The organism is Idiomarina tyrosinivorans (genome assembly GCF_003987475.1).
Taxonomy (GTDB): Bacteria; Pseudomonadota; Gammaproteobacteria; order Enterobacterales; family Alteromonadaceae; genus Idiomarina; species Idiomarina tyrosinivorans.
This window is the reverse complement of the sequence record NZ_PIQH01000002.1, coordinates 57,672-173,014: the sequence shown is the minus strand read 5'-3', so window position 1 is coordinate 173,014 and position 115,343 is coordinate 57,672. Positions and strand designations below refer to the sequence as shown.

The 115,343-nt window shown below is 48.6% G+C and carries 110 protein-coding genes (2 of these 110 cut by a window edge); 62 read left to right on the top strand and 48 right to left on the bottom strand.

What is annotated here, in order from left to right; translation table 11 throughout:
• Positions 1-298 carry the end of a ribosome biogenesis GTP-binding protein YihA/YsxC gene (gene yihA, locus CWI84_RS02775; RefSeq protein ID WP_198674478.1) on the top strand. 320 nt of this gene lie to the left of the window's left edge, so only the last 298 of its 618 coding nucleotides appear in the window; the start codon falls outside the window, past its left edge; the stop codon is at positions 296-298.
• Positions 291-1,229: a DMT family transporter gene (locus tag CWI84_RS02770; RefSeq protein WP_126841045.1), complete on the top strand. Its 939-nt coding sequence runs from the start codon at positions 291-293 to the stop codon at positions 1,227-1,229. The genes yihA and CWI84_RS02770 overlap by 8 nt, the downstream gene beginning before the upstream one ends.
• Positions 1,230-1,344: 115 nt before the next feature.
• Here CWI84_RS02770 and polA read toward each other — a convergent pair whose 3' ends face one another.
• Positions 1,345-4,101, bottom strand: a complete 2,757-nt coding sequence (gene polA, locus CWI84_RS02765; RefSeq protein WP_126841044.1) for a DNA polymerase I — start codon at positions 4,099-4,101, stop codon at positions 1,345-1,347.
• 427 nt (positions 4,102-4,528) lie between these two features.
• Between polA and CWI84_RS02760 the strand changes: the two genes are divergently transcribed.
• Complete coding sequence (locus CWI84_RS02760) at positions 4,529-6,163, top strand: VRR-NUC domain-containing protein (protein ID WP_126841043.1); 1,635 nt, start codon at positions 4,529-4,531, stop codon at positions 6,161-6,163.
• Here CWI84_RS02760 and CWI84_RS02755 read toward each other — a convergent pair.
• Entirely contained in the window at positions 6,143-6,856 is a 714-nt protein-coding gene (locus tag CWI84_RS02755; protein WP_126841042.1) for a TetR/AcrR family transcriptional regulator, read from the bottom strand. The genes CWI84_RS02760 and CWI84_RS02755 overlap by 21 nt on opposite strands.
• Positions 6,853-7,692 carry a shikimate dehydrogenase gene (gene aroE / locus CWI84_RS02750; protein WP_126841041.1) on the bottom strand — a complete coding sequence of 280 codons (840 nt, stop codon included), beginning with the start codon at positions 7,690-7,692 and terminating at the stop codon, positions 6,853-6,855. The genes CWI84_RS02755 and aroE overlap by 4 nt, the downstream gene beginning before the upstream one ends.
• On the opposite strand from aroE, the gene CWI84_RS02745 reads away from it, so the two are divergent.
• Positions 7,691-8,179, top strand: a complete 489-nt coding sequence (locus tag CWI84_RS02745) for a group II truncated hemoglobin (RefSeq protein WP_126841040.1) — start codon at positions 7,691-7,693, stop codon at positions 8,177-8,179. The genes aroE and CWI84_RS02745 overlap by 2 nt on opposite strands.
• Here the strand turns inward: CWI84_RS02745 and hemF are convergent.
• The 5 genes from hemF to dprA are packed head-to-tail and all read right to left on the bottom strand — an operon-like array spanning position 8,142 to position 11,724.
• On the bottom strand, positions 8,142-9,062 hold the full coding sequence (gene hemF / locus CWI84_RS02740) for an oxygen-dependent coproporphyrinogen oxidase (protein WP_126841039.1): 921 nt from the start codon (positions 9,060-9,062) through the stop codon (positions 8,142-8,144). The two genes, CWI84_RS02745 and hemF, sit on opposite strands and share 38 nt — an antisense overlap.
• On the bottom strand, positions 9,055-9,618 hold the full coding sequence (gene tsaC, locus CWI84_RS02735; RefSeq protein WP_126841038.1) for an L-threonylcarbamoyladenylate synthase type 1 TsaC: 564 nt from the start codon (positions 9,616-9,618) through the stop codon (positions 9,055-9,057). The genes hemF and tsaC overlap by 8 nt, the downstream gene beginning before the upstream one ends.
• A 30-nt stretch (positions 9,619-9,648) precedes the next feature.
• Complete coding sequence (locus CWI84_RS02730; protein ID WP_126841037.1) at positions 9,649-10,164, bottom strand: DNA topoisomerase family protein; 516 nt, start codon at positions 10,162-10,164, stop codon at positions 9,649-9,651.
• A gap of 43 nt (positions 10,165-10,207) precedes the next feature.
• The gene (locus CWI84_RS02725) at positions 10,208-10,681 is read right to left on the bottom strand and encodes a DUF494 family protein (protein ID WP_126841036.1); all 474 of its coding nucleotides are present in this window, start codon (positions 10,679-10,681) and stop codon (positions 10,208-10,210) included.
• A gap of 2 nt (positions 10,682-10,683) precedes the next feature.
• Positions 10,684-11,724, bottom strand: coding sequence for a DNA-processing protein DprA (dprA, locus tag CWI84_RS02720; protein WP_241968714.1), 1,041 nt, complete (start codon positions 11,722-11,724; stop codon positions 10,684-10,686).
• A gap of 66 nt (positions 11,725-11,790) precedes the next feature.
• On the opposite strand from dprA, the gene def reads away from it, so the two are divergent.
• The 4 genes from def to trkA are packed head-to-tail and all read left to right on the top strand — an operon-like array spanning position 11,791 to position 15,937.
• Positions 11,791-12,306: a peptide deformylase gene (gene def, locus CWI84_RS02715; RefSeq protein WP_126841035.1), complete on the top strand. Its 516-nt coding sequence runs from the start codon at positions 11,791-11,793 to the stop codon at positions 12,304-12,306.
• Between the two features lies 1 nt (position 12,307).
• Positions 12,308-13,282, top strand: coding sequence for a methionyl-tRNA formyltransferase (gene fmt, locus CWI84_RS02710; protein ID WP_198674477.1), 975 nt, complete (start codon positions 12,308-12,310; stop codon positions 13,280-13,282).
• A complete protein-coding gene (rsmB, locus tag CWI84_RS02705) occupies positions 13,272-14,564 on the top strand; it encodes a 16S rRNA (cytosine(967)-C(5))-methyltransferase RsmB (protein WP_126841034.1) in 1,293 nt (430 codons plus the stop codon). Before fmt ends, rsmB begins: the two co-directional genes overlap by 11 nt.
• Positions 14,561-15,937, top strand: a complete 1,377-nt coding sequence (gene trkA / locus CWI84_RS02700) for a Trk system potassium transporter TrkA (RefSeq protein ID WP_126841033.1) — start codon at positions 14,561-14,563, stop codon at positions 15,935-15,937. The genes rsmB and trkA overlap by 4 nt, the downstream gene beginning before the upstream one ends.
• Here the strand turns inward: trkA and CWI84_RS02695 are convergent.
• The 3 genes from CWI84_RS02695 to CWI84_RS02685 are packed head-to-tail and all read right to left on the bottom strand — an operon-like array spanning position 15,908 to position 19,835.
• Positions 15,908-16,534: a YigZ family protein gene (locus CWI84_RS02695; RefSeq protein ID WP_126841032.1), complete on the bottom strand. Its 627-nt coding sequence runs from the start codon at positions 16,532-16,534 to the stop codon at positions 15,908-15,910. The genes trkA and CWI84_RS02695 overlap by 30 nt on opposite strands.
• 8 nt (positions 16,535-16,542) lie before the next feature.
• Positions 16,543-17,889: a Xaa-Pro dipeptidase gene (gene pepQ, locus CWI84_RS02690; RefSeq protein WP_126841031.1), complete on the bottom strand. Its 1,347-nt coding sequence runs from the start codon at positions 17,887-17,889 to the stop codon at positions 16,543-16,545.
• A complete protein-coding gene (locus CWI84_RS02685; protein ID WP_241968713.1) occupies positions 17,889-19,835 on the bottom strand; it encodes a transglycosylase SLT domain-containing protein in 1,947 nt (648 codons plus the stop codon). The genes pepQ and CWI84_RS02685 overlap by 1 nt, the downstream gene beginning before the upstream one ends.
• Positions 19,836-19,988: 153 nt before the next feature.
• On the opposite strand from CWI84_RS02685, the gene fadB reads away from it, so the two are divergent.
• The 3 genes from fadB to tusA all read left to right on the top strand — a co-directional run bounded on the left by fadB (position 19,989) and on the right by tusA (position 23,629).
• A complete protein-coding gene (gene fadB, locus CWI84_RS02680) occupies positions 19,989-22,142 on the top strand; it encodes a fatty acid oxidation complex subunit alpha FadB (protein ID WP_126841030.1) in 2,154 nt (717 codons plus the stop codon).
• A gap of 18 nt (positions 22,143-22,160) precedes the next feature.
• A complete protein-coding gene (gene fadA, locus CWI84_RS02675; protein ID WP_126841029.1) occupies positions 22,161-23,324 on the top strand; it encodes an acetyl-CoA C-acyltransferase FadA in 1,164 nt (387 codons plus the stop codon).
• Positions 23,325-23,386: 62 nt separating this feature from the next.
• Positions 23,387-23,629: a sulfurtransferase TusA gene (tusA, locus tag CWI84_RS02670; RefSeq protein WP_126841028.1), complete on the top strand. Its 243-nt coding sequence runs from the start codon at positions 23,387-23,389 to the stop codon at positions 23,627-23,629.
• Here tusA and CWI84_RS02665 read toward each other — a convergent pair.
• Positions 23,626-24,105, bottom strand: coding sequence for a GNAT family N-acetyltransferase (locus CWI84_RS02665; protein WP_126841027.1), 480 nt, complete (start codon positions 24,103-24,105; stop codon positions 23,626-23,628). The two genes, tusA and CWI84_RS02665, sit on opposite strands and share 4 nt — an antisense overlap.
• A gap of 11 nt (positions 24,106-24,116) precedes the next feature.
• Positions 24,117-24,731: a DNA-3-methyladenine glycosylase I gene (locus tag CWI84_RS02660; protein ID WP_420843702.1), complete on the bottom strand. Its 615-nt coding sequence runs from the start codon at positions 24,729-24,731 to the stop codon at positions 24,117-24,119.
• Between the two features lie 142 nt (positions 24,732-24,873).
• Between CWI84_RS02660 and glyQ the strand changes: the two genes are divergently transcribed.
• Together glyQ and glyS are read left to right on the top strand one after the other, a co-directional pair.
• A complete protein-coding gene (gene glyQ / locus CWI84_RS02655) occupies positions 24,874-25,803 on the top strand; it encodes a glycine--tRNA ligase subunit alpha (protein WP_126841026.1) in 930 nt (309 codons plus the stop codon).
• Entirely contained in the window at positions 25,796-27,862 is a 2,067-nt protein-coding gene (glyS, locus tag CWI84_RS02650) for a glycine--tRNA ligase subunit beta (RefSeq protein WP_126841025.1), read from the top strand. Before glyQ ends, glyS begins: the two co-directional genes overlap by 8 nt.
• A 106-nt stretch (positions 27,863-27,968) precedes the next feature.
• Here the strand turns inward: glyS and gyrB are convergent, their stop codons facing one another.
• From gyrB to dnaA, 4 genes are read right to left on the bottom strand one after another with little or no spacing between them, the layout of a single operon-like run.
• On the bottom strand, positions 27,969-30,386 hold the full coding sequence (gene gyrB, locus CWI84_RS02645) for a DNA topoisomerase (ATP-hydrolyzing) subunit B (protein WP_126841024.1): 2,418 nt from the start codon (positions 30,384-30,386) through the stop codon (positions 27,969-27,971).
• Between the two features lie 16 nt (positions 30,387-30,402).
• A complete protein-coding gene (gene recF, locus CWI84_RS02640; RefSeq protein WP_126841023.1) occupies positions 30,403-31,485 on the bottom strand; it encodes a DNA replication/repair protein RecF in 1,083 nt (360 codons plus the stop codon).
• Positions 31,486-31,510: 25 nt separating this feature from the next.
• Complete coding sequence (gene dnaN / locus CWI84_RS02635) at positions 31,511-32,611, bottom strand: DNA polymerase III subunit beta (protein ID WP_126841022.1); 1,101 nt, start codon at positions 32,609-32,611, stop codon at positions 31,511-31,513.
• Positions 32,612-32,626: 15 nt separating this feature from the next.
• Positions 32,627-34,000, bottom strand: a complete 1,374-nt coding sequence (gene dnaA, locus CWI84_RS02630) for a chromosomal replication initiator protein DnaA (protein ID WP_126841021.1) — start codon at positions 33,998-34,000, stop codon at positions 32,627-32,629.
• 413 nt (positions 34,001-34,413) lie between these two features.
• On the opposite strand from dnaA, the gene rpmH reads away from it, so the two are divergent.
• From rpmH to CWI84_RS02600, 6 genes are all read left to right on the top strand, one after another.
• Positions 34,414-34,548 (top strand): 50S ribosomal protein L34, encoded by a 135-nt coding sequence (gene rpmH / locus CWI84_RS02625; RefSeq protein ID WP_011235863.1) that lies wholly within the window; start codon positions 34,414-34,416, stop codon positions 34,546-34,548.
• 20 nt (positions 34,549-34,568) lie between these two features.
• Positions 34,569-34,961, top strand: a complete 393-nt coding sequence (gene rnpA / locus CWI84_RS02620; protein WP_126841020.1) for a ribonuclease P protein component — start codon at positions 34,569-34,571, stop codon at positions 34,959-34,961.
• Positions 34,895-35,182: a membrane protein insertion efficiency factor YidD gene (gene yidD, locus CWI84_RS02615; RefSeq protein ID WP_126841019.1), complete on the top strand. Its 288-nt coding sequence runs from the start codon at positions 34,895-34,897 to the stop codon at positions 35,180-35,182. The genes rnpA and yidD overlap by 67 nt, the downstream gene beginning before the upstream one ends.
• Positions 35,179-36,855: a membrane protein insertase YidC gene (gene yidC / locus CWI84_RS02610; RefSeq protein WP_126841018.1), complete on the top strand. Its 1,677-nt coding sequence runs from the start codon at positions 35,179-35,181 to the stop codon at positions 36,853-36,855. Before yidD ends, yidC begins: the two co-directional genes overlap by 4 nt.
• A 6-nt stretch (positions 36,856-36,861) precedes the next feature.
• On the top strand, positions 36,862-38,232 hold the full coding sequence (gene mnmE / locus CWI84_RS02605) for a tRNA uridine-5-carboxymethylaminomethyl(34) synthesis GTPase MnmE (RefSeq protein WP_126841017.1): 1,371 nt from the start codon (positions 36,862-36,864) through the stop codon (positions 38,230-38,232).
• 203 nt (positions 38,233-38,435) lie between these two features.
• The gene (locus CWI84_RS02600) at positions 38,436-39,656 is read left to right on the top strand and encodes a site-specific integrase (RefSeq protein WP_068812299.1); all 1,221 of its coding nucleotides are present in this window, start codon (positions 38,436-38,438) and stop codon (positions 39,654-39,656) included.
• Here CWI84_RS02600 and CWI84_RS02595 read toward each other — a convergent pair.
• The 9 genes from CWI84_RS02595 to CWI84_RS02560 all read right to left on the bottom strand — a co-directional run bounded on the left by CWI84_RS02595 (position 39,646) and on the right by CWI84_RS02560 (position 50,358).
• On the bottom strand, positions 39,646-40,023 hold the full coding sequence (locus CWI84_RS02595) for a helix-turn-helix domain-containing protein (RefSeq protein ID WP_229694632.1): 378 nt from the start codon (positions 40,021-40,023) through the stop codon (positions 39,646-39,648). The genes CWI84_RS02600 and CWI84_RS02595 overlap by 11 nt on opposite strands.
• Before the next feature lie 586 nt (positions 40,024-40,609).
• Entirely contained in the window at positions 40,610-41,446 is an 837-nt protein-coding gene (locus CWI84_RS02590; protein WP_068811996.1) for a replication protein RepA, read from the bottom strand.
• Positions 41,446-41,667, bottom strand: coding sequence for a helix-turn-helix transcriptional regulator (locus tag CWI84_RS02585; RefSeq protein ID WP_068811997.1), 222 nt, complete (start codon positions 41,665-41,667; stop codon positions 41,446-41,448). Before CWI84_RS02585 ends, CWI84_RS02590 begins: the two co-directional genes overlap by 1 nt.
• A gap of 115 nt (positions 41,668-41,782) precedes the next feature.
• Positions 41,783-44,614, bottom strand: a complete 2,832-nt coding sequence (traN, locus tag CWI84_RS02580) for a conjugal transfer mating pair stabilization protein TraN (RefSeq protein ID WP_126841016.1) — start codon at positions 44,612-44,614, stop codon at positions 41,783-41,785.
• Between the two features lie 139 nt (positions 44,615-44,753).
• Positions 44,754-45,341: a FlhC family transcriptional regulator gene (locus CWI84_RS02575; protein ID WP_126841015.1), complete on the bottom strand. Its 588-nt coding sequence runs from the start codon at positions 45,339-45,341 to the stop codon at positions 44,754-44,756.
• Positions 45,338-45,961, bottom strand: a complete 624-nt coding sequence (locus tag CWI84_RS02570) for a flagellar transcriptional regulator FlhD (protein ID WP_126841014.1) — start codon at positions 45,959-45,961, stop codon at positions 45,338-45,340. Before CWI84_RS02570 ends, CWI84_RS02575 begins: the two co-directional genes overlap by 4 nt.
• Positions 45,962-45,963: 2 nt before the next feature.
• A complete protein-coding gene (locus CWI84_RS11720; RefSeq protein WP_157980985.1) occupies positions 45,964-46,137 on the bottom strand; it encodes a hypothetical protein in 174 nt (57 codons plus the stop codon).
• A gap of 508 nt (positions 46,138-46,645) precedes the next feature.
• On the bottom strand, positions 46,646-46,933 hold the full coding sequence (locus CWI84_RS02565; RefSeq protein WP_126841013.1) for a hypothetical protein: 288 nt from the start codon (positions 46,931-46,933) through the stop codon (positions 46,646-46,648).
• Positions 46,934-46,944: 11 nt separating this feature from the next.
• Positions 46,945-50,358: a conjugal transfer protein TraG N-terminal domain-containing protein gene (locus CWI84_RS02560; RefSeq protein WP_126841012.1), complete on the bottom strand. Its 3,414-nt coding sequence runs from the start codon at positions 50,356-50,358 to the stop codon at positions 46,945-46,947.
• Between the two features lie 213 nt (positions 50,359-50,571).
• Here CWI84_RS02560 and CWI84_RS02555 point away from each other — a divergent pair, with 213 nt between their 5' ends.
• Complete coding sequence (locus CWI84_RS02555; protein WP_126841011.1) at positions 50,572-51,456, top strand: hypothetical protein; 885 nt, start codon at positions 50,572-50,574, stop codon at positions 51,454-51,456.
• A gap of 273 nt (positions 51,457-51,729) precedes the next feature.
• Here CWI84_RS02555 and CWI84_RS02550 read toward each other — a convergent pair whose 3' ends face one another.
• The 5 genes from CWI84_RS02550 to CWI84_RS02525 all read right to left on the bottom strand — a co-directional run bounded on the left by CWI84_RS02550 (position 51,730) and on the right by CWI84_RS02525 (position 54,840).
• Complete coding sequence (locus CWI84_RS02550) at positions 51,730-52,083, bottom strand: hypothetical protein (protein ID WP_126841010.1); 354 nt, start codon at positions 52,081-52,083, stop codon at positions 51,730-51,732.
• A gap of 107 nt (positions 52,084-52,190) precedes the next feature.
• Positions 52,191-52,382 (bottom strand): DUF7706 family protein, encoded by a 192-nt coding sequence (locus CWI84_RS02545; RefSeq protein WP_076723594.1) that lies wholly within the window; start codon positions 52,380-52,382, stop codon positions 52,191-52,193.
• Between the two features lie 54 nt (positions 52,383-52,436).
• Complete coding sequence (locus CWI84_RS02540) at positions 52,437-52,658, bottom strand: hypothetical protein (protein WP_241968711.1); 222 nt, start codon at positions 52,656-52,658, stop codon at positions 52,437-52,439.
• A 117-nt stretch (positions 52,659-52,775) separates the two neighbouring features.
• A complete protein-coding gene (locus tag CWI84_RS02535; protein WP_126841008.1) occupies positions 52,776-53,060 on the bottom strand; it encodes a hypothetical protein in 285 nt (94 codons plus the stop codon).
• 814 nt (positions 53,061-53,874) lie between these two features.
• Positions 53,875-54,840 (bottom strand): integrase domain-containing protein, encoded by a 966-nt coding sequence (locus tag CWI84_RS02525; protein WP_198674476.1) that lies wholly within the window; start codon positions 54,838-54,840, stop codon positions 53,875-53,877.
• 441 nt (positions 54,841-55,281) lie between these two features.
• On the opposite strand from CWI84_RS02525, the gene CWI84_RS11715 reads away from it, so the two are divergent.
• Positions 55,282-55,440, top strand: a complete 159-nt coding sequence (locus CWI84_RS11715) for a hypothetical protein (RefSeq protein WP_157980984.1) — start codon at positions 55,282-55,284, stop codon at positions 55,438-55,440.
• Between the two features lie 460 nt (positions 55,441-55,900).
• Here CWI84_RS11715 and CWI84_RS02520 read toward each other — a convergent pair whose 3' ends face one another.
• From CWI84_RS02520 to intI1, 5 genes are all read right to left on the bottom strand, one after another.
• Positions 55,901-57,166, bottom strand: coding sequence for a hypothetical protein (locus tag CWI84_RS02520; protein ID WP_126841007.1), 1,266 nt, complete (start codon positions 57,164-57,166; stop codon positions 55,901-55,903).
• Positions 57,167-57,362: 196 nt separating this feature from the next.
• Positions 57,363-58,445 carry a BsuBI/PstI family type II restriction endonuclease gene (locus CWI84_RS02515; RefSeq protein WP_241968710.1) on the bottom strand — a complete coding sequence of 361 codons (1,083 nt, stop codon included), beginning with the start codon at positions 58,443-58,445 and terminating at the stop codon, positions 57,363-57,365.
• Positions 58,405-60,234, bottom strand: a complete 1,830-nt coding sequence (locus CWI84_RS02510) for an HsdM family class I SAM-dependent methyltransferase (RefSeq protein WP_126841005.1) — start codon at positions 60,232-60,234, stop codon at positions 58,405-58,407. The genes CWI84_RS02515 and CWI84_RS02510 overlap by 41 nt, the downstream gene beginning before the upstream one ends.
• Positions 60,231-60,815 carry a recombinase family protein gene (locus CWI84_RS02505; protein WP_126841004.1) on the bottom strand — a complete coding sequence of 195 codons (585 nt, stop codon included), beginning with the start codon at positions 60,813-60,815 and terminating at the stop codon, positions 60,231-60,233. The genes CWI84_RS02510 and CWI84_RS02505 overlap by 4 nt, the downstream gene beginning before the upstream one ends.
• A 273-nt stretch (positions 60,816-61,088) precedes the next feature.
• A complete protein-coding gene (gene intI1 / locus CWI84_RS02495; protein ID WP_000845048.1) occupies positions 61,089-62,102 on the bottom strand; it encodes a class 1 integron integrase IntI1 in 1,014 nt (337 codons plus the stop codon).
• 342 nt (positions 62,103-62,444) lie between these two features.
• Here intI1 and CWI84_RS02490 point away from each other — a divergent pair, with 342 nt between their 5' ends.
• The 5 genes from CWI84_RS02490 (at position 62,445) to CWI84_RS02460 (ending at position 66,560) form a co-directional block, all read left to right on the top strand.
• Positions 62,445-63,704, top strand: a complete 1,260-nt coding sequence (locus CWI84_RS02490) for a CmlA family chloramphenicol efflux MFS transporter (RefSeq protein ID WP_126841002.1) — start codon at positions 62,445-62,447, stop codon at positions 63,702-63,704.
• A 92-nt stretch (positions 63,705-63,796) separates the two neighbouring features.
• Positions 63,797-64,588 carry an ANT(3'')-Ia family aminoglycoside nucleotidyltransferase AadA2 gene (locus CWI84_RS02480; RefSeq protein ID WP_001261740.1) on the top strand — a complete coding sequence of 264 codons (792 nt, stop codon included), beginning with the start codon at positions 63,797-63,799 and terminating at the stop codon, positions 64,586-64,588.
• Positions 64,589-64,751: 163 nt separating this feature from the next.
• Complete coding sequence (locus CWI84_RS02475) at positions 64,752-65,099, top strand: quaternary ammonium compound efflux SMR transporter QacE delta 1 (protein ID WP_000679427.1); 348 nt, start codon at positions 64,752-64,754, stop codon at positions 65,097-65,099.
• A complete protein-coding gene (gene sul1, locus CWI84_RS02470; protein WP_000259031.1) occupies positions 65,093-65,932 on the top strand; it encodes a sulfonamide-resistant dihydropteroate synthase Sul1 in 840 nt (279 codons plus the stop codon). The genes CWI84_RS02475 and sul1 overlap by 7 nt, the downstream gene beginning before the upstream one ends.
• A gap of 127 nt (positions 65,933-66,059) precedes the next feature.
• Positions 66,060-66,560 (top strand): GNAT family N-acetyltransferase, encoded by a 501-nt coding sequence (locus CWI84_RS02460; protein WP_000376623.1) that lies wholly within the window; start codon positions 66,060-66,062, stop codon positions 66,558-66,560.
• Here the strand turns inward: CWI84_RS02460 and CWI84_RS02455 are convergent.
• Together CWI84_RS02455 and CWI84_RS02450 are read right to left on the bottom strand one after the other, a co-directional pair.
• A complete protein-coding gene (locus CWI84_RS02455; protein ID WP_001381192.1) occupies positions 66,529-67,521 on the bottom strand; it encodes a TniB family NTP-binding protein in 993 nt (330 codons plus the stop codon). The genes CWI84_RS02460 and CWI84_RS02455 overlap by 32 nt on opposite strands.
• Positions 67,522-67,523: 2 nt before the next feature.
• Positions 67,524-69,203, bottom strand: a complete 1,680-nt coding sequence (locus tag CWI84_RS02450) for a Mu transposase C-terminal domain-containing protein (protein WP_000179844.1) — start codon at positions 69,201-69,203, stop codon at positions 67,524-67,526.
• Positions 69,204-69,597: 394 nt separating this feature from the next.
• Here CWI84_RS02450 and CWI84_RS02440 point away from each other — a divergent pair, with 394 nt between their 5' ends.
• The gene (locus CWI84_RS02440) at positions 69,598-71,799 is read left to right on the top strand and encodes an AAA family ATPase (protein ID WP_076723611.1); all 2,202 of its coding nucleotides are present in this window, start codon (positions 69,598-69,600) and stop codon (positions 71,797-71,799) included.
• A gap of 417 nt (positions 71,800-72,216) precedes the next feature.
• Here CWI84_RS02440 and CWI84_RS02435 read toward each other — a convergent pair whose 3' ends face one another.
• The 5 genes from CWI84_RS02435 to merT all read right to left on the bottom strand — a co-directional run bounded on the left by CWI84_RS02435 (position 72,217) and on the right by merT (position 75,343).
• Positions 72,217-72,540 (bottom strand): HigA family addiction module antitoxin, encoded by a 324-nt coding sequence (locus CWI84_RS02435; RefSeq protein ID WP_126840999.1) that lies wholly within the window; start codon positions 72,538-72,540, stop codon positions 72,217-72,219.
• Positions 72,541-72,554: 14 nt separating this feature from the next.
• A complete protein-coding gene (locus CWI84_RS02430) occupies positions 72,555-72,848 on the bottom strand; it encodes a type II toxin-antitoxin system RelE/ParE family toxin (protein ID WP_126840998.1) in 294 nt (97 codons plus the stop codon).
• A gap of 425 nt (positions 72,849-73,273) precedes the next feature.
• Positions 73,274-74,677 carry a mercury(II) reductase gene (gene merA / locus CWI84_RS02425; protein WP_126841172.1) on the bottom strand — a complete coding sequence of 468 codons (1,404 nt, stop codon included), beginning with the start codon at positions 74,675-74,677 and terminating at the stop codon, positions 73,274-73,276.
• A 5-nt stretch (positions 74,678-74,682) separates the two neighbouring features.
• Complete coding sequence (gene merP, locus CWI84_RS02420) at positions 74,683-74,979, bottom strand: mercury resistance system periplasmic binding protein MerP (protein WP_126840997.1); 297 nt, start codon at positions 74,977-74,979, stop codon at positions 74,683-74,685.
• A 13-nt stretch (positions 74,980-74,992) separates the two neighbouring features.
• Positions 74,993-75,343, bottom strand: a complete 351-nt coding sequence (gene merT / locus CWI84_RS02415) for a mercuric ion transporter MerT (RefSeq protein WP_126840996.1) — start codon at positions 75,341-75,343, stop codon at positions 74,993-74,995.
• Between the two features lie 72 nt (positions 75,344-75,415).
• Here merT and merR point away from each other — a divergent pair, with 72 nt between their 5' ends.
• Complete coding sequence (gene merR / locus CWI84_RS02410) at positions 75,416-75,850, top strand: Hg(II)-responsive transcriptional regulator (RefSeq protein ID WP_126840995.1); 435 nt, start codon at positions 75,416-75,418, stop codon at positions 75,848-75,850.
• A gap of 210 nt (positions 75,851-76,060) precedes the next feature.
• On the opposite strand, the gene crcB is transcribed toward merR, so the two are convergent.
• Entirely contained in the window at positions 76,061-76,441 is a 381-nt protein-coding gene (crcB, locus tag CWI84_RS02405) for a fluoride efflux transporter CrcB (RefSeq protein ID WP_126840994.1), read from the bottom strand.
• A gap of 94 nt (positions 76,442-76,535) precedes the next feature.
• On the opposite strand from crcB, the gene CWI84_RS02400 reads away from it, so the two are divergent.
• Positions 76,536-76,853, top strand: a complete 318-nt coding sequence (locus tag CWI84_RS02400; RefSeq protein WP_157980983.1) for a putative signal transducing protein — start codon at positions 76,536-76,538, stop codon at positions 76,851-76,853.
• On the opposite strand, the gene CWI84_RS02395 is transcribed toward CWI84_RS02400, so the two are convergent.
• Positions 76,854-77,621 carry a S1/P1 nuclease gene (locus CWI84_RS02395; protein WP_157980982.1) on the bottom strand — a complete coding sequence of 256 codons (768 nt, stop codon included), beginning with the start codon at positions 77,619-77,621 and terminating at the stop codon, positions 76,854-76,856. It abuts the gene before it with no gap.
• Positions 77,618-77,890 carry a GIY-YIG nuclease family protein gene (locus CWI84_RS02390; protein ID WP_126840991.1) on the bottom strand — a complete coding sequence of 91 codons (273 nt, stop codon included), beginning with the start codon at positions 77,888-77,890 and terminating at the stop codon, positions 77,618-77,620. The genes CWI84_RS02395 and CWI84_RS02390 overlap by 4 nt, the downstream gene beginning before the upstream one ends.
• Before the next feature lie 115 nt (positions 77,891-78,005).
• Between CWI84_RS02390 and CWI84_RS02385 the strand changes: the two genes are divergently transcribed.
• The 20 genes from CWI84_RS02385 (at position 78,006) to glmS (ending at position 96,562) form a co-directional block, all read left to right on the top strand.
• Complete coding sequence (locus CWI84_RS02385) at positions 78,006-78,374, top strand: diacylglycerol kinase (protein WP_126840990.1); 369 nt, start codon at positions 78,006-78,008, stop codon at positions 78,372-78,374.
• A gap of 13 nt (positions 78,375-78,387) precedes the next feature.
• Positions 78,388-79,059 carry a response regulator gene (locus CWI84_RS02380; protein WP_126840989.1) on the top strand — a complete coding sequence of 224 codons (672 nt, stop codon included), beginning with the start codon at positions 78,388-78,390 and terminating at the stop codon, positions 79,057-79,059.
• A complete protein-coding gene (locus CWI84_RS02375) occupies positions 79,056-80,474 on the top strand; it encodes an ATP-binding protein (protein WP_126840988.1) in 1,419 nt (472 codons plus the stop codon). The genes CWI84_RS02380 and CWI84_RS02375 overlap by 4 nt, the downstream gene beginning before the upstream one ends.
• A 15-nt stretch (positions 80,475-80,489) precedes the next feature.
• Complete coding sequence (locus CWI84_RS02370; RefSeq protein WP_126840987.1) at positions 80,490-81,011, top strand: cytochrome b; 522 nt, start codon at positions 80,490-80,492, stop codon at positions 81,009-81,011.
• Entirely contained in the window at positions 81,011-81,463 is a 453-nt protein-coding gene (locus CWI84_RS02365; RefSeq protein WP_126840986.1) for a flavodoxin domain-containing protein, read from the top strand. The genes CWI84_RS02370 and CWI84_RS02365 overlap by 1 nt, the downstream gene beginning before the upstream one ends.
• A 466-nt stretch (positions 81,464-81,929) precedes the next feature.
• A complete protein-coding gene (gene mnmG / locus CWI84_RS02360; protein WP_126840985.1) occupies positions 81,930-83,825 on the top strand; it encodes a tRNA uridine-5-carboxymethylaminomethyl(34) synthesis enzyme MnmG in 1,896 nt (631 codons plus the stop codon).
• An 8-nt stretch (positions 83,826-83,833) separates the two neighbouring features.
• Positions 83,834-84,451 carry a 16S rRNA (guanine(527)-N(7))-methyltransferase RsmG gene (rsmG, locus tag CWI84_RS02355; protein ID WP_126840984.1) on the top strand — a complete coding sequence of 206 codons (618 nt, stop codon included), beginning with the start codon at positions 83,834-83,836 and terminating at the stop codon, positions 84,449-84,451.
• Positions 84,452-84,479: 28 nt separating this feature from the next.
• Positions 84,480-85,271, top strand: a complete 792-nt coding sequence (locus tag CWI84_RS02350; protein ID WP_126840983.1) for a ParA family protein — start codon at positions 84,480-84,482, stop codon at positions 85,269-85,271.
• 23 nt (positions 85,272-85,294) lie between these two features.
• Positions 85,295-86,173: a ParB/RepB/Spo0J family partition protein gene (locus CWI84_RS02345; RefSeq protein WP_126840982.1), complete on the top strand. Its 879-nt coding sequence runs from the start codon at positions 85,295-85,297 to the stop codon at positions 86,171-86,173.
• A gap of 164 nt (positions 86,174-86,337) precedes the next feature.
• Positions 86,338-86,721, top strand: a complete 384-nt coding sequence (locus CWI84_RS02340; RefSeq protein WP_126840981.1) for an ATP synthase subunit I — start codon at positions 86,338-86,340, stop codon at positions 86,719-86,721.
• A gap of 9 nt (positions 86,722-86,730) precedes the next feature.
• Positions 86,731-87,525 (top strand): F0F1 ATP synthase subunit A, encoded by a 795-nt coding sequence (gene atpB, locus CWI84_RS02335; RefSeq protein WP_126840980.1) that lies wholly within the window; start codon positions 86,731-86,733, stop codon positions 87,523-87,525.
• 49 nt (positions 87,526-87,574) lie between these two features.
• Positions 87,575-87,826: a F0F1 ATP synthase subunit C gene (atpE, locus tag CWI84_RS02330; protein ID WP_126840979.1), complete on the top strand. Its 252-nt coding sequence runs from the start codon at positions 87,575-87,577 to the stop codon at positions 87,824-87,826.
• A 49-nt stretch (positions 87,827-87,875) separates the two neighbouring features.
• Positions 87,876-88,346: a F0F1 ATP synthase subunit B gene (atpF, locus tag CWI84_RS02325; protein ID WP_126840978.1), complete on the top strand. Its 471-nt coding sequence runs from the start codon at positions 87,876-87,878 to the stop codon at positions 88,344-88,346.
• Between the two features lie 15 nt (positions 88,347-88,361).
• Entirely contained in the window at positions 88,362-88,895 is a 534-nt protein-coding gene (gene atpH / locus CWI84_RS02320; protein WP_126840977.1) for a F0F1 ATP synthase subunit delta, read from the top strand.
• A 14-nt stretch (positions 88,896-88,909) separates the two neighbouring features.
• On the top strand, positions 88,910-90,451 hold the full coding sequence (gene atpA / locus CWI84_RS02315) for a F0F1 ATP synthase subunit alpha (RefSeq protein ID WP_126840976.1): 1,542 nt from the start codon (positions 88,910-88,912) through the stop codon (positions 90,449-90,451).
• 55 nt (positions 90,452-90,506) lie between these two features.
• Positions 90,507-91,373, top strand: coding sequence for a F0F1 ATP synthase subunit gamma (gene atpG, locus CWI84_RS02310; protein WP_126840975.1), 867 nt, complete (start codon positions 90,507-90,509; stop codon positions 91,371-91,373).
• 39 nt (positions 91,374-91,412) lie between these two features.
• The gene (gene atpD, locus CWI84_RS02305; RefSeq protein WP_126840974.1) at positions 91,413-92,798 is read left to right on the top strand and encodes a F0F1 ATP synthase subunit beta; all 1,386 of its coding nucleotides are present in this window, start codon (positions 91,413-91,415) and stop codon (positions 92,796-92,798) included.
• A gap of 17 nt (positions 92,799-92,815) precedes the next feature.
• Entirely contained in the window at positions 92,816-93,232 is a 417-nt protein-coding gene (locus CWI84_RS02300) for a F0F1 ATP synthase subunit epsilon (RefSeq protein ID WP_126840973.1), read from the top strand.
• A 120-nt stretch (positions 93,233-93,352) separates the two neighbouring features.
• Positions 93,353-94,723: a bifunctional UDP-N-acetylglucosamine diphosphorylase/glucosamine-1-phosphate N-acetyltransferase GlmU gene (gene glmU, locus CWI84_RS02295; RefSeq protein WP_126840972.1), complete on the top strand. Its 1,371-nt coding sequence runs from the start codon at positions 93,353-93,355 to the stop codon at positions 94,721-94,723.
• A gap of 6 nt (positions 94,724-94,729) precedes the next feature.
• Positions 94,730-96,562, top strand: coding sequence for a glutamine--fructose-6-phosphate transaminase (isomerizing) (gene glmS / locus CWI84_RS02290; protein ID WP_126840971.1), 1,833 nt, complete (start codon positions 94,730-94,732; stop codon positions 96,560-96,562).
• A 575-nt stretch (positions 96,563-97,137) separates the two neighbouring features.
• Here glmS and CWI84_RS02285 read toward each other — a convergent pair.
• Positions 97,138-98,273 (bottom strand): IS3 family transposase gene (locus CWI84_RS02285; RefSeq protein WP_206750171.1). Its coding sequence is split into 2 segments (ribosomal slippage): positions 97,138-98,030 and positions 98,030-98,273, totalling 1,137 coding nucleotides; the frame shifts between segments, so codons are not numbered across the junction.
• Between the two features lie 391 nt (positions 98,274-98,664).
• Here CWI84_RS02285 and CWI84_RS02275 point away from each other — a divergent pair.
• The 13 genes from CWI84_RS02275 to CWI84_RS02215 all read left to right on the top strand — a co-directional run bounded on the left by CWI84_RS02275 (position 98,665) and on the right by CWI84_RS02215 (position 115,326).
• Positions 98,665-99,876, top strand: coding sequence for an MFS transporter (locus CWI84_RS02275; protein ID WP_126840968.1), 1,212 nt, complete (start codon positions 98,665-98,667; stop codon positions 99,874-99,876).
• Positions 99,866-100,462 carry an O-methyltransferase gene (locus CWI84_RS02270; protein WP_126840967.1) on the top strand — a complete coding sequence of 199 codons (597 nt, stop codon included), beginning with the start codon at positions 99,866-99,868 and terminating at the stop codon, positions 100,460-100,462. Before CWI84_RS02275 ends, CWI84_RS02270 begins: the two co-directional genes overlap by 11 nt.
• 27 nt (positions 100,463-100,489) lie before the next feature.
• Complete coding sequence (locus CWI84_RS02265) at positions 100,490-101,740, top strand: aminotransferase class V-fold PLP-dependent enzyme (RefSeq protein ID WP_126840966.1); 1,251 nt, start codon at positions 100,490-100,492, stop codon at positions 101,738-101,740.
• Entirely contained in the window at positions 101,733-103,211 is a 1,479-nt protein-coding gene (locus tag CWI84_RS02260; protein WP_126840965.1) for an FAD/NAD(P)-binding protein, read from the top strand. Before CWI84_RS02265 ends, CWI84_RS02260 begins: the two co-directional genes overlap by 8 nt.
• Positions 103,192-104,433, top strand: coding sequence for an ATP-grasp domain-containing protein (locus CWI84_RS02255; protein WP_126840964.1), 1,242 nt, complete (start codon positions 103,192-103,194; stop codon positions 104,431-104,433). The genes CWI84_RS02260 and CWI84_RS02255 overlap by 20 nt, the downstream gene beginning before the upstream one ends.
• A gap of 605 nt (positions 104,434-105,038) precedes the next feature.
• Entirely contained in the window at positions 105,039-105,290 is a 252-nt protein-coding gene (locus CWI84_RS02250) for a hypothetical protein (protein ID WP_126840963.1), read from the top strand.
• A 75-nt stretch (positions 105,291-105,365) separates the two neighbouring features.
• Positions 105,366-106,193: a TnsA endonuclease C-terminal domain-containing protein gene (locus CWI84_RS02245; RefSeq protein WP_126840962.1), complete on the top strand. Its 828-nt coding sequence runs from the start codon at positions 105,366-105,368 to the stop codon at positions 106,191-106,193.
• A complete protein-coding gene (locus CWI84_RS02240) occupies positions 106,177-108,255 on the top strand; it encodes a Mu transposase C-terminal domain-containing protein (protein WP_126840961.1) in 2,079 nt (692 codons plus the stop codon). Before CWI84_RS02245 ends, CWI84_RS02240 begins: the two co-directional genes overlap by 17 nt.
• On the top strand, positions 108,255-109,922 hold the full coding sequence (locus CWI84_RS02235) for an AAA family ATPase (protein WP_126840960.1): 1,668 nt from the start codon (positions 108,255-108,257) through the stop codon (positions 109,920-109,922). Before CWI84_RS02240 ends, CWI84_RS02235 begins: the two co-directional genes overlap by 1 nt.
• Positions 109,923-111,431: a TnsD family Tn7-like transposition protein gene (locus CWI84_RS02230; RefSeq protein ID WP_126840959.1), complete on the top strand. Its 1,509-nt coding sequence runs from the start codon at positions 109,923-109,925 to the stop codon at positions 111,429-111,431.
• A gap of 3 nt (positions 111,432-111,434) precedes the next feature.
• Positions 111,435-113,036 (top strand): Tn7-like element transposition protein TnsE, encoded by a 1,602-nt coding sequence (locus tag CWI84_RS02225; protein ID WP_126840958.1) that lies wholly within the window; start codon positions 111,435-111,437, stop codon positions 113,034-113,036.
• Between the two features lie 471 nt (positions 113,037-113,507).
• Positions 113,508-114,737, top strand: coding sequence for a nucleoside 2-deoxyribosyltransferase (locus CWI84_RS02220; protein WP_126840957.1), 1,230 nt, complete (start codon positions 113,508-113,510; stop codon positions 114,735-114,737).
• On the top strand, positions 114,730-115,326 hold the full coding sequence (locus CWI84_RS02215; protein ID WP_126840956.1) for a 7-cyano-7-deazaguanine synthase: 597 nt from the start codon (positions 114,730-114,732) through the stop codon (positions 115,324-115,326). Before CWI84_RS02220 ends, CWI84_RS02215 begins: the two co-directional genes overlap by 8 nt.
• Here the strand turns inward: CWI84_RS02215 and CWI84_RS02210 are convergent.
• Positions 115,323-115,343: the 3' end of an 8-oxoguanine DNA glycosylase gene (locus CWI84_RS02210; protein WP_126840955.1), read on the bottom strand. The gene runs 810 nt beyond the window's last position; only the last 21 of its 831 coding nucleotides appear in the window; its start codon lies beyond the right edge, outside the window; the stop codon is at positions 115,323-115,325. The two genes, CWI84_RS02215 and CWI84_RS02210, sit on opposite strands and share 4 nt — an antisense overlap.

Below are 115,343 nucleotides of genomic sequence, written 5' to 3'. Positions count from 1 at the left end.
ACGGGATTCCTTGCAAGGATTGGTGGTGATGATGGACATTCGCCATCCGTTTCGTGAAACCGATCAGGAACTGATTTACTGGGCGGTTGCCTCAGAAATTCCGGTGCTGGTGCTGCTCACTAAAGCTGACAAGTTAAAACCTGGGCAACGCAAAAGTACGCTATTGCAAGCACGAGAGGCCGCATTGGCGTTTCAGGGCGATGTTACCGTCGAAGCCTTTTCATCACTGAAAAAATTCGGCGTAAGCGAGACCGAACGTGTGCTGAATCGCTGGTTTGCTGGGGGTGAGAATGACTGAAGCGGCTAAACCACCGCTACGTGCCTGGTTGCTTCTGGCGCTGTTAGCGCTTATCTGGGGGAGCTCTTTCTTACTTATAAAAAAAGGTCTGATGGCGTTTACCGCTACAGAAGTTGGTGCCATTCGGATTTCGGCTGCCGGTTGGGTGCTGCTGCCTTTTGCGCTGAGCCGCGTGGCAAAATTGAGCAAAAAGCACTGGTTGAAGTTAGCCTGTGTTGGATTGGTTGGAAGCTTTATTCCGGCATTTTTATTTGCGATTGCCCAAACCCAACTGCAAAGCGGCATCACTGGCGTTTTGAATGCGTTAACCCCAATCACCACACTCATATTAGGGGTGAGCTTCTTTCACCAACGCACGGCAAGAGCACAAGTGATAGGTGTGTTATTAGGCTTAGTTGGTACCATCTTATTGGTCACAGCAACAGCATCGGGTGACTTGCAATTCAACAGTTATGCGTTGTTAGTGCTTGGCGCAACCATTTGCTACGGTCTAAACCTTAATCTCATTAAGCATAAAATTACCGACCTAGGTCCACTCACAATCACCGGGGTGTCGTTAGTCATGGCTGCCATTCCGGCAACCGTTTACTTGTTCTTAGGAACCCACGTTATCGACCATGCCCAACAAACTAACGGTTTGTTTTCACTGAGTTGCATACTCATCCTTGGGGTTGTCGGAACGGCGGCGGCACTGATCATCTTTAATTATGTGGTCAAACTCACCAATACCGTATTTACCAGCTCGGTGACTTATTTAATTCCAGTGGTTGCGGTGATTTTGGGCGTATTAGATGGTGAAGCATTTTGGCTGCAACACGCTGTTGGCATGGTGGCCATCCTGTTTGGCGTTTGGGTCGCTAACCGCAGTGGGCGTAGTGGTCTTGCCGGAATGCCAGAGCGTGACAACCAGAAAAGAAAAAGCCCGGCGTAAAGTGCCGGGCGAAAACATCCAGGGAGAACAATGTTCTTTGAGAGCAACGCTCTCAGTAATAAAGACTCCCTGTTAACTGAAAAGTTCCTCGGCTGGCGATTTTTTCGCCAGTTTTTTAATGCGCTTCTTCCCAGCTTCCGCCAATTCCCGCTTCAGCGATCAATGGCACATCTAATTTTGCCGCCTGCTCCATAACATCAACCAACTCATCAATGACGCTCTGGTCGACGGTTTCTGCTACCTCGAATACCAATTCATCGTGCACTTGCATCAACATTTGTATGTCGTCATTACCGCGCTGCGTAATCCAATCAGCAACAGCCAACATCGCACGTTTGATAATATCAGCCGCCGTACCTTGCATCGGTGCGTTGATTGCAGCGCGCTCTGCCGCTTTACGGCGTGCGCCGTTACTGGCCTTGATATCAGGTAATTGCAGGCGGCGCCCAAACAACGTTTTCACGTAGCCCTGCTGGCGAGCCGTCTCCCGCGTTTGCTCCATATACGTTAATACGCCTGGGAAACGCTCAAAATATTTATCCATGTAGTGCTGCGCTTCGTGGCGAGGAATATCTAACTGCCGTGCTAAACCAAATGCTGACATGCCATAAATCAAACCGAAGTTTACGGCTTTAGCGCTACGTCGTTGGTTGTCGGTGACATCCTCCGGAGCGACCGAAAACACCTCGGCAGCGGTCGCTCGGTGAATATCCTGTCCGGTCGCAAAGGCTTCGAGTAATGCTTTATCTTGCGACAGATGCGCCATTATGCGTAATTCAATTTGGCTATAGTCGATAGCCAATATCCGATTCCCTTGTTCCGGCACAAAAGCTTTGCGCACACGGCGCCCTTCTTCAGTGCGAATCGGAATATTTTGTAGGTTCGGCTCACTCGATGATAGCCGCCCAGTGGCTGCCACCGCTTGATGATAAGAAGTATGAATGCGGTTGGTTCGCGGGTTAACCATTTTCGGTAACTTATCGGTATAGGTCGACTTCAGCTTAGACATACTGCGGTGCTGTAAAATAATGTCCGGTAACGGATAGTCGTGAGCCAGCTCCTGCAGCACCTCTTCCGCTGTTGAAGGTGCACCTTTCGGGGTCTTTTTAATGACCGGCAATTGTAACTGTTCGAACAAGATTTCTTGTAATTGCTTGGGTGAGCCTAGGTTAAATTCTTTGCCCGCTATCTCATAAGCCTTTTGCTCTAGCTGCTGCAGCTTTTCGCCCAACTCGTGGCTTTGCTGTTTAAGCTGTTGCACATCAACGCGAACCCCGCGCTGCTCCATGTCGCAAAGCACCGGAATCAGCGGCAACTCAATGTCGGTGAGTACCGATTTTAACTCTTCGCTCTCCCCAACCTTTTGCCACAATGTTTGATGCAATCTCAGCGTAATATCGGCGTCTTCGGCAGCGTAAGGTGCAGCCTCTTCCAGCGCGATATGGTCAAAGCGTAACTGCTTAGCCCCTTTGCCCGCTACTTGCTCATAACTGATCGTCTTATGGTTCAAGTACTGCAAGCTTAGAGTATCCATATCATGGCGCGAGCCGACGCTATTAAATACATAAGACGCCAACATGGTGTCGTTATAGATACCAACTAAGCGGATGTCGTAACGGCGCAGGATATGGGCGTCGTACTTCAGGTTTTGCCCAACCTTCTTCCAGTTCGGATCGGTGAGCAATGGCTCCAATAACGCCAACAAGCGTTCACGTGACACTTGCTCTGGTACCCCAGGGTAGTCATGAGCCACTGGTATATACACTGCCTCGCCGGCTTTTTGCGCTAACGATACCCCGACCAATTCGGCCTCCATGTAGTTCAGACTGGTGGTTTCGGTATCAAATGCGAGCGGCTGATTACTGTCCAAGTTTTCTAAAAAGGCTTTAACATCACTTTCTGTTAACAGCGTTCTATAGCCATCACGGCTGATTGCTGGCTGTTCTGCTGGAGGTTCCTCACCAAGCGCTTGATCGGTCGCCGCCCCTTGCTCCAGTAACTCGCCTAACCAGCGTCGGAACTCGCACTTACCGTAAAGGTTCACCAATTCGTCGTGGTTGGCTTCGCTAATGGTTAGGCCCTCGGGCTCGCAGGATAATTCGACGTCGCATTTAATGGTCGCCAGGGTCCGGGACATCAGCAGTTGCTCGCGAAATTCTTCGAGTTTCTCAGGCATTTTCTTAGCCCCCCGAAAGTCGAGCGCTTTAACCGCATCAAGATCCTGATACAGCTCATCAATGCTAGGGATACCTTGCAGCATGGCCACTGCCGTTTTTTCTCCGACTTTGGGCAAGCCTGGAATATTATCTGAGCTATCCCCCATCAACGCTAAGTAATCAATGATTTGTTCCGGGTTAACGCCAAACTTGTCTTTTACCCCAGCGCGATCTAGCACGGTATCGGTCATGGTGTTAATCAACACCACGTGCTCATTAACCAGTTGTGCCATGTCCTTATCACCCGTACTGATAAGCGTGAAGCGGCCTTTTTCACCGGCTTTCTTGGCCAAGGTGCCGATGACATCATCGGCTTCCACACCCTCAATCGAAATCAACGGTAAACCCATGGCTTTAATGATGTTATGTAGCGGCTCTATCTGTACCCGCAAATCATCTGGCATCGGCGGTCGGTGCGCTTTGTACTCCGAATAGATATCGTTGCGGAAAGTTGGCCCTTTTGCATCGAATACCACTGCCATGTGGCTGGGCTGATAACGCTTCAACAGTGAGCGCAACATATTTACCACACCGTAAATAGCGCCAGTGGGTTCTCCGGCTGAATTGGTTAAATGTGGCGGCGCGTGAAATGCACGGAATAAATACGATGAGCCATCAACCAGAATGAACGGATTTTGTGGAATATCTGCTGCCATGAACGGGTGCTCAGTTTAGGTTTCTTAGAATGCCTATAGCATGCCACATTTCGGGGGCTAAGGTCACTGTTGGGCTTTGGGATAGGCTGTGGATAAGTCTGTTGACAACGACAAGTCCACCGCAAAAAATTTATATTTTCGCAGTGTGAAATTTTCATTAAGTGCTTGTTTGAAAAGGGATTTCACGGAGATACCACATCCCAACAAGCCGCTTTTTATTATTTTGCTTCGCTGTGGAAACGTTTTTTTTTACGGCTCATGCTAGGCAGGAATTGAAGAGAACAATTTCGCTAGCAGGTCGATTAGACTACCATAACCGAACCGAAGATCCAGCGATCCTTTTGATCTTTTTATACTGATTTGTTCATTAATTATGTAGCTCTATTTAAGCGAAGGCATAAGCCAATAACCAAGCGAGTTGTAAGCAATGTGGCAGTTGAATGACGCGACGCAGTCAGACTATTACTGGAAAAATTTCGAGCAGATCCTGGGTTGGGTAAAATACTGGCATGCCGAGTTACTGTCGTCCGAAGACAACGCTCTGATCGAAGAATTCTTTGCCTTGCCGCTGGATGCACGCAAGCTTTGGTTGCGGTTGAGCAGCCGCAAGCCCACATGGTTTCGTTCCGATAAACTGCACTATGCCGACATCGATAATCTGACACAAGCGCAGCAGCGGCTCTGTGAAACAAACTGGGCTCAGCGCCCACCGCTGAGCTTGGCCGATTGGCTACAAGCCATGACGCAAAAGGAACTCAAGCAATTTGCGCTTGCACAATCAGCAACCATCACGCCCTCAGCCACCAAACCGAAACTACTGAAACAACTGGCCAGCCAACTTGCTGCGGATCAAACGCCACCCTTTAAGGCAATACAACCTCTCCGGCAACAACAGTTTCAACGCATCCTTTGGCTGTTCTTCGGGCACAGTAATAGCGACTTATCGGAATTAGTGAAGACAGCTTTAGGGCATGTGCAATACGAAAATTACACCATTCGTCCGCGTGGCATTTTTGATTCGAAGGTGGCGTTAACCCAATTCGAGACCCTAACTCTGTGGCAACAGAGTTGGCGAGACGCTTCACCGCCACAACAACAGCGCCTGATTGCTGAGCTGTTGCTATGGCTAAAGCAGACCACACTGCGGCCCCAATTTGTGGGTAAATGTAGCCGTTTGCTCAATAGCGTAGCGCGGCAATTAGAACGTCAAGGGCTATTCCAACAGGCGCTCACCCTCTACGCATTTAGCCAACGCGAACCGTCGCGCGAACGCGAAATTCGTTGTTGGTTAAAACTCGGCCAACAGCAACAAGCGCAACGTCGTTATCAAGCCGCCCTTGAGCAACCGCAGAGCGCTAACGAAACGCTTGCACTGCAACGCATGGGCCACTATTTTGGCAAGCCGCGCATGCGCCGCCAGCAATACCGTGCAATACAGCAGATAACGGCTCCGCGAATGGCAACAGAGCAATTAGAGTATTGGGTACTCCAGCAGTATCAACAGCAAGGTTGGGAGGGTCTGTTCGGCGAGAATTTGCTACCGCAGGCGGTTTTTGGTCTGGTTTTTTGGGACATTATTTTTGCTGACATAGATAGTGCGTTTTGTCAGCCTTTTCAACGTGGGCCGCGAGATCTCTTGTCACCGACGTTTATCCGCAAGCGGCAGCGACTTATCGCCCGCCGCATGCGCAGCATCCAACACTATCCGCAAGCTGTAGCAAATCGCATTGCACGCTTGGTGAAAACCAAGTTTGGCATCGAAAATCCATTTGTGGTCTGGCGCTGGGCACAACACCACGCGCTCGATAGTTGGTTTAAGCGGCTTGCTCCGGACTATTGGTTGGCGATATTTAATCGGCTGTTAGACGATATTCGGCAGTATCGTAGCGGCTTCCCGGATTTATGGTTGTGGCATCCAGAATTAGGGACATTGTTAGTCGAAGTTAAAGGCCCAAAAGATAGTCTGCGTGGTAATCAACGCCACTGGTTAGCCTTTTTAGCCGAAAACGGACTGCGCTGTGGTGTGGTCGACGTCCAGTTTTTATCGACCAAACCATCGTGACAGGCCTTTCGCGTCAGGCGTTTTCTGCTCTTGTCGAGCAAACAAGGGCTGCCACAGCAAGGGCAGAACAGCAGCCAGAGACTGATAGAAGTCCGGCTGCAACTGTTTCACCGCACTATTTTGATTGAGACTTTTCACCGAGTTTAATGGGAAGCTTTGTTGCCATTGACCAATGGTAAACGCTATCGTGCTCAACAGGGTTGGATAGACTCGCTCATCACTGCGCCCTAACAACCGTTCTAGTTCTCGACAACAATGTTGCAAGCGGTTCGCCGTACGCGCTCGATAAGCCAGCAATTCATTCTGTTTCAATGCGGGCTCAAGCGCAGAATAACTGAGTGCGGCCAACGCCCAAAGGTGTGGTTGTTGCTCACGAAAACTCAGGAACGCCTCTTGCCACTGCTGTAGCTTATCTTCCTCTGAATAGCGTAGGCGCTTTTCAATGCTCTGTAACCAGGCCGTCTGCTGTTGCTCGTACAACGCTAAAAAGATCGCTTCCTTGGTTTCGAAGTATAAATAGGCAGTGCCCTTTGCCAAACCGCATTCACTGGCAATTTGGGCAACCGTCGGCAATTTATTTTGGTTGGCAATGAACATCTCAAACGCCGCCGTTAGGATAGCTTCTCGACGTTGTTCTTTTTGTTTTGGTTGGCGCGCACGTTGATGCGGTTCCAGGCTCGTCGATTCAGTCACAATTGGCTCCGTAGGCTTTTATGCAGTTCATGGGTATCGGGTACAACCGCGCTATTCCATGCCGCATAACTAAGAGCGGCTTGCTCAATGAGCATTCCCAGCCCATCAAAACTGACCACCCCTGCAAGCTCGGTTAGCTGTTGTTGGAACGCCGTAGCTGCGCGGCTATACATCAAATCATAGCCTATTGTTTCGGAATGCAATAGATCTGCAACCAAGGGTAGCGCATTGCCGCTGATACTGGCACTTGTGGCATTAATAATGAGATCAAACGGCGGCATGTTAGGGTGCGATAAGTCGGCTATTTGTAACACCCTCGTTAACACCGAGGGCAGTTGCTTTTGCTGCGCTAACAGCAAAGCCTGAGCGCGCTCCGAACGGCGATTCCATAAGCTTAATGCGCTCGGCTGCTGCTGCAGAAGCGGCAACAGTATGCCCCTGGCCGCGCCGCCGGCGCCTAATAGCAACAGGCGTTTGCCCGACACGCTAATGCCTAGACGTTTTAGGTCGTTTACCAGTCCTTGGCCATCCGTATTATCCCCTAATAAACCGCCATTCACGGTTGGGATCAGTGTATTCACCGCACCGGCGTTGCGCGCGCGCTCGGTTACTTGGTTAGCCAGTTTAAAAGCCTCTACTTTAAACGGCAGGGTCACATTCGCGCCGTTACCTCCGGCACGAAAAAACTCACTCACTGCGCGACGAAAACGCCCAACAGATGTTAGACTACGCCCATACTCAACGTTGTTGTGCTGGCTTTGTTGTGCAAACTGCTGATGGATCAGCGGTGATAAGCTGTGTGCAATAGGATTACCGAATACTGTATAGCGCGTCATGATAAAAAACGTTTTTCGCAAACTATTAAAGCTCGACAATAGCAAAACTTCCCCACAAAACCCATCGCCAATACCACATAGCGATCCCAACTCGCCTTACTGCAAACTCGGTGGCGAAGCGGGCGTGCGCGCGATTGCTGAGCGGTTCTATGATGTGATGGAAAATGATCCAGATACTGAGGAGCTATTGGCGTTGCACCCACAACCGATGACACACATTCGGCAGAAGTTTTTTGAATTTTTGAGTGGTTGGCTTGGCGGTCCGCCGCTATTCGAAGAAAAGTACGGCCATCCGCGCCTGCGAGCCCGCCATTTACCCTTTAAAATCGACACCAAGTTGCGCGACCAGTGGCTTCATTGCATGTTTATTGTGCTTGAAGAACGCGTTGATGACCCGATGCTAAAAATGCAGTTGCGCCAGCGTTTTGCCGCACTGGCGCACCACATGCTCAATCAGCCTCAACCGCCAACCAGTCACGCGGAGTAAGAAACTCCGCCAAGCGTGCTTCCTCTGATCCTGGTTGTGGTTGCCATTGATATTCCCAGCGAGCCAATGGCGGCATCGACATTAAGATCGATTCAGTTCGGCCGCCAGTTTGTAGCCCAAACAGTGTGCCTCGGTCCCAGACTAGGTTGAATTCGACATAGCGCCCACGACGGTATAGCTGGAACTGTCGTTCGCGCTCGCCATAGGACATTGCTTGGCGACGTTTTACAATGGGAATGTAAGCATCACAAAAGGCATCGCCGACCGCCTTGATAATGGCAAAGGCCTGATCGAACGGCCGATCGTTTAAATCGTCAAAGAAGATACCACCAACGCCGCGCGCCTCTTCCCGATGTTTGAGATAGAAATATTCGTCACACCACAATTTAAACTTCGGATAGAGCGCTGGGTCGATGGCGTCGAGTGCATCTTTCGCTTGTTGATGCCAAAAAATCACATCTTCTTTAAACGGATAGAAGGGCGTTAGGTCGAAGCCACCACCAAACCACCAAACCGGCTCCTCGCCCTCTTTCTCAGCAATAAAAAAGCGCACGTTCATATGTACAGTAGGCACATATGGATTCTCGGGATGCATGACCAGCGATACTCCGCAGGCATTAAAATCACGTCCCTCTAGCTCTGGACGATGGGCCGTCGCTGATGCCGGCATACGCTCGCCGTAAACATGGGAAAAGCCTACGCCGCCCTGTTCAAATACTCCGCCTTGCTTAATCACTCGCGAACGACCGCCGCCGCCGCCAGGCCGTTGCCAGTTTTCTTCGGCAAACTGCGCTTTACCGTCCAACGCCTGCAGTTGCTGACAAATGGTGTCTTGGAGCGCTAATAAATAGGCTTTTACGGGTTCCAGAACTGCATCAGACATTGTCACGAAGTACCTTGTTGGTGAGTGGATCGATAATTTTTGAGGGCTTGCTTGCTCCGCCAGTGGGTCCAGGCATGATCCAAGCTAAGCGATCGTCGAATTGCTGTTTAACCTCGTCGGCGGTGGTTGCGGCTGGCTTGCCAGAGAGGTTGGCACTGGTTGAAACAATGCACGAATTCAACTGCCGGCAAAGTTCACGCGCTGGCTCGAACGCGGTAACACGCACAGCAATCGTTTCTCGTCCGCCGGTTAGCAATGTCGAAACAGATTTCTTTGCCGGTAAAATCAACGTCACTGGCCCCGGCCAGTGAGAAAACACTTGGAACCGCTTATCTTGGCCAATCGCCTGATCATCAATGTAGGGTAAAACTTGGCTGTAATCGGCAGCTAACAAAATTAGGCCTTTTTCTGGTACCCGCTGCTTAAGATCCAATAATTTTTCGATAAATTCATCGTTGCTCGGGTCGCAGCCAAGGCCAAAAACCGCTTCGGTGGGGTAGGCAAACACGCCTTTAGCGAATGCTTCGCGCGCCGCTTGCCATTGCTGTTCGCTCATAGGTTCTCTCCGCCAAATTATCTGCGCGGATTATACCGATTCTTGTTTATATCCGCACGATTTTTGTGGGCATTGCAGGTAACGCACACCGTTACGTCTTTTTTCCACTAGCACTGGCCACTGACACTTGGGGCACGCCTGATTTACCGGTGGGTAGTTGAGCGAATATTGGCATTGGGGGTACTGGTCACAAGCAAAAAAACGCGTACCACGGCGAGAAGTTTTGCCAATCAGTTTGCCCTTGTGGCATTCAGGGCAAGCAATCTGTTGTTCAGCATCATCGTCAGCTTCAGCAACAAAGGTACAATTGGGGTAGTTTGAGCAACCTACGAATAGGCCATAACGGCCACTCTTTATCTGCAACTCCGAACCGCAATCAGGGCAAGGTACGCCAAGCGGTTGCGGTTCAATCTCTGATTGCTCGCGCAAACCTTGGGTATATTCACAGTCAGGGTAACCACTGCAGCCAAGAAAACTTCGCTGCCCAACATGTTTTACCACGAGCTCACGCCCACATTGTGGACACAATCCGGAGCTTGATGACATGGCCTTCCCCTTGCGTACGATAATTTTACTAGTAGCAGAGCTATTAGTGTAACAGACCTTCCGGCTCTTCGAAGAGCAAGCCTTCCATCTGGTCGTACGCTGCTTCCTGCCCGGGAACGTTGAACAACACCATGAGCACCACCCACTTTAAATCGTCGATAGTAAACTGCGGTGTTTCCAACTCCATGACCCGATCAATCACCATTTCTCGCGTCTCAAAATCCAACACCCCGAGCTTTTCTAAATACATCAAAAAGCCTCGGCTTTGCGTGTCCATACGCGCAGCTTCAGCCGCGGTATAAACCCGTGTAGATTTACCTGGAGAATGGTCAAGATAGGGTTTTGACTGACTATCCTGAAGGTCAGCTAAGCGTTCCAGCCAAGCCAAAGCTTTCTGGATTTCTTGACGATGAAACCCTGCTCGCGCTAACTCGTCGGTTAGCTCATCATGGTCTACGACCACTTCCACTTCAGAGTGGATATAGTTCTCGAACAGGTACATGAGGATATCAAACATGGTTAGCGCCTCCCCACTTTCTTATAACCGCCTGCTTCGGCGATCACCCAGCCTTCGACTTCTAACATCACAAGTTGTTCAGCAACGTCGGTGACCGATAACCCTGTCTGCTCTGCAAGGGCATCAACAGACATAGGCTCAAACCCCACATTAGCTAACAACGGCCAGTTTGCCAAGACTTTCTCCTCGGTTTCGACAGAATTTATTTGTTGCTCCACCCAATCGCTCTGCAGATTGCACCACGCCAACACATCGTTGACATCTTTCACTAGCAAAGCGCCCTGTTGAATGAGCCAATGACAGCCTTCAACGGCTGGGTTCCAAATGCTCCCCGGAACGGCTCCAACTTCGCGCCCCAAATCCAATGCATATCTCGCGGTCAGCAAAGACCCGCTGCGTCGTTTAGCCTCAACCACCACGACACCAGTAGCGAGACAACTAATAATACGATTTCGCCGAGGAAATTGATCGCTTTGCGCCCCAGTTCCTGGAACAAACTCGCTAATAACTAAACCTTGTTGTGCCAATTGCTGCTGCAAACCACGGTTGCGCTTCGGGTAATAAATATCGGGGCCGCAACCCAACACCGCAATACTATTACCCGCGGCTAACGCACCCTGATGCGCTGCGGTATCAATGCCGGTGGCTAAACCGCTGGTTATCGTGACCTTCTGTGCAGCAATTTTAGCCGCTAACCAATTCGCGGTATTTCTACCATCGATGGTGGCGTTGCGGCTCCCCACAATGGCTATTTGAACACTGTTAAGCAGTTCTTTGCGACCAATATAAAACAGCAACCAAGGTGGTTGGCTGAGTTGTTTTAAGCATTCCGGATAGTCTGCAGAAAAATAGTCGATAACACCTTGCTGAGGTTCAGCCTGCCAACGCTGTACTCGATCGCACCAATCGCTTTTTATAGCAACACCGCTTAAGGCAAATCGCGTTCGAACATGGTCCCAACTGGTGCATTGCTGCGCGTGCTTTTTAACTGTTGCTGACGCCATCATTAAGCGCAGTGCGGTATTAATATCATCGGTGTGCATGGACTGTCCTTTACCTGCCATTTTGCGTTAAAATAACGCTAGTTGAAGTAATGAGGTTTGAGTGAAATGGCGAAATTGACCGTATTGGAATATCCCGATGAGCGCCTGCGCAAAGTCGCAGAACCCGTACAACAAGTGGATGACGAGTTGCGTGCGACCATCGACGACATGTTTGAAACCATGTACGAGTCGCAAGGCGTAGGCTTGGCCGCAACCCAAGTCGACATTCACAAGCGCCTGTTTGTCGCCGACTGCAGTGAAGATCAGGACGAACCCTTAGTCTTCATTAACCCAGAGATCACCGAAACTGAGGGGCACTTCAGTAACGATGAGGGGTGTTTATCTTTCCCCGGCGTTTACGCAAAAGTTGAGCGTGCAGGCAAAGTCACCGTAAAGGCGCTTGACCGTAACGGCGAAAGCTTTACGAAAACGGCTGAAGGGCTGTTGGCTATTTGTATTCAACACGAACTTGATCACTTGAACGGCAAGCTTTTTGTTGATTATCTGTCGCCACTTAAGCGTAACCGTATTCGCAAGAAACTCGAGAAAGAACATCGCTTACGGGCTAAGGCTGACGCCTAACATGCGGATTATTTTTGCCGGTACCCCGGAGTTTGCTGAACAGCACCTCGCTGAGTTAATCGCTCACTCTGAACAACAGGGTTGGGACACTGTTGCTGTGTACACGCAACCGGATCGCCCAGCAGGGCGCGGAAAGAAATTACAGCCAAGCGCGGTAAAAACCTTGGCTTTAGAGCACAATATTCCTGTCGAACAGCCAGAAAGCCTGCGGACTGCAAAAGCTCAGCAGCAGCTCAGCAACTACCAAGCAGACGTCATGGTAGTCGTCGCTTATGGCTTGATATTACCCCAAGCGGTACTCGACATTCCCCGTTTCGGTTGTTTGAACGTTCATGGTTCATTGTTACCAAGGTGGCGCGGAGCTGCGCCTATTCAAAGGGCTATTGAAGCCGGTGATGAGCGCTCTGGCGTAACGATTATGCAGATGAATCAAGGGTTAGATACGGGCGACATTCTTTACACCGAAAGCTGCCCTATCGAGCCACAAGAAACCTCAGCGAGTCTATACGCAAAGCTTGCCAAACTGGGACCTAAGGCGTTAGTGACGGTGCTAGCCGATTTAGAAAGCTATCGCGCAACCGCAAAGCCGCAAGATGATCAGCAGGCTAACTACGCGCACAAACTCAGTAAAGCAGAAGCTGAAATCGACTGGCACCAACCTGCCGCCAAAATTGAACGCCAACTAAGGGCGTTCACGCCATGGCCAGGGTTGTGGTTCAGTTGCCCGACGCAACCCGATAAACCTGTGAAAGTTCACAAACTGCGAGTCGTAGACCAACCCGCAACGGCTAAGCCTGGAACCGTGGTTGGACAGAGTAAGTCGGGCTTGGCTGTTGCGACAGCAGAGGGCTGCGTGAACATCGAAGAGCTGCAATGGCCAGGTAAAGCGAAACAACCTGCCGAGGTTTTCTTAAACGGGTATGGCAGCCACTTTCCCGCCGGTTTACCACTGAGTTCTGGCAACCATGGCAACTAACGCGCAAGGCGCAGCATCGCGCGCAGCGGCAGCACAAACGTTGTTTGCCGTGTTAGAAAAGGGACAATCCCTGAGTGAAGCGTTGCCACATTACAGTCAATCCTTACCGGCGCGAGACCAGTCCTTAGTTCAAGCCATGTGCTATGGTGTGTTGCGCGATCTGCCTAGCCTTAACGAGGCGATTAATCAACGCTTGGAAAAGCCGTTAAAAGGCACCTTAAAACCACTCCATTATTTGCTCCTTGTTGGTGCTTACCAACTCATATCGATGCGTACTAAAGCCCATGCCGCGGTGTCTGCGACTGTAGAAGCCTGCGTCACCTTGAAAAAGGGCAAACAAAAAGGCTTAGTTAATGGCGTGTTGCGTAATCTACAACGCGCGCTCGACAACGCTCCTCTTGCCGAGCGTGACGATGCCAATCACCCGCGTTGGTTATTAGAAAAAATTCAAGCCGCATATCCACAACAATGGCGGCAAATCACTGCAGAAAATAATCAGCAGGCACCCATGTGGCTGCGCATTGATGAGCGCCAGCAAAGTGCCGCTGAATACCTGCAACAGTTGCAGCAAAATGGCATTAAAGCGGAGTTAGATCCGCAATTGGCTTGTGCGATAAAGTTACAGCATCCCGCCCAGGTGACTGACCTTCCAGGCTACGCAGATGGCCTTGTTTCAGTACAAGACCGAGCCGCGCAGTTTGCCGCTATCCACCTTGATTCACAAACCAACGACCGGGTGTTGGATTGCTGTGCTGCCCCTGGCGGTAAAACCGTGCATATTGGTGAACACTCGCGGCCGCAGCAGCCGATACTGGCTATTGATGTTGAAACTAAGCGGCTACAACGAGTAAAAGACAATATTGCTCGCAGCAATATTAATGCTGAGGTGGTATGTGCCGACGTCCGTGAGCGAGAAAAATGGTGGGATGGCACGCCGTTTCAGCGAATTTTGCTAGATGCCCCGTGCTCAGCAACCGGTGTTATACGCCGTCATCCCGACATTAAGTGGCTGCGACGCGCCAGTGATATAGCGGCGCTGGTGGCGTTGCAAGCGGAGATACTAGATAGCCTATGGCCAACACTGGCTCCTGGCGGTACCTTGTTGTACGCCACGTGTTCCATCTTGCCTGAAGAAAATGATCAGCAAATTCAGCAGTTTTTAGCGCGCACGAAGGATGCTAAGCTAATCCCATTGCAAGCCGATATGGCAACCATCCAGTGGCTGCCGGGGCAACATGCTGGCGACGGCTTCTATTACGCGAAATTGGAAAAAGCGCTATGAAAATCATTATTCTGGGTGTTGGACAAGTTGGCGGAACACTCGCTGAAAACCTCGTTGGTGAAAGCAACGATATTACTATTATTGATACCGACACACAGTTGCTGGAAGAACTGCAAGATAAGCACGATTTGCGCGTTGTAGTCGGCCACGGAGCGCATCCCGACACATTGCGCCGTGCGGGTGCCGAAGACGCCGACATGCTGATCGCGGTTACCAATAGCGACGAAACCAATATGATCGCCTGTCAAATTGCCTACTCGCTGTTTAACACGCCGACCAAAATTGCGCGTATTCGCTCAGAAGATTATATCCGTTACAAAGACCGCTTGTTCCACAACCAAGACATCCCAGTGGACCATATTATTTCGCCAGAACAGCTTGTGACAAAATACATCAAGCGCTTGGTTGATTACCCGGGCGCGCTACAGGTCATGGAGTTTGCCGGCGCGCGAGCGAGTTTGGTAGCGGTGAAAGCTTACTATGGCGGTAAGCTGGTGGGGCATGCCATTTCAACGTTGCGCGAACATATCCCTAATATCGATACGCGAGTGGCCGCCATCTTCCGCCAAGGCCATGCTATTCGGCCAACCGGTACAACCGTTATTGAAGCCGACGATGAAGTCTTCTTTATTGCCGATACCCGCTACATTCGCACCGTGATGGAAGAATTACAAAAGCTGGAGAACCAGTATCGCCGGATTATGATTGTGGGTGGCGGTAATATCGGTGCTGGCTTGGCCAAGCAGCTACAAACCGACCACCGCGTTAAACTGATAGAACGCTCTCAGGCACGCGCGGAAGTTCTGTCCCAACAATTAGAAAATACCCTAGTGTTCTGTGGTGATGCCTCAGATCAGAAACTGCTACTCGAAGAGCACGTGGAAGATACTGACGTCTTTATTGCAGTAACTAACGACGACGAAGCGAACATTATGTCGGCGATGTTAGCGAAGCGCATGGGCGCCCGCAAAACCATGGTATTAATCCAACGCAGCGCCTATGTAGACCTAGTGCAAGGCGGCGAAATTGATATCGCCATCTCGCCACAGCGAGCAACAATCTCGGCCTTATTAACCCATATTCGTAAGGGTGATATCGTCAACGTTTACTCGCTCCGTAAAGGCGCAGCGGAGGCTATCGAAGCGATTGCTCACGGCGATGAGAATACCTCAAAAGTGGTCGGCAAAGCCGTTAAAGACATTAAGCTGCCGCCGGGGACCACTATCGGTGCCGTGGTAAGGGGCAATGAGGTATTGATTGCGCACAGTGAAACGCTGCTGCAATCAGATGATCACGTCATCCTATTTTTGGTCGACAAAAAATATATCGGTGAAGTCGAGCGCTTATTCCAGCCCAGCGCGATGTTCTTTTAATTGCACTCGCCCTTGGCTGGCATCGGCCAATTGCTGCGCTAGCTGTTGCCGTTGGTCAGCGGCGACAGCAACCACTAACTGAACGCTGGCAGCAAAGTTACGGTGAAGTTGCTGGACGTCGTATTCAGCAAGCAGCCGTTCAACTACGCCTTGGTCGCTGTAATCAAAATGAATCGCTACTGCTTGGCGAGCGACCACTGTTCTCCGTTGTAACTGCTGTAACGACTCACTGACCGCTTTACCGTAAGCACGTTGTAAGCCCCCAGTACCGAGTTTAATGCCTCCGAAGTAACGCACCACAACCACACCTATCTCGCCAATCGCCTGATGCAACAACACATTTAGCATGGGTCTACCGGCGGTTCCGCTTGGTTCACCGTCATCACTGCTAACGTAGCTTTGGCCGTCGTTGGGCGCGCCAAAAATCGCTGCGGTGCAGTAATGATTCGCCCCTGGCCATTTTTGTTTAACCTCGGCCAACCATTGGTTCCATTGCTCGCGACTTGAAACACGCTTTGTGCAGGCAATAAAGCGGCTTTGTTTAATTACCAATTCATGCTCCAACGTATGCGCTGGTACATCGTATGAATCGGACATATCCACTCCTAGGGTTGCTGGTCGAGGTAGTGCTCCGCTTCGCGCGTCAAATTGCGATTACGCTCTCGATATACCACCACATTGTCCTCAATCCGCACACCGCCATACGGTTTAAACTGGTTGATTCGTTCCCAGTTTAACAATTTGCCATGGCCGTCATCGCGTGCTCGCTGGAGCAATAAATCGATGAAATAGACACCAGGTTCAACGGTATAAACCTGGCGCGGCTCAATGTTTCGTGTAGTACGTAAATGCGGATGTTGTTCTGGTGCGGGTACTGATGTGCCACGCTCGTCCAACTGCGTCGCGCCAACATCGTGGACTTGCACACCTAACGGATGCCCTAGCCCGTGCGGAAAAAAGTAACGGGTTAGGCCTTTAGCCATAATTTCGTCAGGCGAAGTGGTGATAAACCCAAACGCAAACAATAAGTTGGCCATTTTTTCGTGCGCCAACTGATGAAGCTCTGGGAAGCCCAATCCCGGTCGCAGTTTTTCTGTTAACGCTTGGGTTAACTGGTCAACAGCAACAACTAACTCAGTAAATTCGTTCTCTCTTGCCGAGTGAGTGCGGCTGATGTCCGAGGCGTAACCGGCGACCTGTACTCCAGCATCGACCAACAAACTGCGATGATTCTGTGGTGCCTGTTTGGACTGCCGCATGTAATGAAGGATGGCAGCATGCTCATTTATACCAATAATTGGTTTGTATGGCGCATCAGCTTCGTTCATTTTGGTCGCTTCGCAAAAGGCCAGCAAACAATCAAACTCACTACCTTCATTAGCAAACGCCGCGGCCGCAGCGCGATGACCATGAACCCCTAGAACATTCGCGCGCGCTAAACAATCGATCTCATAGTCGGTTTTGAACAAGCGGTGATAATGCCAAAAGTTAAGCACTGGGTCTGGATTGATTTGCTCAAACCCTAGCGCTTTGGCAACCTCGATATGCTCGCCAATGTAAGCGCCTTGGTGCTTATCGTAAGGTAAAAACTTCTCGATGGCCTCCGGTGTGGCAATGGTTTCAATATCCACCGCATGGGCCCACTCACAATCACCAACCGGTAAAGTAAAATGCCAGTAATCTTGCGGTTGATAGACAATTAGCTTTGGTCGTTGCCCTTGTTGCAGCAGTACCCAGCTATTTGGTAATTCTTGTGCGTCGGGGCACCAAGGGACGAAGTGCGGATTAACCTTGTAAGGATATTCCATGTCGTCCAAGAAGCGCTTTTTCAGTTGTCCAGAATGGATGGCAAGAAACGTCATGCCCTCGCGTTCAAACATTAATTCGGCACGATGCTGAAGCTGCGCGATATGGTCTGCAAAATGTCGAAAGATATGCCCTGCGCCGTTCATCAGTTATCCTCTTCCGCTGGCTCGATGGTCATTGTCGCAACCTGCTGAAACAGGTTGTCGTGCTTGTCTACTAACATACGATAAATTTGCTGATAAGCCAGCACTGCTTTCACATAATCTCGCGTTTCGTGGTAGGGGATGGTCTCTATCCAACAATCCGCAGGCATTGGCTTGGTTGGCAACCAATCCAGCACACGATAATAGCCGGCATTATAGGCAGCGGTTGCTAGCACCCAATTATTGTTCACCCGCTTATTCAGTTGTCCAAGATAGGCGGTTCCTATTGCAATGTTGGTTGCCGGTTGGTGGAGTTCTTGCCAACCGAGTTGTCGATTCAGCACCCGCTCGGCAGTGCTCGGCAAAATTTGCATCAACCCGCGGGCTCCAGCACTGGAATAGGCATCGCTACGAAACGCGCTTTCCCGGCGAGTCACCGCGATGGCCCAAAATGGGTCAATGCCTGCCTCGCCTGCGGACTGTTCTATCTGTTCTAAATAGGCCAGTGGAAAGCGCAGCTGCACGGCATCAAAATGACCAACTTGTGCCACCCCCCAAATGGCTTGGTCATGCCAGCCCCACTCGCTGGCTAAAGCCGCTGCAGCTAGCTGTTCATCGGCAGATAAATGGGACAGCAGCTCATGCCACTCGCGGCGTGCGTCCACCCAACGTTCTAATTGTAAAAATTCGTAGGCGCGGCGTGCTGCTGGTCGAGAGCGCACTGCTTCCATTCGCTGCACACTCACATCTAACGGTTGACGCTCCAAATTGACCGGTTGTCCGATTTTAGCTGCGGCCAAAAAGCCATAATAATGGCGTTCATTAGCCAGATCTTGGTACAGCTTTTGCGCCTGCAAAGCGTTACCTGTCTCTTCGTAGGCGCGAGCGCGCCAATAACGCCACTGATTACCCTGCTGAATAGCATTAGGGAACTGATCAATGACTTGAAGTAGGCCACTAAAGTCTTGGTTGCGCAAATAAAACGCTAAGCGCCACTGGAGCAACCGTTCAGTCAATGCGGTATTGCCAGCCTTTTGTTGCCAGGCCTCGGCAGCTGGGTGATTCTTTAAGCTTAATGCCACCGCAAACTCATTCACGACTTGCTGATTTTGCTCTGCGCTGAAGGGCAGGCGCTGCACTATGCGATGATAAGCGGTAATGGCCCGCTCTGGATCGTCCCAGACTTCACGCTGTAGGGCATAGGCCGCTATGGTCGCTTCTTTGTGCGGGAAAAATGCCGGAAATTGTGTGGATTGCGAAACCCGCTGTGGATAGCGCCGTAAAATCCGATAGAGCTCGCCCAAGTAGCGCTGGTCATCGGGTAATAATCTTGTTAGGTAAGGCAGTAATGTTGCGTCTCCCCCTTCTGCCGCTAGGCGGAGACGTTGCCAGACCTTTTCTGGTGTCCGTGCACCCATATCCGTCCACTGCTCGAGGATCGGGTTACAACTATCGGGAAGTGAGTAGCCAGCGTTCCATATGGCATCAACGCGCTTAATAAACTCATCATCGGTCATCGCGTTCATTCGCCGCTTGGCATCAATGAAATAGCATTGGTGGTTGTCGGTTCCGGGGTAGCGAAAATCTCGTGCAAAACGGCGATACAAATCCTGCTCTTGCAGATAATCTAACCATTGCCCGCGAAGCTGCCAATCTAACGGCGTGCCTTCGTACTGTTTGAGAAATGCCAGAACTCGGTCCTCGTTAGCGAGGTAACCGACTTGTTGCAAACGTTCTAATTCTAGGTACGGCTTTAATGGGTAGTCTTGCAACTTTTCCAGCAATAGCTGGTATTCATCTAGGCGCCCTCTTTTTGCGGCATACTCTGCTTTAACAAAGAGTTCGCGTTGTTGCTCAAGGGTAAGTTGTTGCGCACCAACAGCAACGCTTACCAACATGGCGATGACCAAGCTAACAGCCTGCGTAAACTTTGCCTGACGATAAAACACGATCTGCCACCACCTCAATTTCAAACGCGTGTTTAAATAACCGTTGAAAATTCGCCGCTTTCGCGCCAAACTCTGTCTACCATAACCAAATCATGGGTCAGAGTCAGTACTCTGCCTATGTAAATATTTACCGGAAGTCGTGGGAGATAAAACATGATCTACCAAGGTGAGAGTATCCGGGTTGATTTTGTCGAGCCGGGGTTCGCCGAATTAACCTTTGACGCAGCAGGTTCAGTCAACAAATTCGACCAAAAAACGTTGGAAGAATTCAGCGACGCACTAACCAAGCTCGCTGCACTGTCAGATCTTAAAGGCGTCATTGTAACCAGTGCCAAGCCAACTTTTATTGTTGGCGCTGACATTACCGAATTCTTACAGCTATTTGCTAACCCTGAGCTCACCAAAGATTGGGTTGCAAAAGCATCACGGGTATTCGACCAACTGGAAGATTTACCAGTCCCGACCGTTGGGGCAGTAAAAGGTTTTGCCCTCGGTGGCGGTTGTGAAGCACTGTTGGCCTGTGATTATCGGGTTGCCGACCCGACAGCGACCATTGGATTACCCGAGGTTAAGCTGGGGCTTATTCCTGGCTTTGGCGGCACCATGCGTCTGCCGCGCGTGATCGGACCGGACAATGCACTGGAATGGATCACTACCGGTAAAAACAATAGTGCCGAAGATGCCATGAAAGTGGGCGTTGTCGATGCTGTTGTAGCACCAGAGAAACTCACAGAAGCAGCATTAAACCTTGCCAAAGCAGCCGCTGCCGGTGAACAAGATTGGAAGGCCAAGCGTGCACCAAAACTGGCTCCTTTAGCGGCCAACGACACCGAGCTACTGATGAGCTTAACCACTGCTAAAGGCATGGTAGCGGCCAAGGCAGGTAAACATTACCCAGCACCCCATAAAGCCATTGAAGCCATTGAGAATGGCGCTCGCGAAGCGCGTGAAGGTGCATTGAAAGCAGAAAACGCCGCATTCTTTGATTTAACCCAAACCGATGCCTGTCAGGCACAAGTCGGTATTTTCTTGGCTGACCAGCTAGTGAAAAGTAAATCGAAAAAGCGTGCGAAAACCGCCAGCAAAGAAATCAAACACGCTGCAGTGCTTGGCGCAGGTATTATGGGCGGTGGTATCGCCTACCAATCTGCCTACAAGGGCGTACCGGTGGTAATGAAAGACATCCGCCAAGACGCACTTGATTTAGGCATGAAAGAAGCCGGCAAAATTTTAGAAAAAGCGGTTAAGCGTGGCAAAGCAGACAACAAAAAAGTGGTTAAAGTGCTTTCTTCTATCACCCCGACGTTGCTCAACGAAGCGGTCAAAGACGTCGATATCGTGGTAGAAGCCGTTGTCGAAAATCCGAAAGTGAAAGGCTCGGTGTTGGCAGAAATTGAGCAGGTGGTCAGCGACGACGCTATTATCACCTCGAACACTTCTACCATCTCGATCACCGAATTAGCGAAGAACCTAAAACACCCAGAGAAATTCTGTGGCATGCACTTCTTTAACCCTGTGCACAAAATGCCGCTTGTCGAAATTATTCGTGGTGAAAAGACCTCAGATGAGACCGTCGCAGCGGTCGTCGCTTATGCGCTGAAACTGGGTAAAACCCCGATTGTCGTGAACGACTGCCCTGGGTTCTTAGTCAATCGCGTGTTGTTCCCTTACTTGGCAGGCTTTGCTGAAATGCTCAAGGAAGGCGTCGACTTTGTGGCTATCGACAAGGTTATGGAGAAACAATTCGGTTGGCCAATGGGTCCAGCGTACTTGTCAGATGTTGTTGGCATCGATACCGCTGACCACTGTACCAAGGTAATGGCTGAAGGCTTCCCAACTCGGATGCCGCGTGATGAAGCCAATGCGGTTGCGCAACTGGCTAACGCCGAGCGTTATGGTCAGAAAAATGGTAAAGGCTTTTATGATTATGGTACCGACAAAAAGGGTCGAACCACCAAAGATGCAGCAGAGAAAGCCTATCAGTTAACCGGTAGCCAACCAGGCAAAACCATTGATGCTGATGAAATCATCGCCCGTTGTATGATTCCAATGGTCAACGAAGTGGTGCGCTGCCTAGAAGAAGGCATTGTCGATACGGCTGCCGAGGCGGATATCGCAATGCTGTACGGTTTAGGCTTCCCGCCATTCCGCGGTGGACCTTTCCGTTACCTCGAGACCATGGGGCTAGAGAAATTTATCGAGCTTGCCGATCGCTACCGTGATCTGGGCGAAATTTATCATGTGACCGATGGCCTGAGAGAGATGGCTAAATCGGGCAAATCTTATTTAGCGCCAAGCGCAAAATAAGGTAGAGGAGGTTTTACGATGAAAGATGTAGTCATTGTCGATTGTATTCGCTCGCCCATGGGACGTTCAAAAAACGGGGTATTCCGTTACACCCGTTCAGAAGACCTCTCTGCAAACCTGATGAAAGGCTTGTTGGAGCGTAACGCCGCGGTTGACCCTAATGAAATCGAAGACATTTACTGGGGGTGTGTGCAACAGACCCTTGAGCAAGGTTTCAACATCGCACGTAACGCTGCATTGTTGGCTGGCCTTCCTCATTCTGTTGCGGGTGTAACCGTTAACCGTTTGTGTGGTTCATCAATGCAAGCCATCCACGATGCCGCTCGTGCCATCATGCATGGCGACGGCGATATTTTTATTGCCGGAGGTGTCGAGCACATGGGCCATGTGCCAATGATGCACGGTGTCGATTTTCATCCAGGGTTAAACAAGTCCGTGGCTCGTGCTGCTGGTATGATGGGAATGACCGCCGAACTGCTTGGTCGTAAGTTTGGCATCAGCCGGGAGCAACAAGACGCATTCGGTGCACGTTCACACCAGTTGGCGCACAAGGCGACCGTAGAGGGCCGTTTTGCTAACGAAATTTATGCCATGAACGGCCATAATGCCGATGGTGAGTTAGTTAAAGTGTCGACTGACGAAGTCATTCGTCCAGAGACGACTGCTGAATCGTTGGCGCAATTGCGTCCGGTATTCGATCCAGCGAATGGCACGGTCACCGCGGGCACCTCTTCTGCACTGTCTGATGGTGCTGCAGCAACGCTGATCATGTCGGCAGACAAAGCCAAACAACTGGGCCTTACGCCGCGGGTGAAAATCCGTTCGATGGCAGTTGCTGGTTGCGATCCATCTATCATGGGTTACGGCCCTGTCCCGGCCACAGAAAAGGCGCTGAAACGCGCTGGCGTAAGCATGGATGACATCGGCGTGGTTGAACTGAACGAAGCCTTTGCGGCGCAATCACTGCCGGTGTTGAAAGCATTGAAACTGCTCGACAAAGCCGATGAGAAGGTGAACCTTAACGGTGGTGCGATCGCGTTAGGCCACCCGTTAGGCTGCTCAGGCGCCCGCATTTCCACCACATTGATCAATTTGATGGAAGACAAACAAGCGGAGCTTGGCCTAGCCACCATGTGTATTGGTTTGGGTCAAGGCATTGCGACGGTCTTTGAGAAAGTATAAAAAACCGTATAATAACAAGCCGCCCACGGGCGGCTTTTTTATTGGCAAAGGAACCTATTGCGATGACCGCACACCATTATGACGCAGAACTCGATACCCTAGGGTTGTTATGCCCGGAACCGGTAATGATGATCCGTGCTCAAGTGCGCAAAATGGCTGACGGCGAAGTATTGTTAGTGATTGCTGATGACCCCGCGACACGACGGGACATACCAAGTTTCTGCCGCTTTATGGACCACCAACTGGTCGCAGAGGAAACGGAGCAAGCCCCGTTTCGCTACTGGATTAAAAAGGGCTTAGCTTAGTCTAGGTACAACTGCCAGAACTCAGCTTTACCCACATCACCCAATTCATAAGGCTTAAAGCCAAAGTTCTTATAAGCGTGCTTTGCGGTTTCGTTACCCTCAAGTACTTCCAACGTCACTTTGCAACAGCCACGAAATTCCGCCAAGGTTTTTACTTCCTCTAGCAAGCGGCGCGCAATACCTTGACCGCGGTATTCACTGATCACCGCAATATCATGGATATTCATCAGTGGCTTTGCCGCAAATGTAGAAAAGCCTTCAACGCAGTTGGCTAGTGCTACAGGCTGTTCACCATCAAACGCTAATAGCGAGAACACGTGATCACGCTTCGCCATCTCATCAACTAATTGCTCTTTAACCTCATCTTCCAGACCTTCGCCGCCGCCCATAGGGTCGCGAGCGTAGTCATCTAGCATCGCCACAACCGCTTGTCGATGTTTCGGGTTTTGATAATCAGCAATAGTAATTTCAATCATAATCTATCCAACTAAACCTGTACTTCTGTATGTTGCATTAATTGATCGACTTCTTGGTGACAATGGCACGCCACTAAGTGATCGTTCACTAACCCGACAGCTTGCATGAATGCGTAGCATATTGTCGGCCCGACGAACCGAAAGCCGGCCTTTTTAAGGGCTTTTGACATCGCTTTAGACGTCTCAGTTTCGGTGGGTATTTCAGTAAAACTTTGGCGTTGATGGCGCAGTGGGCGGCCATCGACAAATTGCCAAATAAACCGGTCAAACGACATACCTTGCTGCTCTAACGCCAGATATGCCTGGGCGTTGGAGAAAATCGCATCGATTTTGCCGCGATGACGAATAATCCCTTTGTTGGTAACTAATGCTTGCCGCTCGCGGTCACTCATCGCCACGATCTTCGTTGGGTCAAAATCATAGAAAGCCTGACGAAAATTCTCCTGTTTGCGAAGGATGGTAATCCAACTTAAACCGGCTTGCTGACCATCCAGGCACAGCTTCTCAAATAACCGTTGCGGATCAAGCTCAGGTCGACCCCAAACGGTATCATGATAGTGCTGGTAGTCTTCTGCGTGACCACACCAGCCGCAGCGAGGTTTTTGGTCGTTAATAATGTCTTGCACGCTATGCTGCCTGTGATTTCTGCGATTTCTTTTGATTCTTGCTGTAATCGGGCTAGAGCCCTATATCATCGCCGAATGAACGGGTATAATCCCGCATAATGCCTGATTTTCCCATTCATTCGCAAATAGAGATAAGCACCTGATGGCTGATTACAACGTAAAAACCTTTCAGGGATTGATTCTTGCGTTGCAAGATTACTGGGCGCAGCAAGGCTGTGCCATCGTTCAACCCCTAGATATGGAGGTGGGTGCCGGTACCTTCCATCCAATGACCTTCTTGCGCTCATTAGGTCCTGAGCCAGCAAGCTATGCCTATGTGCAACCCTGTCGCCGTCCAACCGATGGCCGCTATGGGGAAAACCCAAACCGCCTGCAACACTACTATCAGTTTCAGGTCATTATGAAGCCATCGCCCAAGGATATCCAGCAACTGTACTTAGGCTCACTAGAGCGCCTCGGTTTCGACCCGTTAGTGCATGATATCCGTTTTGTGGAAGACAACTGGGAATCGCCAACATTGGGCGCCTGGGGTCTGGGCTGGGAAGTTTGGTTGAACGGCATGGAAGTCACCCAATTTACCTATTTTCAGCAAGTTGGTGGGCTAGAGTGTAAGCCTGTTGCCGGTGAAATAACCTATGGTTTAGAACGCTTAGCAATGTACATACAGGGCGTGGATAGCATCTACGACTTAGTGTGGACCGATGGCCCGCGTGGAAAAATTCTGTATCGTGATGTATTCCACCAAAACGAAGTAGAACAGTCGACCTACAACTTTGAGATTGCCGACGTCGACGTTCTGTTCGGGCGCTTTGATGAATGCGAAAAAGAATGTGAAACGCTGATTGAAAAGCAATTGCCATTACCAGCCTACGAGCAGGTGATGCGCGCATCGCACGCCTTTAACTTGTTAGATGCTCGGCATGCGATATCGGTCACAGAAAGGCAGCGTTATATCTTACGTGTTCGAACAATGGCGAAGGCCTGCGCCGAAGCCTATTATGCCGCGCGCGAAGCGTTAGGTTTTCCAATGTGTAACGACAGCACAGACGTCAAGGAGCTGAGCAATGCTTAAGGACAAGTTACTGATTGAGTTGGGAACCGAAGAACTGCCACCAAAGGCTTTGCGGCAGCTAAGCGAAGCCTTCAGCAACAGCATTGTTGAGCAATTAAACGCAGCGGAGTTAGCGTTTACTAACACAATGAGTATTGCTACGCCTCGGCGGTTGGGGATCATTGTCGAAAACCTCGATGCCGAACAAGCCGATAAAGCGGTAGAAAAGCGCGGTCCTTCAGTGGATGTCGCCTTCGATGCGGATGGTAACCCAACCAAAGCTGCTGAGGGTTGGGCCCGGTCAAACGGTATCACGGTCGCAGAAGCGCAACGCTTAACTACCGATAAGGGCGAGTGGCTACTTCATAAAACGGTGGAGAAAGGCCAGCCGATCGCGAGCCTGCTTCCTGCTATGGTAGAAAAGGCGTTGAAGCAATTACCTATTCCCAAGCCAATGCGTTGGGGTAACAGCAGCTATTCATTCATCCGCCCCGCACATACCTATACCGTCATGTTTGGTAGCGAACTCATCGACGCGTCGGTATTGGGCATTCAGTCGGATCGCCATATTCAAGGTCACCGTTTCCACAGCCCTGAAGGGTTTGAGCTGGCGCATGTAAACGATTACCTTGAGCAGTTGCGCAGCCATTATGTAATGCCTACTATCGATGAGCGTAAATCATTGATTAAAAGTGAGATTTCTAGAATTTCGAACGATCTTAATGGTCATGTCGTTGAAGATGAAGCGCTGCTGGAAGAAGTCGCCGCGCTGGTTGAATGGCCTGTGGCATTGCATGCATCGTTCTCTGAAGAATTTCTGCAAGTACCAAAGCAAGCGCTCATCGTTACCATGAAAGACGACCAGCGCTACTTCCCAGTAGAAGATAGCCAGGGTAATTTGTTACCGGCATTTATTTTTATCACAAATATCGAGAGTCGCGATCCGCAGCAGATTATTCTAGGAAATGAGCGCGTGGTTCGCCCTCGCCTTGCTGATGCACGTTTCTTTTTTGAAACCGACAAAAAGCAAACGCTAGAATCGCGCCTGAAAGATTTGGAAAATGTTTTGTTCCAAAAGCGCTTAGGTACTATTGCCGATAAAAGCGAGCGTATCGCCGGATTAGCAAAAATTATTGCCAGTGAACTGGGTGTGGACCCTAATGTGGCATACCGTGCCGGCCTCCTGTCAAAAGCCGATCTGACTACACAAATGGTCTCAGAATTCCCTGAAACCCAGGGCGTGATGGGCTATCACTATGCGCTTAACGACGGTGAAAGCAGCGCCGTTGCAGAGGCCATTGAACAACATTACTGGCCTCGTTTCGCGGGTGACGAACTACCGGCGACATTGGAAGCTTGTGCTGTAGCACTGGCCGATAAACTGGATACGATGGTCGGTATTTTTGGTATTGGACAGACGCCAAAGGGCGATAAAGATCCTTTCGCGTTACGCCGTGCCGCAATTGGCATTTTACGCATTATTGTCGAACAAAATTTGCAACTCGATTTGGTGTCGTTGATTGAACACGCGCAAGTGCAACTTGGTGATCGCTTAACCAGCAGTACCGTTGCTGATGACGTGCTGGAATTTTTGCTCGGTCGTTTCCGCCCAATGTATCAAGATAAAGGCATTGCAGTGGATGTGATTCAGGCGGTATCGGCGAACCGGCCCACCCGTCCAGCGGACTTCGATAAACGCGTACGTGCTGTGGCAATATTTAAAGACGAGCCGGAAGCTGAGTCGCTAGCCGCAGCGAATAAGCGCGTGGGTAACATCTTAGCGAAAGTCGATAGCGATATTCCAAGCCAAATTGACGCGGATAAATTGCAAGTGGCTGAAGAACAAACGCTAGCTGCGAAAATCCACGAAGCACAAAGCACCGTGGCACCGGATATTGAAAGTGGCAACTACGAAGCAGCGCTAAAACGTTTAGCCTCTTTGCAACAGCCTATCGATGCATTTTTCGATAATGTGATGGTGAACGACGATGACCCAGCTATTCGTGCAAACCGCTTAGCCCTGCTTAAACAGCTACGCGCACTGTTCCTCGAGATTGCTGACATTTCAATGCTGCAATAATGGCTTGTGTTGCAACCTTTGCGCTGCAACCTTTGTCTTACAACCATAGCTAGGCAAAAAAAGCCCGCGTCAGTTCCGACGCGGGCTTTTTTATTACTGTTTTATTCTAGACGTCTAGGTTTGCCACCTTGAGCGCATTCGACTCGATGAATGCTCGACGCGGTTCAACTTCATCGCCCATTAGCGTAGTGAACAGTTGGTCCGCACCAATAGCATCTTCAATGGTAACTTTCAGCATCCGTCGCGTTTCTGGATCCATGGTGGTTTCCCAAAGCTGCTCTGGATTCATTTCGCCCAAACCTTTGTAGCGCTGAATGTATAAGCCACGCTTGGACTCACCGATTAACCATTCCACCGCTTCAACGAAATGCTCTATCGATTGTTGCTTATCACCGCGCTGAACAAATCCGCCAGCCTCAACCAATGAATCGATTTGCTCACCCACTTCGATAATTTGCTCATAGTCTTTCGACATCAAGAACTCATAGTTTAGTGGGTAATCATTGTCGATACCGTGTTGGCGAACGGTCGCTAATGGCAAGAACAGGCCACGTTCTTCATCACGTTGCACTTTAATGGTGTAAGTCGCTGAATCGGTCTCTCGCGCTGTCAGGTCGTCGTTAAGTGTCATAGCCCAACGCTCCATATAAGATTGGTCTTTTAACCGCTCTTCGGTCAATCTAGGCGCGTAGAACAAACGCTGTAAGAAGCGCTCAGGCATTCTACGACTCAAACGCTTGATATTCTCTTGCGCCATCTGATAACCCAGTACTAACGTTTCTAAGTGCTCACCGGTTATACCGGGCGCATCGGCATTAGGATGCAGAGAAGCATTATCCAATGCCAAGCTAGTTAGGTACTTAATTAAAGCTGGGTCGTCTTTGATGTACGTTTCTTGCTTGCCCTTCTTCACTTTATAAAGTGGCGGCTGGGCAATATAGATGTATCCACGTTCGATAATCTCTGGCATTTGACGGTAGAAGAATGTCAGCAGCAGCGTGCGAATGTGAGACCCATCAACGTCGGCATCGGTCATGATAATGATACGATGATAGCGAGTTTTGTCCGGGTCATATTCATCACGGCCGATACCGCAGCCCATAGCCGTAATCAACGTCGCAACTTCTTGCGACGACAGCATTTTGTCAAAACGCGCTTTTTCGACGTTCAGGATTTTACCCTTCAACGGTAAGATGGCTTGGTTTTTACGGTTACGGCCCTGCTTCGCTGAGCCCCCTGCAGAGTCACCCTCCACAATATAGAGTTCAGAGAGTGCGGGGTCTTTTTCTTGGCAATCGGCCAATTTACCCGGTAAGCCAGCTAGATCCAGCGCGCCTTTACGGCGAGTCATTTCCCGCGCTTTACGCGCAGCTTCACGCGCCCGAGCCGCATCAATGATTTTGCTCACAATCACTTTAGCGTCGTTCGGATTTTCCAATAGGAATTCAGAAAGTTTTTCGTTCATCGCCTGCTCGACCGCAGTCTTCACTTCCGACGAAACCAACTTATCTTTGGTTTGAGAAGAGAACTTAGGATCTGGAACTTTCACCGAAATAACCGCAGTAAGGCCTTCACGAGCATCATCACCTGTCGCAGATTGCTTCATTTTCTTGGTGAAGCCCTCTTTCTCCATAAACGCATTTAGCGTTCGAGTGAGTGCTGCACGGAAGCCTGCTAAGTGGGTACCACCATCGCGCTGGGGGATGTTATTGGTAAAGCAGTAAATGCTCTCTTGGAACGAATCATTCCATTGCAAACTTGCCTCGACGGCTATGCCATCCTCTTTCTCAACAGAGAAATGAAAGGTTTGCTGGTGGATAGGCGTCTTATTTTTATTTAGATAATTTACGAATGCGGCAATACCACCTTCATATTTGAAGTGGTCTTTTCGATCGTTGCGTTCATCTTGCAGGATGATCGAAACGCCAGAATTCAAAAACGATAACTCACGTAAGCGTTTGGCAAGGATGTCGTAATGAAATTCTACGTCGCTAAAAATTGTTGGGCTCGGCCAAAAACGAATTTCAGTACCCGTTGCATCGGTGTCACCAATTTTACCAAGGTCTGCCACCGGCTCGCCCAGATTATAGGTTTGTTCGTAAACATGTCCTTGGCGGCGAATGGTTAACTGCAACTTATCAGATAACGCGTTTACAACAGAAACGCCGACACCGTGCAAGCCACCTGAAACCTTGTAAGAGTTATCATCGAACTTACCACCAGCGTGCAATACGGTCATAATAACCTGAGCCGCTGATACGCCTTCCTCTTCGTGCATATCGACAGGGATACCCCGGCCATCATCACGCACTGAGACAGAACCATCGGAGTGGATCGTAACAACGATATCAGAGCAATGCCCTGCTAACGCTTCATCAATTGAATTATCGACGACTTCGAACACCATGTGATGTAACCCAGTACCATCATCGGTATCGCCGATGTACATACCAGGTCTTTTGCGAACGGCATCTAACCCCTTTAGCACTTTGATACTGGATGAACCGTAGTTGTTATCTTCCATAGTGTTTGATCTCTATTTATTTATCAGTAATACGTCCATGTTCCACGTGGAACACGTTATTAGCGACCTCAGAAAAGTAGTCATTCGTGAGCTTCTCAGAGATCGCCGTAACAAAAACCTGTGACTCTGATTGTACCAGAGCTGAACACAACTTTGCTTGATTCTGTCGGTCTAATTCCGCCGTTAAGTCATCAACCAAGTACACACATTTCCGTGATGTTGTGTCAGTAAAAAACCTGCCCTGAGCAAGTTTTAGGGCTGTCACTAAAAGCTTTAGCTGCCCCCTCGACAATAACACTTTTGCGTCTTCACCGTTAGCTAAAATTCGTAAATCTGCCTTATGGGGACCCGCTGTTGTATAACCATATTTTGTGTCTTGCTCAACAAGACGATTTAGCGCGTCAGCTAGACTTGCGTCTTGTTTTGACCACCCCGAACGAAGTTCAAACGAGAAATCGTATTCCGGCAAAAACTCTACAATCAATCTGCTTAGATACGGACGAAATCGTTCGATATAGCTTTGGCGTAACTCATCAATCTTTTCCCCAATATCAGCAAGCTGCTGGTCCCAATATTTCCCTTCCTTGTGCCAGCGTCGCTGTTTAAGCAAGCTGTTACGTTGTTTAAGAAGCTTGCTATAAGAAACCCACAAAGAATAAAACTGATGTTCCACGTGGAACACTCCCCAGTCTAAATACTGTCTGCGATTTTTAGGACCGCCTAAAATAAGCTCAACAGATTCAGGAGTGAGCAACTGCAGAGGTACATGCCTAGCAAGATTAGAAAGTTTGGGTTCATTGGCGCTATCGATACGCAACGTCGTTTCGCCATTGACAGAGCGCCGAAATCCCAACTTATGAGTACTTTCACTTTCTAAAGTCTCTGCGAATAGGGTAAATTGTTCGCGTTCATGCTGGATTAGCTGGCGAAAACTCCCAGGCCTAAATGAACGACCAAATCCAAAACAATAAATGCTCTCAAGCAAGCTTGTTTTGCCGGAGCCGTTGGCTCCAGCAATAACGTTGATACCTTTAGAAGGAGATAACGACGCATTGGAGAAATTTCTGAAATGCTCCAAACGAAGCGTCTTTATGAACATAAACGTTGGATGTCAGTGTCCAAGACTACAGCCGCATTGGCATAACAACGTAAACGGAATTGTCGCTGCTCGCCGGCTCAATTAACGCACTGCTGTTTGAATCGGCTAACGTCAGACGAACCTCGTCTTCGTCGATATTATTCAGCACGTCGAGCAAATAACTCACGTTAAAGCCAATTTCCAAGGCCTCACCGTTAAATTCAACTTCAATCTGTTCTTCCGCTTGCTCTTGCTCAGGGTTGGTCGCTGTTATGCAAAGTTCTGAAGGTTGCAGATTTAGGCGAACGCCTCGAAATTTTTCATTAGAAAGTATTGATGCACGAACAAACGCTTGCCGCAATAAGTCACGGTCGGCGACAACGATGCGATCACCGCCTTGCGGTAGAACTCTGCGGTAATCTGGGAAGCGTCCATCGACCAACTTACTGGTAAAAGTAATGTCTTTGGTTTTTACGCGAATATGGTTATTACCCATCGCCAACTCTACTTCACTGTCGTTATCGGCGAGCAATCGGAGTAACTCAACCACACCCTTGCGCGGTACAATAACTTGGCGTTGCGGTAAGCCAGGCTGATTCACTGTACAATGACTCATCGCTAAACGATGCCCATCAGTAGCAACCGTACGAAGCAGGCTATTGTCGGTTTCAAACAACATACCATTCAGGTAATAACGAACATCTTGGTTGGCCATCGAAAAATGGGTCTTTTCCATGAGGTGACGCAATTCACCCTGCTCCATCACCCAGTGACTATCGCCTTCCCAATCATCAATATTCGGGAAATCACTCGCAGGAAGACTACTCAAGGTAAATTTACTGCGGCCTGAACGAAGGGTTACCCGGTCATCTGCTGCGACAAACTCTAGTGATGCACCGTCGGGCAAACTGCGAACGATGTCTAGCAGCTTTTTCGCAGGTACGGTGATTTCACCAGCATCGCCATCGACCGACTGTACCGCAGAAACGAGTTCGACTTCGAGATCTGTGCCGGTCAGCTTGAGCTCATTTCCGTCACATTGAATAAGAACATTAGCGAGAATCGGTAGCGTATGTCGACGTTCAACGGCACCACTCACAACCTGGAGTGGCTTTAAAAATTCGTCGCGGCTTAATGTAAATTTCATGCTCCCGATCCCCTTCTATGAAGATAGTGTCCGAATAAGATTACGATAATCTTCTTTTATATCGTGTTGTGATTCTTTTAATTCTTGTATCTTTCGGCAAGCGTGCAGCACAGTCGTGTGATCGCGTCCGCCAAACGCATCGCCAATTTCCGGCAAGCTATGGTTCGTTAGCTCTTTCGCTAACGCCATCGCTAACTGTCTAGGACGCGCGACCGACCGACTGCGACGTTTAGACAAGATATCTGCCATTTTGATGTTGTAATACTCGGCAACGGTCTTTTGTATATTGTCTATAGTAACTAACTTTTCCTGCGCGGCAATTAAATCTCGCAAAGCTTCTTTGACGAAATCGATCGTGACTGCCCGACCGGTCAAATTCACGTTAGCAGCAACACGATTAAGGGCGCCTTCGAGTTCACGAACGTTAGAGCGCAATCGCTTGGCAATAAAGAACGCAACCTCGTGCGGTAAATGTAAGCCACGCTCCTGTGCCTTACGCATCAAAATCGCCACACGGGTTTCTAGCTCCGGCGGCTCAATGGCAATGGTCAAACCCCAGCCAAAGCGTGACTTCAAGCGGTCTTCAACGCCGTCAATTTCTTTTGGGTACAAATCACTGGTCATAATGATCTGTTGATTACCTTCAAGCAAGGCATTGAAAGTATGGAAGAATTCTTCTTGTGACCCCTTCTTATTTGCAAAGAAATGAATGTCATCGATCAATAGTGCGTCGACTGAGCGATAGTACTTCTTAAATTCGTTAATCGAATTATTCTTTATCGAATTCACCATGTCTTGCACGAAACGCTCAGCTCGCATATAGAACACTTTAGCGTCTTTCTTGTGCGCTAAAATACCGTTACCGACCGCGTGCAATAAGTGAGTTTTACCTAGACCGGTACCGCCGTATACAAATAGTGGGTTGTAAACCCCACCAGGATTCTCAGCAACTTGAACGGCGGCGGCGCGAGCAAGCTGGTTAGACTTACCCTCGACGAAGTTGTCAAACGTGTATTCCGGGTGAATGTTGCTCTCAAACGCAATGTTGTCGTCCTGACCAGACGATGGCCGCCACGGTGCCGGTTGTTTAGGCGCACTATTCGCCTTTTTCGCGACATCTTGCGCCATCGGCTTAGCTGCGCTGGAGAGCCCTCCAACTTCTAGTGACACGCTCGGCGTTTTTTGCGGCAAGATCTCCGCGAGGTATTGCGTGATCTGCTGGAGGTATTTGTCCTTTACCCAATCAACGACATAACTGTTGGGGGCGAATAGGGTGAGCGTCTCGTCTTCGTGCTGAGCCTGAAGCGGACGGATCCATGTGTTGAAATGCTGCGTTGACAACTCTCCTTGCAAGCGTTCTGCGCACTGTTGCCACAGCGATTTATTCACATTGATCTCCTACTCGTTATAGTTATTTGGGAATCATTTGATTGTACTGTATCGGCTCCCTACGATCCAAGGGAAAATGCGATAAAATTCGGCGCTAGATCGAAGTTTTTCTATTGACTTTAGTTCATATAATCGCGCCTCAGGCGAGCTGACGCCCCCACTAAAATTGATTGCTTACTCACATATAATTGAAAAACCAATCAAATTTTGTGGATAACTTGACTTTTTGACTGACCCACCGAATTTGCGGAAGGATCGTTTGCGATCCTTCCCTAACTAATCCGCTAAATTGCGTTGACTTAGCCGCCTAAAACCCTTATCATCCGCGCTCTAAATTTTTTGATCATCACGTTTGGTACTCTCTAGTTCGGCCAGCGTGAGTGGCTTTATAACTGACCGACGGAATTAACGTTATGAAAAGAACATTTCAACCAAGCGTATTAAAGCGCAAGCGCTCTCACGGTTTCCGTGCTCGCATGGCAACTAAAAATGGTCGTAAAGTATTGGCTCGTCGCCGTGCTCGTGGCCGTAAAGTATTGAGCGCATAAGCATCAATATAGGTCACTTGGTGACTCATCACGCCTATTCGCGGGAGTTACGTCTGTTAACTCCCGCACATTTCCAAGCTGTCTTTCAAAAACCCCCTGTTAAAGCGGTAACTGCCGAATTAACCATGCTAGCCACCCCAAATGGCTTGGAGCATGCAAGGATTGGTGTCACAATCAGCAAAAAGCGAGCAAAACGCGCTGTCGATAGAAATCGAATAAAAAGACAGATTCGTGAAACTTTCCGCTTAAAACAGTATAAAATACCAGCTTTTGATATTGTGGTGATTGCCAAGCAAGGTATTACCTCACTCGAAAACCCTGAATTACGCGAACGGCTTAATTACTTATGGCGAAAACTCAGCAAACGTTGCGAGCAATACCAATCTTCGGTATCAAGCTCTACCAATGGCTAATCAGTCCGCTGCTTGGCCCACGTTGTCGTTTTTACCCAAGTTGTTCGCATTATGCGGTCGAAGCGATCGAAACTCACGGTATTCTCCGCGGTAGCAAATTGGCTGTCACTCGAATTGCCAAATGTCATCCCGGTAGCCACGGCGGTTTTGATCCGGTACCGAAACACTCAACGAAGGAAACTTCCTCTTTTCAGCCAACAGTAGAGACGAAATCATCATGAATTCGCCACGTACTATCCTTTTGATTGCGTTTGCTGTCGTTACTTTCTACCTATACAACAACTGGGTTATGGAAAGTGCGCCTGGAACTCAACCAGCAAAAACTGAGCAAACGACTAGCACAAATACCGCATCAACCGCCGACGATGAAGCAGCTAGTGTTCCTAGCAACGTGGTCAGCGACGACGGTTCTGTTCCCAACACCCAAGAGCGTCAACTTGCACCTCAAGATGGTGTTATTCATGTTTCGACCGATGTGCTTGACGTTACTATCGACAAGCGCGGTGGCGATATTATTGCAGCAGAGCTGAACCAATACGCGAAAACACAGGGCTCTAAAGAGCGGTTCCAGTTGTTGCACCAAACGCCGGGCGATATTTATGTCGCGCAATCAGGGTTAATTGGTGAAAACGGCATCGATAATCAGACCGGACGCCCTCTCTACAAGGTGAACAAAGACAAGTTCGTGATGGCTGGCGACACCCTGAGTGTGCCTATGACCTACACCGATGCAAACGGCAATGTTTTCACCAAAATTTATACCTTCACCAAAGGTCACTATGACGTCGATGTATCCTATGAAATCACAAACACGTCAGACCAACCATTAAATGTGCGCTTCTATGGCCAACTGAAGCAAACAATGGGTGAAGGTAGCGGCAGCATGGTAATGCCGACCTATCGCGGTGCAGCATACTCATACCAAGAAGACAAATTCGAGAAGTACGACTTTGACGATATGCGCGACAAGCCGTTGAAGCTAAATGCAACAACAGGCTGGGTCGGCATGTTAGAGCACTACTTTGTCTCAGCGTGGGTTCCACGTGGAACAAGCGAAAATACCTTCTTCACTCGAGTCGTTAATGGCGATCAAGCCATTATTGGGATGATTTATCCATCGGTCACTATTGCTCCTGGAGAAACCAACAAAATCAGCTCAACGATTTTTGTAGGACCAAAAGACCAAGACGCTATGGCTAAGGTCACTGACTACTTAGACCTGACCGTTGATTATGGCTTCCTTTGGTGGATTGCTCAGCCAATCTTTAAGTTGATGCAGTGGTTACACAGCTTTTTGATGAACTGGGGCTTAGCAATTATTGCCACGACTATAATCGTTAAAGGCTTATTGTTCCCATTAACCAAAGCGCAATACGAGTCAATGGCGAAAATGCGCCTGATTCAACCAAAGATGAAAGCTCTAAGAGAACGTCATGGTTCTGACCGACAAAAAATGTCGCAAGCAATGATGAAGCTCTATCAAGAGGAAAAAGTGAATCCATTAGGCGGCTGCCTGCCGATGATTCTGCAGCTACCGATCTTCTTAGCGCTTTACTGGGTGTTCCTAGAAAGCGTCGAGTTACGCCATGCGGATTTCTTTTTATGGATTAATGACTTATCGGCTAAAGACCCGTATTACGTGCTGCCTATTTTGATGGGTATCAGTATGTTCATCATGCAACGTCTGCAACCAACCCCTGCTACCGATCCAATGCAGCAGAAGTTGTTCCAGTACATGCCGGTCATCTTTACCGTATTCTTCTTATGGTTCCCATCAGGCCTAGTACTTTACTGGTTGGTCAGTAACTTACTAACTATCACTCAAATGACCATTATCTACCGTGGCCTTGAGAAAAAAGGCATCATGACACGGAAGAAAAAAAAGCGGGCCTAACCGATAATGGACAGCTTTACCAACGATACGATTGTCGCACAAGCCACGCCCCCTGGGCGTGGCGGTGTCGGTATTGTTCGAGTAAGCGGTCCTGATGCAAAAACCGTGGCCGAGGCATTACTCGGCCATTGTCCTAAACCGCGTTATGCGGAATATTTGCCGTTCTACGATGCTCAGCAACGCCTGCTTGATGAAGGCATTGCGTTATATTTTCCTGGACCGAATTCCTTCACCGGAGAAGATGTACTTGAGCTTCAGGGGCATGGCGGTCCCGTGCTCATCGACATGATCATTAAGGCAGCTTTGGATATTCCCAACGTACGCCCTGCTCGCCCCGGCGAATTCAGCGAGCGCGCGTTCCTTAACGATAAGCTTGATTTAACCCAAGCCGAGGCCATTGCTGACCTCATTGATACCACCTCGGAGCAAGCGGCTCGAGCGGCATTACAAAGCCTTAAAGGTGAGTTCTCCTACAAGGTCGACCAACTGGTTGATGCGGTTATCCAACTGCGCATGTACGTTGAAGCCGCTATCGATTTCCCCGATGAAGAAATTGATTTCCTCAGTGATGGCAAAGTTGCGACTGATCTTGATGCGATTATCGACCAAATTCGCGCAATAGAGAACGAAGCCCGCCAAGGCCAGTTGATGCGTGAAGGCATGCGCATTGTTATTGCCGGTCGCCCTAACGCCGGCAAAAGCAGCCTGCTCAATGCTCTCGCAGGACGAGAATCTGCCATTGTAACCGCTATCGCGGGAACAACGCGCGATGTATTGCGTGAGCACATTCAAATAGATGGCATGCCGCTACACATTATCGATACCGCCGGCTTGCGCGAAAGTCCCGACGAAGTTGAGCAAATTGGTATTCAACGTGCCTGGGAAGAAATCGAACAGGCAGATCGAGTGTTGTTTATGGTTGATGCGAATGAAACCGCAGCCACCCACCCGCAGCAGATATGGCCAGAGTTCTTCGCTCGCTTGCCCGAAGACATGCCATTTACGGTTATCCGTAATAAAGTGGATTTAACTCATGAGCCTACTGAACTTCACTATGAAGATGAGGTTCCGGTGATTCAGCTATCGGCAAAAACCGGCCATGGAATAGAGTTGTTAAGGGAACATCTTAAGCATTGCGTGGGTTACCACAGTACGTCGGAAGGACAATTCATGGCGCGCCGACGCCACTTGGAAGCACTTAAAAAAGCGCATAGCCATTTAGTGATTGGCCAAGCACAATTGCAGCAACATATTGCCGGCGAAATTCTTGCCGAGGAGCTACGACTCACTCAGCAACACCTCAACGAAATTACTGGCGAATTCACCTCAGACGATCTTCTCGGAAAAATCTTCTCCAGCTTTTGTATCGGGAAGTGAACCTCATTCTGAAGTGGTAAAGCCCCGTGAAACCTATCAAAACATATCAAAATAACTTATTGTTTTCTAAGGACAATATTCGCTTTTACCTCAAAAACCTTTTTCCCGCGTTTTCTTCTAATTTGCTCCGTTTCACTATAAATTGATCCCGATTTGCTCCAAGGTTAGAATTCGGGAGCAATGGGATCAAAATTGGAGCAAACATGAAGGTATCTGTTAACAAGCGGAACCCCAACTCGAAGGGGCTACAGCAGCTTCGCCTGGTGTACTACTACGGTGTGGTCGAAGGGGAGGACGGAAAAAAGCGGCCTAAGCGGGATTACGAGCCTCTTGAGCTGTACGTGTATCACAACCCCAAGACCCAGGCTGAGCGGCAGCACAACAAGGAGATGATGCGTCAGGCAGAAGCTGCGAGGTCTGCACGTCTCGTTGAAGCACATGCCAATAAATTCCAGCTTGAAGACCGCGTGAAACTGGCCTCAAGCTTCTTCGACTACTACGACCAATTAACCTCGACCAAAGAATCCGGAAGCGCATCTAATTATTCAATCTGGATCTCGGCAGGTAAGCACCTCAGAAACTACCACGGCAGAGCTGAACTCACCTTTGAGGAGATTGATAAGCAGTTTCTTGAAGGCTTACGGAAGTACCTACTGGAGGAGAAGCTCACCAAATCGAAAACCAAGCTTGCCAAAAATACTGCATCGAGCTACTTCAATAAGATCCGAGCTGCTCTGAATGAAGCATATCGAGAGGGCATCATCAGGGATAATCCGGTTCAACGAGTGAAAAGTGTCAAGCCAGAGAACACTAAGCGAACCTACCTCTCACTGGATGAGGTTCGAGCGTTGACAAAAGCGGAATGTCGCTACGATGTCCTGAAGCGGGCTTTTTTGTTCAGTTGCACTACCGGTCTCCGGTGGAGTGACATCAATAAACTCACATGGAGTGAAATCGAAGAGTTTGAGCCTGGCCACTATCGAATCATTTTTGACCAGAAAAAGCTTAAGAACGGTGGAAAATCCCTTGTATATCTGGACCTTCCAGATTCGGCTGTAAAGCTGTTGGATATAGATCGAAAGGGCGAACCAGAAGACAGAGTGTTCGTCGGCCTAAAATACAACAGCTACTTTAATGTGGCTTTAGAGAAGTGGGCAATGAGAGCTGGAATAACAAAGCATGTCACGTTTCACGTCGGGAGACATACATTCGCCGTAGCCCAACTTAACCGTGGTGTTGATATTTATTCTCTTTCTCGGCTCCTTGGACACTCAGAGCTGAGAACAACTGAAGACTATGCTGATATTCTCGAAAGCCGTCGAGTAACGGCCATGAGAAGCTTTCCAGACATATTCAAAGAGCGTGAAAGTGAGAATAACAGATGCTCCCATTGCGGGCAGGCAGTCCCCATGGCTATCGCTTAGGCGCTTTACGTCCAGGACGGCGAGAGTTCTTCATAAACTCCTCAACGTCGTTCTGCACATCCTTCTGAGATTTGATGCGGTTGGCCTCAACCCAATCCAAAAGGTCCGAGCGTTTAATCAATACACGATTCCCCCCCGGCTTTGTAAAGCTGATTCGCTTCTCATGAGTCAGCTTGTAGATATAGCTCCGCTTTGAACCGATCAAAGCTGCCGCCTCATCGACAGTAAGATACTCCTTTCCAGAAGGAGGGAGGTTCACGTTACTGGTGTCGTTCGACGCTGTTCCCGAAACGAAATCAGCCAAGATTTTTTTGATTTCTGCCAATTCATTCATCACGCACGATAACTGTTCTGTTTCAGACATCATTCACCCACATTGTCTTTGATTCGCTTTGATGGGTTTATGATGAAGGAGAGAGGTGCGAAACGACGGGTCTGCTTTTGCCCATTTTGGGCGGTTTGAGCGGAATTGAGAAAATTTTCTGGAAAGTGCCTACGTCAGTCCGACCGACTAACTGTCCACATTTCCCCTGTCACCAATAATTGTAATTTATTATTTGTTTAAAACTACTTGAAAGAACTACTTGCAGACTGTCCAATGCAACGATTTTTCCTTTAGATTCATTGGTTTATTGTTAAAAAATCAATTATAGGCGTGGCGCTAGTGTCGTACAGGCGTGGCGCTAGTGACGTGACTGGCGTGGCGCTAGTGTCGTGGATAACTTGCCAAAACTCGCCGGAGCCCTTGATTTCACAGGCTTGGCTACTGCGTGGCGCTAGTGACGTGGATAACATTGGTTATAAACAGGGTTATCCACCATGGGAGCGAATTCGACTCAACCAGAATACCGCCCGTAGGGGCTGTAATTATCATAATTACCGTAATCGAAGTAGACGAGATAGGGCTTTGAATGAGGAGATGCGAACAAAGAAGGATTCGCCCCGAGGCTTTTTCACTTAGGGGCGATATGAGGGTTCGTCTTGGTAATTATCAGTTTATCGCTTTGAAAAAGCGTGCTGTTGAAAATCTCATGATGGAAAATAGACGCTAATATAGCGGCATTTTCCAGCTTTCGACGGAAGTCTCTCCGCTCCTTCGTTTCACTGCTGAACTGAAGCTTCAGGGCATCAAGCGGGATTTCAATCTGCCTTCTGCGCGACATCGAGTGGACTCGCCAATTCCACCAACAGTAGAAATCGATGGCGAGCGGGTTTTTAGTCAAAGCTTTGATCGCGTGGGCGGAAACTGGCACAGCATTGCTCAAAATGCTTTGGTAGAACTCTTCATCCAGGCTGATTGTTGATGACCAGCTTGAATTTTTGCCATGGCGCATTGAGATAAGCGCCTTACGGGATACAAGAATATTCTCAATTTCTACCCCGTTTCCAACCACTCTCTCTATCTGAAATGTAGAGCGAGCCAAACGATTGACCTGTTCGCGCAGTAGAGCTGCATATCGACCACTATTGCTTAGTCCAAGACTTTTCAGGAACTGGCTTTGGCTTGTATCAATCGCTAGCTCAGGACTCCTCTGTCGCTTGGCTTGTGTGGTTAACCATGCCAACAAAAGCCTTACCAGGCCCCCTGCGGGAACACGCTCGCTGGACAATACCGATACTTTGACATTGCCATTGGTGCGCTGAAAAAGGTTTTTATCAGTATTGGCCGCCGGTAATGGGCTAAGTTGGCAAAACAATTGCGGCATGAACCATGTTTCAGGGTTCAGCTCTTGATTTTCTGCCTGCTCAATAAGACTTTGATGGTAGGCAGTAAACGGCTTGCCTCCCATCAATCCACCTTCCGACGCTCAAGCCAATCCTCTACGTCGGCGCGCTTCCAGCGGACCGCTTTTGTGGTTACGGCAATGGGTTTTGGAAAATCAGCGTTCTTATCTGCCCGAATGCGGCTCAGCGTCGGATTGGAAATGCGTAAAAGTTGTTGGACATCACGTACCGTTAAAAGCACGTCTGACTCAACGCCAGCCCCTCGATCTTTCTTTTGGGATTTCATAAACAATAGCTCCTTCGATTTCTCTAGGAGCTATTTTCGGTTTAACTACCTTTGACCGAAGAACGCGCTTTTTACCATTTTGGGCGCATAAGGCAGTTTTTCAGTATTTTTATCGTTAGCTTCCCGGACCGCCCGGATTCACTTCTATTTTGTCCATTGCCTCCCGACGCTTTGCGTCCACGTCTATGTCATCAACGCGATCCATTGCACGCTGATCAGCAGGCAAACGGTCCCCATCAACATTGAAGACGCTGCCAGAACCTGTGAGGGCATCCATAGATAAATTGGCTCCACTGGGGAACTGACCGTTCTGCTGAAGAATAGCCAGCCACTCATCGAGATTTACCTCATCCCAATTGATTTGAGCGATTTGCTCAAAGGGAATACCTCCACAACTCGGATTCTTAGGAGTTCCGAAGTCCTGACCAAACTGAGGCCGAACCTGTTCCTGGATGATTCGAGACAGCGGTGAATTGAAGCAGCAGTACGCTTTACGCTTCTCGATACAGGCCCCAAGAACCTCTTCCTTACAGTAGGAGCCAACGTAGGTGCAGCTATCCGTTGCCCGCTTGGTGTTCATCTCCAGCTCTTCCTGCTCACAGGCGTAGACCATTTGAATTACGGCCACAGCGACCACGTACACCGTGTAGACCGTCATCGCCGCACCCAGCATAGAAGCGGCTTGGTTCGCCATTTCCGTCATTGCCTCCTCAGCCGCTCTATCTGCTGTAGCAGTGGCTGCCGCCTCGGTCGCGCCATCCTGGGCCAAATTACCCATCACGTCCTGCAACATACCTTTAGCCTGCTCCTTCAGCTTTTCTATGAGCTGGTTCTTCAGTTCCTCGATGGGCGACCATATCTCCTCAACAGCACCAGAGATGTTATCCATGTAATTTGTGAACGGCTGAGATACCTCCGTCCAAGCATTCATAACTGGATCACGAAGGGTTTGGTACGAGCTTTTGATGACGTTGGTGTCTTCAAGCGCCAATACCGCACCATCAAGCTTCGGAACCTGACGAATCATCATCAGGTAATCAGCCATGCTCACGTTAGAGGGTTTCTCACAGCAGTCCGACACTCCGCCGACTGCAATCTTGCATTCGCCAGCCTCGCCCCCGAACGCAGTACAGGTCACGTTCTCTTCACCGGTTGCGTTGCCATCGTCATCTTGGCCGGTGCAGCTCATATCCTGGGTCATGAACTGCGCCGCATTGAGCAAAGCCGAGGCTTTGGCAAAGTTCGCGGTCTGGTCGGTGGATTGTGTCGGGTCTAGGCAGTCGTCCCCCATGCAGCGGATAGCTCCACCACACTGGTATTCGGTTTTTTTCTCTATGGTGTCGATGTCCACACTACTCCCGCAGTCCCACGTCTCCTCTTTGACGTAACACACACCGGAGTTACCCTGAGCACCATCAACACACTCCGAGCTTATAAAGCCGCACTGCGGGTTTTCTTCGTACTGCTGGCACGTATTTAGATTCCCGCCTTCGTTGACCGGGCACTGCTCCTCACCGTTGACATCGGTGTAGCACTCCATATCCCCTTTGTAGAAATCGAAGTCCGCATCTACGGCGACTTTCTTGCAAAGGTTGGGGATACCAGGAATGGGAGAAGGCTTCAGGCTGTCCTCGCAGATTTTGATGCCATTCGTATAGGTGCAGCCTTCCGCGTCACGCGGGTCGTCCACGCAAGTCAGGCTCCCCTCTGCAAAACCATCCACCACGCCAGTCGCAGATTCGATGCAGCTATCTGGTGACCATTCATCTTTGATGATGGCTTTGGAGGGGTCGTACTTAATGCGGATCTTCCCGAAGCCTTCACCCTCGCCGGAGACGGATACGCGAATTTTGAAGCGAATCACCGAGTCTTCCGGCGCGTTTCGGAAGTAACTGGTCAGGTCGAGGTTAGGATTTTGGTCCCAGCTTGTACTCAGCTCACACTTACCGGCTGTCTCGGGAGGAAAATTGTTATTGGGACCAGACCATACCTTTACTTCTTCGCCAGGCTCACCAATCCATATCTGCATGTAGTCATCCCACTTGGCACGTATCAACGTAGCCTGAGTAATGGCAGCAGGATTGACGACTTTGATTTCCGTGAATTCTTCGTAAATCGAGCAGCTACCACTCCAGTAGTTGTCTCCCACCTTACCAATCCACACGTCAGAACACCCACCGCCAGCACCATCGCATGGTGAAATGTTGTATGGACCGTCATGGTGCTTGACCACTGCCGCTTCATAGTCGTGAATGACCTCGCAGGTGGCGCTTTTGTCGGTCACACGGTCGCAGGTTTCGTACTCCGGGTTATGTACCGACATGGTGATTTCATCGAAGGTTGTTTCGGCGGAACAGTCACCAAAGCCCTCAGCGATCACATCAATGTTTTCGTATGTGGCGTTGGTGAGCCCCAACATCGGGTCGGAACTGAAATCCGGGCGACTTTGATTTGAGGAGTCCACCAGAACTTTATACGCCGCACCTGAGATAGAGGGGGTGTCGCTGTAGGCATCTTCCCAGAGGGAGTCCTTTGCCTCGCTACCGGTTTCGCCCATCCCCTCTTCCGAGTCATAGATCCCCTGGAGCTGGTCGAGGTCAGGGGCTACGCCATCAGAGAAATATTCGTTCTGCACCGAGGCATTGGAAGGGTTGCTGCCTGGGTACAGGCTTTGAACGCTGAACTGAGTTCCCCCTTGGTATTGCAGGTTACCGTTTTCGTCCATGGTGGGGATGGTGATTTGCCCGTTCTGGACCTTGGCTGGAGTGTTTTTGGCTTCGTTACCAAGCTCCATACCCAGATTCTGGCCTTCGCGACCGAGCTGACTTAAAAAGTCCTGGCTATCAACTTCAGGTGACTCTTGAGCCACGCCGTGAAGGGGCATCAGAGTCGTGGTGACAGTTAAAAGGTAGGCAATGGCTCTCATCAAGCCTGGTGAATTTCGCATAATGACCTCTCCGAAAATCTTTTCGAGAGATCATATCGAGCATCCGGCGCTCCCAGCGGATGTGTAATTTACCGTTTTGGGCGCATAACGTTAAATTGGCCAAATTTTCTTTCACATGTGAAAGTTTTTCAAAGGTAGCTCAAGCTGGCTCAGCGAAGACTTCAACCGCTGGCATCGCCGCACCCTTCGCATTCTGAGGATGAAAACAGTGCGGGCAGTGTATTCCCGTCGCCTGATTCACAGAGGTGAAAAATTCACACCCGCAGTCGCAGCAATGCTCAAACATCGCGTCCCCAGACCGCATCTCCGACGCTAAGCACCAGGCATCCGAAATTGTGAACATCTGAAATGCCTCCTTGCCCATCGGTGAGCTGACAGGGGCAATCTCCGCGATGGCTGCACGATACATCCGATATGCGCGATTCAGCGCCGCAATGCAGGTCGAGGATTCAACGGGCCTTCCACCTATCTGTCGATAGAACCCCATCAGAAGCGAAGCATGGAGTTTGGAAAGCTGATTCGTTACCAAAGAAGCACCACTTTTGATAGCGTTGGAAGCTCTGTTTTTGCTGACATCCATCCCATCGTCTTCCAGATCTCGGTAAATCCTGCGCACCTGTTTATCGGTCAACCCAGTTTCCAGAATGATTATGCGGGTTACATAACCCATTAACGCCATCTCACGTGCATGAACCCACAGGTGCAACGGATTGTTACGGGTATTCATACGTTACCTCCTACCGACAGGCACTGCTGATACTTGATGAAGAACCCCTGTCTGCGTTTCCGAAGGTCTGCTGAAGGCAACAGGCCCTCGACAACCTGTGGGTCAAATCTTAGGGTGCAGGCTGTACAGATCTCCGTCACCAACTGACGGATTTGATTGTCAGTGGCCTCGGCCACAGCCTTCGCCAGTGACTGGCTGACACCAAATGCGGTTGCGGCCATTGGAGCGTCTCGGCGGGCCAAGTTTCTAAGTGTCAGCCAGTACGTCACGTCAAACTCTCGCTCCACACCCTCCATTCCTGCGAAACCAGGTGGAATAGCACGTTCGTATTCAGCGGACAGGAAATCACATACGTCCGGTTCCGGCGTGTGTAACTGAAAGCTTAAAACTACGCCTGAACTCAACTTGGACAATTCGTGAGATGGCGTGACAGCTAAGGCCACAACCGTACTTTGTGGTAGTGAAAACTGTTCTCTGGCCACACTCGGAGCATGGCGGCAGAGAGTTGCCAGCAGGTTCCAAAGGGTGAGATCCAACTCAAACACATTTTGGTCTGGGCGCTGCTCAGTAATCTGAGCAGCCTGGTTATCCAGATCGGACATTGAAAGTAGAGGTGACATTGCTACGCCTCCTCTGCGAATCGCTTCTTGTAAGACGTTGGCAGATACAGAGTAAGTGCAACCCCACCGGCAACAGACAGTGCAAAATAGGCTAAATCACCTGAAGTCAGCAACTGTCCTATAACAAAGTAAATGAACCCTACAAGCACAAACCAAAGACATTTTTCAGCAAACATAACTACTCCTCAATCAAAGCAAAGCATTGCAAAACATATCAATATAAATACCACGAGATCCCGGATATGCAAGGGGTTTTACTGTGTTTTTTTACAGTATCATTTTATGGTTATTTGAACAGAATATTGAGCGACTTGCATTTATAGAGAACAGGGGTAGGATTTAAGTTAGGGTAATTTTCATCGGAAAATAGGCTATGAAACTATTAATCTTCGTCCTTTCAACTTTGTTCGTTAGTTACAAACTTGCTGGCATCGGCGGCTTGATATTATCGCTCATTCCGCTCGCGTTAATTTTGAGCTTTACTGTTAGCAGAAGGAACGCACAATCAGGTTGCAACGTACATTCATCACAGCAGGATCGTTCGTCAGTTTGGGATGACAGCCAAATAGACAGGATTCCGTTCACATCGCCAGATGGTTCAGGATCGCAATTTGAAAAATGGGACGGTCAACCTTGGACAGGCCAATAGAAGAGAGCTGGATGAAACCAGCTCTCTAAGGTACGTTATCGAGTTAACAAAATTTCAATCCCTTTTCCCGCTAATCGCCTAGTGTCATATCTCCGCCCGATTGGTAACCGAACGCTTAGAGCTGCGATCTTCATTTCGAACGCCCTTACACCCGCTTTCTTCGCCAGCTTTTCAAGCAGAGCATTAGTCAGAATGATCGAGCGCATATTTTCTCTATGAGCGTATATTCGCATCCTCATCTTTTCCCCGCAGGGTGCCATGAATTCGCCCGCTTCCGCGTGTCCAATAATCTTATCAATCACTGCCACAGCTTCTCTTTTCATGAAACGCTCCTTTACTCTCCATTCTGTACAGCCATATAGCGGCTTACTGGCATCAGATAACCCCCGGCCTGCTCGCGCCCGGCACCCGCAGAAGCCTCAATAATGTCTGCTGCTTTGTTTGCCAGATCGGCGTCACCGCCGAACTCACTTTGAAGTTGCTGCCTGTATTCAGCTTCACGCCCGTCACTTGCTCCCAGTAGCGACGACGCAAACAGTTGCGCACCGGCTTCAGACTGAAGGCCATGCTCATTAACAGCCGTTTGGGCTGCCAGCTCACGGAACTCGTCACCGTATTGCTCAACAAAACGCTGTGCGTGCTCCGCACCTTCCTCCGATGCACTGGCAAACGCTGCCGCAAAGAACATTCCACGTTCCCTAATGGACATGTCTTTAGCAGCTTCCGACAAATCACCTTCTCCAGTAATCCACTCTTTGGCCGCTGTGTATCCGCTGACTCCGGCACCGATAATCGAACGCCCCAGGTCTGCGGCTCCAGTCGCGATATGACCCGCTACGCCGTACTCATCCTGGATGTACTGATCACCACGGTTTGAATCAGCGATAAACTGGTCGCGTTCTTGGGGAGTCATGGCCGCTAGGTGCTCCATCGAACCTGCGAAATCATCCGAGAAACCGCCTGCTCCAGCACTAACCCCACCAACTACTTGGTCGAAGAATCGGCCAATACCCTCGGTAGTAGAGAAGATACTCGCCGAGGTAGATGGCTCGACTTCAGACGCCATAATTTGACTTCTCAGAGCACCGAGCCGCTCTCCCCGGTAGTCGTCTCTGTTTTCAGAGTCTGCCGCTTCTACGTGGCTTAGGTTTTGGTTATGACGCTGAAGCACTACGCTCTCCCCAGGCACGCCTGCCCTTGCCTGATTTCTTTGTTCGTTCGACATGTTCTGGGGTTCTTGAAGCTCTCGCGCACCTATCCCATGCGTTATCGCTGGAGAGCTTTCCAAAAGATCTTGCTGTGCATTGGAATCTTTCACGGTTGTCGCGCTGCCCGTAGCACTTGCGATGGTTTCGGCAGCAATAGCCTGTTCCGATGCTTTACCAGAGTTAAGAAGCGCATAGAGCTGACCACCTGCGGTTGCTCTTGCTGAATCCATTCCCAACGCTTCATAAAACTGGGATTTCTCAGCCGCAAGTTGGCGTGTTTCGGGTGAAGCCATCCGCATCCCATCTCTTAGCTGTGAATGAGCTTCAGGACTGCTGGTTACTGTCTCCGCTAGGGCTCTCATATCCATTGCACTCGTCGTTCCAATGCTCGATTGAGCGCTGGCGAGACGCTGATAAGTATTTTGTGCTGTTATGGCTTGGGTCGCGGATTCAGAAAACTGCTCACGCTGCTCCTCTCCAAGAGAGTTCGTAAAGCGCTGACCACTCTGCGTATTGACCTGACGAGCTATATCCCTAGTCAAAGCTGCTGAATCGCTATCAGTGAAACCGACATTTTTGGCAAGCCGGTCCATATCACCTGTCAGTTGCTGACGTTGATCAGTGGACGTAGAAGTTGCCGATCCGGAAATACCTCCTTTTACATCGACAGGTGCAGCCTTTGCTATTGCCATGCCAGCAGGGCCAGCCAACAGGGCTCCCGCAACCTGCCCGGCATCGACGTTCGCACTGGCCTGCATACCGATGGCTCCTGCAATGGCATCTGTATGACTCTCGTTCAAGCCATATTGCCGAGCGTAATCCTGAGCTTGGCCGTAAATCGCCTGTGCCTGTGAAGAGTCAGATGCACGAAGGGATTGCCCAAGCCCTTGTAAACGAGCGTAGCTTTGTTCAGCAGAGGCCCCAGAGAAAACCGAATTAGAAAGCTGGGATGCAAATGACTGTGTTGCCTGGGCTGACGATGCCTGGGAGGAACTAACCGCACTACTGAGCATGTTACCGACGTTCACCTTATCCACCATGCTCTCGGAACCGGTAAGTTGAAGCCCTCGGAAGTCATCAAATTGAGATTTCGGCATCATGTCCAACGCTGCTGAGGGCTTAATGGCGTCGGGAGTAGTGATTTTCTCGTTGATATGGTCACCGCCATTCAAGCGTCCAGCGAGAGAAGTCATTGCGTAAGTGGAGCCGGTAACAACAAACAGAGTAATCACTGGAGTGGCCGCAGCCAACATGCCTCCCGTTGCAAGCCAATTAGATGTTATCTGGTATGCCTCGCTTATTCCGTGGAACGTGGAAAACGGGTCGTTCTCTAGGGCACTCAACGCACCTGTAGCGGACATATGAATATAGAGGTTAATAATTGACAACACCGGCATCCAGAGCTGAATCCATGCGAGTGTCACCAAATACTTTCCCACCAAACCGATACCGAACCGGCCCATCAACATAAAGAATGCAGCCAGAGGTGTTACGGCATAAACGAACCCCTCGAAAAACGTCATCATCGGGCGAACGATGGTCATAAACATTGATTGTTCAGCAGCCCATTGAGTATTCCTTTGCTGGATTGCTTGGTTCAGCATAATTGCCGACGAGTAATCCCGCATATCCTGATACTTTCCCTGGGCAGCATCTTCATATATCGGCTTAAGCACGGTTGTTAGTATGTAGTCCTGAGCATTAGATCCCGTCATGCCAAGACTCGCTAATGCATCATAAAGGCGATTTGACACACCGACTCCAGCGACATCGCCACTAGCGTCTCTCATTCCTCGCTCGATGGCTTCATGAACCAAATAGTTGCCTTTAACTTCATTCAGTGCGTTGCTAAGCGCCACAAACCCATCAGAACAATTGTAATCCTGGGGAGAGCCACCAAGATAAAGCCGAGTTCCATATAAGTCTGATTCAAAACGAAGTGCCTGCATTGCAGGGGCGGTAAATAAGTCTTGGATTGACGCTTGATGCAAATCAATTTTTGTTAGCGTGCATTCTCGTATGTAGTTGTGAATTGAAAGCTCGACGTTGACACCCTCTCCACCAACAGCGTTATCCATTGCTTTAAATACAACCGGGTTAACGGCAGCATCTTGAAGCTGATTTATCAGGTGAAGGGAGTCGGCAAATCGATTCTGTGTCGAAGCCGGTGAAATAAATGAATACCCCTGCTCAAACAGGCTTGTAACTGAGTACCCGACATTTGAGACAACAGAACCAACCGCTGCTGGCCCCACTGGGACATTATCAACGACCCGAACTTCGCCAGAGTACGCATCTTCAATAAGGACAGTCGTGGATGGTCCAAATGCCATAGCATAGAAAATCCATGCCACCAAAACAGTGCCAATCTGTATTTCCTTGGCTCCATTCATAATAGATTGGAAGAAAACTATTAAGACACCGATAAGCAGCCCTACCGATGCCATTTGTGTGAAATCGCCGGTTCCGGTGATCATGGAAACGGCTATCAAAACCTGCTCCAAGAATGCCGAATCACCGACAGAGTGTATGGTCCACATTGGGGAATCTCCTGTTAAAAACTCCCCCTCATACTAAATTCACCTATCACTAGAGCACGCACGTGTTCTTGCCCATTTTGGGCGCAAAGCCAAATTTAGGGTAAGTTTGTACCGTCAGTACAAGCCATTGTTTTTTATGGATTAACCAATGTTATTGGGTTGCGTTTTCTTAAAGTCGTGAGACACTTTTTAAAGATAACGGAGGATAAACCCATGAAACGATACATCGAGATTGCAGCTTCTGCTGCTGTAGTTCTGTCACTGGCAGGTTGTGCAACCACCGGGTCATCCGACCCCGCAACCTATGAGCCGGCTAAATCCCGTGCGTACAACCTCGCTCAAGCCGGGGGTATCACTGAAGCGCGGGATACGGAGAGAAAGCACCTTTCAGAAAACGAGCTTTACAAGGTCGCCTCCAATGCCGACATCCTCATGTGGGATCGAGGAGCAAATTGGAGCGGGGGAGAAGCACTGGGAGCCAGCCTTTTGTTTGCAGCCCTGGAGCCAACGTCGAACTTTGCGAAAGACTCATTGTTCGGCTGGATGCCTTCCAGCATGGCGACAGATGCCGTGCAGGCCCGTGCGAAGATGTCAGAAGTGACTACCTCCGCAATGAAAAAGGCTCTCGGTAGCCTTGACTATACGTATGAAGCCACGCTAGAGAACTACGACCAAAAAGCAGTGTTTGGGGGCGGAAGCGCTTTTCTGTTCAGTCAGATAACTATTATCGACCAGGATAAGGGATGCCCAGCACCAGATTCCGTCGATCACTACTCAAAGACATGCTATGTCTCCTCTCAGATCATAGAGCCAAGTCAAGGCTTTGAACCTGCGTTCCTGGGAGGTAGTCAGGCCTGGTCGTTCAAAACTGACGGCGTGAAGGCCTCATCTGTGAAACTGAATTTCCCGGCAGGGGTGACCGTGGACAGAGTGTCCATCATCGGCGCAATCAGCGAGAATCTGCCCGATTGGGCCTACATGTTTACCCCTCAAACCGATGACACTCCTCCCATGGTCGTAAACAAGGGGAAACCCTTGTACTTTGTGGAGCCGGTTAGTAATGATGGTAAGAATTCGCCCAACACACAAAGCGACTGATTGGAACGATGACCTTCAGAAACTTTCACATGTGAAAGTTTCTGAAGGCATCCGATAGCAAGAAAGCGAGGTTTGCAGTCATGGCAAGAACACTAGATCAGCTCCTAGAGCAGGAGAAGCCCGAAGTTGTGGCCGAGGCCAAACGAAAGGCATCGGAAATTCTCGCCACTTTGGATCAACAATCTACAAAAGAACGGGAGCGTGAAGACAATTCCGTAAACGCCCCTCCTCAGAAATAGCAAAGGGCCAGACAAGCTGGCCCTTTGTTGGTGTTTAACTACAACCTTCATCTTCAATAACAATATACCGCTCGGGATCATCATAAATCTTGATCGCTTGGTAATACGTCATTGAAGTGAGATCGGTATCTACGCTCGGCTCAAGTTCTGAAGCAGGCGGCCTCTGATCGTAGACATCAATTTCGAACACTCGTGTTCTGTCAATACATAGCTCCACACGGAACGCCCGATCTTTTGATTTCCAATAGTAGTACCCAGACGCCTCACTAGAACAAAATGGACTGTAAAGGGCAACTGGGTCTTTACCATGAACGTGGATAAAGTCTTCACTTTCCGGTATTGGAAAAGGGTCTACTCCACCATTGCGATAAAATATCTCTGAAATCATAATTACTTTCTCCTTACGATAGGTTGTTAAATAATACCAATCTAAGTGGCTCTATAAAGAAGCCGAAATTGCCCAATAAGAGCAATTTCGACCGTTTCATAGAGTGTTTACCGTGGTGCATATCCCGATTCAGCAAGACCCTTCTGCAACGCAGATAAAGCCTCTCTCATCAAATACGCCTCGTCATCGTCAACAGCATTAATCCTCACTTCTTGCCAACCAACTCGCTTTACAAGCTGCGCTAAAGCCAAGGCCTGCGCATCGGACAGCTCAGTCAGGACGGATACTGTGTTATCCATAAGGACCTCCTATAGGAAGGAGGGAAGCCCCCAAGGGCATCCCCAGGGGCTTCATTAATGCACCGCATCGTAGTGCGACTTCGCGTAGGCAAGATCGAGCGTAAAGGTAATCTCAATCCGGTCCACGACGAGGTCGAACTTACGGGCGTGTTCCAACAGATTGGACCGGAACACTGATTCGGCTTCGTCATGCGACGTTGCGTTAACGGTTTCAGCGATTAACTCACCTTCTGCGTTGTCGTAACAGACGTCGGTGTAGTACACACGTCCGCACACATCGAACTGGTGATTCCCTGATTGATTTTGAGTTTGTCCCAGCATGTCTATTCTCCAAAAATGAAAAGCCGGGACTTCGCCCTACCGGGCTTAGTACCCGGCTGGGTGGTTTAATACTTACCGAGGACCGGCAAGTGATTTGTTGCAGTGGAGCGCAGGTCGAATGACCTCACCATCAATGATGCGGCCAGTGATGAATCCGACAGGAGGATTCTGTTCTGATTGCTCCGGTTCAATAACGTCCCCAGTTATTGGCGACGCGGTTTGACTGACGACCCGTACGGGCCGCGCTTTGAACATTGATCGAACGATGACGTTAAGAGCGCGGGCTACCAGTGAGGCACCAAACGCAATAACACCAACCGTGACAATCATGACCAAAACGAATGTGGAAAAGTACATATAAAGCTCCAAACAATGGTTAATTGAAAGGGGCTTATCCGTGACCGGGAAGCCCCGGTTACGGGTTTAAATGATTTATCGGGAACGCGAGAACCAATCTGAAACTGGCTCAAACTTGTCGCCCGACTTCATTATTTCGATGAAGTCATCCTCGTTGTCACATCGGGCCAAACCGAAATAGCTTTTCGTAAATCGGCCATCAAGGCACCGAAGGACCGTGAAGTGGAGATTTCCTTTTGACTCACAGTGAGCCATGACAATCCCTCTGCGTTGATACACATGGGAATCATTCAAAGGAAGCACCAAGCCGTTGACTTCGAGTTTTTTCATCTTGCACCTCAAATAGTTTTGAGGGGTCTCCCAGTACAGGGATACCCCTGTACTGGGATGATGGTTAAACTTGCTGTTTGTTTGAGGAGGCCAGCTACCTCTCTATTTCCGGCGGTTCCGGAAATTGAAGATAGGTTATCGGACAATGGCCGTGAGGCACGAAGCTACTTTTTCCCTTTTTGGGCGCAAAGAGGTTTTTTGTCTACTTGGGCCTGGGAGGTTCGCCTGGTCTGCCTAACAGCTCCCATAGAAGTCTGAAGGCATAGAAATGATCCCGTAGGGTTGTACTGCTCAGATGGCTCTGCCGCGCATAGTACCGGTGGATATGTGCTCTACCCACCTGATTAGGCTGGCTTACGCCTTGCTCATGGGCCGCAATATCTGACAGTGCAGCAATCAGCCGTTTCACCATCGCCCGTCTGGCTGTCTTGCCACCATGGCGAACATACACATGTGCTCGCTCTCTTACCCATTTTTCCATCGCTTACCCCAAATATGAGTTTGTTACGTCAATACGACCGTGTCCCAGCTCCCGCGCTATCTCAGCACGAATCTCCTGATCCAGTGTCTTGGCCTGGGCGACCGAGATCCCCAGTTCCTTGGACAGGTATTCATGATGAGCCCGACCGTGGGCCACACCAGCGCGGATAGGGCTATCGGCCCCCATAAGGACCCTGTAGCGCTCCTGGGCATAGTGGTGACGTTCACCATGGAAATTCACGGGGTGACGCCCAATCTCCCGATATGCCTCTTGTCGAAACTCTCTGTATGTCTGGTTGCCTGGGATCATACTGCGGCCATCCTGGATGGCCGCAGCTCTCTGAAGAGCGGTTATCTGAGAATTAGAGGTAATCGGCACCATACGCTGGCGACCACCTTTGGTTCCGTCCTTGATGGCAACAACCCCTTCTTTCTCTGCCTGTTTCAGCGCCCGAGTCGCATCAAGCTTGGCCGACTCCTCGAATCGCAGGCCAAAGTTGCGCTGCACCTCCAGCAGCGCTCCCAGCCGTTCTGAGACAGCCCCTATAACTGTCTGGTGGGCCGCTTCCGAAACGCTCCGGTCGCTCGATGCGATCCCTGAACGCTTGGGAAGCCCGCCCTCAGCGACAGGCGCTACTCTGACCTGTCGGTCGCCACGAGCAATCTCCATCACCCGGTTTACTGCCGACAGGTAGTTTTGGGCCGTAGAAGGAGAAATCTCGCCACGCTCAAACCTATCGTTCAGATGGGTCGCGTAGGCCACCAGATGGGCCTTCTCGATGTCCCGCATGTCCTTTATGCCCTGTTCTGTCTTGATCCAGGATGAAAAAACGCTCCAACGGTCATGGATCGTTGCAATTGAAGCAAAGCTTCTCATCCCCTCTTTGAGCGCGTTGAGACCCGCCCGCGTCATATCACGGCTCTTAAGGCCATAGTTTCTGGCATCCGGATTGGATCGTTCTGAGCGCATAGTGCTATTCCTTCTTGTTCTGGTTCTGGCCTGCCCGAAAATCATTGGTAAGTGATAAACGCGATTTTTTTAATCAGCTTCGCGTGCTGAGGCCAAATCAGGGTTCTTGCCCTGGCAAAGGGTGGATAAACCGAACACCCACGGTCATTTACATACGATCAACACTGCTATGGAGCGGGCTGCTCTCGCCACTGGCTGGTCTGTTCCGTTGGAACAAACTGCCAGCAGCTCCGGCTGGTGAAGTCGCTTTTCTTGGAAAGTTAGCGCGTAGCGCTCGCCGCCTTGCGCGGCGGTGTTCGCGCACATTCGTGCGCGGGGCGAAAGCCTTGAGCCATTGAGGCACAAGGCTTTCGGCGGGGTTTGCTACCCCGTCTCTGTTTTCGCCGTTGGCGACAGAGACGGGGAGGGGCATGGTGCAAGCTCGGCATACGCCAGGCTCACATGGTTGAGGCAGAGGTGATCCTCTGGAATTTGGCTGCTCATGATCGAGTGCCAGGTACGCCACAAATTCAAGAGAACAGTAGCGAGGAGGGGCATTTGCCAACTGCAAGCAGCGGCAACGATGACGATCTAGCGTCAGGGGTTCACGAATGGGGATGAAGTTCATCAGGGGTTCCTCCGAAGGGTTACAGACGGAGGAATGCCCATGGGGGACAGTCCCCCAGAGGGTTGGTTAGATAAAGGCAAGCGCCTTGTTTACATAAACTGCTGTTTTCGGCCAGCTACCATTTACGTCATTAATATTAATAGGTTTTTTGGATCGGTCAAGCCCCAAAAGAAGGTCTCGTAAAAGGCTGTTGTGAGACCCATCTCTCGAAATGCCTGGACTTTCTGATACTGAAGTCGGAATTGGGCCTCACAAAGTCGCTTTTTGAGACTCGCCCTTGGGAAAGTAACAATTTCATCGCTTAAAACCCTAAAACGGGTCTCTAAAAGCAGCTTTACGATTGACGATGATGCAGGAGGAGGAATTTGACTAGAAGAACTTACTTGAGGGAGCAATTTTTGATGGGAATTGCGGAGAATAACTTGATTAACTGCCTGGTGAGAAAGTGCCTACTTAGGCTTTAGCGGCGAATTTCATTTTTACAAGATCCTTTACCTCCTCTCGAAGGCGCGCATTGCCTTCGAGAATTTTCATCTGTTCACTGTCCCACTTTTGGTGCTTCTCTAAATACCCCATCCACGGGGCAGCTCCGCAAGTAGATCGAATGATTCGAGAGTCGTAGTTAAATTGTTCGAGAATTTCGGGGATTGGTTTAGCTACAGCGTCAACGATAATAATTTTCAGACGTTCGTTGAGAACCATGGCATTGGACAACCGGTAATTGACATGCTTATCACCGAAGCCATATCCGATAATAGTAAGTTCATCCACTTCATTCAGCTTACGACTTAAAAGTCCAAGCTTTTCTTCTCCTGATTTTTCATTTGTAGTTAAACTGTATTTACTACCGCCAGTCAGCATAGATTGACAAATAATATCCAACTCCCCGTCGGCATTAGTTATCACTCTATCTCTGCCGGAATGCACTTTTTGACCGCCAATATAATGCGCCATACTCTGAACTTGAATAAAATCGTGCATTAACTCTGGTGAGCCGTTCGACAACGATAGTGATTGGTTACAAAGCATAGATCCATCACGATACTCAAGCTCAGACAACCCACCATGTAGTTTTACAAGGTTTACGCCAAACTCATCTTGGAAAAAACCGCTCGATTCATATAATTTTTCTCTGATGGAATATGTGAGTTTAACTGTCTTTTCAGTATCTTTATTATCTAGAGGAAATGAAATGTTGTGTTCATCTCCATATGTAATAGGAATCTTATAATCCAGTGCCAGACACTCGAAATACATGTCATGATTAAGGGTAAAAACCCAAGTTTCAGAATCCGATAAAAGAGCCCTTAGAGATTTAAAACATGGAGCATTTTTCAGATAAACTTTGGGGTATGAGGTAAGCTGATAAAGATTTAGGATTTCGTGGATTACTGTATAGAAGACTTGGAATATATAGTTAAACGTATCTCTATCAGACTGAGTTATATCATGGCGTTTAGAGTAATTTTGAATAGTTGAAAGTAACTCTTCATAATTTTCCCCTCGGTACTCGACAACCATATCTACAGCCAGAGAAAGAGCTTTTTTGTTGATAGGCCTGTCTTCCCCATAGGGGACTTTAAGCGCTAAATTCTCTACAAAGCGTTTGTTCGCATGTTTATTTGAAAAAACGCTCAAGAATATTTCCGTCAACTCGGACGCAATAGGCATGCCCAAGTCGTACGAAAACCCAGCACCGAGAAGTAGGGCCTTTTTCATTAATCAGTAACCATATAGTAGCTGCTAGCTATTATGATTACTGCGATGAAAAATACGAGTAACCCAATGTTCCAACCGATCAGCATTAACATAAAGAACACCACACAGAGTTAATACAAATCCTATAAAACCAAGGGCTGTATACATTGTTACTGTTAAATCAATCATATATCCCCAAAATCAAAGTAAGATTTGTTCATGTTAAAGAGAATTCCGATAATGTGTGAGATTCACCATCCTTGAGTTCAATAATGTTAGTAGGCTCTGAACAAAACCAAGCATATGTACCCCACGCCAACTCCGACATAGCTTTCTTGAATGCTGGTGCGGAGCGATCCTGGAAGGCAGTAACAAAGGCTAAATGCTCACGGCTAAATCCCGCTTCCACCGCAATCTCAGTTAATTTCTTTTTACGGACAGAATTTACTGGGCCATCAGAGGCTACGATCTCAATGAATACGAAAAGCATATCGCTGCCATCTGTCTTGGTTCCCAAATCAACCAATATGACATCCGGTAGTGTCTTTGATGGGTCGATCTTCAGTTTCAACCTACTGGCGAGATCAATTCCAACTTTTTCACCGGATTGTGATAACCACAATACAGCAGGATTCTTGAGGAACTTAGGCGCAAAATCCTCGATAACACACTTTCCAATCACACCAGAAGGCCCTGACTCAAGGGTTACCACACCGGAGTTGGGTAACGTAGCTGTGATGGTATCTGAGTTGGCCGCAGCCGCGTTCGCTCCTAACAATCTTATCCGGCTGAGTGCCGCCGGATTGAGGTGTGCTTTCTGCCAGGCAAGAATCGCATCCTCCAACTGCTGGCCGACTAAGCTCTCATCAAAAAGAGCCGCAAATTTTTGAGTCATCGCATATTTTGGTAGTGGCGTAGTGACTGGCAAACCAGCTCTCTCCAAAACCGCCCCCAAAGCGATGAACCCATACCGTATAGTCTCATCCCTGACGGGCTCTCGCGAGTTCGGAGCGTACCAAGTGTTAGCTGGCCGTTCCTTCTTGCTGGAGAGAGCCTGTTCGACCCAAGCGTTGCGCTCCTCGTCCGACAGCAGCACTGCCTGCTCATCCGACATGTCAGTAACTTGGCTCGGACGAATCCAGCGCTCCTGTCCGTCAATCGCTCCTGCATAGAACATTACATAAAGCGTGCGGGCCGCCATTTCGCGGGTAACGTAGTTACGATTTTCTGTCCCATCTGGGAAGATCTGTGGCAATCGCTCAGCGATTACCTCCAGTTTTGGTACTTTCGGCCAGCTCAACTTTGTTCTCTCCATACAGTTTGGCTACACATTTCTCAATCGTGAGTCTATCAGAACCGGCCAAAATGATCTTCTGCAGCTTTGTCAAGCCTTCAATCGTGGGTAGAGGAACCGACATCAGCTCATAGGCAGAGACTGCAACACTGCCGCTTATACAGCGATATATGCGGTCGAAGACCTCTGAGTTGAGGAGAGCGTTAATCGTTTCGACAGTCACTTCTCTGATCAGACCGTCGGAGTAAACAATATTCAAATGATTCTCAACTACAACGCCGTTGTTTCGGTCGATAAAGTCTTGGGGGATGACTGCGCCCAAAATCCGACGACTCTGTTCTTTTGATGTAGTTCTCTGGACTAAAACACATGACTCCCGTGTAATAAGGTGTTGTTGGTTGTTCTTCACCTCGATATAGGGGACATGATTCCGTTTCACTGCTGAGAATTTAAAGCCTTGAGCTGTAACTGACTCGGCCCATATCAACGGTAACGAATTTTTCGTCTTTTCTGATTTAAGCTGAGTTTTATGCCGATTCCAAACCAACTTTCCAGTGGATACAACATATCCAAGGTCAGGAAGCCGTGTTTGCATCTTCTTAATACGGTTAAGTAAAGCTGCGTCTTTTGATACCCTGGGAATTAGCCAAGGCCCATCGCCCTTAACAATACCCACTTTACCAATGTGCTCTACTTTAGCTTCATTAAGCCCTTGCGGGACGAGAAGTGATACTTTAGAGGGGCCACGTCGCGCTCCCTTCTTAAAGGTCGTCAGTAATGTTTCCTGGAGCACATCATCAAACACCCCTTCTCGGTTAGAAATGAAGTCGAAAGCTCGTGGTGCCGCTTCAGTAAGTAACAATTCTCGTAGCGCCTTGAAATACTGACCGCCCAGAAATGATGTTGGCGTGAGGTAGGCGATGACTCCATCTTCCTTAGCGGTTCTCAATGCAAGGTCAGTAAACAAGCCATAAAGATTGGCGTGACCGAACAATGAACGTGCGTATTTATCTCTTAAACCTGTATCAAGCGTAACTTTCCCATATGGGGGATTGCCAATCACCAAATCAAATTTTGTCGATGACTCATATGCAAGTGCGTCACCAACAGTTATTACGTCTTTTGGTAACCTCTTCCGGGCCTTAATGCACAAATCAATGAGCACCGATTCAAGAAGAACATGCGTCATCCAGGCGGCAAAGGGGTCTATCTCCACCCCCTTCAATCGCTTACCTATCTGCCGAATCTTCCATTCTGCTGATGTGCTTTTCGATTTTTCAAGCATTCGTGTTGCTACAGGTGCTAAGAATGCTCCACCACCACAGGCTGGATCTATTATGGACGCTTTGCTGAAATCAACCCCAGCATCTTCGGATAAATCAAGTAGACGGGAAACTAAAGGAGGCGGCGTATAGTAAGCTCCCAGCTTTGAGCGGAAAGCCACTGGTAACATCGCTGTGTAGATTGAGCCAATCAAAAATCCCGCATCAATATCGGGAAACTGAGCGATTACTCGCCCTGTGCTTTTTGCAACGTCTTCAGCATCTGACGCAACATCAGCGAGAAATGTATCACGGGGAACTGGAAAAATTTTAAGCTTAGAGCCGTGGCGCGAATTAACCTCATTCCAATACGAAGTCACCAGAACGGCGCAATATGATCGAGCTACAGCCAGACGATACTCATCATCGGAGATGGAGCTAGCATACCCCCGTGCCATGCTTTTACAAGCATCATACCTGACAAGGGGCTCTTCCGATTCGCTTAAAATATCCTGAAAGTGATACGCATTCATGCCTTCGTACCCTCGCGGTCAGGTTTAACTACCCCGACCCTGTTGTAAATAGTTGTTCTAGAGACTCCAAATCGCTTGGCAATATCAGAGACGGGTATATTTGGATCCTTGAGTAGAGCTTTAATCTCTCGAATGTCTTTCTGTTTCAGCTTTGGTTTACGTCCACCAAGTCGGCCACGTGCCCGCGCGGCCTTCAATCCAGCTCGTGTTCTCTCGCTGATTAGATTTCTCTCAAATTCGGCAAGTGCAGCAAATACGTGAAAAACCAGCTTGCCAGAGGCACTTGTCGTTTCGATCTTTTCTTGAAGACTCTCAAATCCGATTTTCTGTTCTTCCAGGGTCGTCACGAGTTTGACCAAATCACCCAAGCTTCGTCCCAGACGATCCAGCCTCCAAACCACCAACGTGTCGCCTGAACGCAGAGCTTTCAGGCAAGCCTCAAGCTCCGGCCTTTCAGTGTTCTTCCCACTGGTTTTATTTTCATAGATGACCTGGCAGCCCGCTTTCTCCAAAGCATCCCTTTGGAGGTGCAGGTTTTGATCATCCGTTGAAACGCGGGCATAGCCAATACGTTGATTCATGTACAGTTAATTTACATAGAAAAATATACGAGTATTTTAACAGATTGCACACCGAGAATCCATGCGAAATGTGTCGTTTTCAGAAGACGGCTGCACTGAACGTCAGAAGCCGACTGCACTATAGCAGCGGAGGGGTTGGATCCATCAGGCAACGACGGGCTGCTGCCGGCCATCAGCGGACGCAGGGAGGACTTTCCGCAACCGGCCGTTCGATGCGGCACCGATGGCCTTCGCGCAGGGGTAGTGAATCCGCCAGGATTGACTTGCGCTGCCCTACCTCTCACTAGTGAGGGGCGGCAGCGCATCAAGCGGTGAGCGCACTCCGGCACCGCCAACTTTCAGCACATGCGTGTAAATCATCGTCGTAGAGACGTCGGAATGGCCGAGCAGATCCTGCACGGTTCGAATGTCGTAACCGCTGCGGAGCAAGGCCGTCGCGAACGAGTGGCGGAGGGTGTGCGGTGTGGCGGGCTTCGTGATGCCTGCTTGTTCTACGGCACGTTTGAAGGCGCGCTGAAAGGTCTGGTCATACATGTGATGGCGACGCACGACACCGCTCCGTGGATCGGTCGAATGCGTGTGCTGCGCAAAAACCCAGAACCACGGCCAGGAATGCCCGGCGCGCGGATACTTCCGCTCAAGGGCGTCGGGAAGCGCAACGCCGCTGCGGCCCTCGGCCTGGTCCTTCAGCCACCATGCCCGTGCACGCGACAGCTGCTCGCGCAGGCTGGGTGCCAAGCTCTCGGGTAACATCAAGGCCCGATCCTTGGAGCCCTTGCCCTCCCGCACGATGATCGTGCCGTGATCGAAATCCAGATCCTTGACCCGCAGTTGCAAACCCTCACTGATCCGCATGCCCGTTCCATACAGAAGCTGGGCGAACAAACGATGCTCGCCTTCCAGAAAACCGAGGATGCGAACCACTTCATCCGGGGTCAGCACCACCGGCAAGCGCCGCGACGGCCGAGGTCTTCCGATCTCCTGAAGCCAGGGCAGATCCGTGCACAGCACCTTGCCGTAGAAGAACAGCAAGGCCGCCAATGCCTGACGATGCGTGGAGACCGAAACCTTGCGCTCGTTCGCCAGCCAGGACAGAAATGCCTCGACTTCGCTGCTGCCCAAGGTTGCCGGGTGACGCACACCGTGGAAACGGATGAAGGCACGAACCCAGTGGACATAAGCCTGTTCGGTTCGTAAACTGTAATGCAAGTAGCGTATGCGCTCACGCAACTGGTCCAGAACCTTGACCGAACGCAGCGGTGGTAACGGCGCAGTGGCGGTTTTCATGGCTTGTTATGACTGTTTTTTTGTACAGTCTATGCCTCGGGCATCCAAGCAGCAAGCGCGTTACGCCGTGGGTCGATGTTTGATGTTATGGAGCAGCAACGATGTTACGCAGCAGGGCAGTCGCCCTAAAACAAAGTTGGGCGCACAATAAGGCTCCTCGCAGAGTTGCTTGAAAGTTGTTACGATTCAAATTCAATCATGAGATAGTCGGCAGATGAGCATTTCCAAGAACGCAGACAAGTAAGCCGCAGCAACCTTCATTTTTCGGTTGTTGCGGCGTTCTCAAGAATCCTTTTGCTCTACGGGAGCGCCGCCAAATCCTTTGTTCAAGGAGATGGTTTCGTGAGCTCAAAAAATTTTAGTTGGCGGTACTCCCTTGCCGCCACGGTGTTGTTGTTATCACCGTTCGATTTATTGGCATCACTCGGCATGGACATGTACTTGCCGGCAGTGCCGTTTATGCCAAACGCGCTTGGTACGACAGCGAGCACAATTCAGCTTACGCTGACAACGTACTTGGTCATGATTGGTGCCGGTCAGCTCTTGTTTGGACCGCTATCGGACCGACTGGGGCGCCGCCCCGTTCTACTGGGAGGTGGCCTCGCCTACGTTGTGGCGTCAATGGGCCTCGCTCTTACGTCATCGGCTGAAGTCTTTCTGGGGCTTCGGATTCTTCAGGCTTGTGGTGCCTCGGCGTGCCTTGTTTCCACGTTTGCAACAGTACGTGACATTTACGCAGGTCGCGAGGAAAGTAATGTCATTTACGGCATACTCGGATCCATGCTGGCCATGGTCCCGGCGGTAGGCCCATTGCTCGGAGCGCTCGTCGACATGTGGCTTGGGTGGCGGGCTATCTTTGCGTTTCTAGGTTTGGGCATGATCGCTGCATCTGCAGCAGCGTGGCGATTCTGGCCTGAAACCCGGGTGCAACGAGTTGCGGGCTTGCAATGGTCGCAGCTGCTACTCCCCGTTAAGTGCCTGAACTTCTGGTTGTACACGTTGTGTTACGCCGCTGGAATGGGTAGCTTCTTCGTCTTTTTCTCCATTGCGCCCGGACTAATGATGGGCAGGCAAGGTGTGTCTCAGCTTGGCTTCAGCCTGCTGTTCGCCACAGTGGCAATTGCCATGGTGTTTACAGCTCGTTTTATGGGGCGTGTAATACCCAAGTGGGGCAGCCCAAGCGTCTTGCGAATGGGAATGGGATGCCTGATAGCTGGAGCAGTATTGCTTGCCATCACCGAAATATGGGCTTCGCAGTCCGTGTTAGGCTTTATTTCTCCAATGTGGCTAGTGGGTATTGGTGTCGCCACAGCGGTATCTGTGGCGCCCAATGGCGCTCTTCGAGGATTCGACCATGTTGCTGGAACGGTCACGGCAGTCTACTTCTGCTTGGGCGGTGTACTGCTAGGAAGCATCGGAACGTTGATCATTTCGCTGTTGCCGCGCAACACGGCTTGGCCGGTTGTCGTGTACTGTTTGACCCTTGCAACAGTCGTGCTCGGTCTGTCTTGTGTTTCCCGAGCGGAGGGCTCTCGCGGCCAGGGGGAGCATGATGTGGTCGCGCTACAAAGTGCGGAAAGTACGTCAAATCCCAATCGTTGAGAGAATGTGGCAAGCTATCGCCCAACAAATCGCTGCAGCCGACCCAAAACCGCTACGCGGTTTCGGTCGGCTGAGCTCAGGCGTTAGACATCATGAGGGTAGCGGTGACCATCGAAATTTCGAACCAACTATCAGAGGTGCTAAGCGTCATTGAGCGCCATCTGGAATCAACGTTGCTGGCCGTGCATTTGTACGGCTCCGCAGTGGATGGCGGCCTGAAGCCATACAGCGATATTGATTTGTTGGTTACTGTGGCCGTAAAGCTTGATGAAACGACGCGGCGAGCATTGCTCAATGACCTTATGGAGGCTTCGGCTTTCCCTGGCGAGAGCGAGACGCTCCGCGCTATAGAAGTCACCCTTGTCGTGCATGACGACATCATCCCGTGGCGTTATCCGGCTAAGCGCGAGCTGCAATTTGGAGAATGGCAGCGCAATGACATTCTTGCGGGTATCTTCGAGCCAGCCATGATCGACATTGATCTAGCTATCCTGCTTACAAAAGCAAGAGAACATAGCGTTGCCTTGGTAGGTCCGGCAGCGGAGGAATTCTTTGACCCGGTTCCTGAACAGGATCTATTCGAGGCGCTGAGGGAAACCTTGAAGCTATGGAACTCGCAGCCCGACTGGGCCGGCGATGAGCGAAATGTAGTGCTTACGTTGTCCCGCATTTGGTACAGCGCAATAACCGGCAAAATCGCGCCGAAGGATGTCGCTGCCGACTGGGCAATAAAACGCCTACCTGCCCAGTATCAGCCCGTCTTACTTGAAGCTAAGCAAGCTTATCTGGGACAAAAAGAAGATCACTTGGCCTCACGCGCAGATCACTTGGAAGAATTTATTCGCTTTGTGAAAGGCGAGATCATCAAGTCAGTTGGTAAATGATGTCTAACAATTCGTTCAAGCCGACCGCGCTACGCGCGGCGGCTTAACTCCGGCGTTAGATGCACTAAGCACATAATTGCTCACAGCCAAACTATCAGGTCAAGTCTGCTTTTATTATTTTTAAGCGTGCATAATAAGCCCTACACAAATTGGGAGATATATCATGAAAGGCTGGCTTTTTCTTGTTATCGCAATAGTTGGCGAAGTAATCGCAACATCCGCATTAAAATCTAGCGAGGGCTTTACTAAGCTTGCCCCTTCCGCCGTTGTCATAATCGGTTATGGCATCGCATTTTATTTTCTTTCTCTGGTTCTGAAATCCATCCCTGTCGGTGTTGCTTATGCAGTCTGGTCGGGACTCGGCGTCGTCATAATTACAGCCATTGCCTGGTTGCTTCATGGGCAAAAGCTTGATGCGTGGGGCTTTGTAGGTATGGGGCTCATAATTGCTGCCTTTTTGCTCGCCCGATCCCCATCGTGGAAGTCGCTGCGGAGGCCGACGCCATGGTGACGGTGTTCGGCATTCTGAATCTCACCGAGGACTCCTTCTTCGATGAGAGCCGGCGGCTAGACCCCGCCGGCGCTGTCACCGCGGCGATCGAAATGCTGCGAGTCGGATCAGACGTCGTGGATGTCGGACCGGCCGCCAGCCATCCGGACGCGAGGCCTGTATCGCCGGCCGATGAGATCAGACGTATTGCGCCGCTCTTAGACGCCCTGTCCGATCAGATGCACCGTGTTTCAATCGACAGCTTCCAACCGGAAACCCAGCGCTATGCGCTCAAGCGCGGCGTGGGCTACCTGAACGATATCCAAGGATTTCCTGACCCTGCGCTCTATCCCGATATTGCTGAGGCGGACTGCAGGCTGGTGGTTATGCACTCAGCGCAGCGGGATGGCATCGCCACCCGCACCGGTCACCTTCGACCCGAAGACGCGCTCGACGAGATTGTGCGGTTCTTCGAGGCGCGGGTTTCCGCCTTGCGACGGAGCGGGGTCGCTGCCGACCGGCTCATCCTCGATCCGGGGATGGGATTTTTCTTGAGCCCCGCACCGGAAACATCGCTGCACGTGCTGTCGAACCTTCAAAAGCTGAAGTCGGCGTTGGGGCTTCCGCTATTGGTCTCGGTGTCGCGGAAATCCTTCTTGGGCGCCACCGTTGGCCTTCCTGTAAAGGATCTGGGTCCAGCGAGCCTTGCGGCGGAACTTCACGCGATCGGCAATGGCGCTGACTACGTCCGCACCCACGCGCCTGGAGATCTGCGAAGCGCAATCACCTTCTCGGAAACCCTCGCGAAATTTCGCAGTCGCGACGCCAGAGACCGAGGGTTAGATCATGCCTAGCATTCACCTTCCGGCCGCCCGCTAGCGGACCCTGGTCAGGTTCCGCGAAGGTGGGCGCAGACATGCTGGGCTCGTCAGGATCAAACTGCACTATGAGGCGGCGGTTCATACCGCGCCAGGGGAGCGAATGGACAGCGAGGAGCCTCCGAACGTTCGGGTCGCCTGCTCGGGTGATATCGACGAGGTTGTGCGGCTGATGCACGACGCTGCGGCGTGGATGTCCGCCAAGGGAACGCCCGCCTGGGACGTCGCGCGGATCGACCGGACATTCGCGGAGACCTTCGTCCTGAGATCCGAGCTCCTAGTCGCGAGTTGCAGCGACGGCATCGTCGGCTGTTGCACCTTGTCGGCCGAGGATCCCGAGTTCTGGCCCGACGCCCTCAAGGGGGAGGCCGCATATCTGCACAAGCTCGCGGTGCGACGGACACATGCGGGCCGGGGTGTCAGCTCCGCGCTGATCGAGGCTTGCCGCCATGCCGCGCGAACGCAGGGGTGCGCCAAGCTGCGGCTCGACTGCCACCCGAACCTGCGTGGCCTATACGAGCGGCTCGGATTCACCCACGTCGACACTTTCAATCCCGGCTGGGATCCAACCTTCATCGCAGAACGCCTAGAACTCGAAATCTAACGTCCGTTCGGGCATCGAGGTCCATGTCGGGGTGGGACGGGCCCGTGGCTTCAAGATCACTTGCAGTCCGACCGCGATGTCTTGGTTGCGCGAGAGGTTGTCGACAGGCCATGCTGAGTGTGCGATGGTTGATCGCTTCCTCGCCGCTCTCCACGGCGACGATGGCCGCCGCCATCAGCAAGTGCGCCAGTTCCCCTATGGTGCCCTCGCTGCGTGTGAGCAGGTAGCGAGCCATGTCCAGCGTGGCAATTGGGGAAGGCCGGCGCAGCGGGAGCGAAGCGGCGAAGCTGGCCAGCAGTGAGCAGCAATCGTCGTTGGCCTCCCATACCGGCAGCATCATCGGCTCGAAGCGATTTTCCAACTGGTCATCGGAGCGGATGGCTAGGTAGGCGTCGCGCGTGCCTACCCCAACCAACGGGATGCGCAGTTCGTTGCCGAGGAAGCGCAGCAGGTTGAGGAATTCCCGGCGGTTGACGCTGTTGCCGGCCAGCACGTTGTGCAGCTCGTCGATCACCAGCATGCGCACGCCGACCTTGCGCAGCAGTGCCAGAGCCAGTTGCTCCATTTCCGGCAACCGTGGGCGTGGGCGCAGCGGCGCGCCCATCGCGGCGAGCAGCGCGACGTAGAAGCGGATCACGGACGGCTCGGACGGCATCTGCACGACCAACACCGGGATGTGCTCCTGGTCGGCGTCGGAGCTGGCCGGGTGGGTGCGGCGGAACTTCTCGACGATCATCGACTTGCCATTGTTGGTCGGGCCAACCAGCAGCAGGTTGGGCATGCGTTGCTTGTTTGGCCACGCATAAAGGGCTTCCAGCCGGTTCAGCGCCTCGACTGCGCGCGGATAGCCGATCCAGCGGTCGGCGCGAAGGCGCTGGATGCGCTCGTCCGCCGGAAGACGGGCCAAGCCCTGGGCCGCCGGCAGCAGGTGGGACAGGTCGATGATGGGATATTCGTCCACGGCTACCACTCCTCAATCTGGTCGAACGGTTTGGCGGGTGGCAAGTTGTCTGCCTGCGGGTCGGCAATATCCGTATCCGGCGGAACGGGCTTGTCCGGCCGAGCTGATGTCTTGAGGTGCTGGCGGCGATCCGCGTCACGCCGCGCCTTGCGTGTGGCCTTCTGCGCGCTGGTCACAATCTCACGCATCTGGCCGATCATGCGGAACAGCGCCGACTCATCCACCTGTTCGCGCCCTTGCTGCCGCAGTTTCGCCAGCGCCTGCCGTTGTTCCCAGAGGGTGACAGCCGGATGCGACAAGGTACGGTAGGGAATTTCCAGGTAATGCTGTCCCTCCGGTTCCAGGACCCAGATACGGCTGATGTCGCGCGGATCGCGCCGGATCAGAAAGGACGGCCAGCGTTCACGCCGCGCAATCCACGGCTTGAGCGCATCGGCGTAGTAGTGGATGTGGTCGATGACAAAGCCGGTGCGGGTCAGCGTGCGCCGGAGGATCGGCAGAAAATCGACCAGGAACGAAGTAGCGCGTGTGACGACGGCCGGTACGCCGACACGCGCCACGGCCTCGGCCCAGCGCGCGGCCGGCGGTTGGAGCAGGCCGTTGTGCACCGAACCGTGGTAGGTGCCGACCGCCAATGTGAGCCAGCGCTCTAGCTCGCGCAGCGTCAGGGCGGCCTTGTTTTCGGAATCGTAGTCGCCGCGCTGGTCAGGGTTGGAGAAGGTCGTTCCCGGCAGTTCGTCGTGAATCATCTGCATCGCCGTGCCGATGATCCGTTCCACGATGCCGCCATAGTGCGGCTGTCCCAGCGGGCGATAGTCCAGCCGGATGCCATGCTGCTCGCAACCCCGGCGCAGGGCCTCGCTCTTGAACTCGGCCGCGTTGTCTAGGTAGAGCAGCAAGGGCTTGCCGCTCATCTGCCAATCCATTTCCACGTTCAGTCCTTCCAGCCAAGGGCGCTTGTCGCAGGCGACATGCACGAGGCACAGGCCAACCGAAACGGCAGACGGCGCTTCCAGCGTGACGACCATGCCGAGCACGCAGCGGGTGAACACGTCGATGGCGAGGGTCAGGTACGGGCGGCCAATAGGTTGCCGGTCGCGGTCATCGACCACGATCAGGTCGATGACCGTATGGTCTATCTGCACCTGCTCCAGCGGCGCGGTCACGGCAGGAGGCTCGCCGCCCACACCTTGTAGGTCACGAGCGGCATCCTGGCCTTCCCGCCGGCGGATGACCTTGCGCGGGTCAAGGCTAGCGATCCGTAAGGCCACGGTATTGCGCGCCGGCACTCGCAGTTTTTGAGCCTTGCACACCTGAGTGACTTCGCGGTGAAAGGCCGCTAGGCTGCGCTTCTGCTTGGTCAGGAACCGCTTTTGCAGTAGCTCGTGGATGACGCGCTCGACCGGTTCCGGCAAGCGCCCCTTACCTTTACCTCCACCGGACTGGCCGGGCACCAGATCCGTCACGAGGCCGCTGCCTTGCCGGGCACGCCGGATCAGAACGTATACCTGGCGCCGAGACAAGCCCAGCGCCTGAGCCGCCATATCGGCCGCTTCGTGCCCGACCGTCTCCGACTGCGCCAACGGACTGATGATCTCCGCACGACGGCGCGCACGCTCCCAAGCCTCATCAGGCAGAGTGGCCACGCCTTGTTCTGGAATCCGTGGGGTGTCCGTCGCCATGCTCACCTCGCTTTGGTGCACACGAGTATTGAGCATAGTCGAGATTGGTGCAGATCACTTCTGATATTGAACTGTCAGGAGCTGGCTGCACAACAGCCATTACGCCCAATCAACTGGTGCAGTCGTCTTCTGAAAATGACAAAATGGCACCTTCTCACGGTGTTCACAAAACGGTGGTTTTATGGACATAGACAGTATTAATTGATAAGTTTCATATTCATAGATATTGCAAATCGAGCTGGTCGCCAGAAAGCAGACTCTCCTGTACTTGCTGCAAGCTCCTAGCTAAGGCAGACTAAGTTATTAAATTAGTAAAAATTTAAGGTAATCCTCTCAGCTCATTACATAGAAAGAGGATTCGCCAAAGCGAATTGTAGGTTCAGGGGAACGGGTTATGGAAAAGCTATCTATTGAGTTGAAAAATTGCTTTGGTATATCGGATTTTAATGAGACGTTCAGCTTTGAAAAATCAAACGCACACTTAATATATGCTCCTAATGGGGTAATGAAAACTTCTTTAGCTAAAACATTTGATTGCCTTAGTGTGGACGGCGGAAAGCCAAAGGAAGTTCTCTATAATCTTGAGCCTGAATGGAGCATCAAGATCGATGACCAAGAAATACTGCCAGATGAGATATTGGTAGTTAAGCCCTTTGATGCAGAGTTTGACTCAGACAATTTATCTACATTGCTTGTTAATAGCGAGCAAAAAGCCACTTATGATTCCATCTATAAAGAAATATTAAGCGCACGAAATCAACTCTCAAAAGGATTGAACAAGTTATCAAAAGTCCCCCAAGACAAAGTAGAACAGCAATTAATTGACGATTTCGAAGTTGATAATATTTTTGAAGCGATTGAAGCCGTCCAAAATTTTGATCAAGGAAACTCAGAACTTTCAAAAATTCCATATTCAAAGATATTCGACCCGAAAGTTATTGAGTTGCTAAATGATGAATCTATTCGCGATAATATAGATGAATACAGCACTCGTTATAATGAACTCGTCGATAAATCTCCTTTATTTTCTAGGGGTAAATTCAACCCAATAAATGCCGCGTCAGTTTCGAAGTCTCTTAAGAAAGAGAAGTTCTTCAATGCCGAGCATAAACTTTTGATGAAGGGGAATGATGAACCTATATGTGATCAGAAGAGTCTCGATGAGCTGCTAAAAAAAGAAAGTGAGTCTATTCTTGGCGACGGTCAACTACAAACCATATCAAATAAAATAATTTCTGGCGTCGCACCAGTTAAAGCATTTCAAGAGATCATTGAGAGTAGCCCATCAGTAACCGCGTATTTAGGAGACCTAGCGCACCTTAAGAAATTGCTCTGGTCGTCTTATTATGCGACTGACAAGTCAGGATTTGACAGCTTACTTAGCTTATTCCAAAGCAAAAAATCAGAGCTTGCAGAAATAGAAAGGCAGGCAAGCTTAGAAAACACATTGTGGCACGAATCAAAAGAAGTTTTTAAAAGGCGCTTTTACGTTCCCTTTGGAGTCGATATTGAAGATCATAAAAATGTAATTCTAGGAACATCAGCACCAAACATGGTTTTCACCTTTCCAAGGGAAAATGGTGAACCGGTTAGATTCGACAGAGGTCAACTAGATTCTCTTGATTGTCTCTCACTAGGTGAGCGGAGAGCTATGTACTTGCTTTATGTGATTTTCGAGTTCAAAGCAAGATTAAAATCAGGTCAAAGGTCAGTAATCATTATTGATGATATTGCAGATTCGTTTGATTATAAAAATAAGTATGCGATTGTCGAGTATCTGAGGGAGATGGCCGGAGAAGACCTGTTTAGATTAATTATACTGACGCATAACTTTGATTTTTACAGGACAGTTCAAGGACGAGTCCTCGATACAGCTCAATGGGATAACTCTTTCATAGCTCAAAAGAGCGAGGGGAAAATTTTACTTCTTAAAGGGGGAAGTAAGGATGTATCCAGCCCATTTGATCTCTGGAAAAAGAGTTACGATTCAAATGCCGAAATGTTCATTTCAATGATACCCTTTGTAAGAAATCTTATCGAGTACCGAGATGGATTTTCACCAGATTACAAAAAGCTAACATCAATGCTTCATATTAAAGACAATGATGATGAGCCTGATTATAAAACACGATCACTAAAAGTAGAGGATTTAGAAAATATCATTGCCAAAGTCGTACAAGGAAGAGATGTTGGCCAAAACTTCGATAAAGATGAGCCGGTCCTAGATCTTATTTACAGAACTGCTGACGATTTAGCAAACGCTCCAATTCCTACAGACACAATAGCTTTAGAGCGTAAAATAGCGCTTTCCATAGCTATACGCCTAAAAGCAGAGGAGTTTATGTGGAATCATGTGAACGATAAAACTCCCATCAAGGGTTCACAAACCGGGCGGTTGTTCAATAGAATTGTGAACGAACAGTCAGGCAACGGTGATTTTGAGCAAGTAGAGAGGGTGCTATCCCAGGTAACATTAATGACACCTGAAAATATTCACCTTAATTCGTTTATGTACGAGCCCCTAATTGATTTAGCCATGGACCATCTAATTACCCTATTCAGAGATATTAAAGCGCTCACGTTCCCTGGTGCATAAGGCTGGGTACTGTGAGTCCTGGATCTTACGAATTTTGATCCATATTTACTCCTTAAGTGATACAACCTATTGTTTTATAACGATATTGCATATTCTGCATCGGGAAGTGAAGCGGCCACCAAGCCTTGCGACTGGTCTACTATCACGGTTTCAAGACAGGTCAGAACGGTTCTCGGGCGCAGAAGCGCTCATATGAGCCCCTGAGCCGATTGCTGGTATGACCGCGATGCCGATGGCAAGCTGGAAGTTACAGTCTACTACTACCTGGACAATAGCCTGCCAATGCTTGAACGCATGTTCCGAAAGCGCGAGAAAGGTTACAACGCGATGGGATAACAGTTTGCCCAATCCGAGCCACAAACCCGGCTGCTGTAACTTTCTAAAGAAAGGGTAAACAAGGCTGAAACGAAATGTGCTTCAGGCCTGCTTCAGAGGTAACTCGTGAGGCGTTACGCGTCTCACGTTTTTAGCTTCTTGTTCATAGGCACGATGGCGGACGTCCCATAACTCAACGGCGTGCTGAATATTCAGCCAGAACTCTGGCGTGTTCCCCAAAGCCGCTGAGAGTTTGATTGCCATGGGTTCTGTCAGCGTACCTTTGTCATTCGCAATCCGGCTGAGTGTATTTCTGTGCACACCCATTGCTTCGGCAAGTTCACTGATTTCTATGTTCATCGGTTCCAGAAACTCGGTGACCAGCATTTCGCCAACGGTCACTGGACGACGTTTTGTATTCCTCATTACCATAACCTCCTCTAGCCCTTGTAAACATGCGGGTCTAGATATGTATCTTGGGCGGTGCCATCTTCCCAGCGAAAAATCAGGCGATACTGCTTGTTAACCCGAATGGAACACCATCCAGAAAAGTTTCCCTGCAAATGTTCAAAACGGTTACCCGGCGGAATCCTTAAGTCTGACTCCTGCGTCGCGGCATCCAGAATTTGAATCTTTCTGAACAGAGCGCCTTCAATAGTGCTGGGTATTTTCTTGTGGCTTTGGTCCTCGTCGTAGAAAGCCTCCAGCCATATATCCCTGAATTCAACCGCCATAGTTACCTGATCGCTTTTTAATCATTCTATGCACAACAACGTTGTGCGTCAAGTCCGTTCAAAATGAGAACGGATCCGTTTAGAAAACGATTTTACTATAATTTTGTTTAACCGAAGGGGCTGAAAGAGCGAGTTCGAGGCGCTGATTTCATAGAGATAAAAGCGTATACAAAGGTACCTGTTTCCCACTTATCCCAGTTTAAAATGGATCGTCAGGAGCCGATGAAAAGGAAATTTGCCAATATTTCCACTTTTTTCGCAAATTTCGGCACTCCGAGAGTGCTCCGAATAACTTACACGTCATTGTTTTTAAAAGATATTAAATATTCTGCATCGGCAAGTAACCTAACCATCGTCCTTGGCTTTTAATAAACTTTTGATGAAATTGTTCCGCTGGGAAATGAATTCAACAATCGTTTCGGTCATTATCCCGCGCAGCAAGACAACTGCTTTACATCTTTGGTGAAGGTTTGAGCACATAACTTCAGCCCCTCGACCATGGTGAGGTACGGAAACAATTCATCGCCGATGGTCTGTACGGTCATACCGGCCCGGATCGCCATCACCGCGGTCTGAATCAGCTCACCGGCTTCGCCAGTCACCGCCTGCACGCCCAGCAGGCGGCCGGATTCCCGCTCTGCGACCATCTTGATGAAACCCTGCGTGTCGAAGTTCACCAGCGCGCGCGGAACGTTCTCCAGATCAAGCGTTCGGGTCTCCACGGCAAAACCCTGCTTTTCTGCTTCCGCTTCTGTCAGGCCCACCGTGGCCACCTGGGGATCGGTGAAAATCACTGCGGGCATGGCGCTGAGGTCAAGGCTGACGTCACCGCCTGTCATATTAATGGCTGCTCGGCTACCGCCGGCGGCGGCCACGTAGACAAACTGGGGCTGATCGGTGCAATCACCGGCGGCATAAATGCCAGGCACGGTGGTTTGCATCTGTTGATCAATCCGGATGGCGCCTCGCTCGGTGGCAACGCCGATGGCATCCAGATTCAGATTTTCGGTGTTGGGTGTGCGACCGGTGGCCACCAGCAGTTGCTCTGCCTGCAGTGTCCCGGCATTGATCCGAACCGTAAACAGGCGATCGTCGTGGCTGATCTCGCTGGCCCAGGTCTGTTTGAGCACGTCGATGCCCTCACGTCGGAAGGCGGCTTCCACAGCCTCGCCGACCGCTGGGTCCTCCTGAGAAAGCATCCGGCTGCGGGCCAGAATGGTGACTTTACTGCCGAGGCGGGCAAAGGCCTGCGACAACTCCAGAGCAACAACTGAAGCACCAATAACAATGAGTCGCTCGGGAATATGACTCAGTTCAAGCGCCGTGGTGGAGGTAAGATAGGGCGTCTCGGCCAGTCCAGTAATCGGTGGTTCGGCAGGACGGGCACCGGTGCCAATGAAAGCTTTGTCAAAGTGAACTTCCTGTTCACCGCCGTCGTTCAGCGTGACCTTTATTGTTCGGTGATCCAGAAAACGGGCCTCGCCCTTGAGGACAGTAATCGCGGCATTGTCATCGAGAATGCTCTCGTATTTCGAGTCACGCAGTTCCTCCACCCGTGCCTGTTGCTGAGCCAGAAGTGCAGGGCGATTCACCTCAGGCACGTGGTGACTCAGCCCGCCATCAAAGGGGCTTTCCCGGCGAAGGTGCGCGATGTGAGCGGACCGGATCAGGATTTTGGACGGTACGCAACCAATGTTGACGCAGGTTCCTCCGATCGTACCCCGCTCGATCAGGGTAACCGTTGCACCACGTTCGGTGGCTTTCAGGGCAGCCGCCATGGCTCCCCCACCACTACCAATAACAGCAATGTGCAGATTATTATCACTAATAACGATCACTCCTGTGTCGTTTGACTTTGCTTCAGCGAGGACGGGTAACCCGCGTTTTTCGTTGCCTGTGTCAGTTCTTCAACGTTGGTTTTGGTATCGTCGAAGGTGACTGTCGCATCACGCTCTTCATAACGCACCCGGACAGAGCTTACGCCATCGACTTGATTAAGAGCCGCATTCACGGTTATCGGGCAGGCAGCACAGGTCATACCGGGAACGGACAAGGTAACGGTTTGCTCGGCCGCCAGAGCGGGCAGGCTGAATACCATAAGCAAGGTTGTTGCGATCAGTGATTTTTTCATGGTGTTGTGCCTCTCAGTAAAACATGGGTAAAACGTAAGGGAACGCCAGCGCAACCAGGATAAGCAGCGCGACGACCCAGAAGACGACTTTGTAGGCCGTTCGAGCGTGCGGTGCTGCGCAAACGTCACCTGGCCGGCAATCCCTGACGGGCCGGTATATCCGGCGCCAGGCAAAAAACATCGCGATCAATGCCGCCCCGAGGAACCACGGACGGTAGGGCTCCAGGGCCGCCAGGTTGCCGATCCAGGCGCCGGAAATACCCAAGGTGATCAAGACCAGTGGGCCAAGGCAGCAAGCGGATGCCAGGATCGCGGCAATCCCGCCTGCAACTAGCGAGCCGCTACCTGTTTTTAGTTTTGACATTACGATGCTCCTGTAATGAATTGACCAGTTATTATAAACTTACTACCGTAGTCAACTACGGAGTCAAACCCTATGGCGAACAAACCCTGCTCAATGACCATCGGAGCGCTAGCCAAGGCTGCCAATATTGGCGTGGAAACCATCCGCTATTACCAGCGCAGAGGCCTGGTGGCGGAGCCCGAAAAACCCTATGGAAGCATTCGCCGCTATGACGAACACGCGCTGGCTCGCCTGCAATTCATCAGAACAGCCCAGTGGCTGGGTTTCAGCCTGGACGAAATTGGCGGGTTACTGAAACTGCAGGACGGCACCCATTGCGATGAAGCCCGCGCGTTGGGCGAACAAAAACTAACTAATGTGCGGCAAAAAATCACAAGCCTGCGACGAATTGAACTTGCCTTGGATGGGTTGGTGAAGGAATGTTCCGCCCAGAAAGACGATGTCAAATGCCCTCTGATCACCTCAATTTACGATGGATTGGAAAAGGGTACATCGGGGCGTAAATAAGGATCTTATGGACACAGGGACCCCACCCAGACAGGATTAAAAGGTTTCGTTTGGGTGAACTGAGAGACGGGGTTAGAATGAGATACATCTAGAATATCAACAGGTTACGAGGCTAGGCATCAGACTTTTTTGATCCCTATTTACTCCCTATCAGTTGCAATCAATTGAAAATAAAAAAATTTTACATTCTGCATCGGCAAATAACCGCGTTTAGCCCTTAATCCACGCGTAAGTTGCTAAGCCCAGCATGGTCATTAACAGCGACCCGATAACATGGGCACTAATAGCGCCAGCCGCCCAAAACATTCGGCTTTGCTGAATAAGCACGGTTACTTCTGCGGAAAAGGCAGAAAACGTGGTAAGGCTACCCAAGAATCCGGTGATTACGAAGAGTCGCCACTCTGCTCCTACTGCGGCTTGGTGACTAAAGAAGGCGAGCGCCAACCCCATCAGATAACCACCCAGTAAATTCGCGATCAACGTGCCTAATGGTACCGTTTGGTAGGCGGAGTTGAATCCTAAGCTAATGAGCCAGCGTAATATGGCTCCACCGGATGCACCGAGAGCGACTGCTAGTACCATTTTTATCATTAACTGAAATGCCTTCTAACAATGGTGTTGGTGCTTGATAATTTCATCCTACCAAGTAACTATGGCAGATACCACACTACATGTAGGCACGCTGATGACACAAAAAGTTATTGCTTACTACGCCGCTAACCCCATAGAAGCAGAGCTTGTAATAGGCTTATTGCAAACCAAAGGGATTTCAGCAGCAGTTAATTCCAATAGTAGCGCTGGAGGCATTGGCGAGTTACCGGCCGATGTATTAGAAACCGCTATTCAGGTACCCGTATCACAGCTCAGTGCCGCACGCGAGATTATCAATGACTACGAAACGGCCAACCACAGCAACGAGTGGTTTTGCCAAAACTGCCAAGAGAAAAACCCTGGCAGCTTTGAATTCTGTTGGAGTTGTCAAACACCACAACCCTCTCAATAACTACTGGTAGAGTTCCGTGAGTAACTGCGCCAAACGATTTGCCGCTTGCTCTGCACGCATGTGATCAATCTGTTGATAGTGCTCAAATGCCTGTGGTGATAGCGCCGTGTTCGGTTTAAGTGCTTGGTACACACCATGCGTAACTTTTACGGATTCATTCGCCCACGCCAAAATATCGCTGTTCGGCAGGCTCTGTTGCATCGGGTCAGCGGTAAACGTATGCGGTAGTTGTGCAACTTGCTGCGGCGTAATCAAAATGCCATCCCACAGCCAATGTAGCGAAATCTGCTTATCTTGCCAGCTTAAGTCGAACGTGTTGCCGCCCTTGTCTTCAGCGTAACTGACATGCAACGGTTGGTGCATGTCGGCGACAAAGTGACCGAGAAACAGCAGTGATGCCAAGCTTTGCGGATCGGACTGCAATACATCGTAGTGATGGCGAATAGCGCTCATCACGCAACCACTTGCTGGGCAATCTTGCCACGCTATGTGGTCCGCCATAAATGGCACGTTTACATAGTGGTGGGAAGCCGTCCAGCGAAAGCCGTCCTGGTGTTTAATATCATCAGGCCATGAACAACCCTCAGCAAAACTGGATATACTGCTGCCCTTTACCACGTTATCGATATTTTGCTGAATACTGCTCGGCAGTTGGTCGTAGGCTAATTGGCAAATAGCTTGGTGTACAACTTTCCCATAAGCCTGTGCAGGCTGGCTTAGCGTTGCAAATAGGAACAACAGGCTAAGCAGTGAAATGTTACGGATCACGATAGCTTTCCTTCAATTAATTGCTGTTTCTCAGCACGGCTGAGTTGTTTAATGCGGTATTCTTGTTGGCAGGCCGCTGAACGAGAGTCAGCGCGACAATGCCAAACCAGCGTAACGGGCCGACGTGCTCGAGTATACCGAGCGCCTGAGACCAAATGATTATGCTGGTGCAGCCGTCGCTCAAGATCTGTGGTAACCCCGGTATAGAGCGTGTCATCGGCGCAACACAAAATATAGACAAACCATTGCGTTGGATTGCTGTCGGACATTTTAAACTCTTACAAACGATTATTGTGCAAAATGGCTAATTTTTTCATTAATGCAGCGTTAAGATTTGCTGACTACCCTTTATAATCAAACGCAGTCTACTGGTTAGGAGTTGAAATGAAAGCAAAATATCAGGGTTGGCGCAGAATAGCCTACGCTAACGTCTATTCAATGAAAGGATTCATCGCTGCCTGGAAAGATGAGGCGGCCTTTAGGCAAGAGTTGGTTGCGCTAATCGTCTTAGCCGTTATTGCTAGCTTCTTTCCGCTAACCACGCTCGATATTGTACTAATGACAATAACCGCAGGTTTAGTGCTGATTACCGAACTCCTTAACTCTGCAATCGAAACCTTAGTCGACAGAATTAGCCCAGACTTTCACCAGCTTAGCGGTAAAGCTAAAGATATTGGTTCAGCCGCAGTATTTGTGGCATTAGTGGTATTCATTATTACTTGGGCGAGTATTCTCTGGCCAAAAATCCTGTAAAGACGGAAAGCTTATGCGGTTACTACTGGTAGAAGACGATCACGAAATTGCCTCAGGAATTATCGAACGTCTGTCGCGAATGGGTTACACCGTCGAGCACTGCACTACTGGCTCCCAGGCCAAACAGGCGCTATCTACCGATGAGTTTGCCTTGGCGATTTTCGACTTAGGGCTACCCGATGGTATTGCCATACCGATTATCCGCTCGGTACGACAAACCGGACTGACCTTGCCAATACTGGTACTGACAGCTTGGGACCAAGTCGAAACCAAAGTTGATGCACTGAATGCCGGTGCCGATGACTACATGGTGAAACCCTTTGATGTGCGTGAATTAGAGGCCCGTATCCGCGCTCTCGTGCGGCGTAATCACGCGCGTCAAACCGATGTCTTAGCCATCGCAGATATTTCTCTGGATTTAACCAACTACCAATGTGAATACCGAGGAGAGCCGGTAGACCTCACCCAAAGAGAGTGGTTGTTGCTGAAAGAATTTATGCTCAACCCTAACCGAATACTGACCAAAGACCATTTAGAAGCCGTTTGCTACGGTTGGGATTCAGACGTGGAAAGTAATGCTCTGGAAGTACACATTCATCACTTGCGGAAAAAATTTGATCGTTCGCTTATCCGCACCGTGAGAGGTATGGGTTATCAACTCAGTAAAGGCTCAAGCTCATCATGACCTTCCGCTCGATTCGCTTTCTATTATTAATCAGCGTTAACCTGGTAGTAATCATCGTACTAGGGCTGACGGCTTGGAGAAGTTATCGCAATACACTGCACGAGCTTGACGAATTGTTCGATGCGGAATTGGCGCAAATCACTCGCTTTATCCAGAGCATGGTTCAAAATGATCAGTTTTTGCATGATCTCGAGCACGTGAAAGTGATTAAAATTCCTGAGGTCATCAAAGAGATCGAAGCTGAGGAAGAATTAGAAGACTACGAGGACGACAGTGAGTCGGAACGCCATACCGAAGGACATAGATACGAAACAAAAATAGCCTTCCAAGTATGGACTGCGGATAAAAAACTGGTGATGGCATCAGAAAACGCTCTCGACACCGCGTTAGCAAAAATGACCGAAGGCTACCAAGAGACCTACATTAACGGCTTTCAGTGGATCGCTTTTGCGCATTACGATGAGCAAACGAATTATTGGATTTTCGCTGGCCAAAGAGAGGATGTACGCAACGAACTCAGTGGTTATCTAGCAGACGATCAGCTGTACCCTATTTTGCTCACTTGGGTGCCTATTTCTATTGCCGTGTTCTTTTTGGTTAACCTGACTTTGCGCCCTATTAATGAATTTGTCGAACAACTTACCCGTCGCAAGGCCGACCAACTTACGCCCATTCAAGGGAAGCTGCCACGTGAAATAGAACCCATACGAAAAGCGACCAATGAATTATTTGCTCGAGTAAACACCTATATTGAACGAGAAAACCGTTTTATTGCCGATGCCTCGCATGAATTAAGGACACCTCTCGCTGGCTTGTCTATTCATGCCGACAATTTATTAGAGGCAGACAATCTGGAACAAACGCAAACCTCAGCGCAAGCGATACGTCGAGTTGTGCGACGGATGACCCATCTTGTTAACCAATTACTATCGATGGCCCGTGTCGACCGGCAACAGCAGTTATCTTTGGAAGCGAAAGCCATCGCTATTGAACCCATCGTTACCCAGGTCATCGCACAATTACCGGCCGACTGTGTGGAACGGGTGCAATGGAATATTGCTATCGAGAAATCCGCTAAAGTGTTGGGTAACGACACACTTATTTACGCTTTACTGCGTAATCTTATTGAAAATGCAGTGAAATTTTCTCCCGAGAATGGTGAGATAAACGTTTCCACCACGGCTAATCAAGACACACTCGAATTAACCGTTCGCAATGCTGGGGCGCAACTGAGTGCAGACGATCTCAGACGCTTGGGTGAACGTTTTTATCGCAGTAGCACTTCGCAACAAACGGAAGGCGCTGGCTTAGGATTATCCATCGTGCAACGCATTGTCGAATTGCATCAAGCAACAATTTCATACGCTTCACCAGCCACTGGCGGGTTAAGCGTCACTATTACGTTTAAACAATAACAAGGAACAGCAACAATGAACCATCAACCACGTTATGGCGCTATTAGCACCCTAAACCATTGGATAACCGTTATTCTGGTAGTGGCTATGTTCACACTAGGTTACAGCGCTCACGAGGCTCCTCGCGAAGCGGCACGTTTCTTAATGGGTGCGCATATTGGCCTAGGCTTTTTCACCTTCTTCTTTATTATCTGGCGAGTGGGTTTTCGTTTATATGAAGGCTTCCCTAAGAGCGCAGAGAGCAACCCTGCTTTCGCTGGTATTGCCCGCATCGTGCATTGGTTATTGCTATTAACCCTATTAGTGCTGGTGATTTCTGGACCATTACATATTTTCACCGGTGGCCATGAGCTCAATGTATTTGGTTGGTTTAGCATCGCCTCACCAACAGGAGAGATTGAAGGGATTAATGATTTCAGTGGCGAATTGCACGAGTTCTTGGCCGCTGATGGCTTATTGATCCTGCTCGGTTTGCATTTTCTTGGCGCAATCCACTACTTTTGGACTAGACGTCAAGCAACTCCAGCGGATATGTAATGGCAGAAACAATCCATATTCTTATTGGTACCACCTCCGGCAATACCGAATATCTTGCCGACCAATTGAGCGAAGCCCTGCACCAACAGGGCTTTGCCACCCAGCTCCACGATGAACCCGACTTAGGAACGCTGCCGACCGAAGGCACCTGGTTGGTCTGTTTAGCCAGCCATGGCGCCGGTGACTATGCCGATAGTATGTTGGGTTTTTACGACCAAATTAGTTTGCATGAAGACCCGCTAAAGCAGCTCAAATACGCAGTGATAGCCATTGGTGAATCGTGCTACGACACCTATTGTAAAGCCGGCCGACATTTAGATTCTCGCCTGCAAGAATTGGGCGGAAAACGCCTAACTTCGCGCTTGGAGATCGATATGTTGGAAGACGACCCAGAACAAAAGGCTCTGCAATGGTTGCCTAATATGGTCAACGCCCTCAACTCGGAAGAATAGTTTTATCCACTACACAGGGAGTTATTCATCGGTAAATGGTGAACAACTCCCTGATTTACCCCCAAAGCTATCCACAATAATTGACGTTTGATCACAACCAGAGGATAACTTCTGATCAACCTCCATGATCATCATGGGATAACTTTGGGGATAATGATCACTGTGTATAACCCGATCACTTATCCAAAACTTATGATCGGGGGTATGAGTCGTTAACACACAAGTTAACTAACAGAAAAATTCTATACAAAACAAACCGATCAGTGAGTTTTCAACAGAAAGTGGAAAACTAGTAGTAGTAATAAAAAAGGATCTAGTAAGATCAAACCTAGATCTTTTTTTCGATCCCTTTTCACCAGACAACCATTGTTTACTATTTAACCATTTCGATCATCGCCAATTCACGTTAGAATATAGGGCTCGATTTTTAATTTCTGTCAGCGAAAGAAGTAAGGCTTAACACGACATGACAACGCATTTTCACGAACACTATGATGTGATCGTTATTGGTGGCGGACACGCCGGCACAGAAGCAGCCCTAGCCTCAGCAAGAATGGGGGTGAATACCCTATTGTTGACGCACAACATTGATACCTTAGGGCAAATGTCGTGTAATCCTGCTATTGGTGGCATCGGTAAAGGTCACCTAGTTAAAGAAATAGATGCTTTGGGTGGTGCAATGGCGATCGCTGCCGATCGCGCTGGAATCCAATTTAGAACACTTAATTCATCAAAAGGTCCTGCAGTAAGGGCTACCCGCGCTCAAGCTGACAGACAGCTATACAAAGCCGCTATTCGCTCGATTTTAGAGAACCAGCCGAACTTATCGTTATTTCAACAAGGTTGTGATGATCTGGTTATCGATAATGGCCGTGTGGTGGGAGTAAAAACCCAAATGGGCTTAGCCTTCTCGGCTAAAACCGTAGTATTAACAGTGGGAACCTTCCTCGGTGGTCGCATTCATATCGGTTTAGACAATTATCAAGGTGGCCGTGCTGGCGATCCACCAGCGAACCGTTTAGCAGAGCGCTTACGAGCATTGGACTTACGGGTCGATCGGTTAAAAACGGGTACCCCACCGCGAATTTCCACTAATAGCATCGACTTTTCTGTAATGCAGGAACAACCTGGCGATACACCAACGCCGGTGTTTTCCTATTTAGGTTCAGTGGCCGATCATCCGCGGCAAATTCCGTGCTACATCACTCATACTAACGAGAATACCCATGAGGTGATCCGCCAAGGGTTGGATCGCTCGCCGATGTATTCTGGCGTTATTGAAGGCGTTGGTCCGCGCTATTGTCCGTCGATTGAAGACAAGATCATGCGTTTTGCCGACAAAGCGTCGCACCAGATTTTTGTTGAACCTGAGGGTTTAAATAGCGCTGAAGTTTACCCCAACGGTATTTCAACCAGTTTGCCGTTTGATGTTCAGGTACAGCTAGTGCGTTCCATTAAAGGCTTTGAAAATGCCCATATTACGCGTCCAGGTTACGCCATTGAATATGATTACTTTGATCCTCGCGATCTGCAGCAAACACTAGAAACAAAAGCGATTAAAGGCTTGTTCTTTGCTGGTCAAATTAACGGTACCACTGGCTATGAAGAAGCCGGAGCACAAGGGTTAGTTGCTGGAGCGAACGCGGCATTACAAGTACAAGATAAAGCACCTTGGAGTCTGCGTCGCGACCAAGCCTACATGGGCGTGCTTATCGACGACTTATCGACATTAGGTACACAAGAGCCTTACCGTATGTTTACTTCTCGAGCGGAATATCGCTTGTTATTGCGCGAAGATAACGCTGATATTCGGTTAACCGAGCAAGGCCGGGAACTTGGTTTGGTGGATGATCACCGCTGGCAGGTATTCCAACAGAAAATGGAAGCGGTTGAACAAGAGAAACAACGCTTACGTGGTTTGTGGATCCATAAAGACCATCCAGCGGTTGCGCAATTGAATCCACTGCTGAAAAGTCCGATCAATAAAGAGGTCAATGGCGAAGAACTGATTCGCCGACCTGAAGTGAATTATCAAGACTTGATGCAAGTAGAAGGTATTGGCCCTGGATTGACTGAACGCTTAGCGGCAGAGCAAGTTGAAATCCAAATCAAGTATGCGGGGTACATTGCTCGGCAGGAAGAAGAAATTGCCAAGCAACGCCGCCACGAAAATACCTTATTGCCGAAGCAATTCGACTACGCCACCATCAAAGGCTTGTCGAATGAGGTCGTTGCTAAATTGAACGATCACCAACCAGAAACGGTGGGTAAGGCATCTCGTATTTCAGGAATTACTCCTGCTGCCATTTCGATGTTGTTAGTGCATCTGAAAAAGCAAGGATTGTTGCGTAAAAGCGCTTAGGAAAAGCCGTGAGAGCAGTATTTGATGCCCTATTGGGGCAAACCGCGTTAACCCTTAGTGAGTCCCAAGCTAATCAGTGCGTGGCGTTGGTAGAGCAATTACATAAGTGGAATAAAGCGTATAACCTAACGTCGGTACGCGATCCTGAACAAATGCTGGCTCGCCACATCATTGACAGTTTGGTGGTTGCGCCGTTGCTAACCGGGCAACGGTTTATTGATGTAGGTACAGGACCCGGATTACCGGGATTGCCGTTGGCGATTGCCAACCCCGATCGAGAATTTGTATTGTTAGATAGTCTGGGTAAGCGCATTCGTTTTATTCGACAAGTCTGTCACCAGCTAGGTATTGATAACGTAACAGCGGTTCACGAAAGGGTCGAAGCCTACCAACCAACAGAAAAGTTTGACGGGGTTATCAGTAGAGCCTTTGCATCTTTGGATGATATGCTAAATTGGTGTAGTCATTTAGCGCAACCTGATGGAACCTTTTTCGCCTTAAAGGGCCAATATCCAGAACAGGAAATTAACGCACTACCCCAAGGTTTTCGTGTTATTCAGGTAGATAAGCTTGAAGTACCCGGGGTTGAGGGTGAGCGCCATTTAGTGGCTATAAAATACGCCTAAAAACGATTATTACAAAGAGGTCATTACCGTGGGCAGAGTCATTGCAATTGCGAATCAAAAAGGTGGTGTGGGCAAAACCACAACTGCAGTGAATTTGGCTGCTTCAATGGCAGCGACACGGCGTAAAGTGTTGCTGATCGATCTCGACCCTCAAGGCAACGCCACCATGGGGAGTGGTGTCGACAAATATGAGGTCGAGAACACGGTTTATGAATTGTTGGTGGATGAAAAGCCCGCCAGCGAAGTGGTTGTTACCGACACCAACGGCAAATATCACCTTGTCGCGGCTAACGGTGATGTTACCGCCGCAGAAATTAAGTTGATGGAAGTGTTCGCTCGCGAAGTGCGATTGCGCAACGCCTTAAAGGCCGTTCGTGACCAATACGATTTTATTTTTATTGATTGTCCACCATCACTCAACATGTTGACCGTGAATGCAATGGCGGCGGCCGACTCGCTACTGGTGCCTATGCAGTGTGAGTATTATGCGCTTGAAGGCCTGACAGCGTTAATGGATACTGTGCGCCAGTTGGCCGAGGTGGTTAATCCCGAATTAGCAATAGAGGGCATTTTACGTACCATGTACGACCCTCGTAACCGCTTGGCCAATGATGTTTCCGAACAACTGAAACAACATTTTGGCGACAAAGTTTACCGTACGGTTATTCCACGCAACGTGCGCCTGGCTGAAGCTCCTTCATTCGGTGCTCCGGCGATGTACTATGACAAGTCATCAACAGGTGCGAAAGCGTACTTGGCGCTTGCGGGGGAACTGATTCGGCGCGCTGAGAAAAAACAGACACAGGCCGTTAATGCCTAATCCGCAAAAGGGACTTAAATAACATGTCAGCAAAAAAACGTGGGCTTGGGCGCGGACTTGATGCGCTATTAACCAACAGCCAGAAGCAGAGTTCTGGTGACGCTTCGCAAGCAGCGAGTGAAGCAGTCAAAGGCGAATTGCAAAAACTGCCAATTGAATGGTTGCGCCCCGGCAAATACCAACCGCGTAAAGACATGTCGCCAGAGGCGTTGGAAGATCTTGCCGCCTCAGTGAAGGCGCAAGGTATTATCCAGCCAATCGTTGTTCGCCAAGTGGGTGAAGACAGTTACGAAATTATTGCCGGCGAACGGCGCTGGCGTGCGGCGCAGCTAGCACGTCTAGCGGAAGTCCCCTGTTTGATTAAAAAGGTGGCTGATGAAGCAGCCATCGCCATGGCACTGATTGAGAACATTCAGCGTGAAGATTTAAATGCCATGGAAGAAGCCACGGCATTACAGCGGTTATTGGACGAATTCCAACTCACCCACCAAGAAGTGGCTAATGCTGTAGGTAAATCGCGCACCACCGTCACCAACTTACTGCGCTTGAATAACCTTCATGATGAAGTCAAAACCTTTGTTGAACGTGGCGACCTAGAACTTGGCCACGCAAAATTATTGCTTGCCTTACAAGGTGAAGTTCAGGCGTCGGTTGCCCAGCAAATGGTGGCCAAAGAACTGACCGTGCGGGAAGCAGAAAAACTGGTTCGGCTAACGCTAGACCCACCGAAAAAGACCGAACCGCAGAAACCGGATGCCAATATTCAAAAGCTGGAGACTCGCCTCAGCGAAACCTTGGGTGCCAAGGTCTCGATTAACCATGGCCGAAAGGGCAAAGGCAAGTTAGTTATCGACTACACCAGCTTAGATGAATTAGACGGCATTTTGGCGCACATAAAATAACCAATTTTCCAATAAGTTACAGTTGTTAACGGATTGTTGAGTGCCCGAAATCTGGTTGCTCAGAGCCGATTTTGTTTGCAATTATGTGGCAGATCTTTATACTAGCGCGAGTTTTGAGTAGGAGACGCTGAGTCGTTAAATTTTCGTCCAGTCAGGCTAAAGAAATGCAAAAAAATAAAGGCAAAATACTGGCTAGACGACTCATTACTGCGCAACTGCTGATCGTGTTAGCTGCGTCGCTGTTCCTTACACTCATCAACAATATTCAATGGCTATGGTCGACAGCGGTCGGCGGTGGCCTGGTAATTATCGGCAATGTGCTGGTCGCTTGGTTGACGTTTCAACGCAGCGGTGCACGTGCCAGTCGAGCAATAGTCAATAGAATGTACTTGGCCGAGGGCTTAAAAATCGCTCTCCTAACAATAGTGATGGCCTGGCTATTGTATTCGACGCCGCTGCTTAAAATCGGCTTAATCGTGGGCTTTATTGTCGCGATTATCGGGCAGTGGCTATCACCGATTTTGTTTTTAAAAGTTAAGGAAAATTAGGTGTTCAACATGAGTACGGGTGAAGAGCAAACAGTCTCGCAATACATCCAGCACCATTTGACCAATGCGGCAGTGGGTGAAGGATTTTGGACGTGGCACATCGACACCATCGGTTGGTCGGTATTCCTCGGTCTATTGTTTTTGTGGGGCTTTCGTAAAGCGGCGAAAAAGTCGACCACTGGCGTGCCAGGTAAATGGCAGTGCTTTGTCGAAATGTGTGTTGAGTTCGTTGATACCAGCGTTAAAGACAGTTTCAGCGGTAAGAGCAAATTAATTGCGCCGCTAGGTCTGACGATTTTCGTTTGGGTATTCCTAATGAACTTGATGGACCTGATTCCGGTAGATTGGTTACCAATGGCAGCGCAACAAATCGGCGGCGCCATGGGCTATGAACCACATAATGTTTATATGAAAGTGGTCCCTACTACCGACTTGAATACCACCCTTGCGCTAGCACTGAGTGTATTCCTGCTAATCATTTTCTATTCAATCAAAATTAAAGGTGTTGGTGGCTTTGTCAAAGAACTGACCATGCAGCCGTTCAACCACTGGGCGTTTATTCCAGTGAACTTTATTTTGGAAACCGTCACGCTTATCGCTAAGCCAGCGTCACTTGCGCTGCGTTTGTTCGGTAACTTATATGCCGGTGAATTGATTTTTATCTTGATTGCCTTGATCGGTTACTTCCAGTTACCGTTGCACTTTGCGTGGGCGGTATTCCACATTCTGGTCATTGTGTTGCAGGCATTTATTTTCATGATGCTGACCATCGTTTACTTGAGTATGGCATCAGAAGAACATTAATCAGTTTTGTTTTTACTTTTTAACCTTTAACTATTAATTGGAGATCTACATGGAAACAATCATCGCTTTTACCTCAATTGCCGTTGCAATCTTGATCGGTATGGGTGCGTTGGGTACTGCTATTGGTTTCGGTATCTTGGGCGGTAAATTCCTAGAAGCAGCAGCTCGTCAGCCTGAATTGGCGCCTCAGTTGCAAGTTAAAATGTTCATCGTTGCAGGTCTTATCGATGCGATCGCTATGATCGGTGTAGGTATCGCGCTGTTCTTCACCTTTGCCAACCCATTCATCGGTCAGCTGTAAGCTTAAGAATTCCACTTAACGTGGCATTCGAGCGCAAAGGAGGTTCGTTGTGAATATCAACGCAACGCTAATAGGTCAAACGATCGCCTTCATCGTGTTCGTGTGGTTCTGCATGAAGTTCGTGTGGCCACCGATCATGAAAGCGATTGAAGAGCGCCAAAAGAAAATTGCGGACGGCCTAGCGGCTGGAGAGCGTGCTGAGAAAGATCTTGAGCAAGCTCAACAAGCAATTTCTGAGCAGTTAGCAGAAGCTAAAGCTGAGGCAGCTCGGTTAATTGACCAAGCGAAAAAACGTGGCAGCAAGATTGTTGAAGAAGAAACCCAAAAAGGTAACGCAGAACGCGAGAAAATCATCGCGTCTGGCTATGCCGAGGTGGAATCTGAGCGCAATCGTATCAGAGAAGAACTGCGCAAGCAGTTAGCCGTATTAGCTATCTCTGGTGCTGAAAAAATCATTGAAAGAGAGATCGATAAGCAAGCGCACAATGACATCATTGAAAAGCTTGCTGCGGAACTCTAAGCGAGGGGTCGCGAAATGTCTGAACTGACTACAGTCGCTCGCCCTTACGCCAAAGCGGCTTTTGACTTTGCACAAGAGCACAAAGCCATTGAGCAATGGCAAGACATGCTGGCATTTGCCGCAGCAGTCGCTGAAGACGAGCACATGGTGTCGTTTTTAAGCGCTGCTAATAATGTCGATAAGGTTGCCGAGACATTTATCAATGTCTGCGGCGACCAGCTTGATGCTCATGGAGCCAATTTCATCAAAGTATTGGCTGCTAATGGCAGATTGATTGCGTTGCCGGAAGTGAAAGCAATGTTCGATGAGTTAGTTGCACAGCAAAGCCAGCAGCTAACGGTTGATGTTATTTCACCGGCGAAATTGTTAAAAGCGCAACAAACAGCAATTACTGAAGCGTTGGAAAAGCGTTTCGGTGGCAAAGTTAAGCTTAACTGCAGTGTCGATAAAAATATTATCGGTGGTCTGGTCATCAAAGCGGGCGATACCGTGATTGATGGCACTTTACGAGGCAAGCTAGAGCGCCTTGCCCACGCACTGCAATCCTAATTGGGGACTTGAGCATGCAATTGAATTCAAATGAAATCGCAGAACTGATCAAGCAACGAATTGAGAAGTTCGAAGTCACCAACGAAGCCCGTAACGAAGGTACTATCATGTCGGTCACCGACGGTATCATTCGTATCCACGGCCTTGCAGACTGTTTGCAAGGTGAGATGATCGAGCTTCCTGGTAACCGTTACGCTATCGCCTTGAACCTTGAGCGCGACTCAGTGGGTGCGGTAGTTATGGGCCCTTACGCAGACTTGCAAGAGGGTGTAAAAGTTAAGTCAACTGGTCGTATTCTTGAAGTACCGGTAGGCCGTAACTTGTTGGGTCGTGTGGTTAACACCTTGGGTGAACCTATCGACGGTAAAGGTCCTATCGATGCTGACGGTTTTGAACCTGTCGAAAAAATCGCGCCGGGCGTTATCGACCGTCAATCTGTCGATCAGCCAGTGCAGACAGGTTACAAATCTATCGACTCGATGATTCCAATCGGTCGTGGCCAGCGTGAGTTGGTTATCGGTGACCGCCAAACCGGTAAAACGGCCCTAGCCGTGGACGCTATCATTAACCAGAAAGACTCTGGTATTAAATGTGTGTACGTTGCGATTGGCCAGAAGAACTCAACCATTTCTGCAGTGGTTCGCAAGCTAGAAGAACACGGCGCAATGGAAAACACCATTGTGGTTGCTGCTTCTGCATCTGAATCTGCGGCATTGCAATACTTGGCAGCCTACTCTGGTTGTACCATGGGTGAATACTTCCGTGACCGCGGTGAAGATTCATTGATTGTATACGATGACTTGTCTAAGCAAGCTGTTGCATACCGTCAAATCTCATTGCTATTGCGTCGTCCGCCAGGTCGCGAAGCTTACCCAGGTGACGTATTCTACTTGCACTCGCGCCTACTAGAGCGTGCAGCACGAGTGAATGCTGATTACGTAGAGAAGTTCACCAATGGTGAAGTGAAAGGTAAAACCGGTTCACTAACGGCATTACCGATCATCGAAACCCAAGCCGGTGACGTATCAGCGTTCGTTCCGACCAACGTTATCTCAATCACCGACGGTCAGATTTTCTTAGAAACTGACTTGTTTAACTCAGGTATTCGTCCTGCGGTTAACGCGGGTATCTCGGTATCTCGTGTTGGTGGTGCAGCGCAAACTAAGATCATCAAGAAATTGGGTGGCGGTATTCGTTTGGCATTGGCTCAGTATCGTGAATTGGCAGCGTTTGCGCAGTTTGCATCTGACTTGGACGAATCAACGCGTGCGCAATTGGAGCATGGTCAACGTGTGACTGAGTTGATGAAGCAGAAGCAGTATCAACCAATGAGCGTTGCGCAAATGGCGGTATCAATTTTCGCTGTGGAAAAAGGTTTCCTTAAAGACGTCGCGTTAGAAAAAATCGGCGACTTCGAATCAGCTTTGCAAGCTTACATGAAGAGCGAGCACGCTGAGTTGATGACGGAAATCGATAACACTGGCAACTATAACGACGACATCGAAGCTGCGTTAAAAGCGGCGCTTGAGAAATTCAAGCAAACGCAATCGTGGTAATCGGAGATGGCCGCTACTAGCGGCTATCTGTCGTTGAGTTAACAGGAGATTCGTCATGGCCGGCGGTAAAGAAATTAAAACCCAGATCTCGAGTATTGGTAATACTCAGAAGATCACCAGCGCGATGGAAATGGTCGCTGCGTCGAAAATGAAAAAGGCGCAGGAACGGATGGAAACTAGCCGTCCGTATGCCACTGCTATCCGCAAAGTGATTGGTCATGTTGCGCGCGGAAACCTTGAGTACAGCCACCCATTTATGGTGGAACGCGAGGTTAACCGTGTTGGCTATATCGTTATCTCTACCGACCGTGGTTTGTGTGGCGGCTTGAACTCGAACGAGTTTAAAGCCGTGGTTAAACACGCAAAAGCGTGGGAAGAGAAAGGCGTAGAAGCAGATTTCGCAGCAATTGGTAGTAAGGCGATCGGCTTTTTCAAACGCTTCGGCGGTAAATTACAAGCACAAGTATCGGGCTTAGGTGATAAGCCAAGCATGCAACAAATTACCGGTTCTGTGCAGGTAATGTTAGATGCGTTTGAGGAAGGCAAGATTGATCGTCTTTATGTCGTGTTCAACCGTTTTGTGAACACCATGAGCCAAGAGCCGACCATTCATCAATTATTGCCATTGCCGAAAACCGAGGCAGGCGAAGACGTGCAAAAAGGTAGCTGGGATTATCTCTATGAGCCTGATCCAGAAGCTATTTTGGACACACTGATTCGTCGTTTCGTGGAAACACAGGTATACCAAGGGGTTGTCGACAACTTCGCCAGCGAACAAGCTGCGCGGATGATCGCGATGAAAGCTGCAACCGATAATGCAGAAGACATTATCGAGAAGTTACAGTTGCAGTACAACAAAGCGCGTCAGGCAGCGATCACCCAAGAAATTTCGGAAATTGTTTCCGGTGCCGAAGCGGTTTAACGGCAGGGTTTGAAGAATTGAAGAGTTAGAGGAATAGTCATGAGTCAAGGTAAGGTCGTGCAAATTATCGGCGCGGTTGTGGACATTGAATTTCCACAAGACGCCGTGCCAAAAGTTTATGACGCACTGAATGTGACCGAAGGTGGCCTCGAAGGTCTGGTTCTTGAAGTTCAGCAACAGCTGGGCGGCGGAATCGTTCGTGCCATCGCTATGGGTACAACAGACGGTCTGCGTCGTGGTATCGCTGTACAAAACAGTGGCGAGCCAATCATGGTTCCAGTGGGTAAGAAAACCCTGGGCCGTATTATGAACGTGTTAGGTCAGCCAATCGATGAAGCGGGCCCTATCGGTGAAGAAGATCGCATGTCTATTCACCGTGCAGCACCAAGCTACGAAGAACAAGCGAATACCAGCGAATTGTTGGAAACCGGCATCAAAGTTATCGATTTGATTTGCCCGTTTGCGAAAGGTGGTAAAGTCGGTTTGTTCGGTGGTGCCGGTGTTGGTAAAACCGTTAACATGATGGAACTTATCCGTAACATCGCTATCGAGCACAGCGGCTACTCTGTATTCGCCGGTGTTGGTGAGCGTACACGTGAGGGTAACGACTTCTATCACGAAATGAACGATTCAAACGTTCTAGACAAAGTATCACTGGTTTACGGTCAAATGAACGAACCACCGGGTAACCGTTTGCGCGTTGCATTAACCGGTTTGACTATCGCCGAGAAGTTCCGTGACGAAGGTCGCGACGTATTGTTCTTCGTCGATAACATCTACCGTTATACCCTAGCCGGTACTGAGGTATCAGCATTGCTAGGCCGTATGCCTTCAGCAGTAGGTTATCAGCCAACATTGGCAGAAGAAATGGGTGTACTGCAAGAGCGTATTACCTCTACTAAGAAGGGTTCAATCACCTCGGTACAAGCGGTATACGTACCAGCGGATGACTTGACTGACCCATCACCAGCAACCACCTTCGCGCACTTGGATGCGACTGTGGTATTGTCACGTGACATCGCGTCTTTGGGTATCTACCCTGCGGTTGATCCACTCGACTCAACGTCACGTCAGTTGGATCCGTTGGTTATTGGTGAAGAGCACTACGACATTGCGCGTGGCGTTCAGTCAGTATTGCAGCGTTACAAAGAGCTGAAAGACATCATTGCGATCTTGGGTATGGACGAATTGTCTGAAGAAGACAAACGTACTGTTGCTCGAGCTCGTAAGATTCAACGTTTCTTGTCACAGCCGTTCTTCGTTGCTGAAGTATTTACTGGTGCGCCAGGTAAATACGTTTCTCTGAAAGATACCATCGCTGGTTTCAAAGGTATTTTGGAAGGCGACTACGATGACTTGCCAGAACAAGCGTTCTACATGGTAGGTACCATCGACGAAGCGGTCGAGAAAGCCAAAAACCTATAACCACTGTGGAGGTTTGAATGGCGACTAAAACGCTACAACTGGACGTGGTCAGTGCCGAGGACAAATTGTTCTCTGGCACTGTGCAAACCGTTCAGGTCAGCGGTAGCGAAGGTGAATTGGGTATTTACCCAGGTCACGCACCGTTATTGACAAAAATTAAACCTGGTATGGTTCGCTATGTTGCCGAAAACGGTAACGAAGAGATCCTTTACGTTGCTGGTGGCGTGCTAGAAGTTCAGCCGAGCAACGTTACAGTGCTAGCCGATGTGGCTATCCGTGCTGAGGACCTTGACGAGCAAGAAGCGGAGCAAGCGCGTAAGCGTGCGCAAGACGCTATTGCTGATAGCGCTGCCGACCTAAGTTACGCAGAAGCAGTGGCGGAATTGTCACGCGCCTTGGCGAAACTTGAGGTACTGCGTAAGTTACGCCGCTAAGCCTTGGTTTAAGCGAATAAAGAAGCCCACAAGGGAAACTTTGTGGGCTTTTCTTTTGTCTGTAAAATAGCGTGAAAAACGGTAAACTGGACTCTAGGTAGTAAGGATACGAGGTTACTAATGAACAATTCACTTCGGGTCGTGATTTTGGCGGCCGGAAAAGGAACACGGATGCGTTCCGAACTCCCCAAAGTGCTTCATCCAGTGGCGAAGAAAGCCATGGTGCAGCATGTCATCGATTGCGCTGATGCGCTTAAGCCGGCAGCCATTAACTTGGTGTATGGGCACGGTGGTGAATTGCTGCAGCAGCGCATTCAACACCCTAATATCGAATGGGTTGAGCAAGCCGAACAATTAGGTACTGGCCACGCGGTACAGCAAGTGCAGGCGCAGTTAAAAGACGACGAACAAGTGCTAGTGCTTTATGGTGATGTGCCATTGATTCAACCACAGACGCTAGAAGCGTTGTTGAAAGATAGCGTGGACACCGAGTTGGGTCTGCTGACCATGCACTTGCAAGATCCAACAGGCTACGGCCGCATTGTGCGCGATAATGACCGCGTGGTAGAAATTGTCGAACAGAAAGATGCGTCACTGACGCAACTTACTATCGATGAAGTGAACACCGGTATTATGGTTGCCCGCGGCTCAGCGTTTAAACGTTGGCTGGCGCGATTGTCGAATGACAACGCGCAGCAGGAATATTATTTAACCGATGTGGTGGCAATGGCAGCGCAAGAAGGCGTAAATATCGCCACCACTCACCCTAGTAGCCCGATGGAAGTGGCTGGCGCCAATAATCGCCAACAACTCGCTGAGCTTGAGCGCTATTACCAGCGCCGTATTGCCGAGCAGTTAATGGTAGACGGCGTGACGTTGATTGACCCGGCGCGGATTGATGTTCGCGGAAGCTTAACCACTGGGAATGATGTCACCATCGATATCAACACGGTATTCGAGGGCGAGGTTGTGTTAGGTCATCAAGTTACCATAGAGCCCAACTGTGTGCTGAAAAACTGTCGCATTGGCGATGGCGCAACGGTGAAAGCGAATTCTCATATTGAAGGGGCAGAGCTCGGCGAAAACACCGCTGCCGGGCCTTTTGCCCGATTACGCCCCGGTGCGGTATTGAAAGCCGGCGCGCAAGTCGGCAACTTTGTCGAAATGAAGAAAAGCACTTTGGGTAAAGGCTCAAAGGCTGGCCATTTAACCTATTTGGGCGATACCGAAGTTGGTGAAGGGGCAAATATTGGCGCCGGAACCATTACCTGTAATTACGATGGCGTGAACAAGTTTGCCACCCATATTGGTGATGGTGCATTTATTGGTTCAAACAGTTCCTTGGTAGCGCCGGTGACTATTGGCGCGCAAGCCACTGTTGGAGCTGGCTCGGTAGTAACCCGCGACGTTGAACAAGGCGAGTTGGCGGTCGCACGGGGCAAACAACGAAATATTAGCGGTTGGAAACGGCCGGTGGATAAAAAGGATTAACGACACATGTGCGGAATTGTAGGCGCAACATCTGAACGCCGCGTAAGCGGTATTTTGTTAGAGGGTTTAAAGCGGTTGGAATACCGTGGCTACGACTCAGCCGGCTTAGCCGTTATTGATGACCAAAACCAATTACAAAGCATTAAGCGCACCGGCAAAGTGCAAGAGTTAGCCGATGCCGTGGGCAAAGAACCATTAGATGCAACCATTGGTATTGCCCATACCCGTTGGGCGACGCACGGTGGTGTCACCGAAAACAACGCCCACCCACATATTTCCGACGGTCAAATTGCCGTGGTGCATAACGGCATTATAGAAAATCATGAGTCGTTACGAGAAAAGCTTAAAGCGTTAGGTTATGACTTCCAGTCACAAACTGATACCGAAGTGATCGCTCACTTAATTCACCACGAGCGCAAGCAACACAGTGACTTGTGTGATGCGGTGAAGGCCGCAGTTAAGCAATTAGACGGTGCCTATGGCACGGTGGTAATGGACACCCAAGAACCACAACGATTGGTTGTTGCGCGTTCTGGAAGCCCGCTGGTCATTGGCGTGGGCATTGGCGAAAACTTTGTCGCCTCTGACCAACTGGCGCTATTGCCAGTGACCCGCCAGTTTATCTATTTAGAAGAAGGCGACGTTGCCGACATCAACCGCACCGATATCGCGATTTATGACCATAACGGCGATGCTGTTGAACGCGAATTGGTGGAGTCGACCAGCCAATATGACGCCGGTGGCAAGGGCGAATATCGCCACTTCATGTTGAAAGAAATTCACGAGCAGCCGATTGCTGTACGGAATACGCTGGAGGGTCGCCTAACCCTAGACTCTGTTCGCGATGAAGCCTTTGGTGAAAAGGCGGCAGAGTTGTTTCGTGAAATCGAGCACGTACAAATTGTTGCCTGTGGTACCAGTTATCATGCCGGCATGGTGGCGCGTTACTGGTTAGAAGCCTTGGCGGATATCCCCTGCTCTATCGAAATTGCCTCGGAGTTCCGTTACCGCAAATCGTTCGTGAACCGTAACAGTTTGTTGGTGACCATTTCGCAAAGTGGTGAAACCGCCGATACGTTAGCTGCATTACGGTTATCCAAAGAGCTGGGATACAAAGGCAGCCTGACGATCTGTAACGTGGAATCATCATCAATGGTACGCGAATCAGATTTGGCTTTCCTAACCCGTGCCGGTACCGAAATCGGTGTCGCTTCTACCAAAGCGTTTACCACGCAGCTTACTGGGTTGTTGATGCTGGTGGTAGCCTTGGGTAAATATCGCGGTATGAGCGAGGACAGCCAAAAACGTATTGTGACGGCGTTGAAGAGCTTGCCAGCGCGGTTAGAAGAAGCGGTGGCGCTAAGCGATGATATTGAAGCATTAGCACCTGACTTCGCCAATAAGGAACACAGTCTATTCCTCGGTCGCGGCAACCAATACCCGATTGCGATGGAAGGTGCGTTGAAGCTGAAGGAAATTTCCTACATTCACGCCGAAGCTTATGCCGCCGGCGAATTGAAGCACGGACCATTAGCGTTGATTGATGAATCTATGCCGGTCATTGTGGTGGCGCCGAATAACGAGCTACTAGAAAAACTGAAGTCGAATGTAGAAGAAGTGCGCGCCCGTGGCGGCTTAATGTATGTGTTTGCCGATAAGCAAGCCCGCTTCGCCAGTGACGACACCATGAATGTGTTAAACGTCTGCCACTGTGACGAGCTCATCGCCCCTATCGTCTACACCGTGCCGCTACAGTTGCTCTCGTACTTCGTTGCCATCATTAAGGGCACCGACGTCGACCAACCCCGCAACCTCGCGAAATCAGTGACTGTTGAATAGCTAATCTAGGGCCCGCAAGGGCCCTTGTGGTGTAGTAATAAAGTTCCATACCTAGTAACAAAGAATCATACTTAGCAATAAAGTTTCATATATAAAAATGGATCAAGCGAGAAGTAAGAAGTGGGGGACTCACCTTATTCGGTGGGTGTTAGTATAGGGCAATGTTAGTTTGATACCTAATAGTGAAAAGAGTAATAACTCGATAGGCTTACAAAACCTGCTAAACTAAAATTTTCCCACATTCCATTAGTTGCCCCTTACATTTTTTGGGAAGGTTAAATCCGATAACATCTCTGTGAGCTGCGCTGCTATTTAAAAATATCTTGGGCTCTACAGTTACCATTATCAAAGAGAATAATTTACATACTTCAGAGTACTTTTCTTCCCATAAATTAAGTTGTTTAGTATCTATATGAGGTAGTTGAGCTAAGACCGAGATATCGCATTGAACAGAGTCATCTGAGTGGACATATTTACAAAGTTCTTTATATATTGCTCTGAGCCTGCCAAATGATTCATCAGTGAAGAAAAGTACACTATGGAATGCCCCCCAGTATCATTGACACCCTGACGCCTCAAAATGAGGCTTGCTCAAACTGCTCGGGGCTGATGCCGCCGAGGTGACTATGTCGCCGTTTCCGGTTGTAGAATACTTCAATGTAATCAAAAATGTCGGCTCGCGCTAATTCTCGCATTTTATAGACCCGTTTTTTAACCCGCTCTTTCTTTAAACTACTAAAGAAAGACTCTACAACGGCGTTGTCCCAACAGTTAGCCCGACGACTCATGCTGGGCTCTAAGTTATTAGATTTACAAAACCGGAACCAATCATCGCTGCCGTATTGTGACCCCTGATCAGAATGCACTAAGACTGGGGAGGCTGGTTTTCGACGCCACACAGCCATCAACAGAGCGTCTAGAACAATTTCTTTAGCGAGACTAGGCTTCATCGACCATCCAACAATATTACGGGCGTAAAGATCCATGACAACCGCAAGAAAAAGCCAGCCCTGCCAAGTTCGGATATAAGTAATATCAGTCACCCAGGCTTGATTAGGTCGTGCCACGGTGAATTCCCGCTGTAATGGGTTAGGAGTCACAATAGCTGGTCGGCCGGCTCCGTATCGAAATCTCTTATATCCCCGTGAAGCCTTGATATTATGTGCATTCATAATTTTCAAAACACGGTTTTTACCAATCGACTCACCGAGCTCGCACAAATCGAGATGAATGCGCCGATAGCCGTAAACACCGCAACTGGCGCTATGCGAATCTTTTATTAAGGGAAGCAGCCGACGATCTTCTAAGGCACGATCAGATAACGGTTTATCGATCCAAAAATAGAAACCAGCACGCGCAACCTCAAGAACTCGACACATCAAAGCAACCGAATGAATGCGGCGATGTTCATTGATGAACTGGTACTTTACTCTGGCTGGCTTGCAAAGTACCTTGCGGCCTTTTTTAGAATGTCCCGCTCTTCCTCGGTTCGTTTTAGGTCAGAACGTAGTTTCAGTATTTCTTTTTTTGCCTCTATCAGTTCGTCGTCCTTTTGCTTGGAGGGGGTCGGGTTGGCTGCTTTTACCCACTTATAGAGACTGTGTTGAGATACCCCCAAGTTCGCTGAAACTTCAGCAACGGTGTACCCTCTTTCTATCACTTGACGGACTGCTTCATCCTTAAATTCTGGACTGTATCGTTGGTTGTTCATAAACTTTCCTCCTATGCTCAAATAATAGTCAGGAATTGTCTATGATTCTCGGTCCACTCCATATCTAACTAAGAGGTGTCTAGGAAATTAGTGGCGATTCAGTCAGATGATGATTGGCCACATAATATGAATAATCTCATCAAAGGAGTGATGCTAGTTTGGGGGAGAGGTCAAGAGGTCAAAAGATGAATGACTATTAATGAAGTTTGAAAGTACTAGTGGAGTCTGACTTTCCGAGAGCACCCTTGCATGGGTTCAATCATTACCAAATTCCCGACCTTGTGGATTTTATTTTGGGCTGGCAACAGTTTCTACTTACTACATTATTTTCATAATAGGAATAAGATGTTAGATTAATGTAGATCTTTTAGATTTTATATGGATGTAGAATTTGAAAACCTCATTAGTAAGCTTTGTGATGCAGCTCACGGTGTTAACCCGCGTGTCGCATTTTATGGTTTGGCCCCTTGTTACACTTATACTAAGTAGAGACTTGGAAGAGGGGCCAGCCCAAATCGGCTTGTACATGACTTTAGCAATGGCCGCGTCGCTCCTTATAGGCGCTTTTTTTGGTGGACTTTCTGACCGTGTAGGCAGAACTAGGATTTTAGGGGGCGGCCTACTCTTAACTCTCGTTTCATTTGTTATTTTAACTGTAATTGATAATGCCGCTTTACTATATGTTGGCGTTTTTTTAAACAGTCTAGCAAAGGGTTTAATTGAACCAATAAGTAACTCCATTATCTCCAACTCTTCAAAAGATAGAACCTTCCGAGAGAAGTTACTAAAACGCCGTTACTTTTTAATGAATGTTGGTGCCGCTATAGGTCCTGTTATTGGGATATTTATTGGGTATAGATACGCAGTTGATGTATTTACTGTAGCGGGATTAGTTACTCTAACAATGTTTGTTCGGTTTCTATGGGTAACTTTGGGTGCAGAAAAGGTAGCCCCTGATGAATCGGATCTCGCTAAGGAAGGGTTGAATAAGAACGGACTCAAGAACGCCTTATTAGATAAACCATTTATGTTGCTTCTGCTGTGTAACATCTGTGTGATGGCTGTTTACGGCCAGATCGATATCACTCTACCGCAAGTTTTGTCAACTTTATTGCCTAACGACCCGACAGGTTTGCTAAGTCTCATGCTGACGTTGAATGCAGCCATTATAATTTTACTGCAATTCCCGCTAGATAAGCTCTTGTCTGTAAAGAGCCTATCCTTTCGAGCTAATTTTGGTATTACCTTATTAGCGCTATCTCAAGCAATTTTCTTACTTGCAGACTCAGGTTGGCTGTATTGGATTGTTGGCGTAGTTATTCTAAGTGTAGGAGAAGTAGTTCTTTTTCCAACTATAAGTATAAAAGTCGACCGGCTGGCTCCAAACAATATGAAAGGGGCGTATTTCGGAGTTGCTCAAATGTATGAATTTGGATTTGCAATTTCTCCTCTTGTCGGCGGCCTGCTCTTATCTGAATTCGGAATGCTATACCTATGGGGCGGAATGACGGTACTTACCTTGGCAGTGCTTGCTCTATATCAGTTGATAAACTTATTGGAACGAAATAATAACTTAAAAGGAGAAACAAACAATGGAATTTGATTTAGACACTTTCAATCGAGACACACCAAGCAATTTAGATTATCTAATTAATGCTTCGAAAAACTCAGGCTTTGACATGTGCAGCGACCTGAATACTGGTTGTCTATTAAGACTTCTTGCTTCAAGCAAGCCAAATGGAAATATTCTTGAAATCGGAACTGGAACTGGGCTAAGTGCTCTTTGGCTTCTTGAAGGAATGTGTCCGAACTCAAAACTTTTGTCGATAGATAATGACAGAGGGCCCCAGGGAATCGCGAAGGATAATATAAGTGACTCTCGTGTAACGTTTCTTGAAATTGACGGTATGGAGTTTCTAAGAGAGCCTCGAGACGAGAAGTTTGACATTATCTTTGCGGATGCATGGCCGGGTAAATATGAGTTAATCGAGGAGGCCTTTAATCTTCTTGCTGATGGAGGAATCTACATTGTCGATGACTTCCTGCCCCAAGACGATTGGCCGCCAGAGCACTATCCTGACGCCGAAATGTCTTTTAGAAAGTTAAGCAATATTTCGAATACTCATTCAGTTGGACTTAACTGGTCGACAGGATTATTAATTATGACTAAAAAGGCCTCTACTAGTTAGAAGCTTTAAAAAGTTGGACATGTACTTATGGATAAAGTAAGAGTCTTTGACTCATTAAAGGAATTTAAATCTGACTTCGATCTTGATAAAGCCTATAGCCATCTTGGATTAGGAATATTTAATCCGCAGTATAAACAGTTAAATAAAGTTTTGGGAAAGTTTCGAGAGAAGTTAGATAGGAATCCTGATCTGTCTCGCCGGTACCGGCACAAACTCAACGAAAATTCTCGCAAAGCAATCGGTCAGTACTTGCAAACCTCGAAAGACAATATTGTACTCACAGAGAGCACTACAATGGGTTTGAGCATGGTTCTAAATGGATTTAAGTTCAATAGGGCCGACGAAGTGTTGGCATGTAACCAAGATCATTACTCGGTGCTTGCCAATTGTCACTCACTTGCTAGAACTCAGAGGTGTTCTGTCAAGTTAATTGAGTGCCTTGGTGAAAATGATGTAGACCTGACCAAAGAAGAATTAAAGGCACGGTATATAGATGCAATCTCAAATAATACTCGCTTAGTAGTGCTTACTTGGGTGAACTCGTGTTTTGGGCATAAGATTCCCGTGAAAGAGATATGTGATGAGATTCGAATGATAAATCGACATCGCTCGCATGAACAGAGAATCTATGTCCTCGTTGACGCTGTTCATGCTTTAGGAGTCGAGAACTTTGACTCCATTGAGTCACTAGGTGCTGACTTTGTCGCATCAGGTTGTCACAAATGGTTGTTTGGTCCTCGAGGAACCGGCTTTCTATATGGTAAGGACGGTGCTCTTGCTTTGTTGGAGCCTCTAGTGCCGTCATTTGAAGGAGAATGTTGGAATTGGTTCACAGATCCTAAGTTAGACGTTCATGACTGGAAAAATATTAGCTCACGCGATAGGTGCGAACCGGGTGGGTTTAGAGCGTATGAAAACCAATGGGCCTTGGCTCATTCTTTTTCACAACTCACGAGAATCGGTAAAAGTGCTTTCACGAGTCATATATACAGTCTATGTCAACTTGCTAAACATTTGTTATGTTCCTCGGATAGCATTATTCTTCATACGCCTAAAAGTTCTGCGATGTCATCGGGCTTTGTGTGCTTTAGTTTAAAAGGTGTCTGCTCGAAACATGTATCCCATATCTTTAAAGACAAAGGGTACATGCTCGGTTATACACCGTACGAAAAATCAACTTTGAGGCTTGCTCCTAGCGTCTTAAATTCAGAGGACGAAGTATCGAAGGTATGCTTGGAACTTATTAGCTTCGCAGAAAGAGCTTCATGCCATGTATGACATTGTCGTATTAGGGGCTGGAGCTTCGGCCACAGCCTTTCTGCAATCCATTAAAAAGTTAGCCCAAATGTCAGGGGGAATAGAATCCCCCCTAAAGGTTGCGGTTATAGACAGACAGTCGCAATATGGTACTGGTAGAGTTTATCAACAAGACTATGAATGGCTCATCATGAATACGCCAGTCGAGGATTTATCGTGCGTTTATGACGACTCAAGCCACCTGGCTAATTGGTTAAAAAAAGAAGTTAGCACTTCGTCAAAATATATATCGAGAAATCTCTTTGGGCTTTATCTGGCGAGATGTCTGGAAAGCGTTTGCGAGTCCTTAAGCGTACATTTTATAAACGATACAGTAGTTGATGTGGAGCCAATAGTTGAGTCTAGCAGTAATGTAGTTAGTATTAGCTTGACTTCGGGAGATCGATTCCAGTCTAAAGCGATTGTATTTGCCACAGGATATCCATTAGACTTAAAAGAAGACTTATACGGTATTGAGAACGTTACTAAGTCTCTATATCCCCTCCAAAGTAACCTACCGTGTTTAGAAAAAAATGAAGTTCTTGTCTTCGGAACAAGCTTAAGTTCGGTAGATGTAATATCTACATGCCACCACTTAGAATACGACTGTAAAATAACTATATGCTCGCGAACCGGTTCACTCCCTAATGTTAAAGGTCAAGTTATTGAACCTGTGCAACCCAAGTTTTGCTTATATAGCGAGTATTATAAAGATTATAGAAATAAAGGCTGCGCTCTGAGTCTAAGAGATATATTGAGAAGGGTTCGTTTAGAACTAAAGAGCCATTGCATAGACTGGAGAAGTTATCTCTTTCCCAAAAGAGGGATTGAGGATCAAATCAGCATATTTAGGCGAAGATTAGATAGTGCCAGAACTGGTAACAGCAGTTTTGACTTGGTGTTAGGAATGATACCTGAAATAGCAGAGACTTGGGCCTTAGTAGACACGAGTCAGTTGCGACTTTTCATGGAGAAATTTCAGTCAAGAATTAGAGCTATCCATGGCGCTATACCACTACATAATGCACAATTACTTGCAAATAAATTGGATAACGGAACAGTGAGGTTAAGCCAACTTCCAAGTAGCTTAGTTGAGAGGAATGGCAAACATATAGCTACGTTCCCAGACGGCGGGCAAAAAGTATATGACCATGTGATTTTTGCAACTGGCAGCCGTAGAAGCTTAAAGTTTCATACGGACAGTCTTATTAGGGCTACGTTAAACAAACTAACAGACAAGCCGTATACAGAATTTGGAGCTGAGGTACATTTACCATCAGGGAGACTTTGCAACTCTGGCGGCCACAACTTATATGCTATTGGTCATGCATCTGAAGGCAGTCACCCTTTTATGAACAACTTCGGGTGGATAGTCAAATCCAGCCACATGTCCGCTAAAGCTATTATAAAAAAGCTAAGGGAGAGCACGAATAATGAAAGTTTGTTTAGTTGATGCCTTATCTACTGGTCAAGATCTCGCCAAGGAATTCCATGATCGAGGGGTTGAATGTTTTCATGTTAGAACCTCTGATTATAAACTTCCTAACCAGGGAATATTTAAACGAAAATTTTCGCTTACAAGCGCGAGCTCAGAAACCGAATATAACGTCGTTAAAAACCTTAAGGCCCTGCAAGTCGATGTTGTGCTAGCTGGCTCGGAAATGGGGGTCGAAGTAGCGGATAAACTATCTACAATTCTCTCACTTAAATTCGGAAACAAATTAACCACTACTCCTCTAAGAAGGAACAAATATCGAATGCAGGAGCGGCTGCGAGAGTGCGGGCTTAGTAGTATAAAGCAATTTATGTCATCGGATATTACGCAAATTATAACTAAAGTCGAGACGGAGAAAATGCTACCAGTAGTCGTTAAACCCTTGGAGGGGGCTGCAAGTAACGGTGTAGCTATCTGCGAATCTATAGAAGAGGTGGAAATTGCATCGAGGCAGATACTGGGGCATACAAACATTCTGGGAGCTTTAAACGAACAAGTCCTTGTCCAGGAATTTCTTGATGGAGAGCAGTATTTTGTTAACTGTGTCTCTTGTAACGGAGATTCTTATGTTACGGATATTTGGCTTCAAGATCGTGTCAGACGTTCAGGCGGGGCCTATAATTTCATCGGCATGCATTTAATGCAGACAGATAGCAAGCTTATAAAAGAGATTTGCGACTATACATTAAACGTTTTGGACTGCTTAGATCTTAAGAACGGCGCATCTCACAATGAGATTATGGTATGTAATGGACGACCAGTCTTAATTGAGACAAATGCACGACTTATGGGAGCATCTATTCCAACGGAGTATTTTAAAAAGTCGCTGGAGCAATCACAGGTTGAAGCTCTTGTAGATGTAGTAATAGGCGATCAATCTCCAAAAGGCGCAAAAACTGGGATCTATTCTAGAAAGGCCCCTCTATCAGAGATATCACTACTATTTAAAAAAAGTGGAGTACTAAGAAATATCCCGAAGAAATCAGAAATTCAGCAACTGAGAACATTTATCGGATTTTCGAATCTACCACAAGAAAACATAGTTGTTTCGAAAACTGAGGATACGCTAGGCGAGCCAGGGTTTATTTATTTGGCTGGTCAAGACGAAATCGAAGTTGCGACTGATTACAGAACAATACAAAAGTGGCAGTCCAATGATGAAATATTTGAAATAGATTAGTGGGGAACACCAAGTTTTTCCGAGATTGATTTTCAGATCTTTCGCCATTGAGAACATGAAGCGAGGAAGGTGACCTTGTGATGAAGGCGAAGCCTCAATGAAAAGGGCGTCCGGCGGGCATCGGCAGCGAATTGCTGCGACTTGTTAAGCCTCCGGGGTCAGAAGTCTCGTAATATGGTCAAACGCTGCCAACTTGGCTTGGTCTTCGGTCTTGAAGTTTCTCCTGCTGTGCAGGACCCGAGAGTTGTCATCTGAACTTAGAGTAGCCGCCCAGCCTGACCCACGCCGATAAACCGTAATCCGGAAGCCGTCGGCCTTAATCCATGGGTTACCTTTAGCAGAAATCCTCCATTTTCTGGAAAGCCAGCGCTTTCGCTTCCCAGATCTACTCTTCATTGAGGACTCTCTGGTCCTAGCCGCAGCAACGTCCCCCTCCATGTGGCCTGCACAGATACAGCCTACTTCTAAGATATCTGGATAGCTTGGATGCTCCATGTGATGCACGTAGCGGATCGTTTGCGATTCACACATACCACATTCTATTTGCGGCTTCCCAAGATCCTCGATGTCGACACAATGCCAACCTTTATGAGGCACACCAGCCTTTGACTTACGTAGCCAGTGCACCCGATTATGAGGAGGTATTTGAAGCACGAAAAGAGAAATACTCAGAGCTTGGATTGCAAGCAATAAAGGTCCTAGACGAGTTATGCACTTTAGCAGGTTTGCCAAATGAACTTCACAATTATGATGATGACTGGGCTCCAAAAACTAAATTGAAGCAAGCTTTAGATGAAGTTAAATCAGAAAAGGCTGAGCGAAATGCTCGTATTAAAGTACCGCCTCCGTTGGATTAAATTATTTGATTATTAAAGTTGCATACCGATAACTCACTGACTAGTATGAATTAATGCCTAAGTCAGGGGTTCGTGATGGCAGCGAAGAAGAACCTAATTTCCGAAGCAACTTTCTTAAAATGGATAAAGGAAGGGCGCGGTAGCGGCCAGAATGAAGAATATAGGCCCTGGCTCACAGTTAGAGATGTACCCTCTCTTGGCCGTGTCCACCGAGTATTCGGCCATAAATCCAGACGAACCCACCACTTACTGTCCGATCTTGAGCTCTCAGTTTTTCTTCTTCTTGAATGGTTTCCTGATGTTACCCAAATACGTGAACAGTTCCCATTAGACCGAACCCTTACCAAGCAACTTGCTGCTGATGCAGGTATTAAGCATCCAGCACAAAATGGTTTTGATCATTTCATGTCGAGCGACTTTCTAGTCGACTCGTCAAATGAAGAAACTCCAAGATTCGTGTTTCAAGCTAAGTATGCGAGTGCACTAGATGATGAGCGCACGGTTGAGAAACTTGAATTGGAACGCAGGTACTGGGTGGAGAAAGGTGTGCCCTGGTACCTAATAACCGATCATCAGATACCCAAGGAAGTTAGCAAAAATTTAAACTGGCTATATCCTGCTGGCCGCTCAGAAGAAGATGATGAATTAGCGTCTGAGCAGATAGAATTTTATCAACATCAGTTCACGCAAAACCCTAATCAAACAATCATTTCACTGTGTAAGAGACTCGATACCAGTTATGGCCTGAATGCCGGCGAGTCGTTGTATGAGGTTCGACGTCTTTTAGCTAAGCGTTACTTTGAATTTGATATTTTTACTCCCGTCACGAAGTTAAAGGTTGGCGATTTGCGTGCCTCTGACTTAGGCTTTATCAAGGAGGCATATCGTGTTTCGAATCAATGAAGTAGTTAAGTTTCATGATGAGCGCTTTCGAATTCTTGAAAGTCTTGATGAACAACTCGTCTGGATAAGTCTGGACGATGAAAAAGCCCTGCCCGAGTTAATTCTTACGGGCGAAATTTATAAGGCAATTGATGATGACGCCTTTGAGCGTATAGACGACCCGTATAACTACCTTGTATATGAATCGCCGGGCGAGGGAACCGTTGCCCGTGATAAACGAGATAAAAATTTTGCGGTGTTGAGGCCTTTGATTGAGTTAACTGACTTTTATAATCCGAAAAGGCGAGGACCGGTAGTTGATAAAATTGTTACTGAGTTTGGCACCACGAAGCAGACAGTTTACCGACTAGCGCGGAGATATTGGCAACGGGGACAAATACCTAATGCCTTACTGCCTGACTACAAGAATTCTGGTGGCAAGGGTAAAAAGCGTGTTGCCAAAGGAAAAAAATTAGGCCGCCCGCGTAAGTATTCACCAGGTACCGGGGCAATTGTTGATGAACAAACTGAACGGTTATTTCGGATAGCGATAGATAAGTACATTTTAAGCGATAAGGGGCATTCATTTCCCTATGCACATCGTCGCTTAGAAACTATGTATCACAACTACTTTCCGGATGTTACTGAGGAAAACCTACCAAGCTTATGGCAGCTGCGTCATTTCTATAAACGAGAATATAATCAAACGGAAGCGCTGCAAAAAAGGATATCAAAGAAAGACTACAGCAAAGATATACGACCGTTACACGGAACTGCAGCATCGCAAGCTTTGGGACCCGGTTCTCGTTATGAAATTGATGCGACGATAGCGGATGTTTATCTGGTTTCAGACTCCGACAGAGGCAATATCGTTGGTCGTCCGGTTGTTTACATGGTTATAGATGTATTCAGTCGAATGGTGGCAGGATTTTATATCGGTTTTGAAAACCCCTCATACGCCGCTGCGCTTCAGGCATTGCACGTAGCGATAAGCAGTAAGTCAGACTATTGTCGCGAGCTTGGTTTTGATATCACTGACGATGAGTGGCCATGTATTGGTTTGCCTGATGCTCTCCTGGCCGATAGAGGGGAATTACTTGGTCATCAGATTGAAAATTTAGAGAGTAGTTTTTCTATGCGAATAGAAAATACTCCACCGTATCGAGGCGAAGCCAAAGGTATTGTCGAAAGGCATTTTAAAACAATGCACGAATCTTTTGGTCCGTTTGTGCCTGGTTATGTAACTGGTAATTTGGTGAAAAAGCGTGGAGGCTCAGATTACCGTCTTGATGCCAAGTTAACGATTACAGATTTCACTCAAATTGTTTTGTCGTCAGTGCTGCAACACAATCAATTTGCGGTACTTGATAAATACGATCGGGAAGTTGATATGCCAACGGACTTACCGAGTACTCCAATCCACCTTTGGAACTGGGGTATTCAAAATCGTACTGGGCGTCTCCGTCAGACTGATAGTGATGCACTTAAAATTGCACTGCTTCCCAGGAGTGAGGTAACGCTTTCAGAGCGCGGTGTGGGGTTATTTGGCTTGTATTATACTTCTTCAGAGATCGACCGGTTAGGTTGGACGCACCGGGGTCGTGATGTAAAACGAACTAAAAAAATGATGGCGGCATATGATCCGTTGAGTGCAGACAGTATTTATCTCTTTTATGAAAAAGGAAGCAATAAGTACTGGAAGTGCAGCTTGACTGAAATTTCTCGTCAATACCGAGGCTCATCATTTTGGGATGTTTGGCAACTTCAAGAAGAGCAGAAGAAAGTTGCTGCAAAAGCAAAGTTAGCAGCTAAAGAAAGCCGTCGAGAACATGAAGAATTTGTGCTTGATAAGATTTCTCAGGCTGTATCTGATTCCCCTGCTCGCTCTGATCGGCCGAAAGCCGAACGAATAAGAGCGATAAATGACAATCGGTCGAATGAGAAGAAGTTAGAACGTCAAAGCAAAACACCTAAAAATGTTCCGTCCGATAAGAAGTCAGCGGACGTTATCCCTCTCAAGGAAAGCAGCCCAGACCTTGATTATCCAGATTATATTGATGAACTCTTTGAGGATGACGATTAATGCCGCTACCCAATAATTACGTTTCAGCGGTTTACCAGCCTCTTAAACCTGAGCGCTATCAGGGCAACCCGTTGATTGAAGCTCTGCCTCCGATAATGGATCGCAAAACCCTTCGAAATAGCCTCACCGGAAAGGTCAGGTTCGACCAAGAAAATCGATTTGCAGAGCCTCAAGAAAGAGCCCATAACATAGCGTCTTTGCTGGATGATTTCTTTCAACCTCTATCAATGCATTTACAGTTAGAGGAGAAGTTGTCAATCATGATTCGGGCGGGTTACGTTGGTCGTAACCCTGCAGATGGCTCCCTTAACAAAAAAATGCAGGAGGGATATCAGCGCATAATGGAGGGGGCGACGAGTGACTTTCGTTTTTCACAGTCGAATTCAACGGCTAAATGTTTGTCCTTGATAGGTTGTTCAGGGTCGGGGAAAAGCACTACGGTTAACCGTATACTCGCTACTTATCCTGAGGTGATTTTCCATCCGGACTATAACTTTATTCAACTCCCCTACCTGCGCATTGAATGCCCGAGTGATGGCTCTCTTAAAAGCTTATGTTTGAACTTTTTCCGTGAAGTCGACCGGACGCTTCAGACAGGCTATGAGAAAAAGTATGTTCGAAAACGTCATGGGCCTGAAGTTCTTCTGGCTTTGATGGGGCAAGTAGCTACTCAAAAAGCGATTGGCGTTCTTGTTATCGATGAAATTCAAAGACTAGGGTTGAAACGTACTTTAAGTAAAGAAGCTATGCTCGAGTTCTTTGTTGCGTTGGTAAATGTCATCGGTGTACCGGTTGTATTAGTTGGAACACCAAAAGCCAGGCCGATCTTTGAAATGGAGCTGCAGGCCGGGAGGAGAAGTGCTGGATTTGGTTCATTGTTTTGGGAACCAATGCAACGAGGCACTCGTCGATACCACCCTAAAACGGGAGAGCCAAGGCTGAGCGAATGGGAGGCCTTTACTAATAAGTTATGGAAGTACCAGTGGCTAGAGCGACGAGATGAGACGCTCAGTGACGAAGTTCGAGACTGTTGGTATGACTTATCACAAGGCGTTCTTGATATCGTCGTGAAGATTTTTGTATTGGCTCAAATGCGGGCAATAGCGACGGGCCTTGAGCGTATTACCGCAGATTTACTTCGAAAAGTTTATGAACAAGAACTCATTCCTGTTCACCCAATGCTTGAGGCCTTGAGACGCAATGATGCTGATTTGATAGTGAAATACTCGGATTTACACTTACCCTCGATAGATAAGCGCTTACTTGAACTCAGAAACCTAATTGCACAGGAGCAGGAAGAGAAGAAAAAAGAGGTGTCGTTTGGCAATAACGAAAAAGCATTACGGCTTTATAATATGCTCCAGGCGATGGGCTGCGAATCTGACTTGCTGCCGGCACTGGTTGAGAAAGTTTTCAGTGAACATTCTGAGCTTGAGCTGCCGGAGCTAACCCGTATCGTTCTGGAGTGGTATAAAACGGAGCAAGAGCCTACGGTATTGCAGAAGTCCAAACCGAAGGCAAAAACAATAAAGTCAAAAGAATGGCACACCCTTCCACCCGATGATTTACGCTTTAAATACTCACAACGGAAAAGTCAGTTTTATGGTGAGCTTGCAGTAGGCCGTGATATTTTCGATATGGAAGCTAGGTTAAAACAGGTGGGATAGATGCTCGGTTTTCCGTTTCCTTATCCCGATGAGCTTATCTATAGCACGATAGCCCGTTATGGTATTCACAGCGGTTTAACCTCACCTAAAGAGCTTTTACAAGAAGTATTTGGGAAGAACACAATCATTGCTACGTCTGACTTACACGGCCACTTAGAGCAGGTAGCGGAACTATATCCAGGCCAGCTGAACGTTCAACCAGAGAGTTTGCTTTATAAACATACATTGTTTCCTCTGTACGCTCTGTTTATTGGCGAATCACGAAGAACAGAACTGAAAAAGCAGCTTTTAGCCGATAAAGTGCATTCGGTACATGTCATGTCAGGATTCGCCGCATCCCGAATCACTCAACCTTACTACTTACGATATTGCCCTAAATGCATTGAACAGCAATGGAATCAATTTGGCGAATGCTTCTGGCGACGAGACTGGCAAATTGCGGGTATGGATTACTGTCCTATTCATGGGGAGCTAAAGGAAACAGCAGTAAGACGGACTTCTTATAAGCGCCATGTGTATACGGCCGCAGACCTAAACTTATGTTCTTATAAGCCGCAAAGCAAAACGAATAGGCAGAGCTATGTCTTGAATTCAAGCATTACATCGATTTTGAACCTGCCTGAGCAGCCGGTACCAACAGTTATCCAATGGGGGTTGTTTTATAAAGCTCTTGCTTGTGATTTTGGATTCAATAGAGGCTGCAATATAGAGCATGAAGAAGTCGCTCGGAAAGTCACTAACTATTGGTCAGAAAGCTGGTTGAAAAGTGTTGGTCTGAAACTAATAGACTCTGATACATGCTGGCTAAGAAGCCTATTTAGAAAACATAGGAAAAGCTTTAGTTACCTTGAGCACCTTGTCGTATTACATGCATTTCTCGGAGATACGATTGCGTTAAATGACGTCATTAAAGACGTCAAATCATATGAGCCGGGAAAGTCAGTTACTCACAGCCTTATGCTGCAGGCTGATAAGTTAACAATACTTAAACGGCGCAGAATCTGGCTTAAAGCGATAAAGAATAAAGGGACGAAAAGGGCCCGTCTTGAAGGTGCCGGAGGAGACTATGCTTGGCTGTATCGCCACGATAGAGCTTGGTTATTGTCGCTTAATGCAAAGTTGATGTGTAAAAGGTCAGCACTGTCTGCACGAGTGAATTGGAGCTCATTTGATCGCGGCTTGTTAAAGGCTCTGATATCCATTCGTGACTGCTTTGAAATAAAGCTGGAGAGCCCTAGGAGATCAAGAAACTGGTACTTTAACCAGTTGGATCATAAGTCAAAGGTGGAAAAAAACTTATATAAGCTTCCCCTGTGTAAGCTGTTTCTAAATAGATACTCAGAAACAATTTCGGATTATCAGATCCGCCGCATAACACACGTGGCGATTGAGCGGCATAAACAAAGTGAGCACCTTAAACGATGGGATGTTTTGCGTAGCGCAGGGCTTAGTGAAGAGCGCTTAACGGAAGAAGCAAGAGAGTTTCTTTATGAGGTAATGGAGTTGTAAGAGATGGATAGGCTTGGTGGGTTCGAAGATAACACCTGGATAAATGGCATTGGTTCAGTGTTTAAACGAGCTGATGGAAGTCAGTGGGGAATAAATCTGAGTATTTACCCGAGGAAAACGAGAGGCAGCGATAGTGTTCTTTTGTCTCAAGCCCCGATTCTAGTCAGAAAAAATGTTATTAATCCCACGCGACCATTTCGGAAACAAGGTTCTGAGATAGAGTTCACCGTCGATAACTTACAAAAATGGGAAGTAAGCAATCTAGAAGACTGCCCTGCGAAAGAGCGAGATTTGCCAAAAGAGCGGAAGTCTCGTTGTTTCGTTAAAACCTTACCTGATGGCATGACAGTGTATTTACCGCAGTTTGAATTAGCCAGGGCGTTATTTTTTCATAATGCCTACTTCTCTCGTGCGTGTTTGGAGCACGGAATACTGCAGAATGAGTTTTCAGTAGAGCATGATGCAACTAATTCAGAGCATGCCGTCATTACTGTGCTCCCAAATAGTACCTGCCCCGATAACGTGTTTTCAGATCCCGGTTACCGGCGTTACTTAGCTTGGCTTCTCTTAGATAACGATGCTCGGCTCTCCTACGAAAGTATCAGTACGGCGCAGCTAGAGTCTGGCTTTAACCGAGGCTCATACAGGATTTGGAACTTTGAGTTTGAGCCTCCTCCCCTTCAAGGAGTTAATTTAAAAGTTCGCGGAAATTTAGATTCAGAGATTAATACCTTGTTGGTTTATGAAATCACTGAATTAACAGGTATTCCGACAGGTGTGCCTAGTGACGTTGAGTTCTTTAGTCCCAAATTCTATGTACCTGAACTGAGCAGTGGTAAGGGTGGCCGTGATGGAGATTACCAACCGCCTAATCATGAAGTAGATGAGGATCAAGACTCCAGCGGTGAAAATGACCCGGTGCAAATTGAAGGAGTTAAAACAAAAGTAGAGTTTGCAAAGGCGGTAAACACGCATAAAACGGCGAAGAAAAGGAAAAAGGTTGGTTCCAGCGGCAACTCTGAGGGAGGCGAAGCATCCAGTCTAGTTAGTACAGAAGAGCAATCTCCAATGGGGGATTTACCCAGTGCTGAATGGGATGGTCTCGATGAAGCTACAGATGACATGCATTTGTACGCCAGTAAGTTCGAAAGTTTTTCAAAGATGCTCGAACTCTTAGTTATTAATCATCAATGCAAAGTCGAGCGCCTAGCTTTCAGGAAACTACCGGCTGTCGGGCGATGTAAAATGCATCTAATGAGAAATGATTCAACGCCGAGGTGTTGGATGCTGGTTAGGGTGACTGTCAGTGGTCACCAATTATACCTTATGGAAGTTGATACCTCCGATGCAGCAAAGTCCTTATCAACAAAAGTGGTTATGGCTTCTTCAGAGAAAGCAGTAATTGAACGATTATCCGAGATCGAGATAAAGCTACTCAAAAAGTCGCTGAGTTGGCCGAAGGATTATTTTGATGGTGAGTTTGGCAAGGAAAGCCACTTTTTTATAGTGCATCAGGCTTCAGATAAAGCAGGCGTGATACGTCAAAAAAAGGTAGAACGTTGGGCTAACAATGTTTATCGTAACTTAGTAATAAAATTGGGGTAAATGTGTGCTAATTGATGAAAATAGCTTAATTTTTCCAAGTTTAGAATGTAAGTTTAGTATTAATACATGTCTCAATTTAAGACGACTACAGTCTGTTTTTTGTTGATTTAGTCAACGTGAGAGGTATTGAGAAAGTAAACTATATAAGGAGATAGTAATGGGAGGTTCGAAGGGAACGGGAGGATATGCTCCACCTAGAAGACAAGCTAGATGCGAAACACTTACTCTTGACGCATCTATTAACTCGCCAACATCAGCGATATCGCAGCTTGCTTTGGGATGCGTTGTAGATCTTACGCCAGGCAATGGAGCGGGTTCGTCTGTGCTTGTTCATTATCAAGGACAACTAATGGGATCACTTACAGGGGTCAAAGTATCACAACTTGCACGTTGCCTCGCGGATGGCTTCACATTTTCTGGTGAAGTAACGATTATAAGTGGAGGATTTGTCACAGTAAGGGTTAGTCCGCGATGAGAGAGATAACTATTGTTGGCGGCGTATATGGAGAGGTTTGTGACTTTCCTAGAAATCAAACTATACGGGGTAGTGCGGGACGCTCGGCAGTGGCGCTCGCTTCGGAAGCGAAAACGTCCTTGTTTGCATTCATAGATTCCGAAATGGAGCGTGAATTTCGGGCAATTTGTAATAACAACAATGTCCATGAAACATTATTCTCTAGGGAGGATCCAATTTGGTTTCGCTATCGGCATCCTCTCTCAAGTCCAGTTCGTTACGATACAAATAAAGAATATACTCTTGGAAGTGAGGTTACGGCGGATCAGTGTTTAGTTTTCGGAACAATTGAGAATCGGCCTGAGGTGCACGCCAATAATGTTGTATATGACCCGCAAAACGTTAATACAGCGTCTTCATTTTCTTCTAATGGGTCGAAAGCTAACTCAGTTATTTACGTAGTCTCCTTATTAGAGGGAAAAGTTCTAACTCAGTGTGAAGAGCCTAAAAATATAGCTTCCAAAATAATGACATTTGATAATGTTACTGGAGTCATCGTTAAATGCGGACCTTTAGGAGCGTTCGTCACAGATAGGAATGAAAGTGAGTGGGTCCCATGTTTTCCATCAACCAAGGTTTATAAGATAGGCACTGGCGACATTTACTCAGCGGCAATAGCGTTATTTCACCTTTTAGATGGGGTCAGCCTGCGAGATAGCGCCTGGTATGCGTCTGCTGCTGTATCTCGTTATGTTGAGTCTCCTATAGAGAGGCTATTATTTGAAAAGAAGGACGAAATCGTCAATATAGCTAAACGGATGATGGATCAAAAACGACCTTATCAGCCGAAATCTTTGTCTAATAAAAAAGTGTATTTAGCCGGACCGTTTTTTAATACTGCACAACAGTGGCTAATTGATGAAGCTAGAGAGACGCTGCAGGGTTTTGGTTTGGAGGTTTTCTCTCCTATACATGACGTTGGGGAAGGAGCATATGATGAAGTGGCGTCTCTAGATATTGCTGGGATAGATGCGTCTGACATTGTATTAGCTATCGTTGACGGGAACGACTCGGGGACGCTTTTTGAAGTTGGTTATGCCAGGGGGCGTGATATCAAAGTTATCGCGATAGCGGAGTCGTGCGATGAGCAAAACTTAACGATGATTCGCGGTTCTGGATGTGGTGTAGCAGGTGATTTTGCTACAGGGATTTATGCGGTTTGCTGGGAGCTCTTGGCTGATGACTAACTCGGTATTATTGCTATCGGGCGGCTTAGATTCGATAGCGTTGGCTTATTGGCTTAGACCGTCTCGATGTCTTTTTGTTAATTATGGGCAGTTGCCCGCATCAGCTGAGCATGCGGCGGCTGGCCAAATTTGCAATTCCTTGAATATTCCTCTTGAAGAACTAACTTTGCCTCTAGAGAATTTAGGAGCAGGAGATATGTCTGGAAACTCCTCTTCCGAGCACTCACCTCATAGTGAGTTTTGGCCATTCAGAAATCAGATATTGATTACATTAGGGGCGATGATGGCTTTAAGGTACGAATTAGATTCGGTGTTAATAGGCACTGTATCTACAGACTCCAAGCACAAAGACGGCACCGTAGATTTCAGAGACGCTTGTAATAAGCTACTTGGTATTCAAGAAGGAAGTGTTTCGGTAGAAGCTCCAGCTGCTTCTATGACTACCGAGCAGTTAATACATGAAAGTGGCGTACCGGTCTCTTTGATGGGGTGGGCTCATTCGTGTCACACATCGAATGTCGCTTGTGGCGAATGTCCGGGTTGTTATAAGCAATCCGAACTTATGGGTTCTATGGGGATTAACCGTTAAACAAGCTGCAGTTGCTT

Coding starts and splice junctions, on each gene's coding strand:
- CWI84_RS02520 (WP_126841007.1), bottom strand. CDS start 57,166: ATGAAAAAGGCCCTACTTCTCGGTGCTGGGTTTTCGTACGACTTGGGC.
- CWI84_RS02400 (WP_157980983.1), top strand. CDS start 76,536: ATGACACAAAAAGTTATTGCTTACTACGCCGCTAACCCCATAGAAGCA.
- glmU (WP_126840972.1), top strand. CDS start 93,353: ATGAACAATTCACTTCGGGTCGTGATTTTGGCGGCCGGAAAAGGAACA.
- CWI84_RS02725 (WP_126841036.1), bottom strand. CDS start 10,681: ATGTTTGATATCCTCATGTACCTGTTCGAGAACTATATCCACTCTGAA.
- atpE (WP_126840979.1), top strand. CDS start 87,575: ATGGAAACAATCATCGCTTTTACCTCAATTGCCGTTGCAATCTTGATC.
- CWI84_RS02215 (WP_126840956.1), top strand. CDS start 114,730: ATGACTAACTCGGTATTATTGCTATCGGGCGGCTTAGATTCGATAGCG.
- def (WP_126841035.1), top strand. CDS start 11,791: ATGGCGAAATTGACCGTATTGGAATATCCCGATGAGCGCCTGCGCAAA.
- sul1 (WP_000259031.1), top strand. CDS start 65,093: ATGGTGACGGTGTTCGGCATTCTGAATCTCACCGAGGACTCCTTCTTC.
- CWI84_RS02505 (WP_126841004.1), bottom strand. CDS start 60,815: ATGAATCAACGTATTGGCTATGCCCGCGTTTCAACGGATGATCAAAAC.
- CWI84_RS02235 (WP_126840960.1), top strand. CDS start 108,255: ATGCCGCTACCCAATAATTACGTTTCAGCGGTTTACCAGCCTCTTAAA.
- fmt (WP_198674477.1), top strand. CDS start 12,308: ATGCGGATTATTTTTGCCGGTACCCCGGAGTTTGCTGAACAGCACCTC.
- CWI84_RS02525 (WP_198674476.1), bottom strand. CDS start 54,840: ATGCGCTCAGAACGATCCAATCCGGATGCCAGAAACTATGGCCTTAAG.
- glmS (WP_126840971.1), top strand. CDS start 94,730: ATGTGCGGAATTGTAGGCGCAACATCTGAACGCCGCGTAAGCGGTATT.
- CWI84_RS02440 (WP_076723611.1), top strand. CDS start 69,598: ATGGAAAAGCTATCTATTGAGTTGAAAAATTGCTTTGGTATATCGGAT.
- hemF (WP_126841039.1), bottom strand. CDS start 9,062: ATGTCTGATGCAGTTCTGGAACCCGTAAAAGCCTATTTATTAGCGCTC.
- dprA (WP_241968714.1), bottom strand. CDS start 11,724: ATGCACACCGATGATATTAATACCGCACTGCGCTTAATGATGGCGTCA.
- CWI84_RS02390 (WP_126840991.1), bottom strand. CDS start 77,890: ATGTCCGACAGCAATCCAACGCAATGGTTTGTCTATATTTTGTGTTGC.
- CWI84_RS02545 (WP_076723594.1), bottom strand. CDS start 52,382: ATGGATAACACAGTATCCGTCCTGACTGAGCTGTCCGATGCGCAGGCC.
- pepQ (WP_126841031.1), bottom strand. CDS start 17,889: ATGAACGGCGCAGGGCATATCTTTCGACATTTTGCAGACCATATCGCG.
- CWI84_RS02770 (WP_126841045.1), top strand. CDS start 291: ATGACTGAAGCGGCTAAACCACCGCTACGTGCCTGGTTGCTTCTGGCG.
- CWI84_RS02745 (WP_126841040.1), top strand. CDS start 7,691: ATGATAAAAAACGTTTTTCGCAAACTATTAAAGCTCGACAATAGCAAA.
- fadA (WP_126841029.1), top strand. CDS start 22,161: ATGAAAGATGTAGTCATTGTCGATTGTATTCGCTCGCCCATGGGACGT.
- CWI84_RS02480 (WP_001261740.1), top strand. CDS start 63,797: ATGAGGGTAGCGGTGACCATCGAAATTTCGAACCAACTATCAGAGGTG.
- intI1 (WP_000845048.1), bottom strand. CDS start 62,102: ATGAAAACCGCCACTGCGCCGTTACCACCGCTGCGTTCGGTCAAGGTT.
- recF (WP_126841023.1), bottom strand. CDS start 31,485: ATGTTCATAAAGACGCTTCGTTTGGAGCATTTCAGAAATTTCTCCAAT.
- CWI84_RS02450 (WP_000179844.1), bottom strand. CDS start 69,203: ATGGCGACGGACACCCCACGGATTCCAGAACAAGGCGTGGCCACTCTG.
- atpH (WP_126840977.1), top strand. CDS start 88,362: ATGTCTGAACTGACTACAGTCGCTCGCCCTTACGCCAAAGCGGCTTTT.
- CWI84_RS02510 (WP_126841005.1), bottom strand. CDS start 60,234: ATGAATGCGTATCACTTTCAGGATATTTTAAGCGAATCGGAAGAGCCC.
- CWI84_RS02300 (WP_126840973.1), top strand. CDS start 92,816: ATGGCGACTAAAACGCTACAACTGGACGTGGTCAGTGCCGAGGACAAA.
- CWI84_RS02385 (WP_126840990.1), top strand. CDS start 78,006: ATGAAAGCAAAATATCAGGGTTGGCGCAGAATAGCCTACGCTAACGTC.
- gyrB (WP_126841024.1), bottom strand. CDS start 30,386: ATGGAAGATAACAACTACGGTTCATCCAGTATCAAAGTGCTAAAGGGG.
- merP (WP_126840997.1), bottom strand. CDS start 74,979: ATGAAAAAATCACTGATCGCAACAACCTTGCTTATGGTATTCAGCCTG.
- CWI84_RS02435 (WP_126840999.1), bottom strand. CDS start 72,540: ATGAGGAATACAAAACGTCGTCCAGTGACCGTTGGCGAAATGCTGGTC.
- CWI84_RS02585 (WP_068811997.1), bottom strand. CDS start 41,667: ATGAAATCCCAAAAGAAAGATCGAGGGGCTGGCGTTGAGTCAGACGTG.
- CWI84_RS02760 (WP_126841043.1), top strand. CDS start 4,529: ATGTGGCAGTTGAATGACGCGACGCAGTCAGACTATTACTGGAAAAAT.
- yidC (WP_126841018.1), top strand. CDS start 35,179: ATGAATTCGCCACGTACTATCCTTTTGATTGCGTTTGCTGTCGTTACT.
- CWI84_RS02550 (WP_126841010.1), bottom strand. CDS start 52,083: ATGATTTCAGAGATATTTTATCGCAATGGTGGAGTAGACCCTTTTCCA.
- rpmH (WP_011235863.1), top strand. CDS start 34,414: ATGAAAAGAACATTTCAACCAAGCGTATTAAAGCGCAAGCGCTCTCAC.
- traN (WP_126841016.1), bottom strand. CDS start 44,614: ATGCGAAATTCACCAGGCTTGATGAGAGCCATTGCCTACCTTTTAACT.
- CWI84_RS02555 (WP_126841011.1), top strand. CDS start 50,572: ATGAAACGATACATCGAGATTGCAGCTTCTGCTGCTGTAGTTCTGTCA.
- CWI84_RS02595 (WP_229694632.1), bottom strand. CDS start 40,023: ATGATGTCTGAAACAGAACAGTTATCGTGCGTGATGAATGAATTGGCA.
- dnaN (WP_126841022.1), bottom strand. CDS start 32,611: ATGAAATTTACATTAAGCCGCGACGAATTTTTAAAGCCACTCCAGGTT.
- CWI84_RS02590 (WP_068811996.1), bottom strand. CDS start 41,446: ATGGGAGGCAAGCCGTTTACTGCCTACCATCAAAGTCTTATTGAGCAG.
- polA (WP_126841044.1), bottom strand. CDS start 4,101: ATGGCAGCAGATATTCCACAAAATCCGTTCATTCTGGTTGATGGCTCA.
- mnmE (WP_126841017.1), top strand. CDS start 36,862: ATGGACAGCTTTACCAACGATACGATTGTCGCACAAGCCACGCCCCCT.
- CWI84_RS02245 (WP_126840962.1), top strand. CDS start 105,366: ATGGCAGCGAAGAAGAACCTAATTTCCGAAGCAACTTTCTTAAAATGG.
- mnmG (WP_126840985.1), top strand. CDS start 81,930: ATGACAACGCATTTTCACGAACACTATGATGTGATCGTTATTGGTGGC.
- rsmB (WP_126841034.1), top strand. CDS start 13,272: ATGGCAACTAACGCGCAAGGCGCAGCATCGCGCGCAGCGGCAGCACAA.
- CWI84_RS02220 (WP_126840957.1), top strand. CDS start 113,508: ATGAGAGAGATAACTATTGTTGGCGGCGTATATGGAGAGGTTTGTGAC.
- merT (WP_126840996.1), bottom strand. CDS start 75,343: ATGTCAAAACTAAAAACAGGTAGCGGCTCGCTAGTTGCAGGCGGGATT.
- CWI84_RS02565 (WP_126841013.1), bottom strand. CDS start 46,933: ATGAAAAGAGAAGCTGTGGCAGTGATTGATAAGATTATTGGACACGCG.
- CWI84_RS02365 (WP_126840986.1), top strand. CDS start 81,011: ATGGCAGAAACAATCCATATTCTTATTGGTACCACCTCCGGCAATACC.
- CWI84_RS02460 (WP_000376623.1), top strand. CDS start 66,060: ATGGACAGCGAGGAGCCTCCGAACGTTCGGGTCGCCTGCTCGGGTGAT.
- tusA (WP_126841028.1), top strand. CDS start 23,387: ATGACCGCACACCATTATGACGCAGAACTCGATACCCTAGGGTTGTTA.
- aroE (WP_126841041.1), bottom strand. CDS start 7,692: ATGACGCGCTATACAGTATTCGGTAATCCTATTGCACACAGCTTATCA.
- CWI84_RS02430 (WP_126840998.1), bottom strand. CDS start 72,848: ATGGCGGTTGAATTCAGGGATATATGGCTGGAGGCTTTCTACGACGAG.
- crcB (WP_126840994.1), bottom strand. CDS start 76,441: ATGATAAAAATGGTACTAGCAGTCGCTCTCGGTGCATCCGGTGGAGCC.
- atpB (WP_126840980.1), top strand. CDS start 86,731: ATGAGTACGGGTGAAGAGCAAACAGTCTCGCAATACATCCAGCACCAT.
- CWI84_RS02535 (WP_126841008.1), bottom strand. CDS start 53,060: ATGTACTTTTCCACATTCGTTTTGGTCATGATTGTCACGGTTGGTGTT.
- CWI84_RS02475 (WP_000679427.1), top strand. CDS start 64,752: ATGAAAGGCTGGCTTTTTCTTGTTATCGCAATAGTTGGCGAAGTAATC.
- merR (WP_126840995.1), top strand. CDS start 75,416: ATGGCGAACAAACCCTGCTCAATGACCATCGGAGCGCTAGCCAAGGCT.
- atpD (WP_126840974.1), top strand. CDS start 91,413: ATGAGTCAAGGTAAGGTCGTGCAAATTATCGGCGCGGTTGTGGACATT.
- atpA (WP_126840976.1), top strand. CDS start 88,910: ATGCAATTGAATTCAAATGAAATCGCAGAACTGATCAAGCAACGAATT.
- CWI84_RS02270 (WP_126840967.1), top strand. CDS start 99,866: ATGGAATTTGATTTAGACACTTTCAATCGAGACACACCAAGCAATTTA.
- atpG (WP_126840975.1), top strand. CDS start 90,507: ATGGCCGGCGGTAAAGAAATTAAAACCCAGATCTCGAGTATTGGTAAT.
- trkA (WP_126841033.1), top strand. CDS start 14,561: ATGAAAATCATTATTCTGGGTGTTGGACAAGTTGGCGGAACACTCGCT.
- CWI84_RS11720 (WP_157980985.1), bottom strand. CDS start 46,137: ATGTTTGCTGAAAAATGTCTTTGGTTTGTGCTTGTAGGGTTCATTTAC.
- CWI84_RS02255 (WP_126840964.1), top strand. CDS start 103,192: ATGAAAGTTTGTTTAGTTGATGCCTTATCTACTGGTCAAGATCTCGCC.
- fadB (WP_126841030.1), top strand. CDS start 19,989: ATGATCTACCAAGGTGAGAGTATCCGGGTTGATTTTGTCGAGCCGGGG.
- CWI84_RS02345 (WP_126840982.1), top strand. CDS start 85,295: ATGTCAGCAAAAAAACGTGGGCTTGGGCGCGGACTTGATGCGCTATTA.
- CWI84_RS02560 (WP_126841012.1), bottom strand. CDS start 50,358: ATGTGGACCATACACTCTGTCGGTGATTCGGCATTCTTGGAGCAGGTT.
- CWI84_RS02375 (WP_126840988.1), top strand. CDS start 79,056: ATGACCTTCCGCTCGATTCGCTTTCTATTATTAATCAGCGTTAACCTG.
- CWI84_RS02230 (WP_126840959.1), top strand. CDS start 109,923: ATGCTCGGTTTTCCGTTTCCTTATCCCGATGAGCTTATCTATAGCACG.
- CWI84_RS02225 (WP_126840958.1), top strand. CDS start 111,435: ATGGATAGGCTTGGTGGGTTCGAAGATAACACCTGGATAAATGGCATT.
- CWI84_RS02575 (WP_126841015.1), bottom strand. CDS start 45,341: ATGAATACCCGTAACAATCCGTTGCACCTGTGGGTTCATGCACGTGAG.
- CWI84_RS02730 (WP_126841037.1), bottom strand. CDS start 10,164: ATGTCATCAAGCTCCGGATTGTGTCCACAATGTGGGCGTGAGCTCGTG.
- CWI84_RS02570 (WP_126841014.1), bottom strand. CDS start 45,961: ATGTCACCTCTACTTTCAATGTCCGATCTGGATAACCAGGCTGCTCAG.
- CWI84_RS02260 (WP_126840965.1), top strand. CDS start 101,733: ATGTATGACATTGTCGTATTAGGGGCTGGAGCTTCGGCCACAGCCTTT.
- CWI84_RS02340 (WP_126840981.1), top strand. CDS start 86,338: ATGCAAAAAAATAAAGGCAAAATACTGGCTAGACGACTCATTACTGCG.
- CWI84_RS02380 (WP_126840989.1), top strand. CDS start 78,388: ATGCGGTTACTACTGGTAGAAGACGATCACGAAATTGCCTCAGGAATT.
- CWI84_RS11715 (WP_157980984.1), top strand. CDS start 55,282: ATGGTTGAGGCAGAGGTGATCCTCTGGAATTTGGCTGCTCATGATCGA.
- CWI84_RS02665 (WP_126841027.1), bottom strand. CDS start 24,105: ATGATTGAAATTACTATTGCTGATTATCAAAACCCGAAACATCGACAA.
- CWI84_RS02265 (WP_126840966.1), top strand. CDS start 100,490: ATGGATAAAGTAAGAGTCTTTGACTCATTAAAGGAATTTAAATCTGAC.
- CWI84_RS02695 (WP_126841032.1), bottom strand. CDS start 16,534: ATGTCCGATTCATACGATGTACCAGCGCATACGTTGGAGCATGAATTG.
- CWI84_RS02600 (WP_068812299.1), top strand. CDS start 38,436: ATGAAGGTATCTGTTAACAAGCGGAACCCCAACTCGAAGGGGCTACAG.
- yidD (WP_126841019.1), top strand. CDS start 34,895: ATGGCGAAAACTCAGCAAACGTTGCGAGCAATACCAATCTTCGGTATC.
- CWI84_RS02370 (WP_126840987.1), top strand. CDS start 80,490: ATGAACCATCAACCACGTTATGGCGCTATTAGCACCCTAAACCATTGG.
- glyQ (WP_126841026.1), top strand. CDS start 24,874: ATGGCTGATTACAACGTAAAAACCTTTCAGGGATTGATTCTTGCGTTG.
- glyS (WP_126841025.1), top strand. CDS start 25,796: ATGCTTAAGGACAAGTTACTGATTGAGTTGGGAACCGAAGAACTGCCA.
- tsaC (WP_126841038.1), bottom strand. CDS start 9,618: ATGAGCGAACAGCAATGGCAAGCGGCGCGCGAAGCATTCGCTAAAGGC.